The sequence below is a fragment of the Ruegeria sp. AD5 genome (assembly GCF_056542345.1).
On record NZ_JBQFZR010000001.1, the window covers coordinates 449,908 to 561,603 of the forward strand.

Sequence of the window (111,696 nt, forward strand, 5' to 3'; positions counted from 1 at the left end):
CGCTGGCGCAAGAGATCGAGATGAACCAGATTCAGTTCTGCATCATGATGATCACCGCGCTGGGGGTCGGGTTTATTACTCCACCCTTGGGGCTGAACTTGTTCGTGGTGTCGGGGATTACGGGCGAGTCGATCCTCAAGATCGCCTACCGCGCCATCCCGTTTGTTTTCTTCATGCTGATCGTGACGTTGATGATCGCCTATATCCCGGCGTTCTCTACCTCACTGTTGCCTGATGTCTATCGATAAGCCGCCGAAAGACGCGGTAAGAAAAGGACTCGATACATGACCCGTGAATACCTGAAGAAAGCCACGCTGACCGCGCGCAGCGGAGCGTCAGACGTCAGTGAAATTGTGCAGGGAATCCTGACTGATATTGAAGCAGGCGGCGATGCCAAGGCGTTGGAATACGCCGCCAAATTCGACAACTACGAAGGCAACGTCATTCTCAGCGATGCCGAAATACAGGCCGCGATGGATGCCGTGCCAGAAAAGCTGAAGCGCGACATCGAGTTCAGCCACAGCAACGTCAAACGCTTTGCCGAGGCACAGAAAGCGTCCATGACCGACATCGCAGTCGAGGTTGTGCCGGGCCTGACCGCTGGCCAGAAGATGATCCCGGTGGATGCAGCCGGTTGCTACGTCCCAGGCGGGCGCTACAGCCATATCGCCAGCGCGATCATGACCGTGACGACGGCGAAGGTGGCGGGATGTAAACATATCGTCGCGTGCTCACCGCCGCGCCCCGATGTCGGCATTGCGCCTGCGATCGTCTACGCCGCGCATATCTGTGGCGCCGACAAGATCATGGCCATGGGCGGCGTGCAGGGGGTTGCGGCGATGACCTTCGGGTTGTTCGGGCTTCCCAAGGCTAACATCCTTGTGGGCCCCGGCAATCAGTTTGTGGCCGAAGCAAAGCGTATCCTGTTCGGGCGTGTCGGCATCGACATGATCGCGGGCCCGACGGACAGTCTGGTCCTTGCGGATGTCACTGCTGATCCGATGGTTGTTGCAACTGACCTCGTTGGGCAGGCCGAGCACGGATACAACTCACCGGTTTGGCTGGTGACAGACAATCGCGACCTCGCCGAAGAGGTTATGCGCTTGGTGCCAGTGCTGATCGAGGACCTGCCCGAAGTGAACCGCGAAAACGCTACGGCTGCGTGGCGCGATTATGCCGAGGTCATCCTGTGCGCGGATCGCGAAGAAATGGCGGCGACATCGGATCAATACGCCCCGGAACACCTGACAGTCATGGCCGATGATCTTGATTGGTGGCTGGATCGGCTGACGTGCTATGGGTCGCTTTTCTTGGGCGAAGAGACCACGGTTGCCTTTGGCGACAAAGCCTCGGGCACCAATCACGTGCTGCCCACGAGCCGGGCGGCCACTTACACCGGTGGCCTCAGCGTCCATAAATACATGAAGATCGTGACCTGGCAGCGCTCGACCGCTGATGCGATGAAGCCGATTGCGCAGGCGACGGCCCGTATCTCACGCCTTGAAGGTATGGAGGGGCACGCGCGTACTGCGGATATTCGACTGGCCAAGTTCTTCCCCGATGAAAACTTTGACCTGACAGCCGAAGACTGACCCAACCCGTGACCTATCATCCTGATCTCACTGGACATACCGCTCTTGTGACCGGGGCCAGCTCCGGCCTTGGTCGCAGAGCGGCAGAGGTACTGTCGCATGCCGGCGCTAAGGTCGTGGGCGTGGCGCGACGTGCAGAAGCGTTGGCCGAGCTGGATCAGGTCCATCCCCTGCCCTGGGATCTTTCGGATCGTGATCGGTTGGCAGAGCTGGCCGTCGCCGCGTCGCAGCCGTTTGGGGCACCGGATATTCTGGTGCATGCCGCCGGGATCAACACGCGCGAGGCTGCGGATGATGTATCGCCTGAGGGGTGGGACATCACACTGGGATTGAACCTTGCCGTTCCCTTCTTTCTGTCGCAGCACCTAGTGCCCGATATGAAGGCCAAAGGCTGGGGACGGATCGTAAATTTCGCATCGCTCCAGTCCAGCCGGGCTTTTCCAGGTGGGCTTAGCTATGGGGCGTCAAAGGGCGGCGTGGCACAGCTGACCCGAGCAATGGCCGAGGCCTGGTCATCAAGCGGAATCTGCGTAAACGCGATTGGCCCTGGGTTCTTTCGAACCGAGCTGACGGCTGCGGTGTTCAATGATCCTGAACGCGCGAACCGTAATGCTGCGCAGACCTGTATCGGTCGCAACGGTGAGCCCAAAGACCTCGACGGCCCGTTGCTGTTCTTTTGCTCTGATGCCTGTGCCTTCGTGACCGGGCAAGTTTTGATGGTCGATGGAGGGTTTACAGCGAAATGAAAGCTTTGGTTTACACCGATGTCGAAACACTGGAATACCGCAATTTCGCGAACCCAGAGCCAGGCCCCGATGAGGTTCTCGTCCGCATCGATAGCGTCGGTATTTGCGGGTCCGACATGCACGCCTATCTGGGCCATGATGACCGCCGCCCGGCACCGCTGATCCTTGGCCATGAGGGGGCCGGTGTAACGGCTGATGGTCGCCGCGTAACCATCAATCCGCTGGTAAACGACCCCAACAGCGCGGCCAGCCGGTCCGGACGTGAGAACCTTTGCCCCTCGCGGCAGATCATCTCAATGCCCCCGCGCGAAGGCGCTTTTGCGGAATACGTCGCTATCCCAGAGCGCAATTTGATTGAAGTGCCCTCGCATATCACGCTGGAGCAGGCCGCACTCGCCGAACCGATTGCGGTCAGCTGGCATGCGGTGCGGCTGGGGCTTGCGGCCCTGCACCCGGCAGACGAACGGCGTGCCCATGTGATTGGCGGCGGGGCAATCGGGCTAGCGGCAGCTCTCGCGCTCACTGCGATGGGGGTCGAGCAGGTGACCTTATCCGAACCCAACGCAGCCCGTGCGACCTATCTTCGCGACACCTGTGGAATCGCCGTTGTGGACACACCGGAACAGGACAATCCATTGGTGATCGACGCAGTGGGGTTTGCGTCTACCCGCGCGGTTGCCTCGGCGCTCGTCAGCCCGGGCGGGGTGATTTTGCACATCGGCCTAGGCAGTTCCGAAGGTGGATTGGATATCCGACGCATCACGCTGCAGGAAATCACGCTGATCGGCACCTACACCTATACCGCACAGGACTTCCGCGACACATGCAATGCCATGTTCAACGGCCGCCTCGGGACGCTTGACTGGGTTGAAACCCGCGACCTGTCCGACGGGGCCGCGGCCTTTACAGACATTCGCGCTGGCAAGACGCTTGCGCCGAAAACCATCCTTAAACCATAGCAAAAACCGGAGACCTTCATGTCAAATCCAGCCCCAAATGAAATACCGCACCTTTTGGTGCATGAAGAGGAAGACAATGTCGGTGTCGTGGTCGTCGAAGGCCTGACTGCAGGCACCGACATGCTGTGCTGTATTACACATGACAACTCGACCTTTCGCCTGACCGCAGGCGCGGATGTTCCGATTGGCCACAAGATTGCGCTCACGGACCTCAAGAACGGCGATACGGCGATCAAATATGGCGAAGACATTGGTAAGATCATCGCTGACATCCCACGCGGCGGGCATGTCCACACGCAAAACTGCAAGACCAAGCGCTGGTAAGGGGTTAATACCATGAGCAAATATTCAAACATGACTGTCATGGGCTACCGGCGCGAGAACGGCCGGGTTGGTGTGCGCAACCACGTGCTGATCCTGCCCGTCGATGACATTTCCAACGCCGCCTGCGAGGCAGTCGCCAACAACGTCAAGGGCACGCTGGCAATCCCACATGCTTATGGCCGCCTTCAGTTCGGCGAGGACCTCGAGCTGCATTTCCGCACCATGATTGGCACGGGGGCCAACCCGAATGTCCACTCGGTGGTGGTGATCGGCATCGAGCCGGGTTGGACCAAACGCATTGCCGACGGCATCCGCGAGACCGGCAAGGACGTGGCAGAGTTCTCAATCGAACAGAACGGTGACTTCGAGACCATCCGGCGCGCTTCATGGGCCGCCAAGGATTTTGTCCACAAGGCCACCGAGGTCCAGCGCGAGGAATGCTCGATCAACGAGCTTTGGATTTCGACCAAATGCGGTGAAAGCGACACGACAACGGGTCTGGGGTCCTGCCCAACCGTTGGCAACATGTACGATAAGTTACTACCCGAAGGGATCACCGGATTCTTCGGTGAAACCTCGGAAATCACCGGGGCGGAACACATCTGTCAGAAGCGGGCCATCAATGAAGAGGTGGGCGAACGCTGGTACAAGATGTGGAAAGCCTATCAGGACGATGTAATCTTTGCCCATCAGACCGATGACCTCAGCGACAGTCAGCCAACCAAGGGCAACATCGAAGGTGGCCTGACCACCATTGAGGAAAAGGCGCTTGGCAACCTCGAAAAGATCGGCCGGACTTCGCAGTATATCGACATTCTGGAACCTGCCGAGCAACCTAACTCGGGCAAAGGCCTCTACTTCATGGACAGTTCATCAGCTGCGGCGGAATGTGTGACGCTGATGGCGGCGGGCGGTGCTGTGATCCATACCTTCCCGACAGGTCAGGGCAACGTGGTGGGCAACCCGATCGTTCCGGTCATCAAGATCACCGCGAACCCGCGTACAGTGCGCACCATGGGCGAGCATGTGGATGTTGATGTTTCAGGCATCTTGCGGCGCGAACAAACCATCGATCAGGCTGGTGATGCTCTGATCGATATGATCCGCAGGACAGCAAACGGCCGTAACACCGCGGCAGAGGCGCTGGGACATCGGGAATTCTCGATGACAAAACTGTATCGCAGCGCATAGTAACCTCAAGGCGGCCATTGCATATGCGGTGGCCGTCTTTCTCTTGAACCGAGGTCCAGAATGGGCGCGGCTCGAGGTGTTTGGCCACTAAGGCAGGGCGGGGTCCTGGGCAACAGATCAGAGACCCAGATTCTGAAAGTACTTATCAAGTTATGATGCACCAAGCCCTGCTCGTTGACATCGCCGAAACTCACTGGGAGTGCTTTACATGTATAAATCCATATTGATCCCCGTTGCCATTGATCATGAAGAGTTGGTTGCCGAGAAAATCACCACTGCCCGCAAGCTTTTGGCAGCTGACGGAAAGATCACACTACTTACAGTTCTGGAACAGATCCCGGGTTTTACGGCGGAATTCGTGACAGTGAAATCCGAGAACCATCTGACCAACAAAATCATGGGAACCCTAAAGTCGATCGCCGGAGAAGCGACCGATATAAACTGCCAGGTAGAAACGGGAAAGCCAGGGCTGCGCATTACCGAGTTCGCACGTGAAATCGGCGCTGATTTGATTGTTGTCGGAGCGCATCACCCATCGGCAATGGACTATTTTCTCGGATCAACGGCAGCGCGTGTTTCTCGTCGGGCATCGTGTTCCGTCTTGATTCAGCGACCGCAATCTTGAAAATTCTCTAAGCGTCGACCCGAACGCTACGGCTGCGTTGCGAGAAGCAGGTGGCCACGGCACCACTCCATGGGTTCGCACCCCTGTTGGATGTTTTCAACTGTGTGCGATCGACGCCAGCGAGAATTGCCCAGGTGCACTATGGGAGCCGACGATTGCCTTCGAGATATGCGGACATTTACCCCTCGGAACCTTTACTAAACAGCGATGCGATCGAGCGGCCTTCGGCTGCAGGGTTGATGTCCGTTCGGTATTTCCGGGCTGAGCCGGATCAGATGCCCGAGGATGTTTTCAAAGAGCATCACGTGCTTCTCAATCTCCAGACCATTCCGCACAGAGTTCAGAACTGGAGGGATGGTGAGTTGCGGGATTTCATGTTTCACAAGGATGAAATCATCGTCACTCCGGCTGGTATGCGATCGGGTTGGCGGTGGTACGCGACGTCTGATGTCATCGTTATCACGCTGGACCCGGCTAAGGTTGAACGCTTTGCTCAGTCCGAGCTGGGCATGCTGCTTGACCCGCAGCAATTTCGGGATTTGCCGCAGTTCTCGGACCCTGATCTGTGCACGGCTGGCGTTATACTGCGCGACGCATTGGAATCGACCGACATGTCTTCGGTCGTGATGTTCGAAGCCATGAGCCGCGTATTCCTAGTGAAACTGCTCCAGAAATATGGAAAACGCCGGATCGAAGATGTTCAGTTGTCATCCCGCTTCACATCCCGGCATTACCAGCGCGTTTTGACCTTTGTACAGAACCGGCTGGATCAGACCATAACCGTTGAGCAACTCGCGACCGAGGCGGGAATGAGCCCTTCGCACTTCGCACGCATGTTCAAAGAGACGTTGGGCACGACCCCGATGCAATATGTCATGGCCTACCGAATTGAACAGGCGATGAAGATGATGCAGGACCAGCAGCGTCCTCTGGGTGATATCGCTTTGGAATGTGGCTTTTCCGATCAGGCTCATTTCACGCGCAGCTTTAAACAGGTGGTGGGACAAACCCCCAAGGCTTATCGCGCGGCCAACATGGCTTGATGCAGGATCATTCAAAAACACAGCAGTCCGGTGCAATCAAGTGAACCTCCGGCAACGTATCTCTTTCGTCATCGGGCTTGCGCCCATCCAGACAGACTTTGGGAGATATCGCGATGAAAACCCTCGCTCTGAATACCGCTGCGGCTTTAATGGCCTCGACAGCTGCCGTCGCACAGGTCGAAACCCGCATTGTCACCTTTGAGAATGAAGGTGCCACCCTATCCGGCACACTGTACCTACCCGAAGAACGCGGCGATGCACCATTGCCAACGGTCGTGGTCACAGGGGCCTGGACCTCGGTACAAGAACAGATGCCGGCGAACTATGCCCGGGAAATGGCCGAACGCGGATTTGCCGCCTTCACCTTCGATTTCCGGGGCTGGGGCAAATCCGGCGATCTGCCGAACCAAGCGCGCTTTGTCGAAAGCCCCGAAGCCAAGACCTCGGACATCAAGGCAGCGATCGAATTCATAGCGACCCTGCCAGAAGTGGACGCCGAGCACATCAATGGGCTGGGTATCTGCGCCTCAGCGGGTTATATGGTCGATGCCGTCTCGGGCAACCCGCTGGTTCAGCGACTTGGTTTGGTTGCTCCGTGGCTGCAGAACGCCGAAATTGTTGAGGCCGTCTACGGCGGCGCAGAAGGTGTTGCCGGCTTGCTTCAAGTCTCTCGGGCTGCCGAAGCCGCCGGGGGCCAGATCATTCCTGCCGCGGGTCCAGAAGGTGCCGAAGGCGTGCTGATGCCGATCGGTGGCTACTACTATGAGGCTGACCGTGGGGCGATCCCGGAATATGATGACAAATGGAACAATGCAGGCTGGGAAGGCTGGCTGACCTACCATCCCGCCGACAACCCACAGCGGCTGGATAAACCGCTGACCATTGTTCACTCTGAAAGCGCAGCGATCCCGCAGGGCGTGCAGACCTTCCTTGCCGGATTTGCCGGTGACGCGACTGCGCAGTGGCTCGAGGATGTCACGCAGTTCGATTTCTACGACAACCCCGAGGACGTGACACGGGCGGCCGACGCCGTTGCCGACCACTTCCGCGCCGGATCGGATAATTGATCCTGCTGATCAGGCGTCGGACCTCGCTATCCGACGTCTCATTCCCTTGGAGACCCCGATGAACCGAAAACTTCAACTAGCACTCGCGGTCGCGACCGTTATGGGAGGCAACGCAATAGCCGATACCCCCGAAAACAATATGAAAGTGGTTCAGAACTTTTTTGCGGCTTACGGCTCGAACGACCTTGATGGAATCGCCGCTGTCATGGACGAGGACGTACAATGGCACATTCCCGGCCGCCATCCGCTGAGCGGCACCAAAAACGGTCGGGATGAAGTTTTGGCCTTCTTCGCCCAGTTGGGCGCAGCTGGGTTTCAGGCTGACCCGATCTACTTTGGCGCGGATGAAACCCATGTTGTAGATATTCACCGAGGCTGGTCCAACGCCGAAGGTAAGCCGAATGTCGATACCATCTGGGCTCTGGTTTACCGGATCGAGAACGGCAAGATCGTCGAGGCCACCAATCTCAGTGCCGATCAGGATGCGGCGAATACGTTTTTTTGGTCGCAATACACCTTAGCGCCCGTGCCTGAACGCTTGGCTAATGAATGAAGCAGGCGCAGCAACGTACGTTGCTTTGTCCAACTCTGACAAAGGACCCGGATATGAAACGATCCCTCATCGCCATGCTCACCGCCATAACAATGATTGGAGGCCCTGCATTGACCGATCAAACCGACATCACCCGCACCCTAACGGATATCGCTGCAGGCGCAGACCGGCATGATTGGACCCGTGTAAGGGATGCCTTCGCCGATCACGTCACCATTGACTACACCAGCCTTTGGGGTGGAGACCCGGCAACCCAACCCGCTGACGAACTTGTTGCGGGCTGGGCCGCCTTCCTGCCCGGGTTCGACAGCACGCATCACATGGTGACCAACCACGCAATCAATTCAGTTTCAAAAACCGCCGCAACAGCGCAGGCTGATTTCACCGCCACCCACCGTCTTGACGATGACCTATGGGTTTTGGGCGGCCGCTATGACTATGCGTTGGAAAAAACAGATGACCGCTGGGTTGTAACAGCGATGACAATGACCGCTCTTTGGGAAACCGGCGACCGTGGTCTCGTCGCCCTCGCTGGTGAACGCGGGGCCGGGGCCAACTGACATCAGTTAACGCCGCATCGTTGCGCGCCGGTTGCCTTGCCAGAGCGATGTTGGCAATCTCACTATTAGGCTTTGCTTTCGGTTAACTGACGAAAATTCAAAGGAAACCTCATGACCGAACAACGTATCGCACTTGTGACCGGAGCCAATCGAGGCATCGGTAAAGAAGTCGCCCTACAACTGGCCCGCGATCATGGATTATTTGTTTTGGTAGCATCGCGCGACCCGCAAAAGGGACAAGCCACGGCCGAAGAGATTGGGCATGGAGCTAAGGCCTTGCAACTGGACGTGTCCGATCAGAGCTCGGTCAACGCTGCCTTTGATAAGATCAACTCCGAATACGGATATCTCGACATACTGGTAAACAATGCAGGCGTTGACTACGACACGGATCAGCACACGCTCAGCGCCGACCTGGTGCGCGTGCGCCGTGCTTTCGAGACCAACTTCTTCGGAGCCTGGGCAACAACCATTTCGGCCGTTCCTTTACTTCAAAATGGTCATGATGCCCGGATTGTAAACGTGTCTTCCGGCTCAGGAGCGCTGACAGGCATGTCATCCAGCACTCCTGGATATGGCATCTCGAAAACAGCGCTCAATGCGCTGACCATCAAGACTGCGGCTGATTTGAAACCCGAAGGCATCCTTGTCAACGCAGTGTGCCCCGGCTGGGTCGCCACTGACATGGGCGGGGGTGGTCGCCCGGTGTCCGAAGGGGCCAAGGGCGTCGTGTGGGCTGCAACACTGCCCGTGAACGGTCCAACAGGTGGTTTCTTTCGGGATGGGGTGCAAATTGATTGGTAGGATTTATCTCGGCGCCATGAAATCGATCAGTTTCCTGACACGCTCGGGCAACAGGCGACGGCTGGGATAAACCGCATACATGTCTCGAGTCAGCGGGACAGTATTCTCAACTTCCAGTCGTCGCAGATCGCCCTCCACCATATCCTTCGGCAACATCGCTATCCCCAGATTACGACGAGCGGCCTGTGCTATGACATCAAGGTCGCCAATATTATGGGCTATGTGGGCTGGATTCACCATCTCTCCCGTTTCCAGTACCCAAGGTTGACCCGCCATCAGCGCAGGAAGAGTCTGGAACTTCGGTCGCGTTAAAGGACCCGAAAGCCCGTGCTCTCGAATGAAGCCCTGCCCTGCGCAAAAACAATATGGAACTGACCATAACCGCTTGGCAACAAGACCGGAGTCCGCAAGCGGACCGACCCGAAAGGCGAGGTCGATATTGTCCGCGAAAAAATCCAGCATGATGTTAGTCGTCGTCAGTTCAAGCTGGACCTGAGGATTTTGTTCCGCGAAATCCACCAGCTTTGGCCCTATCGTTGTACGAGCTGCCAAGGGTGGGGCCGTAATGCGGATCGTGTGGTGCCGCGTGTCATCGGTAAAACCCGCAACACGCTGAAGCGCTTCAATCGGATCCTGACAACGATCCAGAAGACGGCGCCCCTCTTCGGTCAGGCGCACCTGCCTTGTCGTGCGCTCGAATAGCTTAGCGCCCAGATGATCCTCTAACATGGCAATCCTGCGACTAATCCTGCTAAGCGGAATACCCAGCCGATCTGCAGCTTTGGAAAAGCTGAGATGGTGGGCGACAACAGTAAACAGGCCAAGGTCGTTGTAGATCATAATTCTATTTATGAGATAATACCTTCTAGATTCAACTATTATCACGAAATGGCGTCATCGCTATCTTCTGCGAAACAAAAGGAGATGCATGATGCCGTACGCGATAGAAATCACCCAAACTGGCGGGCCCGAAGTTCTGCGAAGCGTTGACCAAGCTGTCGCACAGCCCGGTGCCAGAGAAATCCTGATCCGTAATCATGCCGGGGCGGTAAATTTTATCGATACGATTATTCGCCGTGGCGAAATGCCAGAGGGCATGATGCCAGACCTGCCCCATGTACCCGGCGTTGAAGGTGCCGGAATCGTCGAAGCGACGGGCAAAGATGCCGTTGGTTTCGCCGTGGGTGATCGCGTCGCATGGATGGGGCCGATTGGTGCGGGCGGCTATGGTACGCATTCCGTAATAGGTGCACCTTATGTAACCAAAATTGCCGATACCATCGCCTTTGAAACCGCAGCAGCAATCCCTGTCAACGCAATGACGGCCTATCACATGCTGGTCAATCTGGGCGGTGCGGCGGCCGGAAGATCCGTACTGGTGCATGCGGCTGCAGGCGGAGTGGGCACGATGGCCCTCCACATCGCCAAGCATCTGGGCATGACTGTGATCGCTTCGGTCAGCACTGAAAAGGTCGGATACGCCCAGGCGCAAGGAGCAGATTTTGTCATCGACTATCGTACTCAGGACGTGGCCACGCTGGTGTCAGAGATCACAAGTGGGCGCGGTGTTGATCTGACGTTGAATCCGGTTTCCGGTGACTCCTTGAAATCAGACCTTGATGCGCTGGCTCCCCTTGGAACGGCTGTGCTCTTCGGATTCCTTGCCGGGCCGCCAGCTGGCGATTTTGCCGAGGATCTGGCGAAACACTTCCAGAAATCTGTCTCAGTGCGGGTCAGCGACATTTACACGTATTTTTCCAACCGACCAACTGCATTCGGCGCGGACATGACCAAGGTATTCAAGCTGTTGGAAACTGGCATTCTGCGTCCTCAGATCACCACATACCCAATCGCCAAGGCTACGGAAGCGCATCGCCGCCTAGAGGCGGGCGAAACCACCGGCAAGTTGGTGCTCAGCATCGATTGACTCATTTAACAGACACGACATGCAAGGAACCAAAGCAATGAACTCGGTTTTCGAAACGGCCCTCATCGGCAAACACGTTGTTATCATTGGCGGCAGCAGCGGCATGGGTAAGGCCACCGCAAAGCTGGCGGTAGCGCTCGGTGCGAAAGTTACCATCGCCAGCCGGAGTCTCGCCAAGCTGGAGGCAGCAGCGGCAGACATCGGAGGCGGAGTTCAGATCGCACCGGTCGATACCACCAACGAAACTGGCATGAAGTCCTGGGCCAGCGGCCTTGAAAAAGTAGATCATCTGGTCATCTCTGCCTCAAGCGCAGCGCGTGGGGCCTTCGCCGAATTGCCAACCACTGACCTGCGCGCGATGTTCGAGGCTAAATTTATCGGGCCCTATGTGGCGGCGCGTGAAGTCTTGCCTGTCTTGACTGAAGGCGGCTCCATCACCTTCTTTTCTGGCGTCCTCAGCCGCCGACCCTCTGCCGGTGCAACGGGTCTTGGGGCCGTGAACGCGGCGGTCGAAGCCCTGTCCAAGGGGTTGGCATTGGAGCTATCAAACCGTGCGCGTGTGAACTGCATCAGCCCTGGAATGGTTGCGACCGAGGCTTACGCGGCAATGTCGAATGAGGCTCGCGAGGCCATGTTCGCTCAGGTTGGTAACAGCCTGCCCGTCGGACGTATTGGTGAGGCCGAGGACATCGCCCAAGCTGTGATAATGGCAATGACAAATGGCTATCTCACGGGCGCTGTGCTGGATGTGGATGGTGGTCACCTGGTGCGTGGCTGAATGGCCAATGCGGATTGGCCTGATCCAATCAGGGCTCTTCCGCGTGATATAGGCCTAGCTGATGGCGACGCTTGTGAAAGGTCGCCACTCTTTCGACGATCTCGTCGCTGGCCACAGCAATGACGAAGGACAAAAGCGTTTCGAGCAATGCGATAGTACTTACTGATGAGGGGAAGAATTGCGGCGTATCCGCCGAGATGACGAACCCGTGTTGTGCATTGCGCAGAACAGGGCTGGCTGGGCTATCAGAAAGACCGATCACCGTCATGCCCTGCTCTCGGGCAACTTGCACCGCCTCGACCACTTCATTCCGATAAGGTTTGCAGGTCATCGCAATTAGTACATCGCGTTTGTCCGCCCATGCCAGATCGTCAATCGGATTTGATCCAGCGCGCGGGATAGCATGAAACTGCACCATGCCCGTCGAGGCCAGATAAACAAAGTTTCGCGCATTCGAATTGTTCACGCCAACGCCCAGCACGAACACGTTACGCGAATTCCAGATATCTTCAGCGGCGCCTTTCAGCTGTTCGGACGAGATTTTGGCAAACGTCTCCTCGACATTGCGCAGGGCGTCCTGAACCATATCCGCATAAAGCCCGCCCATATTGCCGGACTTACGAATATCCTGCAGCCAACGCGCGCGCTCCGGGAAATCGGCCTGCCCGCGCCGGATCGCCTCGCGGAAGGGAACCCGGAAATCTTCGTAACCGTCGAACCCGACCTGCCTTGCCATGCGAACGATCGTATTGGGTTTCACGTTTGCAGCTTCGGCGATTTCGCGTACTGTTGAGACACCGACATCACGCGGGTTCTCAAGCACGTAGGTTGCGGCCTTGCGTGCCTCAGGTGTCAGCTGCGATAATTCCTCTGCCAGCCTTTCCAGAATCGAATTTGATACATCTGTCCCATTCATGATTGACGATGGTATTTTTGTTTGCCTACGGTGTCGAGGCCAAATCGACTCAGGGATCTATTCGGATGTCATCCGGAATCCTCTCACACTCTGAGCCGGTACAGGCGCATGGATGGAGAGTGCCGCATGAAACAAACCGCAACAATGAAAGCTATGGTTACGATGGGGCATGGTGACCTGGATCAGATGGTCTGGCACGAGGACTGGCCCTGCCCCACACCCAAGCCCGGCGAAGTGTTGATACAGGTCGGAGCCTGTGGCCTGAACAATACCGATGTGAACACCCGGTCCGGCTGGTATTCCAAAACCGTCAGTGATGCGACGACAGGTGGCGCGTTCGAAGAGGTGGGCAGCGATGATCCAACCTGGGGCGGAGCGCCGCTGGTCTTCCCGCGCATTCAAGGGGCGGATGTCTGCGGACAGATTGTGGGCGTCGGAGATGGGGTGGACCAAAGCCGCATAGGTGAGCGAGTGATCACAGATTGCTGGCTGCGCGATCCTGCCGATCCGCTGAACAAGGACAAGACCGGGTATTTCGGATCAGAACGAGATGGCGGATTTGCCGAATACACGACAATTCCTGCTCAGAATGCCATCGCCATCCAGTCCTCGCTTTCGGATGCTGAACTTGCGACATTTTCCTGTTCATATTCCACAGCCGAAGGTATGCTGACCCGCGCCAAAGTAACCGAGGCTGATACCGTACTGGTCCCGGGCGCGTCTGGTGGCGTAGGCGGCGCGCTGATTCAATTGGCCAAGCGCCGTAATGCGCGGGTCATCGCGATGGCATCGGAGGCCAAACATGATGACGTCGCTCTTCTTGGCCCCGATCTCATTCTACCCCGCGCGCCCGATGATCTGCGCGCCTCGTTGGGTGATGAGAAGATCACGGTCGTCGCGGATGTGGTTGGTGGACCCTATTGGCCACAACTCATTGGCATTCTAGAACGGGGCGGGCGATATACCTGCTCGGGCGCCATTGCGGGTCCGATGGTCGAATTTGACCTGCGCACCTTCTATTTGCGGGATCTGACGTTCACCGGATCAACGGTTATCGACCCCGAAGTGATGCAAAATCTTGTAGGCTACATTGAGGCCGGCGAAGTGAAACCTGCCTTGGCAGCGACCTATCCGCTGAGTGCACTGCATGAAGCGCAATCCGCCTTTATCGCCAAGAAACACACCGGAAACATAGTAGTTGCCCCATGACATTGAACGACGTGTTAGCAGCCGCCCGACAGCTGCACCAGGCACATCCCGATTTGGCCAGCTTTGGGGATTGGCCAACGGACCTGGCCGCAACCGAGCTATCGCCGGAACACGTTCCAGCGACCCGGCTGGTCAGCGAGTTTGACCTTGAAGGTACAGCCGCAACCCAAGCGATGATCAGGGCCATTGCCGCCTCTGCAGAACAGGCGCATTGGAAACGCACCTACACCGAAGATGAGGTCGGGGCGGATTTCCTTGCACGCTATGGATATTACGAGTTGTTCGGGCCTACCGGGCATTTCCACTCGACCCAGTTGCGGGGATATGTCGCCTATTGGGGCGCGGGTTTGAACTATGATTGGCACAGCCATCAGGCAGAAGAGCTCTATCTGACGCTCGCGGGCTCCGCCTGTTTCAAGATCGAAGGTAATGCAGAGTTTGTCGACCCCGGACAAACGCGCCAACATGCAAGCTGGCAAAGCCACGCGATGACGACAAGTGATCATCCGATCCTGACCTTTGTTCTTTGGAGGGGTGATGGAATTGGCGATCTGCCCCGGATGGATATGGCATGAGGATCACAGTTCATCGCGCCCTCAAGCAGGAGGCAACTCGATGAGGCCACAAGCAATTGCGACCCAGATGATCGATGACGCACGGGTGCGTGTAACCCGTTTCGACTTTGCCCCCGGAGCTGAAACCGGCTGGCATCGGCATGCAATGGACTATGTCATCACCGCCGTTTCCGATTGTCATATGCGATTGGAGTTGCCGGACGGAACCACCAACGAAGTGACTGTCCCTGCCGGAACGGCCTATCGTCGCGACGAAGGGGTCGAGCACAATGTGATCAACGCGGGTGATACGCCAATGTCATTTGTCGAGGTGGAACTGAAATGAAGATCACTCAGATTTCAGTCTTTCAGATCGATCTATCATTGGAACATCCCTATTGGCTGTCTGGCGGGCGATTGAAATTCGAAACGCTGGACGCGACTCTGGTGAAGATCGATACCGACGCCGGGCTGGTAGGCTGGGGCGAAGGCACCCCTTGGGGCCACACCTATGTGCCCGCCCACGGCCCCGGCATTCGGGCGGGGATCGAGACGATGGCACCGTTTATTCTGGGCCTCGACCCGCGCCGCGTTCTGGATGTCGAACGCGCGATGGATTTGGCTTTGCCGGGGCATCTCTATGCAAAAAGCCCAGTCGACATGGCCTGTTGGGACATCTCGGGCCAGGCTGCCGATTTGCCCATCGCTGATCTGATGGGCGGCGGATCCCGTACACCACGCCCCATTGCGTCATCCGTAGGGGCGAAAACGGTCGAAGAAACCCGCGCGGTCATCGATCGATATCGCCAACGCGGCTATATCGCCCATTCCGTCAAGATCGGTGGAGATGTGACCCGGGATATCGCCCGCATCCGTGACGTCGAGAGCCTGCGAAACCCCGAGGATATTATCCTCTATGATGTGAACCGCGGCTGGTCACGACAGCAGGCGCTGCGGGTGATGAGCGCGGTTGAAGACTTGAACGTCATGATCGAACAGCCCTGCGAGACACTGGATGATATCGCGGCAATTTCCGGCAAACATGCGTCGCCCGTTTCTGTTGATGAGAGCCTTGTAACCTTGCAGGACGCAACCCGTATTGCCCGGGATGGCATCGCTGAGATTTTCGGCATCAAGCTCAACCGTGTCGGCGGGCTGACCAAAGCGGCCCGGATGCGCGATGTCGCACTTGCACATGGGATCGACATGTTTGTGATGGCGACCGGTGGCTCGGTCCTGGCGGATACCGAAGCGCTCCATCTGGCGGCGACCATTCCAGACGCGAATTGTTATGCCGTCTGGGCCTGTCAGGACATGATCACCGTCGATATCGCCGGTGGGCGTGGGCCGAGAAACGTGGACGGCCACCTGCATCTTCCCGAAACACCCGGCCTTGGCGTTCACCCAGATGAAGATGCGTTGGGTGATCCTGTGGCGATCTACCGGTAACGATACACGCCTCTTGTGCAAGTTCGATGACGGTCATCTGCCGAGGTTGACCTTGCCGCTTCGCCATGGGAACGATGCGCGATGGCTTAGTCGAACAGGATAGCGCGATGAAGATCGAACCCTTTGGCGTCGAAATCTGGATGGATGAATGGGAAACCCGCTGCGCCTATAACCTTGCAGAGACTTGCGTCGAGAGCCTGAGTATTGCCGAGCTTTTGAAGCTTTCCGGCAAAAACTCGGATGATCTGTCTGAATTGCTGGGGATGAAGATGACCTATGGCGCGATCCGGGGTTCGGACCGGCTGCGCGATGCGATTTGTAGCCTATATGACCAGCAAAAGCGTGAGAATGTCATCGTCACCCATGGCACGATCGGTGCCAACATGCTGGTCCACAAAACGCTGGTCGAGCGCGGCGACAAGGTGGTGGCCGTCGTGCCCACCTATCAGCAACACTATTCCATCCCGGCCAGCATCGGCGCGGAGGTGACGCAGATCCATTTACGGGCCGAGAACGCTTATTTGCCCGATCTTGAGGAGTTGCGCGCCGCCGTAACTCCGGGCACCAAACTGATTGCCATCAACAACCCCAACAACCCAACCGGTGCGGTGATGGATCGCGCGTTCCTGATTGAGATCGTCGAAATCGCACGCTCCGCTGGAGCATGGTTGCTGTGTGATGAAGTCTATCGCGGTACCGGGCAAGAAGGTTCGGGCATGACGGATGCGGTTGCAGATCTTTATGAGAAAGGCATTTCAACCGCGGGCATGTCCAAGGCGTTTTCGCTGGCAGGGCTGCGACTGGGTTGGATTGCGGCCAACCCAGAACTGATCGAAGCGGTTTCGATCCATCGGGACTATGACACGATCTCGGTCGGCATGATCGGCGACCATTTCGCGGCGCTTGCGCTGGAAAACCACGACAAGGTTCTGGCGCGCAGCCAGGCCATTACGCGCGGCAACCTCGCCATGCTGGAAGAATGGGTCGAAAGCGAGCCCAAAATCAGTTGGGTCAAACCCAAGGCCGGAACAACCGCGCTGTTGCACTACAACTTCGACATGCCCTCGCGCGAGTTCTGCGTGAAACTGCTGCAGGAAACCGGCGTGATGTTCACACCGGGCTCTGCCTTGGGTCTCGAAGGCTGTGTTCGGATCGGTTACGCCAATACTCCGTCGATTATCCGCGAAGGGCTGGAAAAAGTTTCCACCTACCTTGCGAAGCTCGACTAGCGCTTCATCGACTGGCCGTTGTGGAACAGATGCACCTTTTCGGGTGCCGCCGTGACCGAGACGGTTTTTCCTCGCAGATTGCGCTGAACACCAGGTAGTTTTGCAATCACGGCCTCCCGTCCATCCGGGACTGCAAAGTAAAGCAGCGTGACCTCACCCAAAGCTTCGGTGAAATCCACCAAGCCGGAATAAATTGGTGTTCCATCAGTGATATTTAAGTCCTCAGGCCGGACACCGATATTGACCTTTTTGCCTTCGTCAGCGGCATCCGTCGGGATTGATGAGATTGCCACGCCGCCATCATCCAGCGTGACGGTTGTTGTCTCTCCTGTCGCGGTAATGGTCCCGGGCAGCAGGTTCATTGCTGGTGAGCCGATGAACTGCGCGACAAACTCGTTATCTGGCGTCTCATAGAGTTCCAGCGGCGTGCCAACCTGCGCAACTCCCTTATTGGCCAAAACCACAATGCGGCTGGCGAGTGTCATCGCCTCGACCTGATCGTGGGTGACGTAAATCATCGTGCTGTCGGGCATCGCCTCTTTCAGGCGTGCAATCTCGATCCGCGTCGCCACGCGCAGGGCAGCGTCGAGGTTCGAAAGCGGCTCGTCGAACAAATATACTTTGGGGTCGCGCACGATGGCACGACCGATGGCAACGCGCTGGCGTTGTCCACCAGACAATGCCTTGGGCAGGCGATCCAGCAGGGGTTCAAGCTGTAGAATCTGGGCCGCGCGCTCCACTGCGGCATCAACCTCAGCGCTCGGCATCTTCGCGATCTTGAGCGCGAAGGCCATGTTTTCGCGCACCGTCATATGCGGGTAAAGCGCATAGGACTGGAACACCATCGCGATGCCGCGTTGCGCAGGTGGCACATCGTTCACCACCTGCCCTTCGATCTCAAGCGTACCGCCAGTGATCTTTTCAAGGCCCGCGATCATCCTCAGCAAAGTGGATTTTCCGCAACCTGATGGGCCGACAAAGACAATCAGTTCGCCTTGCTCGATCTCGAGATCGATATGTTTCAGAACATCGATAGGACCATAGGATTTGGCCACATCCGTAAGCTTGAGTTCCGACATGGTTTACCTCTTTTCCCGAGCCAATAGACAGAATTGAGCGGCATCCAGCGTCACGTTGCTTTCCCCGCGAACGCCGCCCAACTCCTCCCCGATCACTTGCCAGTCACCTTCTGGCAGGGTCACGTCAACCGGACAGTCACCCAGATTGAAGGCGCAGAAGACCTGCTCGGCTTCATCCTCTCGGGTGAAGGCCAATACCGAACCGATTTGTGACATCCCTGTCTGCGCGCCGGACATCAGCGCTGAGTGCGCATGACGCAATGCAATCGCATGGCGGTAGTGGTGCAGCATCGACGCTGGATCTTTTTCCAACCGATCCACCGCCCGCTCGGCCTGCGCAGCGCTGACTGGCAACCAGGGACGGCTCGTGCTGAACCCGGATTGTTCGTCCTGTGCGGCCCAGACCATCGGAGTACGGCAGCCATCGCGACCTTTGAATTCCGGCCAGAATTCAATACCATAGGGGTCTTGCAAATCTTCGAACGCAACATCTGCCTCGGGTAGCCCCAGTTCCTCACCCTGATACAGGCAGGCTGAGCCACGCAGGCACATCATCAGAACGGCGTGCTGCCGGACAGCTGCATCGTCCAAACCCCAACGCGAAGCATGGCGTTGCACGTCGTGGTTTGAGAAGGCCCAGCATGGCCATGCATCACCCGCCTTGTCCTCAAGCTGGTCAAAAACCTGCTTTGCGTAAGCTGCCGTCAAAGCCCGCTTTTCGAGGAACTCGAAAGCATAACACATGTGCATCCGTTTATCGCCGCTGGTGTATTCGCCCATAATCTCAAGCCCGCGCTGCGCGTCGCCGACCTCACCCAGACATGCGCGGCCCTCGTATTCATCGGTCAGGGCGCGCAGCCTTTCCAGGAAGGCGATATTCTCGGGCTGACTTTTGGAATAGAGGTGATCCTGATGGTTATACGGGTTCACCATCGGCGCAATGGATGAGTTCCTCTGATCCATCGGCAGGCCGGGATTGTCACGCAGCTGGGCGTCGTGGAAATAGAAATTGATGGTGTCCAGACGGAACCCGTCGACCCCCATATCCAGCCAGAAGCGCGCCACATCCAGCAGCGCATCCTGAACTTCTTTGCAGTGGAAGTTCAAATCCGGCTGCGAGGTCAGGAAGTTGTGCAGATAATACTGCAACCGCCGCGCATCCCACTGCCACGCCGAGCCGCCAAAGATCGAAAGCCAGTTATTCGGAGGTGTCCCGTCGGGTTTGGGATCAGCCCAGACATACCAATCGGATTTCGGGTTCTCGCGACTGGCGCGGCTTTCGTTGAACCATGGATGCTGATCTGAGGTGTGGGATAGCACCAGATCGATCATCACCTTCAACCCATGCGCATGGGCTTGATCCAGCAGCTCTTTAAAATCTCCCATGGTGCCGAACATCGGATCGACATCGCGATAGTCGCTGACATCATAACCGAAATCCTTCATCGGAGATTTGAAGAACGGCGAAATCCAGATTGCATCAACCCCCAGCGAGGCGATGTAGCCTAGCCGCTGGGTGATACCCTTTAAGTCTCCGATCCCGTCACCGTTGCTGTCCTGAAAGCTGCGCGGATAGATCTGATAGATCACCCCGCCCCGCCACCAATCTGACGCCGACTTGGTTTTTTCGAATGCTGTCGCGTTGGTCTGCACGTTCATCACACGCCCTTATTTTACGGAACCGGCCAGCAAGCCGCGAACCAGATATTTCTGCATTGCAAAGAAGACCGCCAACGGCACCGCGATTGAGACAAACGCCGCCGTGGCCAAGATTTCCCAGTTACCGCCCCGTGTACCCAGCAGCTCGACGATACGGTTGGTCATTACCGTTGTCTGGCCGCTGGCATCGATCAGGAAGACTTTGGCAACCAACAGATCGTTCCATGTCCAAAGGAACTGGAAGATCGCAAAGGATGCCAGTGCCGGAAAGCTAAGCGGCAGGATCAACTTGGTAAAAATCTGAAACTCGGTTGCGCCATCTACCCGGGCGTTCTCAATCAGGTCACGAGGCAGCCCGGCCATGTAGTTACGCAATAGGTAGATCGCCAATGGCATCCCGAACCCGGTATGGGCCATCCAGACCCCCAGGTATCCTTTGCCGATCCCGATATTGAGATGCAGTTTCAGCAACGGGATCAGCGCCAGCTGCAATGGCACCACCAATAGGCCAACCACCGCAGCGATCAGCAGGGCACGCCCCGGGAAATCCATCCATGCCAGCGCGTAAGCCGCAAATGCTGCGACAAGAATCGGGATAATCGTCGCCGGGATCGTCACCGTCAGGGTATTGAAGAACGCCTTGCCCATACTGTCGGAACTGCTTTCGTTGAAGAGAACATGGGCATAGTTTTCCAAGGTGAATTCAGGCGGCAGAGTAGTCGTCACAAACACGCGAGGGCCGCGCTTGCCCGAAAACTCTTCTGCGTTTTCCATCCGATAGTCACCGTTGGCCTGAACCGTGATCGTCCCGCCACGACGAAGCTCAGCCGTTTCGCCCGGAGCAAAGGCATCAATCGCACGGGAATTCACACCCCATCGCGAAATGTCCGAGGCCCGATCACCATCGAAGATATTGCCTTCGATCACATAGAGACCATCCTGCAGAACCTGCGTTTCCGGCGCAGCCGCGCGCAGAGTCAGGTTCTGTTCCGACGGGAAGAGCGCCCGCCACCAGCCGCTGCTGGAAATCTGGTCCGCCGTTCTGAATGACGAGATCAACAAACCGAGTGTTGGGAAAACCCAAAGCACCACAAGCAGCACGACCGAGGCGTGAACGACCCATCTTAGGGCTGGGCGGGTTCCTGCAATATCGCTCATAACCCCGTCCTCCTACTGCATTTCTTTGCGCGCATTGCGCACGTTCCAGATCAGGATCGGCGTCACCAGCAACATGATCACCATGGCGGATGCCGATCCCACGCCCCAGTCATTGGCGCGGAACATCTTGTCGTACATGTAATTGGCCAGAACCTGGGTCTCCCACTGGCCGTTGGTCATCGCAAAAACGATGTCAAAGACCTTGAGGACCACGATGGTGATGGTGGTCCAGACCACCATGATCGTGGTTTTGATCTGCGGCACTTTGATCTTGAAGAAAATCTGGAACGGATTGGCCCCGTCCAGAATGGCGGCCTCGATGGTCTCTTCCGGGATGCCGCGCAGCGCGGCGGACAGAATGACCATGGCAAAGCCGGTTTGTATCCAGACCAGAACGATCATCAGGAAGAAATTGTTCCAGAAAGGCAGGGTCAGCCAAGTGTGCGTTTCGGTTCCACCAAAGAAGATGTAGATCGCGTTCAGGACGCCGATCTGATCCTGATCGGCCGGACGCGCATCATAGACCAGTTTCCAGATTACCGAGGCGCCAACGAAAGAAATCGCCATCGGCATAAAGATCAGCGACTTGGCGACGTTACCCCAGCGGATGCGATCCGTTAGCTGCGCCACGAGCAGGCCAAATGCGGTGGACATGGCAGGTACAACAATCAGCCAAAGCATGTTGTTGCGCATCGCCTCCCAGAATTTCGGCTCGGCTACCATCTGGGTATAGTTGTCAAAACCCGCCCATGCATATCCACCACCGGCGACCCGATCAGTCAGCGATAGGCGCAGCGTCTCAAACACCGGATAGGCAAGATAGACCCCAAGGGCGAGGATCGCGGGAAGCAGAAACAGCCAGGGCCGGATCATATTCGCGCGGTTGATATTGCGACCCGCGTTCGGTCCACGCGCAGGGAACAGGACTTTATCCAGAAATTGGTTGGACAGGTAGAAATAGCCCACGCATCCCGACACACCGATTACGATTGTTAGCAGGCCCTGAATTGCCGGATTCATGGCGTCCTCTCCCTTGCTAGGGTTTCGGGCAACCTGATTGAAAGGTTGCCCGAAGGTTCAGCGGATTACTTGATTGCGTCCCAAGATGACTGGATTTCGCCGGTGACTTCTTCGGCGGATTTCCCGCCAGTATAGTCAACCATGCCGGTCCAGAACGTACCCGCACCCACGGCGCCCGGCATTAGGTCCGAGCCGTCGAAGCGGAAGGTGGTCGCGCCCAGTAGAATGTCACCCAGACCGCGCAGAGTATCATCCTTATAGGCTTCGGTGTTCACGCCCTTATGCGGGGTCAGGAATCCGGTTTGTGCCATCATGACTTCATGTGCAATCGGTTGCTTGAGGAACTCCATGAACGCGCTGGTCGCATCCGATGGATTGCTTACCGCCATCAGAGTACCGCCACCCAGAACCGGGTTACCCAAGTCCTTGTCTGCGAAAGACGGCATGTAAAAGAAATCTGCATCCAGGCCGAACTCGACATCTTCGGGGAAGAAGGCCGGAACAAAGGACGCCTGACGGTGCATGTAGCACTGGGGCGGCGATGAGAACATGCCTTTGGGGCTGTCGCGGAAGTCAGTCGAGGCGACAGCATCTGACCCACCCGAGACCTTGGCGTCATCACGCGCAAACCAGCCAAACTCTTCGATTGCGGCGATAACGCGCGGATCATCAAACGGAATCTCGTTTGTCACCCACTGGTCGTAAACCTCGGGCGGCTGGGTCCGCAGCATCATGTCTTCAACCCAGTCGGTCGCGGGCCAACCGGTGGCGGCACCCGATCCCAGGCCAATGCACCACGGGGTTTCGCCATCGGCGACGATCTGCTCGGTCAGGGCCTTCAGTTCTTCCATGCTCGTCGGCACTTCGTATCCGGCATCCTCGAAGTTTTCCGGGTTATACCAGACCAGAGACTTGACGTTCACATTGTAGAAGAAGCCATACATCTGGTCATTGCCGTCGGCGTCTTTGTAAGTGCCAAGATCAACCCAGGAATCGCCAGCCGCATAATTGTCACCAACCCAGGCCGCCATATCTTCACCCAGCGGTGTCAGCTGCCCTTTGGATGCCATGATCGCCGCCAGTCCTGGCTGCGGGAAGACCGCGATATTGGGGGCTGATCCTGCCTCGGCATCGATAACGATCTGCTGCTCGAAACTGTCGGAACCGGTATAGATCACATCTGCGCCAGTCGCCTCTTCGAAATAGGCAATCATGTTGTTGAAGTAACCGTCTTCCGGGGTCAGCCACGGACCAAAAATCGTGACCGTCTGACCGCTCAGATCCGGGGCGCTTTCGGCCCAGGCATTATAGCTGTCCCAGTTGAACGGCCCCTCGCCCGGCGCGAAGACCAAATCTTGTGCTTGTACCGACCCGGCCAGCAGAGCGATCGCCGCCGCACCCGAATAAAGTGCGTGTCTCATGAGTTCTCCTCCCAATATTTTCGGCGCAAACGAGATTCGTTTTCAAAGCGCTTTGGATGCGGTACTTTATCCGCTAACATTCAGATCCTGTCAATATCTCGCCTGCTAACCCCTAAAAAACTGCCATTCTAAGGCATTCTCTCGAAACATGTTGACTGAGCCAGGTTTTCACAACAAAACAAATGGGAATCAATTTGAAGGCGCTTTGAGTGAAATGAACCTAAAGCAACTCTCTGAGATCCTCGGCCTTTCACAAACAACCGTCAGCCGCGCGCTGAACGGTTACCCGGAGGTCAGCGAAGGGACGCGCATCCGGGTTCAGGCTGCCGCGAACAAGCATGGTTACCGCCCCAACAGCCGCGCCAAGGGGCTGGCGACAGGGCGGTCTATGGTCATCGGCCATGTGATTCCCACCTCGTCCCGGCACGAAATGGTCAATCCGATTTTCGGAGATTTTGTGGCAGGCGCAGCCAAAACCTATGCGGCGAACAATTATGACATGATGTTCACGCACGCGCCGGACACATCAATTGAAGAATCCTATCGCAGCCTGTTCAATCGGGGCGTCGTAGACGGCGTGGTCCTGCAAGGCCCCAAGGTACGAGAGCCGCGCATCTCGGTGTTATCGCGCCTCGGCGTACCCTTCATTGTTCATGGCCGGTCGACCTACGCCAAAGAGCCATATGATTGGATCGATGTGAACAATCAGCGTTCATTCGAACGCGCTACTCGGTTTTTGATCGATCTGGGCCATCGGCGCATCGCGTTAATCAACGGACTCGAGGAAATGGATTTCGCGCGTCGGCGGAGGAACGGCTATCTGGCGGCGCTCAAAGAAACCGGGATCTCGCTTGATCCACACCTGCTGCGCAGCGCCGAGATGACCGAGATTTATGGGCATCAGACAGCTTGCGACATGCTGAAGCTCGACGACCCGCCAACAGCAATTTTGGCCTCTTCGATTATCTCTGCGGTTGGAATCCGGCGCGCACTTGAAGAACGCGACCTGAAAATGGGGCGCGATATCTCGGTGATCGCTCATGATGACGAGTTGTCATACATGCGCAATGGTATGGATGTTCCAATTTTCACCGCAACGCGCTCGTCGGTCAGACACGCGGGCGAGGTGGCTGCCGAAATGCTGATCGAGCGGATCAACGCTCCGGATGACCCACCCAAAACGCGCTTGCTGGAGGCTGAACTTGTCGTCGGCAGCTCGACGGGGCCAGCCCCAAAAAGGATGTGAGATGAAGTACAAACGCGCAGATTTCCCGCCAGATTTTCAGTTTGGCGTGGCGACGTCGGCCTATCAGATCGAGGGACACGCCAATGGGGGCGCAGGCAAGACCCATTGGGACAGTTTCGCCGCAACTCCAGGTAACGTCGCCAATGCGGAAAACGGAGATTTGGCCTGCGATCACTATAACCGGTTCGAACAGGATCTGGATCTGATCCGGAGCGCAGGCTTCGACTGTTACCGTTTTTCAACCAGTTGGGCGCGCGTGCTGCCCGAAGGGCGCGGACCGATCAATCAGCAAGGTTTGGATTTCTATGATCGCCTGACCGATGCGCTGCTTAAACGCGGCATCAAACCCTGCGCAACGCTGTATCACTGGGAACTCCCGTCACCGCTCGCCGATCTGGGCGGTTGGCGAAACCGGGATATCGCGAATTGGTTTGCAGACTTCACCGAGATCATCATGGGCCGCATAGGCGATCGGATGTTCAGCGTCGCACCTGTCAACGAGCCTTGGTGCGTAAGCTGGCTGAGCCATTTCGAAGGCCAACATGCCCCCGGCTTGCGCGACATCCGGGCGACCGCGCGCGCGATGCACCACGTGCTGCTGGCCCATGGTCGCGCAATCGAAGCCATGCGTGGATTGGGCATGTCGAACCTTGGCGCAGTGTTCAACCTTGAATGGGCGGAACCTGCTGACGACAGCGATGAGGCACAGACTGCGGCGGCGCTTTACGACGGGATTTACAACCACTTTTTCCTGGGCGGCGCATTCAAGAAATCCTACCCTCAGAATGTTCTGGAAGGATTGGAGCCGCATCTGCCGGACAAGTGGCAGGATGATTTCGACACGATAGCTGCACCTGTCGATTGGTGTGGGCTCAATTACTATACGCGCAAGTTGATAACGCGCGCAGATACGTCTTGGCCTTCCTTGACCGACGTCCCCGGCCCCTTGCCAAAAACGCAAATGGGGTGGGAAATTGATCCGGCAGCCCTGTCCCGTTTCCTGATCCGGACCGCGCAAGAGTATACTGGGGACCTGCCTATCTACGTGACCGAAAATGGCATGGCGAGCGCAGAACGTCAAAACGACGCTGACAGAATTGACTACTTGAACCAGCATCTTGCCGAAGTGTGTAATGCCCTGGACCACGGCGTTCCGATCAAGGGATATTTCATCTGGTCCCTTCTCGACAATTACGAGTGGGCGCTGGGATATGAAAAACGGTTCGGGCTGGTCGATGTAGATTTTGAGACGCTGGAAAGAAGACCAAAGGATTCCTACCGCGCGTTGCAGGCCGCTTTGGTCCGGGATCAGTCTGGTTGACCGTCAAGCTTTGCTGCTGCGGGCACACGCCGGTTCAGTTTGGCACCTTCAAATGTGGCGTTTGGCGTTCCACCGTAAGGTTCTGTGTGGCCAAGGATGACGTCAGCTCAACAAACAAGCGCTCGGCGCGCGCAAACCGTTCGAAATAGGTGAACTGGATTGAATTCACTAACGACGGCTCCTGACATTGCACCAGATAATCGGCCTGAAATTCGGTGTGATGCACGGCATTATCGCTGACTTGCCCCTCATCCTGAACGAAGACATCACCAACAAGCGCGACATTGGCCGTTGCAGTCACACACCCCGCTTCAGGCGGCACCTCAAAGATCTCAAGCGGTTTAGAAAGGTCCGAGATTGCTACGGCAACATCCGCCCTCTCATCTTCGTTCTCGGCAGTGTGCTCGAACCCAACAATATCTACGCCTGGCACTTCAAGCGTCAGGCTAAATCCGGTTTCAACAAATGAAATTGCCATATGACCCGCGCCATGAGTATGCGCTTCGATGGCGGTCTCTGCCTGCGCCATCAGCGCGGCTGGTATTAGCGCAAGAACAACGGCCGCGCGTTTCATTCTGTTCACCATTAACCAAACAAACCGTAGGGCATTTTAATACAATTGCGCCTCAGCGCAATGTTCGCCGGGTGCATCGGGCTCCCCAGATATGGTTAGTCAGAAATAGGAATAATACCCGACAATAAAACTCAGGTTGACATTGCCGACTATTTCACTAAGAAATTGCCCCGTCCAGCCCCGCTGTGCCTGCCGGGGTCCGAATCCCGCTAAGAAAGAAAAGTGTTCCACATGACCAGATTGTTCAACGCGGCCAGTGCCCTGACCTTGTGTATCGCAAGTACAGCTGTCGCCGAGGCCCCGTCCAAAGCCGATGTTCTGACCACATATTCCAACATCGCCGAAGCCAAATATGACGACAGTCTGATTGCAGCAAAGAATCTGCAAGCTGCCGTCAACGCCCTGATTGCTAACCCATCCGATGCCACTCTGAACACCGCACGTGCCGCATGGGTCGCCGCGCGCGTGCCGTATCAGCAGACCGAGGTTTATCGCTTTGGAAACGCCATCGTCGACGATTGGGAAGGCAAGGTGAACGCATGGCCTCTGGACGAGGGCATGATAGATTATGTGGATTCCTCCTACGGCGGCCCCAGCGATGAGAACGAATTTGCCGCGCTAAACGTCATCGCCAACCCCAGCTTTGATCTGTCTGGCGAGACCATCGACGCCAGCGAAATTACCCCTGCCCTGCTGTCGGATACGCTGCATGAGGCTGACGGGATCGAGGCGAACGTCGCCACCGGCTATCACGCCATCGAATTCCTGCTGTGGGGTCAGGACCTGAACGGCCACGGCACGGGCGCAGGAAGTCGTCCTTATACCGATTATCTAGTTGGTGACGGCTGTACAGGTGGCAACTGCGATCGCCGCGCCCAGTATCTGAAAGCGGCAACCGATCTGCTGATCAGTGATCTGGAATGGATGACTGCCCAGTGGGCCGAAGATGGTGACGCACGTGCCGCTCTTGCCGCAAATGAAACTGCTGGCGTTAGTGCGATCCTAACCGGCATGGGTTCGCTGTCCTACGGCGAGCAGGCGGGTGAGCGTATGCGCCTCGGCCTGATGTTGAACGACCCCGAGGAAGAGCAGGACTGCTTCTCGGACAACACCCACAACAGCCATTACTATGACGGCCTGGGCATCCAGAATGTGTATTTGGGCAGCTATACCCGCATCGATGGCACGCCTGTTTCGGGTGCATCCCTATCGGATCTGGTGACCGCAGCCGATCCGACGCTTGATACAGAGATGAAAGCCAAGCTGGCCAACACCATGCTGGCGCTAGGCCGTATCAAATCAACCGCCGAAGCGGGTTTTGCGTATGACCAGATGCTGGAACGCGGCAATGAAGGTGGCGAAGCGCTGATTATGGGTGGCGTCAATGGACTGGTCGATCAAACCAAGACCATCGAACGCATCGTGACCGTGCTGGAGCTTGAGCAGATCGATTTTGAAGGCTCGGACAGCCTGGATAACCCTGACGCGGTATTCCAATAGGTATCATGGCCGGGCGCATTTTTAGTGCTCTCGGCCTTTCTCAACATCGAGTGTGGCGTCTTGGCACTGGACGCGCCCACAATAACCTACTATTTCACTAGGAAATAGCATACCCCGACTGAGTCGCCATGATCGTTTGCCAATGCACCAACATCTCTGACCACGACATCCGAGCGGCGATCGATTGGATGCGCGCGGCAGACCCACAGACCATCATCACTCCCGGCAAGATCTATCATGCCCTTGGCAAGTCAGCGGATTGCGGCGGATGTATGCCGCTTTTCCTAGACACAATGCGCGCAGACGATAATCTTAAAGTCCCCATGCAGCTTCGGTCATTGCGATCCGAAGTATCACAGGAGAAAGCACATGAAGGGCGATCCCAAGGTCATAGAATACCTCAACAAATCACTGCGGCATGAACTGACGGCGGTCAGCCAGTACTGGCTACATTACCGCCTGCAAGAGGATTGGGGGCTTGGCCATATGGCCAAGAAAAGCCGTGAGGAATCCATCGAGGAGATGGGCCATGCAGACAAGCTGATCGAGCGGATCATCTTTCTGGAGGGCCACCCCAACCTGCAGAAACTTGACCCACTCCGCATCGGGCAGACCCCGAAAGAAACACTGGAATGCGATCTAGCCGCCGAACAAGACGCGCGGGCGCTTTATGTCGAAGCGCGGGAATACTGCCGCGAGGCCGGCGACTATGTGTCCATGGGCCTGTTCGAAGAATTAATCAGCGACGAAGAAGGACATATCGACTTCCTCGAAACGCAGCTCGACCTTTATGAAAGGATTGGCGAAGCCAATTATGCGCAACTTAACGCATCCAAGATGGACGAAGGCGAGTAAGCTTGCCCTTGCATCGGTGGCCGCACTCACGGCCACCTCTTCCCAAGCCACCGAGCTGCGGGACTCTCATCTAAATTTCCTTCCAAGAACTGCCGAAGAACGCGCCCGGATCGATGCTGTCACAGCAACGCCGGAAGAATTCAGTGTGCCGCAACGGTTCGAAGAACTGTCTGCTGGTGCTGCGACCGTGCGGGCTCGTACTGATGCGGACGCGTTTTCTCAGCCCTCCGCCAATTTAAGCTTCGAACAGGAGCTGGACTTCAAAGTCGGCAACGGGTTGTTCAAAAAGATCTGGGTCTCGTCTCCGTCGTCCACTCTGGCTTCGGACGGTTTGGGTCCGCTATACAACGCCCGCTCGTGTCAGCGCTGTCACATCAAGGACGGGCGCGGTCATACGCCTAACGGCCCGGATGACAATGCCGTCTCGATGTTCCTGAGAGTTTCGGTTCCCGGCAAGCCAGAGGACGCGCCTGCCGAGATCGAAGACTATATCGCCACCCTGCCTGATCCGAATTATGGCACTCAGCTGCAGGATTTCGCTCTGGCAGGCCATCCCGCAGAATATCGGCTGGACATCACGTATGAGGAAGTCCCCGTCGCGCTGTCCGACGGCGAAACGGCCTCGCTCCGCTGCCCCAGCTATAAGGCCGCCGATTTAGGCTATGGCCCGCTGCACCCGGACGCGATGCTTAGCCCTCGAGTTGCGCCGCAGATGATCGGACTGGGGTTGCTGGAATCAATTCCGGTTGAGGACTTGCTGGCCAAAGCCGATCCTGATGACGAAGACGGCGATGGTATCTCGGGCCGTCCGAACATCGTATGGTCGACGGAATTTGGCGAACCAATGATGGGCCGCTTTGGTCACAAGGCCGGGATGCCCACGGTGATGGAGCAATCGGCGGCGGCCTTCGCAGGTGATATCGGCATATCAAGTCCGCTTTACCCCGCGCCGCACGGCGATTGCACCGAATTGCAGGCCAACTGCATTGAGGCACCGCACGGTGACAGCGATGTGCGGGGATTCGAGATTGACGCAATTGGCATGGACCTCGTCGCCTTCTACAGCCGCAATCTCGGTGTTCCGGCGCGCCGAGACACCGATGACCCTGAAGTGCTGCGCGGGAAAGAAGTGTTTCTTGCCTCGGGCTGCGCATCCTGCCACACGCCTGCTTATGTCACCCACAGGATGCCCGATAGGCCCGAACAGAGCTTCCAGCTTATCTGGCCCTATACCGACCTGCTGTTGCACGACATGGGCGAGGGTCTGGCCGATAACCGCCCCGAGGCCCGCGCAACGGGCCGCGAATGGCGCACGCCGCCTTTGTGGGGTATCGGCCTGACCCAGCGCGTCTCGGGCCACACCCAATTCCTGCACGATGGTCGCGCGCGATCCCTGCTTGAAGCCATCCTTTGGCATGGTGGCGAGGCGCAGGCCGCCCGCGACACGGTTGTTTCAATGCCAAAAGCCGACCGCGACGCCCTGATCCGCTTTCTTGGGAGCCTCTGACCCATGCGTAGCCTTACTTTCGCCGCCGCCCTGCTAGTGCCCTTGGGCGCCTTTGCTCAGGATCGTGCTCCGATTTTGATGGATGTGACCGAAACGCATATTCTACCGCGCTTTGCAGAGCTGGCTGACGCAACCGGTGCTTTGTCGACCACAGCCCAAACAGATTGCGAACCGGAGTCAGACGACCTGCGCGCTGATTACGCCACGGCATTCGATAGCTGGATTTCGGCCAGCCATTTACGTTTTGGGCCGTCCGAGGCTGACGATCGCGCTTTTGCACTGGCTTTCTGGCCAGATACCAAAGGATTCACGCCCAAAACCCTGTCCCGACACATCGCCAGTGAAGACACTGCCGTCGACGACCCCGATGCCTTTGCCGAAACCTCAATCGCCGGGCGCGGCTTTTTTGCATTGGAACGAATGCTCTTTGATCCAGCGATGACAGAACAAGGAAGCGCCGACTATCGTTGCGCGCTTATCCGCGCCATCACCACTGATATCAACCGAAATGCCGTCGCGATCAACGCGGACTGGCAAAGCTACGCACCACGACTGACGCAGCCGGGGGACAACAGCCCCTATCGCTCGGGCGATGAGGCAATGCAGGAGCTGTTCAAGGCGCTTACAACGGGGCTAGAGTTCACAGCCGACACACGCATTGGACGCCCTTTAGGAACGTTCGAGCGTCCGCGCCCGAACCGTGCTGAAGCGCGGCGGTCCAAGCGGTCGTTGCATCATGTCACGCTGTCTCTGATCGCCCTGCGTGACTTGGCCGCCCGTCTGTCCTTTGACCACCCCGAGATTGCTGCAGATCTGGATGCCGGTTTCGCGCGGGCCATCGACCGGGCTCAATCACTGGACGACCCCGCCCTCGCCGGTGTTGCGACACCGCAAGGTCGCGTCCGCATCGAAGCGCTGCAGCAATCGATCAACGACATTCGCGAGATCGCCGCGACCGAGCTTGGCCCGACGCTCGGCATCAGCGCCGGATTCAACTCACTGGATGGGGATTGACCATTGACGAACCGCCGCGAATTTCTTGCAGGCCTTGGTGCCGCCAGTCTTGCTTCGGTGCCGGGCTGGGCGTCCGTCGGCGCGCCCCGCTATCTGGCCGCTGCCTTATTCCCAGATGGTAGCTACCGCCTGTCCGGCCTGGATAACTCGGGTGCGATTTTGTTCGCTATACCGCTACCCGCGCGCGGGCACGCCGCCGCGGCCCATCCGTTCAAAGCCCAAGCGGTCGCCTTTGCGCGCCGCCCCGGGACCTTTGCAATTGTAATTGATTGTAAAGACGGCTCTGTCCTAAAGCGGCTGGAGGCACCCAATGGCCGCCACTTCTACGGGCATGGTGCATTCTCGGCTGATGGAACACGGTTCTTCACAACCGAAAACGACTATGAGGCCGTAGAAGGTGTGGTTGGCGTCTGGGACGCGATCAGCTTCGCACGGCTGGGAGAGTTCTCGTCAGGTGGGATAGGCCCCCACGACATGCGCTTGCTGCCCGGTGGCGACATACTGGTCATCGCCAATGGTGGCATCGAGACACACCCCGACAGCGGTCGGACCAAGCTAAATCTGCCAACGATGCAGCCCAACCTAAGCTATCTCGACATTTCGGGTTCGATATTGGAGCAAGTGGAGCTACCCCGCGCGCTGCACAAAAACTCGATCCGCCATCTTGCGGTGCGTGACGATGGTCTAGTGGGTTTTGCAATGCAATGGCAAGGCAGCCAGACCAAGTACCCTGCCCTTCTGGGGCTTCACCAAAGGGGCAAAAAGCCTCGCCTTTTGTCAGCGCCCGAAACGCAGCAAAGAGAGTTGCAATGGTATGCTGGCAGCATTGCCTTTTCCACCGATGGCCAATCGGTTGCGATCACCTGTCCGCGAGGCGATGCATTGCACCGCTTCGACGTAAATAGCGGAACATTCATCGAAGCTTTAGTGTTCGAAGATGTTTGCGGTTTAGGCGCCGGCAAGGCTGGGTTGGCGTTTACCACTGGAACCGGTGCATTTGGCACCCTGACGACCACCGGCGCCGAAATCACCGCGCGGTCGGATTGCCAGTGGGACAACCACCTGATCCCGATCCGTACATACGGCTAGAATTCGGCGGCGAACCCTCTCACAGTTTACACTTGGACGAATCAAACCGCTGCCGTATTGGCTGGCGCTAAACCAGCACACCCAAGTTAAGGACTGATCTGATTGAAACAGACGCCCGACGCACCGCATTCCATCTACGGGGTTGAGAAATGGGGCCATGGCCTCATTGAGGTGACAGAAAGGGGCGAGATAGCTCTGCGCAATCCGATGGCCCCCGAGGCCGAGGCAATCAGCCTGCCGGGTATCCTCAGCGATCTGGACGACCGGGGGATCAAAGCCCCGATGGTCTTGCGTGTTGCGTCTTATCTAGAGCATGAAATCGCGCACCTGAACGAGAGCTTTGCCGAGGCAATCGCGCGCGTAAACTATAAGGGCCACTATCGCGGTGTTTTTCCGATCAAGGTGAACCAACAGGCGCAGGTGGTCGACCGGATCGTCGAGTTCGGCAAGAAATACAATTATGGCCTTGAAGCAGGATCAAAACCGGAACTGGTGGTGGCCCTGGCCCATCGCCTGGCCCCCGAAGCGCTGATCGTCTGCAATGGCGTCAAGGATGCTGAATTCATCCAATTGGCGATCCTGTCTCGCAAGATCGGGTTCAACACCGTCATCGTGCTGGAAAGCCCAAAAGAGGCCAATACCGTCATCGAGGTCTATAACCAACTGGGGATCGAGCCCCTGATAGGCGTTCGGGTCAAATTGACCAATCAGATCAGCGGCAAATGGGAAGAAAGTTCGGGCGACCGTTCCGCCTTTGGAATGAACACCGACCAGCTTGTTGCCACCGTGGACAAGCTCAAAGCGGCGGGATTGCTGCACTGCCTCAAGCTGCAACATTCGCATCTGGGTTCACAGGTGCAAGACGTTAACGATGTGCGCCGCGCTGTTGGCGAGGCATGCCGGTATTACACCGAACTCTCGCGTGAAGGCGTACCACTCAGCTATCTGGATCTCGGCGGCGGCATGGGGGTGGATTACACGGGCGAAAAAAAGGCCGCGGAAAACTCGATCAACTACACGGTCGAGGAATATTGCGCCAACGTAGTCGAAACCGTGGCCTACGCCATGGACGAGGCAGAAATCGATCATCCCACGCTTATCACCGAAAGCGGCCGTGCGGTGGTTGCGACGTCGTCCATGCTGGTCTTCAACGTGTTGGAAAGCACACTCTACGACGCCCCGGACGGACCAATGGCCGAGCCCGATGACCACCACATGGTTTCGGACCTCGCCGCAGTACACGGCTATCTCAGCAAGGATCGGCTGCAGGAATGCTGGAACGACGCAACCTTCTATCGCAATGAATTGCGCGCGCTTTTCAGACGCGGGTATGTCGACCTGCGCCAGATGGCCCGGGCCGAGCGCATCTACCTGTCCCTTATGGCCCGTCTCAAGGCCTTGGCGGCAAGTGATGATCTGGACACGGAAGTGGATGACCAGCTTGAGAAGGTCGCAGACATCTACCATTGCAACTTCTCGCTGTTCCAATCCCTCCCCGATGTCTGGGCCATCGACCAATTGCACCCGATCGTGCCGCTGCAAAGCCTGAATGAAACACCAGACCGACGCGCGGTCCTGTCCGACATCACCTGCGACAGCGACGGAAAGATCGACCGATTCATACTGGCCGACGGCGTGTCCCCCAGCCTGCCAGTGCATTCGCTGCCCGAAGAAGGCGAGTATTTCATGGGCGTCTTCTTCGTTGGCGCCTATCAGGAAACACTTGGCGACCTACACAATCTGTTCGGCGACACCAATGTAGTCACCATCGACCTGCGCACCGACGGTGGCTTCGACTTGCTGCATGAACAAGAGGGCGACACTATTTCTCAAGTCTTGTCTTATGTGGAATTCGACCCGCAAGACTGTGTCGCCGCGTTCCGCAAAATGGTGGACGAGGCGATTTCGACCGGTACTCTGCAAGCCAAGGACCGAAAAACCCTTATGAGCGCCTATCGCGACTCGATCAACGGCTACACCTATTACGAATAACCCCTTGAGAGGAGACTATCCCATGGGCAAAACACTGGTTGTCGGCGCGGGCGGCGTGTCCCACGCAGCCGTGCACAAAATGGCGATGAATTCGGACATCTTTACCGAGATAACGCTCGCCAGCCGAACCAAGTCAAAATGCGACGCCATCGCAGCGGCCGTTAAGGACCGCGTCGGTGTGGACATCGCGACTGCCGAGTTGGACGCCTACAAGGTTGAAGATACAGTCAAACTGATCAAAGAAACGGGTGCAGAAATCCTCGTAAACCTGGCCCTGCCGTATCAGGATCTGGTTCTGATGGACGCGTGTCTTGAGGCCGGCATCCACTATCTCGACACCGCGAACTATGAGCCCGAGGACGAGGCCAAGTTCGAATACCACTGGCAATGGGCCTATCAAAAACGGTTCAAAGAGGCTGGTTTGACTGCCATCCTCGGCTCGGGCTTCGATCCGGGTGTTACATCCGTCTTCGCCAAATGGCTGAAGAAGCACAAGTTGGATACGATCCGTCAGATCGATGTGTTGGACGCGAATGGCGGCAGCAACGATCAAGAATTCGCCACCAACTTCAACCCGGAAATCAACCTGCGCGAAGTGCTGGCCGAGGTGCGCCATTGGGAAAACGGCGCATGGCAGCACAGCCCGGCGATGACCCACAAGGTCGAGTTCGACTTCCCCGCCATCGGCCCCAAGAACATGTACTTGATGTATCACGAGGAACTGGAGTCGCTCAGCACCCATTTCCCCGAGATTGAGCGCGCGCGCTTCTGGATGACCTTCGGCGACGCCTACATCACCCACGCCAAGGTGCTGGAAAACGTCGGTATGACTCGCATTGACCCGGTGATGCATGACGGCAAGGAAATCATCCCGATTCAGTTCCTGAAAACCCTGCTGCCCGATCCCGGCGATCTGGGCGCGGAGACCAAGGGCAAAGCCTGCATCGGCGACATCGCCACAGGTCAGGCCAAGGACGGCTCGGGCGAAAAGACCTATTATATCTACAACATCTGCGATCACGAGGAATGCTACCGTGAGGTCGGCAGCCAAGCCGTCAGCTACACCACCGGCGTCCCCGCCATGATCGGTGCGGCGCAGGTGCTGAAAGGCAATTGGCGCGAACCGGGCGTGTGGAACATGGAGCAACTCGACCCTGACAACTTCATGGACATGCTGAACGAACATGGTTTGCCATGGCAGGTCCACGAACTCGACGGCCCCGTCGATTTCTGATCCGCATCAGCTCCATCTGGCTAAAAATATCTCGGGGGGTCCGGGGGCAGCGCCCCCCCCGGCCTCTCCACAATCCGGAGACACCCGAATTGTCCGACATGATGACCACCCAAGCCGGAGATGCCGGAGCTTTCCGCAATTTCGACTTCAACCGCGTGCCCACCCCTTGCTTCGTGGTCGATGAGAAAGCCGTAGAGCGCAACCTGACCATCCTCTCCGAGATCGGCACCTGTTCCGGCGCACATATCCTGAGCGCGCTTAAGGCGTTTTCCATGTTCTCGCTGGCCCCACTGGTGCGCCGACACCTCGGCGGCACTTGCGCGTCCGGCATCTATGAGGCGCGGCTGGGGCGCGAGGAATATGGCGGCGAGGTCGCAACCTTCTGCGCCGGATATAAAGACGCGGACATGGACGAAATCCTGTCGCTATCGGACCACATCATCTTCAACTCACCCGCGCAAAAGGACCGCTTTCTGGCAAAAGCCCAAGCCGCCGGCGTACAGGTCGGTCTGCGCATCAATCCGGAACATTCCGAAGGCGAAATCCCCAAATACGACCCTTGCGCGCCCTGCTCGCGTCTGGGCACGCCGGTCAGCCAATTGACCGCCGAGACTATGAGTGGCGTGGACGGGCTGCACATGCACACGCTCTGCGAACAGGGGTTCGAGCCGTTGCAGCGGACTTGGGACGCGGTTGAGCCAAAACTCAAACCGTACCTTGGCCAACTCAAATGGCTGAACTTCGGCGGCGGGCATCATATCACCCGTGATGACTATGACCGCGACGGGCTGGTCGCCTTCATCAAATCCATCCGTGAGACACACGGTATCGACGTCTATCTGGAACCCGGTGAGGCGGTGGCCCTGGATGCGGGCATTTTGGTTGGCGAAATCCTCGACTTGCCGACCAACGGTATGACCCTTGCGATCACCGATATCTCGGCCACCTGCCATATGCCGGACGTCATCGAAGCCCCCTATCGCCCCGCCCTCATGGATGAGGCCGAGGCAGGCCATACCTATCGCCTGGGCGGCCCGTCCTGTCTGGCGGGCGACGTGATCGGTGACTACACATGGGACAAACCACTGGAAATCGGCCAGCGCTTTGCCTTCCTCGATCAGGCGCATTATTCGATGGTCAAAACCAACACCTTCAACGGAGTTCCGCTGCCGACTATAGCGCTGTGGAACAGCGAAACGGACGAACTGAAAATCATCAAACAGTTCGGCTATGACGACTTTAAAGGCCGCCTCTCATGAGTATTTTCCTCGACAGTGAACTGTCCGCATCCGAGAGCACCGAGGACGCGCGGTTCCGTGTGATCCCTGTGCCGCTAGAACGCACTGTATCTTACGGGGCGGGCACCGCCAAAGGCCCGGACGCAATTATCGAAGCCAGTAATGAACTGGAACGCATCACTGGCCACGCCGAGCCCTGCGTCGAGGGGATCTTGACCGAAGAACCCGTTGACTGCGATGCAGCGTTGTCAGAGATAATGGAACGCCTAGCCCAACGCACGGAAGCGGCCGTTCGCGCCGGCAAAATCCCGGTGACGCTAGGTGGAGAGCATTCACTTAGCTACGGCGCAGTGTTGGGTGTTGCCCGCGCTCTAAACCAACCGATTGGTATCGTGCAAATCGACGCCCATGCTGATCTGCGCAACGCTTATCAGGGCGAGAAACACTCTCACGCCTCAGTCATGCATCTTCTTGCCGAAGAAGGTATCCGTCTGGCGCAATTCGGCGTTCGCGCCTTTTCGACTGAAGAAGCCCAAAGCCGCCTGAGAAACCACGTGTTTCATGTGGACGCCGAAGAACTGGTTACCGGCAACATCCACTCGGTTGATTTGCCCAAGGATTTTCCCGATCTGGTGTACGTCAGCTTTGACGTTGACGGGCTGGACCCGGCAATCATGCCCGCCACTGGAACACCCGTCCCAGGCGGGCTGGGATATTATCAAGCCCTGCGCCTGGTGGAACACGCCCTGAAGGGCCGAAAATGTGTGGGTTTCGACGTCGTCGAACTGGCCCCGAACGGCAATGCCGCCTGGGATTTTACCGCCGCCCAGATCGTCTATCGCCTGATGGCCGCCTGTTAAGCCTCGGCGGTCTCATTCAGTTCCATGTGCCCTTCGCCTTTGTTCAGAACGCGGCGTAGCATGGGTTCGAAGAACTCCAGCGGTTTGGTCGGATAATCCGGGTCGAACGCCTTCTGATCGTATTCATGGCAAAAATAGCGGCAGTCCTCCCAATACGGGCTGTCGCGATACTTGTCGCGGGCATTCCGATCACCACCTAGATGATGATTGTAGTAGTAGCCCTGAAACACGCAGTGGTGCTTGAGAATCCAGTGTGTCTTCTCACTGACATAAGGCTTCATCATCGCGGCGGACAGTTCCCCGTGATTATAGGGCGACAAGATATCGCCGGTGTCATGGATCAGGGCAGCCACAACCAACTCTTCATCAGCGCCGTCCTCATACGCTCGTGTCGCGGCCTGCAGACTGTGCTGATAGCGATTCACCGGATACGGCGTCCATTCTTCATCCAGTGAACGAATGGCGTCCAGTATGCGATCCGGCAAAGCAGCGTTGTAGCTCTCTTCATACTCCATGACCGCATCCCAGTCGGCCTTGGTCGCCTCTTCAAAACTGGTCCAGGTGGGTTTGTGGCTCTTGTCCAGCATCGCGCGAATCCTTTGGCTACGTTCGTCAAATCACTTTAAAGCGGCATATATAGGCAAAAAAATGAATTGATTTTATCAATACGATCAAAAAATACTTTCAATATGCAAACCAAATCTCTGGAAACATTTTTAAGCGTTGCCGAAACCGGCGGGTTTCATTCAGCGGCCCGTAAGTTGAACGTAACCCAAACCGCAGTCAGCGCCCGGATCAGGGCCCTGGAAGACGCAACAGGCAAACCGCTGTTCTCGCGCGGGGCAGGCGGAACGGTATTGACCGAGTACGGTCGCCAATTCAAACCCTATGCTGAACAGATGCTGTCGCTGTGGTCGTTCGCAGCCAACGACCTGCCTGAACAGATTCAAAATCGGTTGGCACGGCGTCTGGGTGCCCAGTTGAGCGTGTGGGATCCGTTACTGGTGGACCTTGCTGTTCGCTTTGAACAACGGTTTGGACAATTGCTTTTAACCCTGAATTACGACCATGATTTGGATATGGTCGACGCCGTTGCGACCCACGTACTTGACGCCGCGCTGACCCATGAAAAACCTGCGGACCGGCGCGTGGTATTCCACGAACTTGAGCCCGAACGGCTTTCTTTGGTTCAAAGCAGGAAGGATGCGAACACCGACGCTGAACGGGTATTTGTCAACATAGAACTGGGCGAGACCTACCGGGATCATGTCCGTTCCACAGCGCGTCTCGCGACAGGGCAAACTATCTTTCTGGGTAATTGCTTGATGGCTTTACGCTATCTCCTACAGCGTGGCGGGTATGGGTATTTCCCGGACTATGTCATCACTCAGCATCTGAACTCAGGCGAGCTGTTGCGCGAGAAAGGTGCGCGCGACTTAATGCTACCGCTGTATTTGGTGGTTCGTTCGGACAGTCAAGAAGTTGAAAACATCCTGCAGTGCCTGGAGGAACTTCGCCGCTGACTTCAGACCGGTGACGGCTTTGGTGCTCCGTTTCGAACCCTTTTTCGCAGCAAGGGTCGCCCCGCGGCCAGTAAAAACAGAACCGACACAAGCACGCCCATAACGGCGGGAAGATACAGCAAGCCCCAAAGTCTGGGATCATTGATGACGAACGGGGATACGAATCCCCGAACCCCCTCAAGCAGGACCAGAATGGTAAAGGCACCCAGGATCTGAGGCCAAAGCCCAAAGCGCGAAAAGCTACCCAGCATCAGGGTCGAATATCCGACCAATGCGACCGCAATACATATCGCAATCCACGAGAACCTCTGGTGCAGCTCATCCACCAGATGGCCGATGCTGTGATCATCTTTCACTGAGACCGCTTCGCGATCCCAGATCAACTCGACCGTCGGGATGGCTTCAAGGCTGCGATGGCCCATACTCGAATTCTGGGTCAGTTCGGAAATGTCGTAAGAGGCGTCTTCGAACAACGTGGATGACAGCGTGTTACCAGCCTGATCATACCGCAGCGCAATCCCATCCAGCATAACCAGATGAATGCCCGAAGCCTGATTGACCAGATAGGCCGTAGCACTGGAATAACTGACAGGGTTAATCCCATCGCGACGGTCCGAGACGAAGACTTCGCGCAGCGTTCCGTCCAAATCGATATCGCCGATATAGACGGTTACACCTTGTGCTGGATGCAAGAATTCGCCCTCATTCAACAGCTGTGCGGTGACATCTCCGGCAACTTCATCCTGTCTTAATTCCAGTTGATCAACCGATGCAGGTCGCAAAAAGACGCTGATGACAGCCATCATCAGTCCCGCACTTAGCCCGAACACCAAGACCGCTCGCGCCAGTCGCCACGGGCTGGAGCCTGTTGCCAGCATTACCGTCATCTCGCTTTCGCGGCTCAAACGGTTGGTGGCGTAAACAGCGGCCGCAAACACCGCCATGGGCATGACCGTCCGGATCAGCGTCGGCAAGGTCAACGCCGTGAACTCCAGGAACACCATCGCCGATTGGCCGCCGCTGATGACCCGATCAAAAAGGCTGACCGAACGCGTGATCCAAAAAACCCCGACAAGCACAAGGGTGAAAAAGCCAAACAGCACCAGCAATTGCCGCAGGAAATACCCATCAAAACGCGACATGCGACCTCTTGTTTCTTGGCGATTGGCGTTGCGGCGGACTTTAGGCCATTCAACGCGCCGAGGAAACCTCGATTACGCCTGATCAACGGCGGGGATCACGATGCGATGATACCAAAGCCAGCGCAGAATGCGCGACGCCGTGTGCGTGGCCAAAACCTCTGACCAGCTCTTGATGATGTTCAAAGTGGTTGTCGGGGCGCCCAGCCGCTCTAACAACGGTCCCAGCATTGCGCCCTCCAGATTTGCAACTGGCCTTGGAAGATTCGGGTGCCCTATGACAAGGCCGGGTTCGATATGCGAAGCGGTTTGCACGCCGGAAGTGATGAGCTTGGCCTGAGGTGACAGGATCAGGGGCTGATCATCACGCAACGCCTCCGTGTTTGGATCGAACGCTGGGGACTTTACCCAATCCAACGGCTTTGCGCGCTCAGCCCAGAAGGGCGAAGGATCAACAGCATGCTGCCGTGCATAGAAATCGGCTGCGAGCGCTGCATGGGTCTGCACACGCTCGAATTGCCGATCCGCATAAAAAGACAAGGCCAGATCACTATGATCGGGGGTTGTCAGAAGCGTGTTCACCACAGCTGCGGCCTGCACCGCCTGCCCCATCGCCAATTGCACCCCCTGCGACGACAACGCGTCGACCGCGAAGCTGGCCTCTCCGACCCGCAGAAGGTCGCGCGTTGGTGGTGTTGTCTCGGCCTGGCTGGTCGCATCCGCCCGCCGCACAGGCCCGATACGGCGCTGTTCCAGACAGGGTGCCAGTAATGTCGAACGGGCCAGAAGATTCAGATAGAGATCGCGTCGATCTGCGGGTTGCAGCCCGATGCAGGCGTCGGGATCGACAAAAACCATTGCGTTGACCACTCCTCCCGGTAACAACGCGCCCCAATACCAATGCCCTTGTCCCGCCTCGACCCGGGCTTGCGGGCCAAAGCCCGGCGGCACGTGCCAATAAGCATAAAGCGCCAACAAAGGTTGGGATGCAGGGCGAAACCTGCGGCCCAGCCCGGCTTGCCGTCCCGCTGCGTCCAGCAGGATTTGTGCCTGGATCCGAAAGGCGCCCGTGTCGGTCCGAACGGGAATCTCCCAACCAGACTGCTGGCGCAAGGGGCGGTATGCGCGCGCAGGTTGGACGACCTGCGCCCCTGCCGCTTGTGCTGCACGTAACAGCACTGCATCAAACTGGCCCCGGTCAACCAATAGTCCGGGGTGATCACCGTCGACGCCGCGACGTTCGAACGCTCCAGCCCAATGCAAAAGCGATCCGCTTGCACGCAGAAAACCGGCTTGGGTAACGGTTTCGTCGACCCCCAACAGGTTCAGGATCGGCCAGATTGATGGCGGCAATGACTCGCCGACATGTTGGCGCGGGAACGTTTGCCGCTCGATCAGGCAGACGCGCCGACCTAGCTGAGCCAACCTCAGCGCAGCAGCGCTACCTGCCGGGCCGCCTCCGATCACGCAGATTTCGGTCTCAATCTCCATCCGTTCAGGCAGAGGCCACCCGTGCGGACACGCCAAAATAATCCGGACGTGCTTCGGACAAGCGGACATAGGCCTGAAGGCAATAGTGCAACCAACCTCGAATGTAGTCGCAAGCGGGGCGTCCGCGATGGATGACTTCGTGATGACACCCGCCGCCGCATAGATACCGCGCCCAGCAGGTGCCGCACGGGGATTGCGTGTGCACGTGCCGATCCGCCAACCAGTTCTCGCGCCGTAGGTCGGGGCCATCATAGACGTTGCCCATGGCTCCGGCTTCGTCTTCAACAAAGCGATGGCAGGCGAACAGGCCGCCATCAGCAGACACGCCAAAATACCCGCCCCCTGCCCCGCAGGCATAGGGCCGGTGGGTGCCTCGGTGGATCTCCTGCATCGCCGCTGCCATGTTCGAGAAAGGGTAGCGCCGCCCTTCGATTACCGCCGCCTCGAAAACTTCGCCGCAACGGATCATCTGCGATAGCATCTCGTCCAAATCACTCCGGTTCAGTTCATGCTGACCGTTGGGCGAGGCCAGCATGGGCGAGAATCCAATCGAATGAAATCCCATTCCCACAAACCGATCCAGCGTCTCTGGCAGGTTCATATTCTGCGGCGTAACCGTTACCCGGGCACCAACCTGCATACGGTGTTGAGCTGCCAGCAAAGGCTCGACCCGTTTCAGGATCGTATCAAAACTACCCCGACCGCCACGATTTGGGCGCAGCTTGTCATGGACCTCGCCCACGCCATCCAGACTGATGGTGACAGCAAATCCATGCGCTTCGAAAAACGCCGCATCCTTGGGGCGTAGCAGGGTCCCGTTGGTTGTGATCGAGAACCCGACGCTCAACCCGTTGGCATGCGCCTGATCGACGGCATATTCCGTAGTGCGTTGCACCAGATCACGGTTGATCAGAGGTTCTCCACCCAAATAAGCAAGGTTAATCCGCACACCGGGTTCGGCTTCGGCCACCAACCGATCAACCGAAGCCTTGGCGACTTCCCATTCCATATTCCGCGCGGGTCCACCAAATTCTCCCCCTGCAGCATAGCAATAAGTGCAAGCCAGATTGCATTTCTGCGCCACTGCCAGTGACAGCGACCTCACGGGCATACTCTGAGGCGGCGTGTCATCGATGAAAGGTGTTCCATCCAATCCCATGGACCTGAGGAAAGCGCTTTGACTTCTCTTGTCCATCGTTGCGAATTGGTCCGCCGTCCCCTCAGGCACATCAAACACGCGCGATCCATCAACGGCCAGTATGTGATCTCCATGCCCTGTGTCAAAGAAATGCACCTGCGCGGCGGGTGGGATCACGCCTTACCCTCCGTCCAGAACGGGATGCCAATCCCCTTGGCGGCCAGCGCTTCGCCCTCGACGCGGAACAGCTTCATGTCATCGCGCACCTGCTGGATGTAGGCCTGGGAGTCTTCAAATTTGCCATCCGCTTCAAGCGCATAGGCGTTGGCTAACCCATCCTTGACCTTAGCGTAGAGTTCCAGCGCCGTCCTGGCCTCCTCTTCAGTGCCAACGTCAATCTGACGCAAATAGACAGGCGTGCCTTCTCCCGTATCGTATTTGGCCAAAACGTCCTTCATTTGACTGAAGCGCAGGAAGTGCTCGTCCCCGTCAGTGTCGATCCGTACCGCCAGCGCATAAAGGCGGCGTTCCGGGAACAAATCCTCCTGCTCCAAAGTCGCCACACATTGCGCATAAGCGCGGTCGATAAAGCCTCCGGGGCGCTCGATCTCGATGAAATCCGCAAGCGCTTCGGCCGTTAGTGGCCTCAGTGCGCGCGGCTGAGTCTTACCCTTGCCCGCCGGCAAGGTTTCGGACGGGGTCAAGATGGGTTCATACCCCTCGGGCTCAAGCTCCCAAAGCAACTGGTTCGCCCAGCGCATATGGGTCATCTCGCCAATCGCGACCTCCAGCACCGAACGCCGGGCAAATATCAGATCGTCTTTCAGCGTCGGCCATTTTTGGGTATCCGCCGTTTCGGGATCCGCCAGCGAGAAATAGGCATAAAGATATTGCAGGCTCAGCGTCATCTCCATCGCGGCCAGACGCGTCTTGAGGTCCTCGATCATCGCCTGCGGCGTGTCATAGGGCTCCACGCCTGGCATTTCGGGATCAACTTCATAAACCTCGCCCGTTTCGCGGCCTTCAACGACGATAGGCAATTCGCTCCACATCTGATTTACCTGATAATGGTCAATCTGGTAGGGGCGGTTTTGTTCGACCGTATTCAGCGCCGCGACGTTACCGGACGGAGACTTGTCCGAGCGCAGCCAATCCAGATAGGTCTCGGCCTCGATCGGGTTCTTTGACTGACCCGAGGGTAACTGATCGTCATGCGCCACCTCAGCCATCACCACGTCGGGGTGGTTCGAAGGCCAGTAGTGGCAGCCGCAGTCGCGGAAGTCATGGGACCACGGATTGCACAGGCTTTGCGTCAATTCTCCGGGATCATAGGCTTCGCTGAAGACCCCCGCCTCGGTCCGGTACTGGCGGCGGAATCCGTGCAGGACGACCTGCTCGGTATCCACGATGCCCTCATGATTGCGCCGTTCCAGAGCAATGCTGACCGGTTTGTCATCACCATGTTCCAGACTGCGGATGAACCGCCAAATCATCAGCCCGTCATAGGGTGTGCCGTCTTTCTCCTGAAAGGTGATCCGCTTGCCGCTTTGTTCGACCCAGGACAGGAACCAGCGACCTTGGCTGAGCTTTGCGCCAATGTCACCGCTGTAGGCCTCCAACAGCGTCTGCACCCACTCCTCGGGGCTGTTGTCAGGCAGCATCGGGTCGTAGAAATAGTCCACAAAAACCAGATGGAATCCCTGCGAATTCTTCGGCGCCTCGGGCACGGGGTTCAGCGGCACCCGCGCGGCGTTGAACACCAGACCGGGGAAAAAGCGGCGGTCGAGGTTGCGCACATCCATTTCCAGACCGGGAAAGCAATTCCCCACCGATCCGTCCAGTCGCGTGTTGTCGGGGTTGCCCGGTACCTTATAGGCCGCGCGGGCGGTCAGGTTGCGGGGTTTAACGCGGATTTGGCCGGGCTGATCAGACATTCTGAGCCTCCGTTTCCTGTGCAACCAGATAGTCGATGAACGAGATCACCAGATGGTACTGCCTGCGCGACAGCGACAGTGGGTAATAGTTGGAATCGCGCATATAGGGCGGCATCCGCGCGTCGTGCATCGAGTCGCGGATAATCCGAGGATCGCGAAAATCCGGGTTCGGATTTTGATCAGGGTTCGGGTCGGTTTCAAGCTCGGTCAGGATACCATATGGTGGACGCAGCAGTGTTTTAACGAAATCCGGGCGACGGCGTAGGAAATCCAGCAGGTTGGCCTCGTCGATCAGTTGCTCATGCACGAACTTCGTCGCAACTGTATAGGGCAGCCGATCATTGGGCACGGAGTTCGAAAAGACCGAGATCGGTTGCGGGCGGATCAGTTCGTCGATCTTGTCCGGCGGCCTTGCATCCTCCTCCGTCATGGATTTCGCATCGGTTGACGGCAGGCCCGGCGTCGGGGAAATCCCGGTTTTCGCCTGTAATTTGGCATTGTCCTTCAAACCTTGCGCGCGGATATCGTCGAGGTTGATCAGGCTGTTGGTCTCGAAGGCGCGGCGGAAGATATCGACCACCTCGTCTTTGGCCTGGGTGTAGTTTTCTTCAGTTACCGAGATTAGCGACAGATCACGATCGGCCAGATCATCCTCAAGGCTGTAGAACGGCCGCGCATCAGGTGCAAAATCGGGTGGTCCGGTCATGATCGTGGCGCGCGCGGTCAGGCGTTCGCCACGTACTGCCAGCGTCGCCTCGATCACGCCATCGCTGGTGTCATCGGCCACTCCCCAGGATTGGTCATTGCCCACACGGGCACCGTCGTAACTATCGTGCGGCTCAGGGTCGTCCGAAGTGCCGGACATCATGATCCATTTCGACCAAGGGGTGTCGGGGTTCAGGATGCGGTTCTGTTCGGGCACGATTTCGTGGATGCGACCATATTCCGATTTCGGCGGGTCGTTCTGATAGCCCGGTACGGCCAGCGTCGCCGGACCGTATGCAGCATCAGGCGGGCCATAAACCTCACCTTTCGGAGGCATAAAGCGCAGGCGCAGGATGCTGCGGTCGATGAACTTCCCTTCGACCGGTTCATCATGACCCTGCACAGGATGCATCACACGGATTGAGCCTAGCGGGATCGGGTTATGCTCATAGACCATCGGCTGTTGTTCGGACGTATACGGGCTGAAGGCCAGCAGGGGTTTCGGGGTGAAATCCTGACCCGCAATCTCGACCCGTGCACGAAACCCGCAAGCCGCGTCGCCAGTCCGGCGCTCGGCCTTGGTGTTCCCGACGGTTACCGAATAGCGCACGTTTTGCAGCGACAGGCCCTGATTGTCGAGCAGATCGAGCGTCACCGGTGTCTCATATTCCTCGCCCGTTTCGGCATCATGCATCCGCGCCCACAGCTCAAAGAACGGGGCAACCGGGCGCAACGCGCCGCCTTCGTCGCGAAAGCGGATCGTGTCGGGATCGGGAAGATAGGCGGTGACACTGCCATCTTCGATCTCGCGAAAGGTTATGTTCGACCGGATGACCGTTTTGTTGTTGCCATGGGCATCCATGTCCTGCTGCCACTCATAGCTTTCCAGCGGTGTCTCACCCGGTCCAAGACGGGCAACCGCCATGGGTGGCAGAAAGAAAATCTCTTGGATCGTGTCCATACTGGGCCCTCCCCCGTTTGGCCTTGGCAGCCCCCGCTTTCAGGGGTTCGAATAGCTCTCGTATGTGATCGTTGGGTCGTCGAAGATCGACTTGGACGTATCTCGGATGATGTCTGGCGGAGCGTCATCCGGCACCGGCGAAATGCTCTGCTGATAATGGAAGAAATTATGCGGGTCGAATTTCTGCTTCACGAACAGCAAAGAGTTGAAATACTCGCCCCAGTATTGCCAGCGATAGTTCTTCTGGGTCCGCCGTGGATAGTTCTGATAGACGCGGTCAATGAAATAGCCTTCTTCGGTCATCAGTTCCATGAATCCGTCGAGCCACGGCACAACGATCTCTTTTTCTTCTTCCGACACCCAGAACACATCGACGTAGAAGTTCAGCGACACATCACGGTGAATGAAGGCATTGCCTTGTTTGCCCAACGGCATCCGATTGATCGCCCCCCCATAGGGTTCGATGGCCACAGCGCCATAAGCGTTGGGTGTGCTGTCGAGGTAGTCTACGACGCGCTGCCATTCGACTTCGCTGAGCTGGCGTTCAATATATCCGGCCTGCTTATCTTCACGCGCCTGATCGGGGACGACGGGGATGTCATATTTGTCGTCATATAACCATGAGTTGATTTCTTGATAGGTGCCATAGTTCTGGTCGTCCTCACCCATCTCGCCGCCGATTTCATCGCTCAGCAGGGGCTGAACAAACGCGTTCCCCTCTTCGGACGTGCCATCATAGAGCGCCGACACCAGCAACACCTTTCGATCTCCCTGATAGGCCAGAAAGATATAGGCCCCGAAACGGTCATCTTCGCAGGTGCGCATGTAGTTGGCCTGCAGGTACTCCAGTGCCTTGGCGGCTTTGTCCAACGGCCATGTGATGTGGCAACCCCAGACTTTATACAGCTGGTGCAGCTGGTAGCGGATTTCCAGCAACACACCAAAGTTGTTGCCGGTCCCGCCTCGTATGGCCCAGAAGAGGTCGGAGTTCGTGTCTTTGTCCGCGATCACGATACTGCCGTCCCACAGCATCACGGAGACACCCAGAACGCTGTCGCAAGCCATCCCAAGCCTGCGCGAGGTAAAGCCATAGCCGCCGCCCATCATGAAACCCGCCACGCAGACATCCTGACAGGCCCCGCCCGGCACATGCAGGTGATAGGAGTTCAACTCCGAATTCAGCATCTTGAACGGTGTGCCCGGACCGACATAGGCCATCGGCACCTTTGGATCGACGGTCACGTAACGCATTCGGCTGGTATCCAGCACCATCTGGTTATTGACCGAATACCCCGCCGTGCTGTGACGCCCTGACCGCGCAACAACCCAAAGGTCATGCTCACGCGCGAAAGCAAGGCTGGCGCGTACATCCTGAATGGTCTCGCAATAGACGATGATCTCTGGGTAGTCCTGGAAAGCCGGATTCCAAACCTGCCGGTCATTGTTGTAATCCGCGTCGGTCGGCAGAGTGACCGTTCCAATCAGTTTCTTCTCAAATTCACGTAACTCATCGGGCGTGATCGAATGGTACTGCTGCAGCGCCAGATCGGTACGGCTTTGCGCCAAGACATCCTTGGCCAGAAGGGTTTTGCTGATCTTACGCATTAGGTCTCCTCATACCACAAGAGCGGGGCGCCGGACTGGTGACCCAGCGCTTAAAAGTCGAAATTCAGGTATCATCCCAACTCTGCCCGCGCCCAAGCTGGCAGCAAGTTGGCCTTCGGGTCAAGTAATCGTTTCCATCAACGCTCGTGCGTCTTTGAGGTCCGGCAGTTGGGCATCTTGATGGAAATGCGACATGACCGAAATCAACGCCTCACCAACCGGTTCGCCTCGGTGTTGCCGCCACTCCGCCAACGCGACCGCCGCACGAAGCTCGTAAAGCCGCGCGCCTTGCCTTTGCGCTGTTTCGATAGCGCGCAACAGCAGCGGTACGGGATCGCCCCCTGTCTTGGCTACAAGGGCGGCCTCGATACGAAGCTGATCGGCCTCGGCCCATTTCTCTTCGGTTTTACTCAGAACATTTCTGGCGTGCGTCAGAGTCTGATGCGCAGCGTCGTGATGGCCGGCGTTTGTCTGAATCTCGGCAATCAGCGAAGGGAAGAAAGTCTTGTAATTTCCGGCCCCAACCGACCACCAGTCTTCCGACGCCTGACGCAGGTCCTCGATATGTTCGACTTCAGAGGTCGTGGTCGCCTTTGCCCAGCTTTCCCATAGCCGCGCAATGGTCGCCATAAAGGGTAGCGAATGCTCCTCGGCGACTTCGGACAGCGCCTTAACATCCCTTTGCAATGCAGGGATGTCGCGCGCCAGCAGGTGAACCTTGCACATGTAAACCAAGATCTGCGCCACACTATGCGCGTGCTTGAGGTTCTTGGACCATTCCAGCGCTGTATTCTGCACCTGCAGGGCATCTTGATGCCGACCCATCAGGCAATAACATGTGCCCAGAAATGCTGATGTAATCGCGGCATGATCCGTTCCATAGACATAGGCTAGCTGGCTGTGCTGATCAAAATCATAAAGCGCCCAAGCTTGCTCAAGATGGCGCTTTGCATCTGACAGGTTGCCCAGATGCAATTGCACCGCCCCCATGGCGCGATGACCGACCATGCGGTGTTCGGTCTTGCCGCTTGTCGCCGCCAGATCGAGGATCTGCGCAGCCACGCCTTTCGCCAATCGATATTCGGCACGCACAAGATGGAATGCATATAGCCCGTTGAGCACAGGAAACAGCCGCTCGGTCTCGTCAGCTCGGTGACATAGTTCGCGCAGACGCCCATAGGCCTCACCCGTCGCATCCCCTGAAATACCACTTGTTGAGCGCAGGACACCGGCACGCAGAATCTGGATGTCGATCTCTTGCAAATCCCGTGCACGGCTCTTTGGCAGATCGGCAAGCTGATCCAGAGCTTTCGACAGATGGGTCAACGCCTCGGCCTGGGCCGAGCGTTCGATCGCTCGACGCCCCGCGCTTTGCCAGTGCATCACGGCCTCATCCGCGCGTTGGGCCAACGTGTAATGCTGTGCCAGAACCTCGGGCTGAGTCTGGGCCAGTTGCGGCTGGTTCTCCAGCAACGCACCCGCCGCGCGGTCATGCAGCGACTGCCGTTCCGTGCGCAGCAGGCTGTCATAAGCCATGTCGCGAATCAATGCGTGGCGGAAGATGAACTCATCCTCTGCCGCATCCGGGGCTTGAAGAATGATCCCGGCCGATGAGAGCTGTTCCAGTCCGGCCTGCAGAACCGTCGGAGACAGAAACGAAACAGAGGCCAGCAACGCGATCGAGAACTGCCGCCCGAACACGGCGCCGGTTTGCGCCACTTCTTTGGCCTTGCCCAAACGGTCCAAACGCTCCATCAGCGAATCCTGCAACGTGCTGGGAACTGAAAGCGATGGCAGGGGGCCGCGCACGACATAACCCTTGTCGCTCAAGCGCAATTGCCCCGATTCCAAAAGACCGCGGGTCACTTCCTGGACATAAAGCGGAATGCCATCCGTCTTGGCCGCAATAAGGTCGCAAACCTCGGGTGGTACTGGGTGCCCCCCCGCCACCTCAGCTACGATCTCAGCCACATCCCGATTGGTCAAACGCTTGAGAGGTAAACGTAGGGTATTGTTGTGGTGACCCCAACCCGGATCGAAACCGGTACGTGCTGTTACGACGATCAGCACCGGTAGGTCCCGAATATGTTCGATCACCCGATCTGTAAGAGACAAGGTGGTCGGATCAACCCAATGCGCATCTTCGAACAACAGCAACACCGGTCGTTCTCGCGCTAACGTCGCAAGCTGTTCTGTCACTGCCTCCAACGTCTTCTCAAGCTTCACTTGCGGCGGCAGGTCGAGAGGCCCCAGCGTAGCATCAGCATCAACGCTCAACAAATCAGCGATCAGGCGCACATGCTCAGGCGGGTGATGGCGCAAGAGGTACGAGAGTTTTCCCAGTTTATCCTCATCGTTGTCTGTCGGCGCAAATCCTGCGGCGCGTTCCAGATGCTGAATGATCGGATAAAGTGCCGAGTTGGCATGAAAGGGCGAACACTGGAAGTTCAGGCGAAGCGCGCCTTGATCCAGCACTTCTTGGCTAAGCCCCTCAATCAGGCGTGATTTGCCGATCCCTGCCTCGCCAGTGACAAGAACCGATTGTCCAGCGCCCTGACTTGCCTCATTCCATTTGTCGGTCAGCTTGCGGAACTCTGCCTGGCGCCCAATGAGCCGACCAGAACCGGCATCAGGCATTATGTCAAATCTGCGCTCGATCCGCGCCTGCCCTGTGACGCTCCAGGCTTGTATCGGTTCCGAAAACCCTTTCAGTGCGAAAGACCCGCGATCCTGCAGTTCAAATGCATTGCCCACCAATCTGCGAGTGGACGGGCTGATGATCAGTGTATTGGGCTCGGCCAAACTCTGCAAACGTGCTGCCAGATTGGGTGTCCGCCCCATGACCACGTCATGTTCCTTCAACCCTTCGCCATGGATCTCGCCCACAACGACAAGACCGGTCGAAACACCGATCCGCGCAGTCAGACGCTCCTGGCCTTCCATGCGATTCAATCCTTCAAGAATATCCAGACCCGCATGAACGGCGCGCGAGGCCGCATCTTCCACCGCATGAGGATACCCGAAATAGATCATCGCCCCGTCACCCATGAAATCGGCGATATGTCCACCAAATCGAGCAACCGAGGTCGAGCAAATTTCCTTGAACCGCCGAAGCAGCTCCCCCAAGTCTTCGGGATCAAGCCGCTCGGACATGGCAGTCGAGCCAACCAGATCAACAAACATAACTGTCAGTTGCCTCCGCTCGGCGACTATCTTCCCGCTGCCTTGCACCGGGGTCGGATTGGAATCCCGCGCCTGCCCCAATGCGGCCATCAATCGGCGCCTTGGTCCAAGTGGCAGCCCAAGGTCGATCAAATCATGTTCGGAGAGGTGTGCGAGATCGGCCAATGTAACTTCGTTCGACGCGAATACCGGCGCATACTTCGACAGCCCGTGTTCTTCAAGGAATGCGTCGATCTCTGTCATTATCCCCGTTGTCCCCGATCGTCTCCGGGTTCCCCTACCCGGTCAGGCTTGCATATTGTGACACAAAAGCCGAACGACTTTAGCACATTAGCTGGACAGTCCTGATGGCTTTTCCTTCAGCCTTGATCAAGCTTTTTCTTTATTGCCGCACACGTCAAGTGAATTGCGCCACACGTATGCACCAAGCCCGCGCCTCTGTTGCAGGAATTTCGCTTGTCCGGTGGGAAATGGCAGGGGCAGCAGGGTTCGAACCCGCGAGCTACGGTTTTGTAAACAACTTAACCCAAAATTTTTCACCACAAGGATACCACAAACGAACTGAGGGCCACTCAACCTTAAGTGATAGATAAGCCCAGGGTTCGACGTGATAAAGAAGAAGAACGACACGCTTGGCGCCAGCCTCCTCCTCCAAAGTAGATGTGGCACCGATTGGTTTGAAAACCCTGGACGAAACACCTCTTGCCTGTATTCTTCCATTTCCTATCAACCATTGAGAAAAGAAATGAACTTCAGCGAATGGCGCGCAAAGGTCGAAAGCGCGAAGCAAAACTACGACGAAGTATTTAAGGCAGCCAAACAGGCGGCGCAAAGTAAACTATGTGAATTAGATTTGATGGAAGAAGAAGTGTTGAACCGAGTGTATGCGCCAGATGATGAACACGTAAGGCAAAATGACATCGAATGTAACAATGCCAGGTTGAAAGAAGTCTCAGATTTTCTGGCATGGCTGAGCAAAGACTAGCGGATCATAATTCTAGCCATTTAAAGCATATGCTTCAGTGACCTCAGTAAGACAACTGTACCTTGCCAGGTTTGTAAAAAATACCTGGTAAGGTCATCACACTTCCCATCAAAGAACTGGTCAACGCCTTAATGTTAATAGTAAAAAAGAACGGCAAGGGCTCAGGTCCGCTTTGATATTGTCAGACTAAAGTGGACCAATTCGAAGATTCGGGCATTGAACTGAAAACCATGTTGTAAGTGCTTCACGCCGTCAGAAAAAATATCGCCGCTAAGTTGTTGATTTTAAATGGCAGGGGCAGCAGGGTTCGAACCCGCGACCTACGGTTTTGGAGACCGTCGCTCTACCAACTGAGCTATACCCCTAGGCTGGGCCATCAGATATGACAGAGGCGCAGCGGACTCAAGAGGCTTTTTAAGTTTTCCGAACACTTTACCGCTGACAAAAAAGTTGCGCCCGGCGCGCAGTTCTTTAAGACAAGGCTCGGCCAGCAGGAGGACCGCAGCCTTGAGCATCCGCAAGAAAATCGCAGACAGCGAAGCCGTGCTGAACTGGGTCGCGCGAAGGATCGCAAGCTATATCCGGTTGGTGCATCGCAACACACGCTGGCAGCGCATCGGTTACGAAGAGCTGGATCAACTGGCCGAACAGGGCGAACCGGTCATCGTGGTGCTGTGGCACCAGAGACTGGCACAATCGCCATATTTCTTCCCACTGGACAAGGGCCGCATTTGCTCGATCACTTCGGCCGCGCGCGCGGGCAGCATGGTAGGGCGAGTGCAGAAGCTGTTCGGGATGGATACAATTGCAATGTCCAGCCGCAAGCGCCACGTCGCCTTGTCGCGCGAAGTGCTGGGAAAGATGAAACAGGGTATCTCGATTGGCATTGCCGCCGACGGCCCTCGCGGACCCGAGCGGGTATCCTCGACCGTACCGCTGGTCTGGGCTCGCACATCAGGTAAACGAGTTTTCGGCATCACCTATTCCGCGCGGCACGGGCGCGAAGCCGGAACTTGGGATCGTCTGCTGATGCCTCGCCCCTGGCGCAACGACGGCGTATTTCTGTGCCGCGAATGGACCGATCCAGTTCCACGCAAGGCCAGCGAAGAGCAGATTGAGGCCCTTCGTCTGAGCCTTGAGCAGCATATGAACGACATCACCGCCGAGGCCGACCGGATGGTCGGGCGTGAGCCATGGGCAAAGAGCATTTGAACCCAGAACCCGGCGTGAAATGACTATTGCGCCGTTAGGCTGCGTCTGCGCTGGTTTTGACCGAGGTCGCTCCTCTCGCCATGCTGTCCGACATTTCAGCAAGCTTGATATCAAATCGCTTGCGCTCTCGGCAAAAGTCGCTGATTTTGCACTCAACTTCCTGTTCGTCGTCACCGAGAACAGCGGCTCTCATATCGTCCAAATCCTTGCTGTGAAGGATTTGCGTTCCATAGTTTAGAAATTCAAAACCAAACATCTTAGTCTCCCCTGATCGCCGGGACGCGCTTGATTTGCGCGTCACCCTTGCTGTTGCAATAGAGAGCTGGGAGTTCAGTCTTCGTTTGGAGTGGACGGTAGATTAAGAATGCGAGATCGACAGCTGTTTTGTTCAATGAACTCAGCTTGCCCGAGATCATTCGACGAATAATCTCAATGCGCCGAGAAGATTGGATGAGAAAAGGCCGCCCCATGTGGAGCGGCCTTCTTTAGTTCACCGATTTGTCGGGCCAAAGCCCGACTACCGTGATTACTCGATGATTTTCGAGACGACGCCGGCGCCGACGGTGCGGCCGCCTTCGCGGATGGCGAAACGCAGGCCGTCTTCCATCGCGATCGGGGCGATCAGCTCGACGGTGAAGCCGACGTTGTCGCCGGGCATAACCATCTCGGTGCCAGCCGCCAGGGTCACGGTGCCGGTCACGTCAGTTGTACGGAAGTAGAACTGCGGACGGTAGTTCGCGAAGAACGGAGTATGACGACCGCCTTCTTCCTTGGTCAGGATGTAGGCTTCGGCTTCGAACTTGGTGTGCGGTGTAACCGAACCCGGCTTACACAGAACCTGGCCACGCTCAACACCGTCACGGTCAATACCGCGCAGCAGTGCGCCGATGTTGTCGCCCGCTTCACCGCGATCCAGCAGCTTGCGGAACATTTCAACACCAGTACAGGTGGTTTTCTGAGTGTCACGGATGCCGACGATTTCGATCTCGTCGCCAACATTGATCACGCCACGCTCGACACGGCCGGTCACAACGGTACCACGGCCCGAGATCGAGAACACGTCTTCGACCGGCATCAGGAACGGCTTGTCAACTTCACGCTCAGGGGTGTCGATGTAGTCATCAACAGCCGCCATCAGTTCCTTGATCTTCTCTTCGCCGATTTCCGGGTTGTTGCCTTCCATCGCGGCCAGAGCCGAACCTGCGATGATCGGAATATCGTCGCCGGGGTATTCGTAGCTGGACAGCAGTTCGCGAACTTCCATCTCAACCAGTTCCAGCAGCTCTTCGTCGTCAACCTGGTCAACTTTGTTCATGAACACGACCATCTTCGGGATGCCAACCTGGCGGCCCAGCAGGATGTGCTCGCGGGTCTGCGGCATCGGGCCGTCAGCTGCGTTCACAACCAGGATCGCGCCGTCCATCTGGGCAGCACCGGTGATCATGTTCTTGACGTAGTCGGCGTGGCCGGGGCAGTCGACATGCGCATAGTGGCGGTTGTCGGTCTCGTACTCCACGTGGGCGGTCGAGATGGTGATGCCACGTGCTTTTTCTTCAGGCGCGCCGTCAATCTGGTCATACGCTTTGAAGTCACCGAAATACTTGGTGATTGCTGCGGTCAGCGTGGTCTTGCCGTGGTCAACGTGGCCAATCGTGCCGATGTTGACGTGCGGCTTATTACGCTCAAACTTTTCCTTTGCCATTCCTCAGGCGCCCTTTTTGCAATTTGGGGGACCCTTGGTCCCGTGGTTACATCTGCGCGCGCGAGATATTTGGTTCAGGGGGGAAAATCAAGCACATCCTGAGGGAAATGCATCCATCACGCCGGATTTTGTGTGACAGCTTCGGTTTCAAGCGGCTGGATCAAGCTGGGGCGCTTGTCAAACCAGCCATCATCCTTGTGCTCTTCGGCCAGCCACTCCTCAACCCGGTCGGCAACCTTCAAGGCCAGACCGTTCATCTGTTCTTCTCGGGTGCGCGCATTTCCTGATCCAGTAAGGGCGCTTTCACCGGTGGTATCTTCGAGAACCTGAAACTGCTTGCCTTTAGCAAGGAACTCTTTCTTTTCGACGTCATAGACGTTTACCAGAACGATGGCGGTGCTTTTGGGGTTGTAAATCACAGGAATTCCCGGAGGTGCCAACATGTAGCCCTCGAGACTGATGCCAATGTCGTATTCCTGTGAACCTTCATACCGGCCAAGCCTGATGTCCACTGCATTCTGGATCGCTTTGGTCCATTCATCCGGCGTAGCATCCCGCGAAACCGGTCCCTGAACGGCCTTTTCCGCAAAGGCATAATTCACGCGTAGCTTGAATTCACCCAGCGATTCGGGGTCTTCATAAACCTGCGTTTGGGTGCATGCGCCCATCAGGGCCAACCCGGTGATCAGTGTCAGAATGCGCAGCATGTCTCTCGTCTCGATAGGCCTGTTTTCTTTGGATGTAGCGCACCGATACGGGTTGTGCCAAGCCGTATCGGCAGATTTTCACCAAGCGGACAGCATATCACGGGAACTTGTAATCCCTCGGAAAGCCATAAGGTGCTTTTTTCCCAACACCCGCACGCTTGGCCAGCCATTGGGACATATCCGCCTCGTGCCGGGTTTTGTCGCCGCCCATGGACCATTTCAGGCCCTCTTCCCAGTTGAAGGTGGTGATGTCGGATAACCCACCATCCAGTTCCAGTGTGCCCTGCCGTCCACGCGCCATGTTGTACTTCTGCAAGCGGACACCCTTACCACGGGTCATCTCGGGCAGCTCCTCTGTCGGGAAGACTAGGAATTTCCCGTTCTGCGAGACAACAGCAACATGATCGCCCTCAACCGGCTTACAGATCATCGCCGTCTCGTCTCCTTTGACGTTCAGCACCTGTTTGCCATTCCGGGTCTGCGCCAGAACGTCATCTTCCGGCACCATAAAGCCGTTGCCAGCATCTGAGGCCACAAGCAGCTTGCGCCTCGGTTTGTGGATCAGGATGTCGATAATCTGCGCCTCGTTCGGCAGGTCGACCATCAGACGTAGCGGTTCGCCCATGCCACGCCCGCCGGGCAGGTTAGCGGCGCTGACGGTATAGAATCGGCCATTTGACGCAAAGACCAGCAGGCGGTCCGTAGTTTCCGCGTGGAAAATGAAACGCGGGCCGTCACCATCTTTGAACTTCAACTCGCGCTTCAGATCGATATGGCCGGTCATTGCCCTGATCCAACCCATCTGAGAGCAGACGACCGTGATCGGTTCCTTGTCGATCATCGCCTCAAGCGGCACTTCCTCGACCTGACCTGCCTCGGCAAATTGGGTCCGGCGCGCGCCGCCTTCATAGTCTTTGCCGAAGGTCTTCTTGGTCTCTTTGAGTTGCTCAGCGATCTTGGCCCATTGCAGGGCGGGATCAGCCAGCAGGTCTTCGAGATTGGCGCGTTCCAGCATCAGTTCGTCACGTTCGCGTACCAGTTCCATCTCTTCCAGACGGCGCAAGCTGCGCAGGCGCATGTTGAGGATCGCATCGACCTGCACCTCGGACAGTTCGCCCTCACCCGGCTTCGGCGAGACGTAATCGGACTCATCGGTTGCGCGGACGTGATCGATGCCCCAGTCCTCGCGCATCAGCGCGGCCTTGGGGTCGTCGTCGTAGCGGATGATATCGATCACCCGGTCGAGGTTCAGGAAGGCGACGATAAAGCCCTCCAATACCTCAAGGCGGTGGTCGATCTTGGCCATGCGGTGACGCGACCGCCTGATCAGCACCTCTTGCCGGTGATCAAGGAACGCGCGCAGCACTTCCTTCATCGAGCAGACCTTAGGCGTCACCCCGTCGATCAGCACGTTCATGTTGAGGCTGAAGCGCACCTCAAGGTCCGAGTTGCGATAGAGCATGCCCATCAGCACCTCGGGGTCCACATTCTTAGAGCGTGGTTCAAGGATCAGGCGGATGTCATCAGCGGATTCGTCGCGGACATCGGCAAGGATCGGGATCTTCTTGGTCTGGATCAGTTCCGCGATCTTTTCGATCAGCTTGGATTTCTGAACCTGATAGGGAATCTCGGTGACGATGATCTGCCACTGGCCACGCCCCAGATCTTCAACCTCGTATTTACAGCGCAGCCGGAAGGATCCACGCCCGGTGCGGTAGGCCTGCGCGATATTTTCGGGCGGCTCGACAATGACGCCGCCGGTCGGAAAATCCGGGCCGGGAACATAATTCAATAGCGTATCGTCACGCGCATCCGGCGTCTTGATCAGATGCAGACAAGCGTCGCACAGCTCGGAAATATTATGCGGCGGGATATTAGTCGCCATGCCCACCGCGATACCGCTGGCGCCATTGGCCAGTAGATTCGGGAACTGTGCGGGCAACACGACCGGTTCAGTCAGTGTGCCGTCATAGTTGTCGCGGAAATCGACAGCGTCTTCGTTCAACCCTTCCAACAGGGCTTCGGCCACGATGGTCATCCGCGCCTCGGTGTATCGAGAGGCCGCCGGATTATCGCCGTCGATATTGCCAAAATTCCCCTGCCCGTCGACCAGTGGATATCGGACGTTGAAGTCCTGTGCCAAGCGCGCCATTGCGTCGTAAATCGCCGCGTCGCCATGAGGGTGATAGTTACCCATCACGTCGCCAGAGATTTTCGCTGACTTACGGAAACCGCCCGTCGCACTGAGTCGCAACTCGCGCATCGCGTAGAGGATTCGCCGGTGAACCGGCTTCAATCCATCGCGCGCATCTGGCAAAGCGCGGTGCATGATGGTGGAAAGCGCGTAGGTCAGGTAGCGCTCGCCAATTGCGCGGCGCAGCGGCTCGGCTACCTCGCCCCCATTGTCAGGGGTCTCCATATTGGGGTCGTCGATCGTATCGTTCATACATGATGTGATACGACGCAAGCGCGCGCGGGTAAAGCAATCGGCGCATATTTTGCTGGGGACAAGTCGGGCTTTTTGCAACAGGGGGAGGCAAGTATCGGATTTCCCCCGCTTTTCGACTCGAAGCTGAATCTATGGTAGGCTTTCGAACATTAAGACTGCTGCCTTTTATTGATGTTACGATTGCCAGGGGGTGCGCCATGAAGCGTGTTATTGTTATCACTTTCGCCATGCTCGGCTGGAGCTTCTATGTGATGAGCGGGGGCCCGGATTTCGAACCGCGCGGCACCCGCACCGAGCAACCGGTTCGCGTTGCCTCTGTGCCAGAACATGAGCCTGCATCCGACCACGCACCTCGGGCTGAAGACCTTGTGACCAACGTTGCCGCGCGCATTGTACAGGCGCGCGCTCAGCCCGAGCCACAAGTAGAGGAGGATGCCGCAGTCGTTCTGTCACAAGTCACCAACGATCCGCTGTCTCAGTTCTCTGCATTTGACGAGAACGGCGTCAGCTTTACTCTGGCTTCGCTTGAAGACGGAGCCGCCGGACTGTTGCAGGTCGAGGCCGAGGTGCAGGATGACATCACACCTGTGAATCAGGTCATCGAGCCCGAGAAAGATATCCGCGAAATCTCGGGCACGCGGGTCAATATGCGCGATGGGCCCGGAACGATTTACCCCATCATCGCCAAAGCCAAACTTGGCCAGCGCGTTGAGGTTCTCAGCGATTCCGGCACCGGCTGGCTGCGGTTGCGGTTATACCCTGATCAGCGGGTGGGTTGGATTTCTGCCTCACTGGTTCGGAAACCAACAAACTGACGCAACTGTGTCATTGTCCTGACCTAAAGCTCGCCATAGCTATGGGCGAAATACACAGGCGGGGGCAATATGCAGAAATCAATTCTGATCACAGGCTGCTCATCCGGGATCGGTCTGGACGCGGCGCACGGGATGCGCGCGCGCGGTTGGCGCGTTTTTGCCTCATGCCGTCAACAGCGTGACTGTGATCGGCTACGGGCACAGGGTTTCGACAGCCCGCTGATCGACTATACCGATTCCGATAGCATTACCTCAGGCCTGCAGCAGGTTTTGGACGCGACCGGTGGCACGCTGGATGCGTTGTTCAACAATGGCGCTCACGGCCTTCCCGGCGCGGTTGAAGATGTCCCAATCGAAGGGCTTCGCCTAATTTTCGAGACCAACGTATTTGGCTGGCACGAACTGACCCGGCAAGTGATTCCCGTGATGCGGGCTCAGGGCCATGGGCGCATCGTGCAGAACTCATCAGTGTTGGGACTGGTCGCGTTCCCCTGGCGCGGAGCATACGTCGCTACCAAATACGCCATCGAAGGCCTGACCGACACCTTGCGCCTAGAGCTACGAGACACCGACATCAAGGTCATCCTGATCGAACCAGGCCCGGTCACCTCGAAGATCCGTGTGAACGCGATCCCTGTCTTCGAACGCTTTATTGACTGGAAAAGCTCAGCCCTGCGACAGAGATACGAGGAAACGCTGCTGAAACGCCTCTACGAATCCTCCGGACCTGACAAGTTCGAACTGCCCGCCTCGGCTGTTACCGCCAAATTGGCCCATGCGGTTGAATCCAAGCGCCCACGTCCGCGATACTATGTGACGACGCCCACCTATATCGCCGGATATCTGCGCCGTATTCTGCCTACCCGGGCCATTGATCGCATCCTCTCGGACATATGAGGCGAAATTACCTGTTCGCTTTTGCCGCTATCAACGCTAGATGACGGCTCAACAACTGAACAAACACGGACGGTGAGCTATGGACCTGACGATGGTCATACTGCTTCTGGCCATGGCGGCGGTCGTCGTCGTGCTAGTGATGGGCATTGCCAATTTTGGAAAACCCGGCAAAGAAGCCGCGCTGAAAAGCAACAAGCTGATGCGCCTGCGTATCCTGTTTCAGTTCATTGCGGTGCTGCTGATCGTACTTTACGTCTATCTGCGTGGGCAGGGAGGGTAAGGCATGGTCGTTCTCAACAAGATTTACACGCGCACCGGCGATGACGGGAAAACCGCTCTGGGCAATGGTGAGCGCGTTGCCAAATATTCCGGGCGTGTCGCGGCCTATGGCACTGTGGATGAGCTTAATTCCTTTGTCGGCGTGGCACGGACCGAAGCAGACGGAGAAGTCGAAGCCGCCTTGTCCCGTATCCAGAATGACCTGTTTGATCTGGGTGCCGATTTCTGCCGCCCCGACATGGATAAGGATGCCGAGGCCGACTACCCGCCCCTGCGTATCGTTTCCGCTCAGATCGACCGGCTTGAAGCCGAGATCGATGCGATGAATGAAGCGCTCCAGCCCTTGCGCAGTTTCATCCTACCCGGTGGCTCACGTTTGGCCGCGCATCTGCATGTGTGCAGAACAGTTTCGCGCCGGGCCGAGCGGTTGGCGGTTGAGCTGACAAACATGGAACCGGTCAATGAGGTGGCTGTCAAATACCTCAACCGCCTGAGCGATTGGTTCTTTGTCGCCGCGCGCTGTGCCAACAACGGCGGGCACGATGATGTGCTCTGGATTCCCGGTGCAAACCGGTGATCGCGCCTGCCGTCGGGAAACTAAATTTCGTTTCTGGTCCAAAAAATGACAAAACGCGACGTCTCGAAACCATGACGTGACGATTTTGCTCTGTTGCGAGGCATCACGACTCGCTATCTAGGCCAGCGAGAGCATTGGTGGAGTCGCTGCGCGGCTTGCCGTTTTTGTAAGGAGCATACGCAAAAATGAAGGTACTTGTGCCTGTCAAGCGCGTGATTGACTACAACGTGAAAGTTCGTGTGAAAGCGGACGGCAGCGGAGTTGATCTCGCCAATGTAAAAATGTCGATGAACCCCTTCGACGAGATTGCCGTGGAAGAGGCGATCCGCCTGAAAGAGGCGGGCAAGGCCGATGAGGTTGTTGCCGTTTCGATCGGTGTGAAACAGTCGCAGGAAACCCTGCGGACCGCACTGGCCATGGGCGCCGACCGTGCCATTCTGGTTGTCGCGGCGGATGACGTGCATCAGGACATCGAACCGCTTGCCGTTGCCAAGATCCTCGCCAAAGTGGTCGAAGAAGAGCAGCCGGGCATCGTTCTGGCGGGCAAGCAGGCGATCGACAATGACATGAACGCCACCGGTCAGATGCTGTCAGCCCTGCTGGGCTGGAGCCAAGGCACTTTCGCGTCCGAACTGGACATCGAAGGCGACACTGCCAAGATCACCCGTGAGGTGGATGGCGGTTTGCAGACCATCTCCGTCAAGATGCCAACCATCGTGACCGTCGACCTGCGCCTGAACGAGCCGCGCTATGCGTCGCTGCCGAACATCATGAAGGCGAAGAAAAAGCCGCTGGATGAAAAAACCGCCGCCGATTATGGCGTCGACGTCACTCCGCGTCTGGAAGTCGTCAAGACCGAAGAGCCGCCGGCACGTGCTGCTGGTATCATCGTGGGCTCGGTTGATGAGCTGGTCGAGAAACTCAAAGAAGCGGGGGCTGTGTAATGGCTGTTCTTCTTCTCGCAGAGGTTAACAATGGTGAGCTGTCGGTTGACGCCACAGCCAAGACCGTTGCCGCTGTCAAATCGCTGGGTGAAATCACCGTTCTGGCCGCAGGTGGTTCTGCCGCTGCTGCTGGTGAGGCCGCTGCCAAGATCGATGGCGTATCCAAGGTTCTGGTCGCTGAAGACGCCTCGCTGGGTCATCGCCTGGCGGAATCGACCGCAGCCCTGATCGTGGGGCTGGCCGATGGGTACGAGCATATCGTTGCCCCTGCTACCACCGACGCCAAGAACGTGATGCCGCGCGTTGCAGCTCTGCTGGACGTGATGGTGATCTCGGACGCGTCCGGCGTGGTCGATGCCACCACTTTCGAGCGTCCGATCTATGCCGGTAACGCGATCCAGACCGTGAAATCGAACGACGCCAAGAAAGTCGTGACCATCCGGACCGCCAGCTTCGATGCGGCGGGCGAAGGTGGTTCGGCGGCGGTCGAGACCATCTCGGTCGGCGAAAACCCCGGCCTGTCGTCGTGGGTCGAGGACAAGGTTGCTGAAAGCGACCGTCCTGAACTGACTTCGGCTGGTGTTGTTGTTTCGGGTGGCCGTGGTGTTGGCTCGGAAGACGACTTCAAACTGATCGAAGGCCTGGCCGATAAGCTGGGAGCCGCCGTTGGTGCCTCACGCGCCGCAGTTGACTCGGGCTACGCCCCGAACGACTGGCAGGTGGGTCAGACCGGCAAGGTTGTTGCCCCTGACCTTTACGTTGCAGTCGGCATCTCGGGTGCGATCCAGCACCTGGCGGGCATGAAGGACTCCAAGGTCATCGTTGCGATCAACAAGGACGAAGAAGCGCCGATCTTCCAGGTCGCAGACTTCGGTCTGGTCGCAGACCTGTTCCAGGCCGTGCCGGAACTCACCGAAAAACTCGGCTGATTTCAGACAAAGATTTCTCGACGAAAAATCTTAGAAGGCCCGCCACTGGCGGGCCTTTGCTGTTTATACGCCCAGGTCGTTGATCACTTGGGCAAGTGAGCCAGCGATATTGCGATGTGTGGCTGGGCCGATCATATGCTCGGCAATCGGTTGTTGCAGGGTGCCAAACAACATGTCTTCAAGCTCATCGGATACGCCGGACACCTGAACCTGCAAGGACAAAATATCCGTACAATGGGGCCCCAAAGGCTCAATCATCTCGGGGTTGATTGCAAAGCCGACACCCGGTGTCGAATCCAAATCGCTTCTCTCTACTTGCAAATGCAAAAGCAGGACGGGCGGGCCTACTTCTGCAAGAAACTTGCCGAGCTTTTCGATCCAGACATTGCGCAACTCTTGTTCCACAAGTTCAATTCGGGCATCCGAGCGTGCCGACAGGCGGTTCAGCAAGTGCTGTACAAAATGGACATCCGTAAAATCTTCTTCGGGATACAGAGCAACCAGATCGGCATTTGGCGCAACGAAACGGTCATTGCGTCGTGGGTGCACCCGGTAGAATCGGTTCGATAGCCCCAGCATGCCGGGTAACTGCAGGACGCATATATCAGACCGGTTTGCGATCTCCAGTAGCCCTTTGTCCTGCGTCAACGCCTCGGCACCGCAGAACAGGCTGCCCAGATTGAGGCAGCGGCGATCCAGACGACGTTCCAACTCATTGGGAAAGGGGGTTTCTACGAAACGGCCAAAGGTCTCTTCGCCCCCCAAACATGCCACATAGGGGTTGTTCAACGCCCTTTGGGGGCCCCTGAAACGTAGTTTCGAATTTTCATATTCGCACGTCGTTTCCGCGGAATGGACCGCATTGATCGATTGATAGCTCATCACACTCACCCAAATATTCACCCGACCGCCATTTTGCCGCCGCAAGTCTTGAGAAAGTCCTAATGCGCGCATTTGAAGCGAAATTGACTGTCCCCGTCCCCTTGCCGCCCATAGGGAACTGCCGATAATGTCGCCATATTCTGCGAACAAGGGCATCGAACAAATGGACGTAAAATCAGTCGGAGTGATCGGCGCTGGACAGATGGGCAACGGGATTGCTCATGTTATGGCATTGGCAGAGTATGATGTTCTACTGAACGATGTCAGCCAGGACGCGCTAAACAGCGCTATGGCAACCATTGAAACCAACCTGGCGCGTCAAGCGTCGCGCGGCAAAATCTCGGATGATGCAGTGAAATCCGCGTTGGGTCGGATCACGACGACGCTGAATCTGCCGGATTTGGGGCAGACCGATCTTGTAATCGAAGCCGCGACCGAGCGGGAAACGGTGAAACAGGCAATCTTTGAAGACCTGTTGCCGCACCTACAGCCACATACGATCCTGACATCGAACACTTCGTCGATCTCAATTACCCGGCTGGCCAGCCGCACCGACCGGCCCGAACGTTTCATGGGATTCCACTTCATGAACCCGGTCCCTGTGATGCAGCTCGTCGAGTTGATCCGGGGCATCGCCACCGATGAAGCAACCTTTAACTCCTGTAAAGCCGTAGTGGACCGGCTTGGCAAAACCTCAGCCAGCGCCGAAGATTTTCCGGCCTTTATCGTGAATCGCATTCTGATGCCCATGATCAATGAGGCGGTTTACACATTGTATGAAGGTGTCGGGAATGTGCAGTCCATTGACCAATCGATGAAACTGGGCGCAAACCACCCTATGGGCCCATTGGAACTGGCGGACTTCATCGGCTTGGATACCTGTCTGGCGATCATGAACGTGCTGCATGACGGGCTGGCAGACACCAAGTATCGCCCCTGCCCGCTATTGACGAAATATGTCGAAGCCGGATGGCTGGGGCGCAAGACGGAACGTGGGTTTTATGATTACCGAGGCGAGGTTCCGGTACCCACACGGTAGAATCTGAGAGGGCCAGCCCTCTCTTGAGCCTTTGGCTCAATTCACTCCCGAGATATTTATGGCCAGATGAAGGGGCGGATCAGGATTTGAGCGTCTTGCCCAGCGCCATGGTGTGATCACGGAGCCATGCCATGAAACCGCGGGGGTCGCGTTCCAGCAGGTCCATGTCTTTATCCGAAATCGGGTCACCGATCACCGGCGACTGGGGCCTGTTACAGGATCGGACGATTTCGTGCAGCAGTAGGCCCTGGCGCAGGATGGGCGATATCCGGTTGGCGATTTGATACCAGCGCGAGTTGCTGCCGGGGAAGAAGATCGGCACGACCTTGGCGCCCGACCTACGGATCATCTTCGCGGTGAAGACATTCCACTCCCGCTCGATGGCTGGTCCGAACCAATCATCCGAAGACATCACAACACCTGACGGGAATAACGCGACAACGCCCCCATCTGCCAGATGTTTCATCGTCTTGCTGCGCATCTCGAGCATCTTGGCCTGCGCTTCAGGATCATGCGGGAACGGCACCGGGATCATGAATGAGGTCGCAGCTTCATCCAACCCAGTCAGGACTGAGCGGGTCAGGATGCGATAGTCACTGCGGACCCGGCCGATGAGTTCAGCGAAGATCATGCCATCAACCATGCCGTGCGGATGGTTCGCGACGACCACTACGGGGCCTTCTTTTGGGATGCGGGAGATCTGTTCGGCTGGGGTTGTCAGCTCGATACCCATGGTCTTGAGCGCACCGCCCCAGAACTTCTGACCTCGATAGCGTTCGTTCTGCTTCTCGAACTTGTTGACCATGCGCAAGATGGTCAGCTTGCCTGTGCACCATTCGATGGCGCGAATGGCCGTAGACGTCCAGGCATCGTCAAACGAGTTGGCGTAGGTCAGGGTTCTGCGGTCGTAGATTTCACCCTGATCGGTGTCGTGATCCACTACAGGACCTGTCTTGGTATCGTGCGTGGTTTCCGCCAATTGCCTTGTCTTTCCGTCCTTGGTGTCGTGGCTGTCAGAACCCTTCGCCGAACTTATCGTTCACCAATGTTTCCAAAGCCTCTGCCAACGCCTCAGCATCCGGGCCGGACGTCTCGACGTCAATAGTGCTTCCGCGCGACGCTGCCAACATCAAAAGGCCCATGATACTGTCGCCCGAGGCAGAAAGCCCGTCTCGTGACACCTCGGCGCGCGCATCAAAGCCTTCGACCACCTCGACCAGCTTGGCAGAAGCGCGGGCGTGAAGGCCCTTTTCATTGATAATTTTCAAACTCTTGGTCGTCATATGAATTTATCCGGTGTCAATCCAATGTCACATTTTGCGCATTGATGTACTTTCGTCCAGCTTCCAAAGCCAAACGCACGGCCTCGGCCAGCGGCAAGTGGCGACTTTTGGCCAGTTTGATCAGCATGGGAAGGTTGGCCCCGTAAAGGATTCGCCGGTCTTGTGGCGCACATGCGCGCAGACTCAGATTCGAGGGGCTGCCGCCGAACAGATCGGTCACCACAACGACGCCATCGCCCATATCGACCTCGTCCGCCGCGCGGCAGATTTCAACTTGTTTCGCTTCGCGATCATGGTCGGCTTCTATCGGGATGGCCACCAGTCCGGGTTGCTTTCCAACCACATGCTGCGTGGCCGCAAGATACTCCTGAGCCAACCCACCATGTGCAACAATAACGATCCCGATCACTCCGGCCTCACATTCAACGCGCGTCGTTCCATTTCGCGATGCCTAATTGCCACCTGCTGCCCCCCTTCTGCAAGGGCCTTTGCAACTGCTTCAGCCACCGCGACCGAGCGGTGCTGCCCTCCGGTGCACCCAAATGCAACTGAAAGGTGCGCTTTGCCTTCCTCACGGAAGGCCGGAAGCAGTTCGATCAGCAGGTCGACCACCCGGTCAAAGAAGACGCCATAGTTTGCATCTGATTGAACATAGGCCGCCACATCCGCGTTTCGACCATCCGCATCCCGCAGTTCAGGCCGCCAGTATGGATTGGCCAGAAACCGGCAATCGAACACCATGTCCAAACCGCGCGGCAAGCCCCGCTTGTACGAGAAGGATTCGATCGACACCGCCAGATGCCGCCCGCCCTTTGGGGCGAACCAGCGTTCGACCTCTTCCCGCAGCTGATGCACATTCAACGCGCTGGTGTCGATCAGCGTGTCGGCAAACTCGCGAATTGGGGCCAATAGTTCCTTCTCCTGACAAATGCCGGTTTCCGGGCTGGCATCAGTCGCAACCGGGTGACGGCGGCGGGTTTCCGAGAAGCGACGCAGCAGCACCTCGTCACTGCAATCCAGATAGAGGATCGTCAGGTCGACATTCTCCATCCGGCCCAGTTTGGCGGCAAGTTCGATAAACCCGGTGGTTGAAAAATCGCGGTTGCGCGCGTCGATACCCAAAGCCATTGGGCGCGCAGGCTCCGAATTGTCGACGAGGCGAGCCAGCAACCCCATCGGCAGGTTGTCAATCGCCTCGAACCCCAGATCTTCAAGCACATGAATTGCGGTCGATCGCCCTGCACCGGAAGGACCTGTTATCAGAACGACGCGCTGTTGTGCTGTCATGTATTCGGCCATTCCGGGGCTACGCGCCCCATTTTCACAAGTTGAATAAGTCCTGCAGCCAAATTGGGCACGCCAGCCCCCCGAAGCAAGGGAACAGTTTGCTTCAGCACAAGAATTTCAGTGGGTTCAGGCAGCCGCGCAGGCTCGGCTTGGTCCATATCCACAACAAATGCCAATCGGACCGGCCTCGCGGCTTCAGCTCGCAGCAACCCGATGCCGCGCGCTTCAATCAGGCCGCGGATCTGCGGAAGTCCAGCTGCCATCACGTGATCGGCCTGTCCGGTCAATTCGACCCGGTCATCAGCGACAAGCTGCGCCCCAAGCGCCATCATCTGTAGCGCCAAAGAAGATTTGCCAGTACCCGAGGCGCCAATGATCAATAAGCCTTTTTCCTGAACCGCAACACAGGTCCCATGAATGCAGGCCGACCCTTGATCCGCTATCTCAGAAAGTGGGGTGGTCCTCATAACCTAGACGGGAAGCCCGACAACAAACCGCGCACCTAGCGGGTCCGAGGTGATATCGGCCTCGGTTGGACGGATGTTTTCTGCCCAGATCACACCACCATGCGCCTCGACGATTTGTTTCGAAATCGCCAATCCAAGGCCCGAATTGTTGCCGAAATGCTCTTCGGGGCGTTCGGAGTAGAAACGCTTGAAGATCTTGGTCAGCGCCTGATCAGGAATGCCGGGACCGGTGTCTTCAACCACCACGAGCACACGGTTGTCACGACGGCGGACCCAGACCCGGATCGCGTCTTTGTCCTCGCAGAACGAAATCGCATTGGTGATCAGGTTGACAAAGACCTGCGCCAGACGCGCCTCGAGCCCGTTGACCACGATGGGGTCCGAGGGAAGGTCTGTGATATATTCGATGCCTTTCGAACGGGCATCTTCACCCAGAAACTGACTGATATTGCCAAGCAGATTGAGCAGGTCAAAGGGCTGCTCTTCTTCTTTCACCAGTTCCGCGTCCAGCCGCGATGCGTTCGAGATATCGCTGACCAGTCGATCCAATCGCCGCACATCATGCTCAATCACGCCCAATAGCTTTTCGCGCTGATCATCGCGTTTGACCATGCGCATAGTGCCCACGGCGGATTGCAGGCTGGCCAACGGGTTCTTGATCTCATGCGCGACATCGGCCGCAAATTGTTCGTTCGCGTCAATGCGGTTATAAAGCGCCGTGACCATCCCGCGCAAAGCCTGGCTCAGGCGGCCGATTTCATCCGGACGCGCACTGAGATCCGGGATGCGGATACGTCCGGGGTTCACTCCGGCTCCGCGGTCCTTGCCCATCTCGGCAGCGGCGGCCAGATCAGCAAGAGGATTGGCAATCGTTGAGGCCAAAACGAGGCTCAGACCGATCGAGACCAGCAGTGCCACCACAAACATCTGCAGGATCCGCTCTTGCTCCTTGCGGGCCAGCGCATCGATCTCGCCCGCCGGGCCGGCCATAGCAACGGCACCCACAGGCGTATCGTCCAATAGGATCGGGGCCACGGCGACAATCACCGTCTTGCCTTTATCGTCGTGCACGGCCTGTACTTGCAATCCGCCGTTCAGCGCCTGCGGGATCATTTCCTGCACCCGTTGCGCCAGCGTCGGAGCCTCGCTTTCGGAAGAACCGCTAAAGACCGCAGACACACCATTCCAAACCGCATTCAATGCGTCGCTGATCAAAGTGCTTCCAGTGGCGCTATCGGCGTCCTGATGCAAAAGGCTGGGCAATTTGTCGGCCATGGACGCCCCGCGTGTCCAACCGATCAGAGTGCCCGTGCCGTCATAAACAAAAACCTCGCCGCCTTCGGGCAAGCTGAGACCCGCTAGCGTATCACGGACATCCAATGTGCCTGCACCATTGGCAGAGGGTTGACGCAGCTGGGTTTCAAAAACGTTGCTGACAAGTTGCGCATCACCGACCAGGTTCTGCGCGGTTTGTTGAACCCGTTCTTTTCGCGTGTCGTCCAGATACAGCAGCCCTGCCACCAAAATGACAAGGGCAATGAGGTTGAAGGTGATGATCCTGCGCGCCAGGGGCGAATAGCGCATAGAAAACAGGTTTCGTCGCGAACGCTTGGCCTGTAGCTCGGCAGCATCAGGGTCTTGGGGGATGACCCAGTCATCCCCAAGAACGACGTCTGCGTCGTGCACTTGGTTGGCTTGTTCAGTATCGCGCACGAGACCCCTTCGGCTTGATAAAACGGCCGCGCCTATTCTTCGTTATAACGATACCCGATACCGTACAGCGTTTCTATCGCCGAAAACTCGGGATCGGCTGCGCGCATCTTCTTACGCAGTCGCTTGATATGACTGTCAATGGTGCGGTCATCCACGTAGACCTGATCATCATAAGCGACATCCATCAGCTGATCGCGGCTTTTGACAAAGCCCGGACGTTGCGCCAAGGCCTGCAGCAGCAGAAACTCGGTAACTGTCAGCGAGACATCATTGCCTTTCCAGCTGACTGCGTGGCGCAGCGGGTCCATCCGCAGCTCGCCCCGCTCCATCACTTTTGTATCGCCCGAGGCCGCGTTGGTCACATCGCCATCGACCGCTTCCTGACGGCGCAACAAGGCGCGAATCCGTTCGACCAGCAGCCGCTGAGAGAATGGTTTTTTGACGTAGTCATCTGCACCCATGCGCAGACCCAGAACCTCGTCAATCTCGTCATCTTTGGAGGTCAGAAAAATCACGGGCATCTGGGTTTTCTGCCGCAGCCTTTGCAGCAGATCCATGCCGTCCATCCGCGGCATCTTGATATCCAGTACGGCCATGTCTGGCAGCTTTTTGTTGAAAGCGTCCAGCGCAGCCTGACCATCGTTGTATGTTTCGACCTCAAACCCTTCGGCTTCGAGTGTCATGGACACAGACGTCAGGATATTTCTGTCGTCGTCCACCAGTGCAATCTTTGACATCGGGTTCACCCCTATTCCTGCTCACTCGCGCAATAATACGCTTTTTTGTAAGGCATTGTTGGCGGTTTTGAGCCACCGAATCAACTCGTAACCTCGAATCGTGCCATTCTTGCGGCAGGTATGCGGCAAATTTGCCTTGCTGCGCCCAAATAGCTGCCTTGATTTGCGGCACACAATTCGTGATGGCGCTAAACCTTAACTTGGTTGCGCTAACTACCCCCAACCCTCCTGTTCATGTCCCAAAATACCGTGATAAGAGGCGCTTGACCGCCGGCTCTTTCCGGTATCCGCCCCAATGGTGCACCCGGCCCAAGGCCCTCGCGCCGCCACAGGAGAAGACACACATGACATCTGGACGGGTTAACCCGCAATTCCGCCTCGAAGATCAGGGCATCGAGGGTCTGGGCAATGTCTATTACAACTTCATGGAACCGGCGCTGATCGAAGAAGCGCTGAAGCGCGGCGAAGGCACCCTTGGCAATGGCGGCGCCTTTCTGGTCACCACCGGCAAATTTACTGGCCGCTCGCCCAAGGACAAGCATGTTGTCAAGACAGACAGTGTTGCCGACAGCATCTGGTGGGAAAACAACGCCGCCATGAGCCCTGAAGGTTTTGACGCGCTCTATGAAGATATGCTGACCCATATGAAAGGCCGCGACTACTTCGTGCAGGACCTCGTGGGCGGGGCTGATCCCAGCTACTCGATCAATGTGCGCATGGTAACCGAGCTGGCGTGGCACAACCTGTTCATCCGCCACCTGCTGCGCCGCCCGGATCGTGAGGATCTGGATGATTTCACGGCTGACTTTACCATCATCAACTGTCCCAGCTTCCAGGCGGACCCCAAAAAGCATGGCTGCCGCAGCGAAACGGTGATTGCACTGAACTTTGACCGCAAGCTGATCCTGATCGGCGGCACCGAATACGCAGGCGAGAACAAGAAGTCCGTCTTCACCCTGCTGAACTATATGCTGCCCGAAAAAGGCGTGATGCCGATGCACTGCTCGGCTAACCACGCGGTTGGCAACCCGGTCGACACCGCCGTATTCTTCGGCCTGTCCGGCACCGGCAAGACCACCCTGTCTGCCGACCCGTCGCGCACCTTGATCGGTGATGACGAACACGGTTGGTCGGATCGAGGCACCTTCAACTTTGAAGGTGGTTGCTATGCCAAGACCATCAACCTGAATGCCGAAGCCGAGCCAGAAATCTACGCCACCACCTCGAAATTTGGCACCGTGATCGAGAACATGGTTTTTGATCCCGAAACCAAAGAGCTGGATTTCAACGACGACTCGCTGACTGCGAATATGCGCTGCGCCTACCCGTTGGAATACATCTCCAACGCGTCGAAAACTGCATTGGGTGGGCACCCTAAGAACATTATCATGTTGACCTGCGATGCGTTCGGCGTTTTGCCTCCGATCGCGCGGTTGACGCCTGCACAGGCGATGTATCACTTCCTTTCCGGCTTTACCTCGAAGGTCGCCGGGACCGAACGTGGCGTGACCGAACCGCAGCCCACCTTCTCGACCTGCTTTGGCGCGCCCTTTATGCCACGCCGCCCCGAGGCTTATGGCAACCTTCTACGCGATAAGATTGCTCAGCATGGCGCGACCTGCTGGTTGGTCAACACCGGCTGGACTGGAGGTGCCTACGGCGTGGGCAGTCGCATGCCAATCAAGGCCACCCGCGCGCTGCTGACGGCTGCGCTGGAAGGATCACTGACCGATGCGGAATTCCGCAAGGATGCCAATTTCGGCTTCGATGTGCCGGTCTCTGTCCCTGGTGTGCCCGAGGTCTTGCTGGATCCGCGCCGCACCTGGGACGATCAGGAAGCGTTCGACAGACAGGCGGAAAAGCTGGTGCACATGTTCGCGGAGAACTTCGAGCAGTACCTGCCCTTCATCGACGAAGACATCAAAGCTGTCGCGATCGGGTGATCGAATTCAGGGGCCATCATGGCCCCTGACCCACCAAAGCTTACGCTTCGGCACCTTGTGTGCACACAGACAAGTTCATTGCGATAACGTGCAACATGCGCTATCGCAATTTACCCAAGACGCTTCGAAGCCCGGCGTCCTTTGGCAGCGGCTTCTGTTAAATTTGAACATCGGGCGATCCGGGCTATCTTACTCACATCATGTCTCGGGCCGTTCAACAAGGTAATGATTATTTCTACACGGGGATGGGTGTCGGCGTGATGTGTTCCAAAGGTCAGCCTTTCGAACTGCCTCGGTCCGTCACGGAAACTATAGGCAAGTAATGACTGAAATCTCAAAACTCACCGAACTGCGCAAATTGATGCAAAGCATGGAGCGCACTCTTGGGCTGGAAGAACTCTCACCGGTTGAGCGCGACATCTACTATGCCGCCGAAGAACTGTCGAAAGATGATCGCGAAGTACGCACCTTTGGTCTGATCGAACACACGCTGGTCAAAAGCGTATCTCGCCCGACATTTTTCCGCGCGCTGAAGTCTCTGGTTCAAAAGGGTTATCTGTCGCAAAGCGGTAGCGCCAATCGCGGACGGTATCTGGTTCATGCGCCCAGGTGATCGCCACCCCAGATCTGTAATCGGCTGACCCCGTGCGCAGATGGGCCTCTGAAACATTCTATGCCTCTTTGGCCTATGTCGCTGCATCGTTCCTAACATTCCAGGTGCTGATGCCGCTTCAGAACGTGTTTTTTCCCGCATACCCCAGCTATGCCAGCTTATTGTTCCTGCCGCACGGCGTGCGGGTTCTGTCGGCCTGGTTATTGGGATGGAGGGCGATATTCGCACTGTTGCCCGGCGTTGCCATCGTCTTTGCTCTTGTGGGCGGTTGGGATGTTCTTCTGCCCAGCAGATTGCTGGCGATCACTATCGCGGTCACCACAGTTCCAGCGGTTTTTTATGTCTGCAAGGCGTTGGGCTGGGATTTGTTTCCGCGCGTCGATCGGAAGCCATGCTGGCTGTGCGTGATGGGCGTTGGAATCATCACATCGGTATTGGTGTCCGTTCTCACCAACATGGCCTTCGGCAGCGCAACGGCCGAATATATCGCCTATCTGATCGGTGATATCTCAGGTCTTTTCTTCCTAATGTTGGGCCTCTATTTCGCCTTTCGGTTTGCTGAAAGACGCAATTAACCCAAAAGACCCCTGCGCAGCAGGTTCAGCCCTGCAATCAGCAGTACAAGCAGAGTGAGTTTGCGGAACTGCGCCTGATCGATACGATCCTGCAGAAACTGACCGCCGCGCATTCCCAGCAAGGCAGGGATAATCAGCAGCGCTGAGAACACCGCTGTGTCAGTCCTTAGAATACCCGAACCCAGATGCGCCACAATAAGCGCCACAGCGCCCAGACCGTATATCACGCCCTGCACCCGCATCTGATCCTTCTTCGGTGTATTCAAGGCTGTCAGATAGGCCACGGTTGGTGGTCCCCACACGCCCGAGATGCCGCCGACAGCACCGGCCACCGCACCCACCATAGCCTCAACCCGCATTGAGGGCGCTTGCAGCGTCAGTTTCAGCCCCAGTAGTTGCATCAGAGCAAAGAACGAAACTGGTGCGCCTAAGATCAGCAGAAATGCCTTGGGCGACAGGATGTTGATCAGCTGCGCGCTGGCCAATAGACAGACCAGTCCAACGCTCAGAAATACCTTGAACTTTCGAACTGACGCCACCGCCGCAGGTAAACCTTCCCGCAAGGCCTGCACCCCATTGGTCACCAGCGTGGGCAAGATTAGACCTGCCAGCGCCAGCTCAGGTGGCAGCATCATGCTAAGACCAGAAACAAGCACCATTGGCATGGCAAAACCGACCATGCCTTTGACCCAGCCCGCGACGAAGGCAACGACCAAAGCCAGACAGAAATCCTGCGGCGACATAAGTGAAAACAGTCCCATCGACCCTTCATACCAGTCCAAAAAATTTCTGCACTGCAAAAGTCACTAAGCAATTTTTGAACTTTTTATGGATGATTTGCGTATTTTTGTTGCGCTGCATGTGCAGCATGATATGACAAGACAACCCAGCAGAGGACGTGATTCATGGCCCATGACGGACAGGATGTGACGAACATGACGCAGCCAGCGGTTTTGCCCGATCTTCTAACACTCAGCGCAGCCGCCCTGCCCGGCGTTCAAGCGGTGTTCGATAAGGCGGTCGAATCGGTTCGCGCGCAGGTGACTAGCGAAGGGCGAATATCGGGCGCACTGATCGAGGCCAATCAGACAGCCGCGCATGGGCTGGCTTGGCTGGCCACATACCACCAGTCGCTGCAGCAGATGCAGCGCTGGGCCGAGGCGCTTCAGGCCGAGGGAAAATTCGGCGAGATGGAGCAGCTGTTGCATCAGATCGCCTTTGGGGAATACTTGCATCAGATCGCCGGTGGTATTCCGATGAACCAGGGCGAGGTTGTACGTTTGCAGGATCTTGGCCTTGGCTGGGATGCTCTGTCGGGATTCCAATGCAGCGAAGTGCAGACACTGATGGCGCAAGCCAACTCTCAGGCCGCGCGCACGCGTCTGGTTGAGTTGATGCAGGACCAGTCCGGTGCCACCATGTTTGGTGCGTCTGGTCTGGACGAAGAACTGGAGATGATCCGAGACCAGTTTCGCCGCTATGCCGTTGAAAAGGTTGAGCCTAATGCCCACGAATGGCACCTGAAGGACGAACTGATCCCAATCGAGATTATCGAGGAACTGGCCGAGATGGGCGTGTTCGGTCTGACCATCCCCGAAGAATTCGGCGGGTTCGGCCTATCCAAAGCCTCAATGTGTGTGGTCTCGGAAGAGCTTTCGCGCGGGTACATCGGTGTGGGTTCTCTGGGCACACGGTCCGAAATCGCCGCAGAACTGATCATCGCGGGCGGTACGGATGAACAAAAGGCCAACTGGCTGCCAAAACTGGCCAGCGCCGAGATCCTGCCAACCGCTGTTTTCACTGAACCCAATACCGGATCGGATTTGGGCAGCCTGCGCACGCGGGCCGTCAAGGGTGAAGATGGTAACTATAAGATAACAGGAAATAAAACATGGATCACGCACGCGGCGCGCACCCATGTGATGACCTTGTTGGCGCGGACTAATCCCGACAGTACCGATCACCGTGGGCTGTCCATGTTCCTGGCTGAAAAGACACCTGGAACCGACGAGAACCCCTTCCCCACGCCCGGCATGACTGGTGGTGAGATTGAGGTGTTGGGTTATCGTGGCATGAAGGAATACGAGCTGGGATTTGACGGCTTCGAAGTGAAGGGCGAAAACCTGCTGGGCGGCGAAGAAGGCAAAGGTTTCAAGCAGTTAATGGAAACCTTCGAGTCTGCCCGCATCCAAACGGCTGCCCGCGCCATCGGCGTAGCGCAGAGTGCTTTGGACATTGCCATGCAATATGCACAAGACCGCAAGCAGTTCGGCAAATCTCTGATCAATTTCCCTCGCGTCTCGGGCAAGCTGGCGATGATGGCGGTCGAGATCATGATCGCGCGACAGCTAACTTATTATTCTGCTTGGGAAAAAGATCACGGTCAACGTTGCGACCTTGAGGCCGGGATGGCCAAGCTGCTGGGCGCTCGAGTTGCTTGGGCTGCGGCGGATAACGGGCTGCAGATTCATGGCGGAAACGGCTTCGCTCTGGAATACAAAATTAGCCGCGTGCTTTGTGACGCGCGCATCCTAAATATCTTTGAAGGCGCCGCAGAAATACAGGCGCAAGTCATCGCGCGTCGATTGCTGGGCTGACGCCCGAAGCGACGCGGTTTCCCCAACTGAACCCGGCCTTGCGCCGGGTTTTCTTTTTCTTCCGTGTTGTACGGACCTTCAGGCCTATTTCTTCCGAGTTGTACAACTCGGTTTCAGGGCTTAATGGGCGAAACTTCCCCCTCGGATCGAGCGCAGAAATCGGGTAAAGGGCGTCAACCAAACCCAGCGCCCAAGCTGGCCAGAGGAGAATCGAGCGTGAAGATCATCATCGCAGTTTTGGCCACCTGCATGGCCCTTGCCGGATGCGCCATGGCACCAAACACCGGGCCCGATGATGTGGACCAGTTGGCACAAGCGATCCAGCAGCTTGACCCCAAGGTTGACCCTGCCGAGGCGCGGCGTGCAGCCGAGATATCTTTTGCCTATTCCAATCAACTGAAACAGGACTGGAACGTCACCGATCCAGCCATCATCCACAACGCAAAGGTCATCAACGGATTTCGCGAAAAAGGTCTGTGCAATGATTGGGCGCAGGCCATGACCACGCGTTTGAAGCAAGAGAACTTTCGCACGCTGGACCTGCACTGGGCCACGTCGCCTCCAACTGCGTTCCGGATCATCCACCATTCGGCTCTGATCAGCGCTAAGGGAGATTCAATGTATGAAGGCATCATCCTTGACCCGTGGCGCAACAGCGGGGTGCTTTATTGGGATCAGGTGCGCGAGGACACCAAATACAACTGGCGCCCCCGCCTTGAAGTGCGCGAAGAGTTAATCAGCGGTGTGAACCCCTACTGACAGGATATTGCGATGTTACGTATGGCCTTGTTCCTGCCCCTTTTAACCCTGTTCCAATGCGACAAGGATGAGACTGTCGCCGCCTATGGCGCAGCGGATCAGACATGGGCTTTGCAAGAGATCGACGGGCAGCCTTTTGAGGCCAGCGCCCTTTTGCGATTCCCCGAAGAGGGTCGGATTGAGGGCAATGCCCCGTGCAACACCTATTCAGGTACACTGAATGCACCCTACCCGTGGTTTGAGATCACCGATCTTGCCGCCACCCGCGCGGCTTGCGCCGGGCTTGAAGCCGAGGGGTTTTATTTCGCCGCACTGATGGCGATGACCCAGTCCGAGGTGTCCGGCGATGTGCTGATCCTGCGCAATGAAGACGGGCACGAGATGGTGTTCAAAGCCGCCGAGTAAACTGCGCCACAAATCGCGCGCGTGCGTCCGGCAAAGGCGTATGACCCAGCGACGGAGCCAGATGGTTTTCCAGAAAATACCCGGTCGTGCGCAAGGCTTCAGCAATCTCGGTATCCGGAGCCGCGCCTTCGCCGCGCAGGCAGGGGGGCAAAGGCAGCAGCTTATCGGCCCAGTCCCCTGCCCCCGCCGCACTGACCGCGCGGCCGGTTTTCGGAGAGACATAGACCAACCCCTCGGTCGCCCCTGTCACTGCGCAGGCCGAAAGATCCAAGCCAAAGCCCAGCTCTTCCAGCAGCGCCAGTTCCCAGCGCAGATAGGCCAGTGGCCAGACCTCATCCTGACCCAGCAGGTCCATCAACTGTTCTGTTTGCTGATAGATCGCCGGATGAGGCTCGCGTTCGGGCAGGCAAAAGGACAGCAGCGCCACCACCGCATTTAATCCGGCGAGCGCCAGCCGCCCTGAAAACGCCGCTGCAGCGCGCGAACGCAGGGGTTCGACCTGAAAGGTGCCAAGATGTTCTTCGAGCCGCGCGCGCCAAAGCACGTCCAGTTGCGCGCCGGGTTGCAGGATCGGGGCGATCTTGCGGCTGGTGCCACCGCGCACAATTCCGGCGTGACGACCATGGGCTTCGGTAAAGACCTCGATGATCGCCGCTGTCTCACCATGACGGCGAGAAGTCAGAAGAATGCCGTGATCACGCCAGTCCAAGTTTGGCCTCGTCAGGTCACCAGATATATACGCAGGAAATCTTATGGCCGTTGCAGGTTCAAGATGGAAACGCGTTAGGTTGACCCTGTGGAACACCAAAAACACGTTGCGTGACATCTGTTCACGCAATAGTGTTCACTTTATGTTCTGCACGGAGGAATTTAAGAAATGTCACTTAACTATGTCATGATCGGTTCAAATGATGTCGTCAAAGCGCGAAGCTTTTACGATGCGGTTGTGCCCAAAATCGGCGGCAAGGTTATTGCTGAATATATGCCCCACGCTGTTTGTTACGAGCTGCGGGGCGGTGGGTCCATGTGGGTCGCGACGCCCTTTGACAAAGAGGCCGCGACGGTTGGAAACGGCAACATGGTTGGCTTGCTTTGCGAAAGTGAAGCGGAAGTTCGCGAGGTGCATGCCGAGGCTCTTGCCAATGGCGGAACAAATGAAGGTGATCCCGGAGATCGACCTCAATATGGCCCGAACTTCTATGGCGCTTATGCGCGCGATCCTGATGGCAACAAGATGAGCTTTGTCTATTTTAGCGATGCAGGCTGATCGCGCGCCCTAGAACGTCATACCTGCGTGAATCAGAATGCCGATAACCATCAGCAGGTTCAGCACCATTGAGATACCGTTGCCCACATAGATGGGCAACTTGCCCACCACCAGCCCATAGGCGAACCACAAAAACGACAGCCCAGCATACAGAGACCAGGACAGCAGCGACTGTCCGGTCGCATGTTCGGAGTGGGTGAAATAAAGCTTGATCAGTTGTGGAAGCGTGGCGAAGGGGCCAACGACGCCGATGAAGACCATGAACCCCTCGAACCGCTGCATCCAGTGACCGAGATTTGAGTTTTCCAGTTTCTGGGCAAGCGTTTCAGCCACTCAACCCCCTCCTGTTCCTGCGGCCCCCGGAAGATTGGGCCGTTTCATTCAGCCGGTTGCAAAGCAAAATAGTCGCTTTGCGCCGCACGTCCAAGATCATTTGGCGCGGGTTAGTCCAGACCTTCTTCACCCAGCAGGTGCCTGCCTTGGCGGTCTTCCACTTCGATCACCCAAAGGTCGGGGTCAAAACTGCGTTGGCGGGTGATGGCGGCATCTACGTCTGCCTCTTCGCCGGATGAGAGCTCCACCCATTTGCGCTCGCCGCTCATCAAATCAAAACTGCGCTGAAAGGCTGCGGCCCGCCCGTTGAGTGTGTTGAGTTTGATAAGCACCGCCCCTGCGGTGTCATCCCCATGCGCTACAACAAAAGCCGGTATTTCCTGAAACCGCAGCCGCGCCAGATAGGCATGCACCCAGAATTCAGCCGTCAGCCGGGTCATGGTTCTGACCTTTCCGTAGGGGTTGAGAATTTTCGACGAAAATTCTTGGCCCGGGTCATGCGTTGCCGTCTTTGAAATCCAGACCCATTTCCGAGTAGCGCTCGGACTCCTCCAGCCAGTTGGGCCGGACTTTCACCTGCAAGAACAGGTGAATCTTGCGGTCCAAAAACTCTTCCAGCTCGGCACGCGCCGCTTGACTGACGGCCTTTATGGTCTCACCACGTTTGCCCAGCACAATCCCTTTGTGGCCATCACGCATGACATAGATGACCTGATCGATCTTGGCCGAGCCGTCCTTGCGCTCTTCCCAGTTCTCGGTCTCGACGGTCAGCTGGTAGGGCAGTTCCTGATGCAGGCGCAGGGTCAGTTTCTCGCGCGTCATCTCAGCCGCGATCATGCGCAGAGGCAGATCCGCAATCTGGTCTTCTGGATAGAGCCACGGGCCCTCAGGCAGTTCCGAGGCCAGCCATTTGCGCAGGTCGTCGACACCGTGGCCTTTTTCGGCCGAGATCATGAAGGTCTCGGCAAAGGGATAACGCGCATTCAGGTCACTGGTCAGCGCCAGCAGCTTTTCCGAGGGCACCTTGTCGATCTTGTTGATCGCAAGTGCGATGGTGCGGCCCTGTCCGATCTCTTCCAGGCCTTCGAGGATGCGTTCGACACCTTCGGTGATACCGCGATGCGCCTCGATCATCAGCACGACCACATCCGCATCTGCAGCCCCGCCCCAAGCGGCGGCTACCATGGCACGGTCCAGACGGCGGCGCGGTTTGAAGAGGCCCGGCGTGTCCACAAAGACCAGTTGCGCATCGCCCTCCATCGCCACGCCACGGATACGAGCACGGGTGGTTTGCACCTTATGCGTCACGATCGAGACCTTGGCTCCGACCATGCGGTTCAGAAGGGTGGATTTGCCTGCGTTGGGCTCTCCGATCAGGGCGATAAATCCGGCGCGTGTGCTCATGTGTCCTGCGATCCTGTTTGCAAGTGCGCACCCCTATAGCAGAATGCGCGGACGGGCCAGAGGGATTTGTCGCATTGCGGATATCAGTGAGCGAAGGCCAGTCTGAGGCCCATAGGGCGACGCTGCCCGGTCGGCCGGTGCAGGCATTGGCCGGGCTTGATCGCGCGATCAGGTTGTAGTGTTCAACGCCAGAACTTGGTTCGGATAGGCTTGGTCCCCGATCCGAAAATCTGTGCCTCCGACCTGCCGGAACCCTTTGGCTAGATAGAAGTCGATTGCGGGCGTGTTCTCGGAATTGGTTGTCAGCCAAATCGACGGGCGCCCTTTTTCACGCATGTGGTCAATCGCGATGTCGAGCAGCGCTGAGCCGATGCCTTTACCTTGATGGCGGTGCTGGACATAGAACGTCACGATTTCTAGGTCAGAAAGCCCGTCCACAGGTGCGATGCGACTTTCCGCAAGCCGAATATAGCCGTCGATCCCGTCTTCGTTTTCAGAAACCATCAAGAGATCTTGGCCGTCGTCCAATATGGCTTCGAACCGGGCGGTTGTGAATTCGGACAGTGCGAATTCGGCAAAGAAGGCGTTCACACCACGCTTTAGATAGGTTCCGATCCAGACCTCAATCGACAAGGCGGCGAGGCTGGCGGCATCGGATTTCTGGGCGGGTCTGATCTTCATGATCTGGCCGCAAAACGGATCAAGACAACTGTTCCAACAACGCCTTTGCCGCTGCCTGTTCGGCCTGTCGCTTGGAGCCTGCGGTGGCCTGAGCTTCGGTACCATTCTGCAGACGAGCGGCGATCGTGAAGATCGGAGCATGGTCAGGGCCGGTGCGTTTGACCTCGACATAGCTGGGTGGTTTCTGGCCGCGGGCCTGTGCCCATTCCTGCAGGGCGGTTTTTGCATCGCGGGCGTCGGCCTCGACCTTGTGGATGCGATCGCCCCAGAGGGCGAGGATCACGTCTCGGGCAGCCTCGAATCCTGCGTCGCGGTAGATGGCCGCGATGACCGCCTCCATCGCGTCGCCCAGCAAGGCCTGCTTGCGACGACCTCCGGACAGCATCTCGGACCGGCCCAGTTTCAGCACCGCACCCAGATCAATCTGGCGGGCCACATCGGCGCAGGCTTCCTTGCGCACCAGCGCGTTGAAACGGGGGGCCAGTTGGCCTTCGGAAGCTTTCTTGTCGGCCTCAAGCAAAGCAGTGGCCATGACGAGGCCCAGGACGCGGTCGCCCAAAAATTCAAGACGCTGATTGTCGGGGCGCGTGGCAGAGGACACCGAGCCGTGGGTCAGCGCACGCACCAGCAGTTCAGGGTCGGAAAACTCATACCCCAAGCGCTGCTGGAACGCCCTTATCTCAGCCGATAGCTTCAATTGACCGCCTTGAAGAAGCGGTCACCGCGCCATGTCCAGAAGAACAGCATGGACCGGCCAGCGGAGGAGAACATGATCCTGTCGGCGCGACCGATCAGGTTTTCGTAAGGTACATAGCCCACGCCACCAGCGGATTGCGGTAAGCGGCTGTCGGCCGAGTTGTCGCGGTTGTCGCCCATGAAGAAATAGTGGCCCTCGGGTACGGTATAGACCCCGGTATTGTCGGAGCCCTGATTGCCGATGTTCAGCACGTCGTAGGACACGCCATTTGGCAGGGTCTCGATCAGGCGGGTCTTTTCGCAAACACCACCAATCCCGACCGGGCCGTTTGAACAGCGTGGGCGCAGGCCTTGCGGGCCTTGCGGTTCAGCAACTTCGGTGAACACACCGTCGGGCTGCTGCAGCACAGGTGTGTCGTTCAGGATGATCTGACCCTGACGGATCTGGATGCGGTCACCCGGCATGCCGATCAGGCGCTTGATATAGTCACGACCCGTGACCGGGTGGCGGAAGACGATGACATCCCCGCGCTCAGGCTCGCCACCCAGCAGACGGGAATTGTCATCACCCTGCATCCAGCCGCACACATCCTCGGCATCGATGTTCAGGCCGACGCTGGGGATGATCAGGCTGGGGCAGGACGCATATGAATAGCCATAGGCCATCTTGTTGACGAAGAGGAAATCTCCGATCAGCAGCGTCTGCTTCATCGACCCGGAGGGAATCCAGAACGGCTGAAAGAACAGCGTGCGGAAAACGCCCGCGATCAGCAGGGCGTAGACGATGGTTTTAATCGTCTCCCAGACGGCGTTTCCGGATTTGGCTTCCTCGGCCATACTGCTCTCTCCAGTCTATGCGTGGTTGGGGTGCTACATGCGTGTCGGGTGGAGGCAAGTCAAGGCTGCGCGGGCGCTTCTTGAAGCGGGCGGGCCTCGATCACCACAAAGGCCTGCGCCCAGGGGTGATCATCGGTCAGGGTGACGTGGATGATCGCCTCGTGCCCTTCGGGAGTCATTTCTTTCAGACGCTCGGCGGCCCAACCGGTGACATGCATGACGGGCTGGCCGGTGCGCAGGTTGGTCACCGCCATGTCTTTCCACGCGATCCCCATCCGCAGGCCGGTGCCTAACGCCTTCGAGCACGCCTCTTTCGCGGCCCAGCGTTTGGCGTAGGTGCCCGCAGTATCGGCGCGACGCTCAGCCTTGCGCTGTTCGGTTTCAGTGAAGACACGGTTACGGAAGCGGTCGCCGAACCGGTCGAGCGTGCCCTGAATGCGATCAATATTTGCGAGGTCGGTGCCGATGCCGAGGATCATGTCAGACCTCCAACACAACGGTCCCGAGCTTTTGCCCCGCCTCGACCATTGCGTGTGCATTTGCCGCATCCATCAGCCCTCCGCCAGGGACGACGGCGTGGGACAGTGCGCCTTGTTCCAGCCACTGGCCCAACTGCGCCTCGCCGCGACGGCGGGCCGCGGCGTCGAGTTGGTAGACGATCAGCATATGCAGGCGGATGTTCTTGAACATGAAGCCATAGAAATCCAGTTCGGGCTTCATTTGCGAAGCCGAGGCATAGCTGGCGATGGTGCCACCGGGGCGGATCATAGAAAGGGAAGCGGGTTGGTTGGCTGCGAAATCAACCTCGACAATGCGGTCTATGCCTACGCCGTTGGTCATGTCCATCGCCGCCTCGGCCACGTCTTGCGTGCGGTAGTTGATCCATTCGGACGCGCCGGAATGGGCGGCTTTTTCATCTGAACTGACCGTTGTGATAACGCGTGCGCCGCCCAGTGCGGCCATCTGGCAGGCGTAGCGTCCGACCGTGCCTGCGCCGCCGGTCACAAGCACGGTCTGGTCAGTGATCGGTCCGTCACAATAGAGCGCGTACCATGCAGTCAAGGCTGGGATACCAAAACACGCGCCCTCGGCGAAGCCGGTCGTATCTGGAAGGAATACGGCCTGTTCGGAGGGTAGCGCAATGTATTCGGCCCCAGTGCCAAAAGCGCGTTGCCATTGGCCGTTCCAGATCCAGACACGTTCGCCAACGCGCGCGGGATCGACCCCTTCGCCTACGGCCTCAATCACTCCGGCCCCGTCCGAGTGGGGAACAACCATCGGGTATTGCATCACAGCACCAGGGCGCGCGCCGCCGCGCAGCTTGACGTCTGAGGGGTTGATGCCGCTGGCATGGACCCGGACAAGAACGTCGCCTGGGCCGGGGTTGGGCGTGGGCAGATCGACCAACTCAAGGACATCCGCCGCCGCACCAAATCCGCGATAGGTGATTGCTTTCATGACATTCCCTCGTCTCTATTGGTCAGCCGCGTCGGGCGTTTCCAGATCGAACACCAAGACGCCCTCGGCCCCATCCACGCACAGCGCGACAAGCCGTGCGCCAAGTTGCTGGTGGGTTTCGTCACTGGCATAGCGCTGTAGGTCGGCCTGAGCCGCGAAATCCAGTGTGAAGCCGTAGGGATAGCTTGGGGATTTTGCCTCAAAATCGCGGTTGGGGCCGTGGATGAAGCCACCGCAGCCCGACAAACGGTCTGCGACCGCGCCCAGCCCATCCATCACAGCTGCAAGCTCTGCGGTGTCGTGATCGGGCTTGAGTCGCAGCATCACGCAATGTCGGATCATCCTTGCACCTCAGAGGTCATGACAGGCGCACCGTGAGAATCTTGTAGCTGGCCACGCCAAAGAAACCCGCGAAGGCAAAATCAAACCAGCGGCGGGCGCGGCGATAGGCGTTGACCATGCGCGCAGACGAAAACAAGAAGGCGTAGCCGATGAAGATCAGCAGTGAACCCGCATAGAGCATGGCGAAGTAACCCAGCAGCATAGCAAGGCTGGCGTCATTTGGCGCAACGATGGCGTAGATCGAGCCCCAGCTGAGGATCGCCTTGGGGTTGGTCAGGTGGATCGCTGCACCCTTGGCAAATATCGTGCCCAATGAGCCGGTGACCGGATTGCCCAGCGCGACCTCATCCGAAGTCAGCGCGCGACGTAGCGCCTTGAGCGCCAGCCAGCCCAGATAAGCGACGCCGATATAGCGGATCACCTCGAACACCCAGACATTGGCCAGCATGATCGCCGACAGCCCCAGTGCGGCGGCGATGCCCCACGCGGCGGACCCGGCGCAGATGCCCAGCGCAAAGGCCAGACCGGCGGTGCGGCCTTCGTTCATGGCGGTTCCGGCGATGCCCATGGTGGCAGGGCCCGGAGAGCCCCCGGCCATGAGCCATGCAAACCAGATCGCCACAAAGCCGGGTGTGATCATGCCCGCGCCTCGTCCATCAGGCGGCGCATTTCGTGAACCGCAGGGGTGAGGCCCCGGAATATCGCCTCGCCGATCAGGAAGTGGCCGATATTCAGCTCTCGCACTTCAGGGAAGGCCGCCACCGGTTGCACGGTGTCGTAAGTCAGCCCGTGACCCGCATGAACTTCAAGACCCAGCGAATGGGCATAGGCGGACATCTCGCGCAGGGCTTCCAGTTCGCGCGCGGCGTCGTCCAGTTTGCCTTCGGCGTGGAAATCGCAATAGGCACCGGTGTGCAGTTCGATCACCTCAGCCCCGATGCGGTGGGCGGCGTCGATCTGGCGCTGGTCGGCGGCGATGAAGATCGACACGCGGCAGCCCACATCGCGCAAGGGCGCAATGAAATGGGCCAGCTTGTTTTCCTCGCGCGCGACTTCTAACCCGCCCTCGGTTGTGCGTTCCTCGCGCTTTTCGGGAACGATGCAGACGGCGTGCGGCTTGTGGCGCAGGGCGATTTTCTGCATCTCGTCGGTTGCGGCCATCTCGAAGTTCAGCGGCACCGACAGGATCTCCATCAACCCGTCGATATCGGCGTCCGAGATGTGGCGGCGATCTTCGCGCAGATGTGCTGTGATGCCGTCGGCCCCGGCCTCTTCCGCGATCCGGGCGGCGCGTAGTGGGTCGGGATAGGCCCCGCCGCGCGCATTCCGCACGGTGGCTACGTGGTCGATATTCACGCCCAGACGCAAACGGTTGTCAGACATCTTTCGAATCCTTCATTGTCCCTGAGGTCGAGCCTAGTGGTTTTGTCGGGGGAACGTCAGCCTCTGCCTGAGCAAGGCGTTTGATTTGTTCAAACTTCGCTTTGATTCTGGCGCGGCGGCGTTGCTGATAAGTACGGATAAGCGGCAGGCTAAGATAGGCGCAGATCACTCCGGCCACGATGCCTGGAATGACCCCGCCGATCATATAAGGAAAGAACACATCGTCATAGAACCGGCTAAGCCCGTGCCAGTCCGCCTCGCGATGGGTAAACATGGCGATGCAATTGTCCTTGAGATCGCCCATCGCATCCGCAAATTTCCCCATCAACCCATCGGTATCGTCTTTGCGGAACTTGGTCCCCAGCAGGAAATGCCCGGTTTGCAGGCTGATGACCGCGATCGGCACATAGGTCAGGGGATTGCCAAAGAACGTGCCGCTGAGCGCGGCAAGAATGTTGCCGTTCAGCAGCCGCGCCAGCACGGCGGCGACCAAGAAATGCAAGCCATAGAAAGGTGTGAACGAGGCAAACACCCCTGCCCCGATGCCACGCGCGATGCGTTCCGGGCTGTCAGGCAGGCGCCGAACCCGATGTTTGACATAGTGAAAGGCACGGGTCCATCCGCCGCGCGGATAGACGAACTCTGACGCGACTTGGACAGGCGAGCGGCGATCTCGGCGCTTGAAAACCACTCGTGATCACCCCTTCTCAGCCAGCCGCAACGGCGGGTTTCGCACTTTCCCGGTACCGTTCGACCGCAGCAACGTCGCTTTCAGCCTCGAGCATCAGCATCAGCGAATGCAGCTGTTCAAGATCGCGAAGTTCGACATTGATCATCAGCCGATAAAAATCCGGTTTGCGGTCGACAAATTCGAGGTTCGAGATATTGGCCTTTTTCTCGCCGATCAATGTGCAAATACGCCCCAGCACCCCGGCATCATTGCCGATGGTCAAATCCAGCGTCGCGCCATAGACGGCGGGGTGGGTGCCCGAATGCCAGTGCAGATCAACCCAGCGCTCGGGTTCATTTTCAAACTCGGTCAGGCGATCGCAGTCGATGGCGTGCACGACAACACCTTTGCCACGATAAGTAATTCCGACGATGCGCTCGCCCGGCAGTGGCTGGCAACAGGGGGCACGATCGAATTTCTGGCCCGGTTCAAGCCCGATCACAGCACGACGGGGCGAGATCGCGTCGCCATCATCCTTGGTGAGTTCGGGGTATACCGCTTCGACCACCTCATGGGCGGTCAACTCGGCACTGCCCAGACGGGCCAGCAACTCGTCCCGATCTTTTAAACGCAGGTGTTTTGCAGCGGTTTCCAGCGCCTTGTCGGTGGCTTTGCGGCCCAGGTTTTCGAACCCGGCGCGGGCCAGTTCCTTACCCAGCTTGATGAAGCGTTCCCGGTCGACCTCGCGCAAGGCGCGGCGGATCGAGGTGCGGGCTTTGCCGGTAACTGCGATCTCAAGCCAAGTGACCTGCGGGCTCTGGCCATCGGCGGTGATGATGTCAACCGATTGACCGTTCTTGAGCCGGGTCCAGAGCGGCACACGAATGCCATCAACCTTGGCCCCCACGCAGGCATGACCAATGCGGGTGTGGATTGCGTAAGCAAAATCAATCGGCGTCGCCCCACGCGGCAGTTTCACCACATCGCCCTTGGGGGTGAAGCAGAACACCTGGTCCGAATACATCTCGAGCTTCACAGCTTCGAGGAAATCCTCATGATCATCCTCGCTGTCGAATTGCTCGGTCAGGTTTGCGATCCACTTTGCCGGGTCAACCGCAAAGGGGTTTTCGGACCGCACACCGTCGCGATAGGACCAGTGCGCTGCAACGCCGGTTTCGGCCACGTCATGCATCTGGCGGGTGCGGATCTGAACCTCGACCCGTTTGCCGTCGCGCCCCGAAACCGTTGTGTGGATCGAGCGATAACCGTTCGATTTCGGCTGGCTGATATAGTCCTTGAATCGCCCTGGCACCGCGCGCCAGCGCTGGTGGATGGCACCGAGTGTGCGATAGCAGTCTTCTTCGGTCTGGGTGATGATGCGGAACCCGTAGATGTCGGACAGACGTGAGAAACCCTGATCCTTTTCCTGCATCTTGCGCCAGATCGAATAGGGTTTCTTGGCACGGCCAAAGACTTCGGCTTCAATGCCCGCCTTTTCCAATTCGTGCCGCATGTCGCCGGTGATGCGATGAATCACGTCGCCGGTTTCGCGTTGCAGAGTGATAAAGCGGCGGATGATCGACTGGCGGCCTTCGGGGTTCAGGACGCGGAAGGCAAGGTCTTCAAGTTCCTCGCGCATCCATTGCATCCCCATCCGGCCCGCAAGCGGCGCGTAAATATCCATTGTCTCACGCGCTTTTTGCACCTGCTTTTCAGGGCGCATCGCCTTGATCGTGCGCATGTTGTGCAGGCGGTCGGCGAGTTTGACCAGAATAACCCGAAGGTCCTTGGACATGGCCATGAACAGCTTGCGGAAATTCTCGGCCTGTTTGGTCTCACGGCTGGACAGCTGCAGGTTGGTCAGCTTGGTGACGCCATCGACCAGCTTGGCGACCTCATCCCCGAACAGTTCGGTAACCTTGCCATAACTGGCTTTGGTGTCTTCGATCGTGTCGTGCAACAGGGCCGTTATAATGGTCGCATCATCCAGACGCTGTTCGGTCAGGATGGCGGCAACGGCAACGGGATGAGAGAAATAGGGCTCGCCGGAATGGCGGAACTGGCCTTCATGCATCTGTTGGCCAAATTCATAGGCCCTTTCGATGCGGTCGGCATTTGTCTTGGGATTGTAATTGCGGACCAGCGCAATCAGGTCTTCTTCTGAAATCATCCGGTCCGCACCTTTGTCGCTTGGGTTACCCCTGGCCCTGGGCCTCCATCAGAGCGCGCAGGAGCTTTTCTTCCGACATGTCGTCATCCGCAGGCTTGTCAGATTCCGCACCCATCAGCAGGGCCATCTGATCTTCTTCGGGCTCATCAACCTCGATCTGGGTCTGGTTGGCTTCGATCAGACGCTCGCGCAGCTCATCAGCGCTTTGGGTTTCGTCGGCGATTTCGCGTAGCGAGACGACAGGGTTCTTGTCGTTATCGCGGTCAACGGTGATCGGGCCACCAGCAGAAATCTCGCGCGCCCGGTGGGCTGCAAGCATCACCAGTTCGAACCGGTTCGGGACCTTGTCTACACAATCTTCGACCGTAACGCGGGCCATGGGGCGCTCTCCGTAAATGAATCCGTGGCAGGAAGGGGTTTATCTAAGCGCGAATCCCCGCCTTGACAAGCAAGAAATGCCGCAAATGCGAGGATCACAGAGGCTTGACCTCTGCCACCTCATCGGGTGGCAAGGCTGCAACCATCTGCGTCACTGTCCGGTCCAGAACGGGATGGCGCCAATCGGGGGCGACATCCATCATGGGAACAAGCACAAAAGCGCGGTCCTGCAAGCGCGGATGGGGCAGGATTAGGTGTTCCGGCGCAGATTTGGTCTGATCTTCGGGGGGAAGGGTCAGCCAGCGCTGGTATTCGGCGTCATCCGGCAGCACAAGTTCATCCCAAAAGACCAGATCGAGGTCCAGAGTGCGCATGCCCCAACGCTGTTCACGGGCGCGCTCAAAATCATGTTCGATGCGGTGCAGCAGGTCCAGAACACCCTGTGGCGTGAGGTCCGATTCGATCAAAACCGCTGCGTTGACATAGTCCGGCCCTGCCCCTGCCGGAAAGCATGGGGTGGCAAAAAACCGGCTTGTCTTGCGAATCACCAAGCCCACTTCGGCCATCGCGATCAGCGACCGCTCAAGTGTCACCTTGGGCCCACAACCTCTCAGACTGAGATTTGCCCCTAGGGCAATGACCGCTTTTGACAAGGTTTTGTCCACTTCAGACCCCATATTCGGACCAGAGAATACTTGCGATAAAGCCTAAAACACCTATTTTAAGGACACCATTGCACTGACCTATTACTTTATCACTCACGGAGCTCACGGTGCGGTGGCTTATACCGGAAGGACCATTTTATGTTTTACAAGGACGAACGGCTAGCGCTGTTCATCGACGGCTCGAATCTTTATGCAGCCGCCAAAGCACTGGGGTTTGACATCGACTACAAGTTGCTGCGTCAGGAATTTATGCGCAGAGGCAAACTGCTTAGAGCTTTCTACTACACAGCGCTACTGGAAAATGACGAGTATTCCCCGATCCGGCCTCTGGTGGACTGGCTGCACTATAATGGCTTCACCATGGTCACCAAACCGGCCAAGGAATACACCGACAGCATGGGGCGTCGGAAGGTCAAGGGAAACATGGATATCGAGCTTACCGTCGATGCCATGGAACTGGCACCACGCGTTGATCATATCGTACTGTTTTCGGGCGATGGGGATTTCCGCCCGCTGATCGCAAGCCTGCAACGGCAGGGCGTACGTGTTTCCGTTGTTTCGACCATCCGTAGCCAGCCGCCGATGATTTCGGACGAACTGCGCCGCCAGGCCGATAACTTCATTGAGCTGGAAGACCTGCGCGACGTGATCGGCCGCCCTCCGCGAGAGATGCCGACTGAACCCCGCAGCGTCGCAGCTGCAGGCGGGCACTGACCCCACCAAACCCCACCACTCACCAATGGGGGTTGGCAAGAATATGCGCGGCCAGGGCCAGAAGCCCTGGCCGCGCGACTTTAAAGGTATAGGTGCTGAAAACACCCTTGTGCTAACAGCGATTCATGTCAGTGAAATGACGCAGTGCTGTCTGGACCATGGCAATGAAAAGACCTAGGTGTTCGGTCCAGGAGATCGCCGAATGACAAAGCCGCCGCTGACATTATATCTGGCCGCCCCGCGCGGATTCTGCGCTGGTGTGGACCGTGCCATCAAGATTGTGGAAATGGCCCTTCAAAAATGGGGGGCGCCTGTCTATGTGCGCCATGAGATCGTTCACAACAAATTCGTCGTCGACGGTCTGCGCGCCAAGGGTGCCGTGTTTGTCGAGGAGCTGGACGAATGCCCTGATGATCGCCCCGTGATCTTCTCGGCCCACGGTGTGCCAAAATCGGTGCCCGCCACAGCAGCCCAGCGCGAGATGATATATGTCGACGCCACCTGCCCGCTTGTATCCAAGGTGCATGTCGAAGCGCAGCGCCACGCGGATGCCGGGCTGCAGATGATCATGATTGGTCACAAGGGCCATCCCGAAACAATCGGCACCATGGGACAGCTGCCCGATGGCGAGGTACTGCTGGTTGAAACGGTAGAAGATGTGGCGCAGGTCGCTGTGCGTAACCCCGAAAAGCTGGCCTTTGTCACCCAGACAACCCTATCGGTGGATGACACCAAGGACATTATTGCCGCGCTTGAGGCCCGCTTCCCCGCCATCGTCGGGCCGCACAAGGAAGACATTTGTTATGCCACCACCAACCGGCAGGAAGCGGTGAAAGCCGTCGCTCCGAAAGCCGATGCCTTGCTGGTGGTGGGTGCGCCGAACTCATCGAATTCACGTCGTCTGGTCGAGGTCGCCTCGCGCGCCGGATGCAGTTATGCGCAGCTGGTGCAGCGCGCGACCGAGATCGACTGGCGTGCGCTGGAAGGAATTTCCAGCATTGCGGTTAGCGCCGGGGCATCCGCGCCCGAAGTGCTGGTGAACGAGGTGATCGATGCATTCCGCGACCACTACGATGTCACCGTCGAGCTGGTCGAAACCGCTGTCGAGAATGTCGAGTTCAAAGTTCCCCGCGTATTGCGGGAACCAGCATGAGCGGCATCCCCCGCGCGCCGTTATTCCTTGGTTTGGCTGGGCTGATCCCGTTTGTCTGGGGCGCGCTGACTTATCTGAACGGTGATTTGAACGATTGGGGTCGGCAGACGCTGGGGTCGCGCTTCGTGGGGCCGTATATTCAGCTATTTTATGGCTCGGTAATCCTGAGTTTCATGTCGGGCGTGTTGTGGGGCTTCGCCACCAAAACCTCAGGCAGCAAAGCTGCGGCCTGTTACACCTTGTCGGTGTTGCCTGCACTTTGGGCATTTTTTACGACCGGCGGCGGTCCGGTGAATGCGGGCACCAACCTGATGTATGGGTTTGCGGGCTTGCTTTTGCTGGACGCCATGTTCTCATATTGGCGGTTGACCCCGGTCTGGTGGATGCGGCTGCGCGTCCTGCTAACCGCTGTCGTGCTGACCTGTCTTGCTGTGGGAGTTTACCTGTGAGTGATGAACGGACCATCAAGGCCTACACGGATCGCGTTGCGGATTACCTAAGGATCCCCCTGCCCATCGAGCAGCTAGAGGCGCGTCAGGCTTTTGTAGATGCGGTCCGCGAGGGTGGATATGTGCTGGATCTGGGCTCGGGTCCCGGATCAGACAGCGCGTTTCTGATGCGGCAAGGGCTGAAGGTACGGGCGCTGGATGCAACCCCTGCCTTTGTTGAACATGCGCGGAGCAACGGTGTCGACGCCCACCTTGGCACCTTCGATGACGTCACCGAGGTGGCAGAGTATGACGGCGTCTATGCCAGTTTCTGCCTGCTGCACGCCCCGCGCGCCGATTTCCCGCGTCATCTGAACGCGATCCACACCGCACTGAAGCCGGGCGGGCAGCTGTTCCTGGGAATGAAGCTGGGCACGGGCGAGCATCGTGATGATTTGGACCGTTACTATACCTATTATTCAGAGGCCCAGATCAAGGACGCCCTGACCTCGGCAGGTTTCACCATTGATCGTACCGTGCAGGGAATGGGGAAAGGTTTGGCCGGGTCTTACGACGGGTTCATTCTGGTATTCGCTCATGCCTGATCTCTTTGCCTATACCGATGGTGCCTGTTCCGGAAATCCCGGCCCCGGCGGCTGGGGCGTACTGCTGCGCGCGATGGATGGCGAGACCATCCTGAAAGAACGCGAGCTGAGCGGAGGCGAAGCCGAGACAACCAACAACCGGATGGAACTGCTGGCTGCAATCAGTGCTTTGGAGACGCTGGAGCGGCCCTCGAAACTGACTATCGTCACCGACAGCGCTTATGTGAAGAACGGCGTTACGGGATGGATTTTCGGGTGGAAGCGGAACGGCTGGAAGACGTCGAACAAGAAGCCGGTCAAAAATGTCGATCTGTGGCAGCGGCTGGATGAGGCGCAAGAGCGGCATCAGGTGACATGGGAATGGGTCAAGGGCCATGCGGGCCACCCGGAGAATGAAAAGGCCGACGAGTTGGCACGCGCTGGCATGGCCCCATTCAAACCTAAGAAGGCGCAGGCGTGAGCGGGCTTGCCCTGCTGGATTACGCCTCGGTTTTGGTCTTTGCGCTGACCGGTGCGCTGGTGGCCAGCCGAGCGCAGCTTGATCTGGTCGGGTTTGCCTTCATCGCCTGTCTGACGGCAGTGGGCGGTGGTACCGTACGCGACTTGCTGCTGGACCGACATCCGATCTTCTGGGTCGGTCAGCCCGCTTATATCCTGATCGCTTGCGGCGCTGCGGTGCTGGTATTTTTTACCGCTCATCTGGTGGAAAGCCGGTATAATTGGCTGGTCTGGTTGGACAGTTTCGCCCTGTCCATCGCGGTCGCTGCTGGCACGGGTGCGGCGTTGTCGTTGGATCAATCCGGTATCATCGTAGTGCTGATGGGGGTGACCACGGGCTGTTTGGGCGGCTTGATGCGTGACGTGGTGTGCAACGAGGTGCCACTGGTACTGAAACAAGGTGAGCTTTACGTATCCTGCGCCTTTATCGGAGCCTTGACCGCTGTGTTTGCCACCCGCCTCGGGCTGGAAGGCCTGCTGGCATTGGGCTTATGTGCATTGATTTGCTGGGCGTTGCGCGCCGGATCTCTGTTGTTCAGTTGGCAGTTGCCGGTTTACAAGGCCCGACCGCCTCGGCAATAGGATAGAAACGGACAAGAGATCGCGATGACCTACAGACTTTCGTTTCTGGCCACGGCACTGCTGCTAACGGCATGTGCAGAGCAATACGCCCCGGTCAGCTTCACGGCAGTGGGCAATCAGATCGTCGCATCCGGAACGATCGACCACACAACGCTCAGCGCGTTTGAAGAAGTGATGGACGAGAACCCCGAGATCAAGACGCTGGTGCTGCAAAATATCGAAGGTTCGGTCGATGATGACTCGAATGTGGTCTTCAGTCGCGTAGTGCGTGAGGAAGGGTTCGACACGGTGGTTCCGTCAAACGGGCTGGTGGCCTCGGGCGGCACCGATTTGTTTCTAGCGGGTAACCGACGCGTGCTGGAACCCGGCGCCTGCGTGGGCGTACACAGCTGGGGCGGCGGCGGCTATGTCGCTGCGGAGCTACCCGAAGATCACCCCGAGCATGACCGGTATTTGAACTATTTCGAAGATATCGGCATCGATCCCGACTTCTACTGGTTCACGCTGGATGCAGCATCCGAGGAAGAGATGCACTGGATGACGGCGTCCGAGGCGAACCGGTTCGACATGACTACACGGTCCGCCCCTCGCCTTGGCACTGCCGCAATCTGCGACGAACGTTAGCGACTGAGCAGCCGCGCGCCGATTTCCTTGACGAATTTCGCCGCCACCATGGCGGTCATGCCATAGGGATCGCGATGCGGGTTCAGCTCGACAATATCCGCGCCAATCAACTGGCCCTTGAACCGGTGGATCAGGTCGATCACCTCACGCGTGCTGAGGCCACCGGGTTCGTGATGCGACACCCCGGGGGCAAAGGCGGGGTCCAGCGCGTCAAGGTCCAGTGATAGATAAACCGGGCCATCAAAGCTGATCTCAAGATCGGGGCTCCAGTTGCGCATGTCGATTACCTCGACCCCGAACTTGTCGGCCTGTTCCTGTTGGTGCTTGTTCATGGTGCGGATCCCGACCTGCACCAGACGGTTGATCTTGCCGGTTTCCATCACGCGGGCAAACGGGCAGCCATGGCCCAGCGGGCCGATCTGCTGACTGTCATAGAGGTCGGGATGTGAGTCGATATGCAGGATATTCAGCCCCTCATACCGGTCGGCATGCGCCTTGATCAGCGGAAAGGCCACCGAGTGATCACCGCCCAATGACAGCAGCCGTGCGCCGGTTTCAATCCGGGCGGCGGCCCCTGCCTCGATCCGGTCGATGGGTTCCTGCCCCATCATCTCGAACACATCCAGATCGCCGGTATCCTTGAAACGGTCGGTTGCGCCCAGATCAGTGCCATCCTCGGCGGTCAGGTTGGCCGCGCCGGAATGCAACGCCTCGCGGATGCGACCCGGCGCAAAGGCGGGGCCTTGCAGGAACGAAGAATGCAGGTCCAACGGCACGCCCATCAGCGCGACGTCTCCGGCGGTCAGATCATGCGACATGAGAGGCCTTTCAACAAAGAATTGACGGGACATTGGTCGCAGATCACGGTCGGGTCAAGCGATCAGCGGCGGATATATGTCTGCCAAATCCATATCACCAAAAGCGCCCCCAGAACGGCCCCGATAAACCCTGAGAGCCAGCCCATCACGGTGATGAGCGTGCGTAGGACCAAGCCGCCCACCAAAGCGCCGACGATGCCGATCAGCATGGTGGTAGGGATATCGGCCTCGATCCGCATAAGACGTGTGGCAAGGAACCCTGCAGCAGCTCCGACGATGATCAGGGCGATGATCGGCATGTCATTTCCTCCAATGCGTGGGCACGATGATCAGCGCACCGATCGAGGACAGCACCGCGTCCAGCCCCGGCGGGCCAAAGCTGATGCCGAACATGATGCGGACGAAATAGAAAAGGAACGCACCACCCACGCAGATGATGATCGATTGCAGATAGCCGTTATGGGTAAAGCCAGTCTGTTCAGACAGATAGCCCACAATCCCGGCAATCACGACTGTGCCCATCATGATCATGACCATGCAAGCTTACTCCGATGACAGGCGGGTGCCGACCGGGATGGGCCAGCCCCGCAGAAAAGTTTCCCTATCCTGCGCGCCCTTGCCTGCCCTTTGCAAGCGCAGCAGTTCAACCGCGCCTTCGCCACAGGCCACGCACAGGTGGTCATCCAGCACCTCACCCGGTACGCCCTGCCCTTCGGCCAGCCGGGAGGCGAGGAGTTTGATCCGGTCGCCCCCGACCTCGGTCCAAGCGCCGGGGAATGGAGAGAGACCGCGGATTTTTCTGTCGACTTCAGATGCGGGGGCCGACCAGTCGATCCGCGCCTCGGCTTTGTCGATCTTGGCGGCGTAGGTCACGCCCTCTTCGGACTGCGGGTCCGGTGTAAGGCTGGGCAGTTCGGCCAGAGCCTCAACGATCAGCGCCGCGCCCAAATCCGACAGGCGGTCATGGAGTTGCGCGGTGGTTTCCTCGATGCCGATATCGGTGGCTTCGCGCAGCAGAACGGGGCCGGTGTCCAGCCCGGCCTCCATCTGCATGATGCAGATGCCGGTTTGCGCATCGCCCGCCATGATTGCGCGATGGATCGGGGCGGCCCCGCGCCAGCGCGGCAGCAGGCTGGCGTGTATGTTCAGGCAGCCATGGGTCGGCGCATCCAGAATGACTTGCGGCAGGATCAGGCCATAGGCCACAACAACGGCGATATCGGCGTTCAGCGCGGCAAAGCTGGCCTGTTCTTCGGGCGATTTCAGCGAGGTGGGGTGGCGGACGTCCAGACCCAGCGCCTCGGCGCGGGCGTGGACCGGCGTTGGGCAGTCCTTTTTGCCCCGGCCCGCAGGACGCGGGGGTTGGCAGTAGACGGCGGCGAGATCGTGCCCCGCGTTCACCAGCGCATCCAGTACCGGGACCGAGAAATCGGGGGTTCCCATGAAGATTATGCGCATCGTCGGCTCCGAAGGTGTTGGGGTGCCGGGCTGAAGCCCGGCCTACGTGGATTTGCGCGCCTTGCGCAGCAGCATGTCGCGTTTGACCTTGCTGAGGTGGTCGAAATACATCCGCCCGTTCAGGTGGTCGATCTGGTGCTGCACGCTGGTGGCCTCGATGCCGACGAAATCGCGGCGGTCGATCTGGCCCTGTTCGTTGAGGAATTTCACCGTTACCGCGCGGGGGCGTTTCACCTTGGCGGACACGCCGGGCAGGTTCGGGCTGGCCTCGTCATGCTCACGCAGTTCGACCGAGCTGTGCAGGATCTCGGGATTGGCCAGCCGCACGGCTTTACCCCGCTGGGTCGAGCCATCCACGACGGCCAGACGCAGCATCACCCCGATCTGAGGCGCGGCGAGGCCGACACCCGGCATCGCCTCCATCGTGTCGATCATATCGTCCCAGATGGCGCGGATGTCATCGGTGATCTCGGTGACAACCTCGGCCTTGGTGCGCAGGCGCTTGTCGGGCCATGGCAGGCAGGTTCGCACAGTCATGTACGGGCCTTTTCGCGCTTGAGCTTCTGCATTTTGCGCGTGATCATCTGGCGTTTAAGCGGCTTGAGATAATCGATGAACAGCTTGCCGTTCAGATGGTCGATCTCGTGCTGAACACAGGTCGCCCAGAGATCGTCAAAGGTTTCCTGCTGCAGATTGCCGTCGCGGTCCAGCCAGGTGACATCAACCGTCTTCGGGCGCGTGACTTCGGCATATTGCTCGGGAATCGACAGGCAGCCTTCTTCGTAGACGTTTGTCTCGTCCGAGGACGCGATGACCTCGGGGTTGAACATCACCAGCGGGCGTGGGGCCTCGCCTTCTTCCTTGACGCAATCCACCACGATCAGCCGGTCCAGAACACCGATCTGGGGCGCGGCAAGGCCAATACCGGGCGCGTCATACATCGTCTCCAGCATGTCATCAGCCAGTTTGCGCAGATCGTCGGTGATGTCGGCCACCGGCGCGCAGACCTTTTTCAGGCGGGGATCGGGATGGATCAGGATATTGCGTTTCATGGGGCTGATTTAGGCCATCGCGCCCGCCTCCGCAACGGCCCCCTTGCACCTGATGGATTTGTGGTTAGCTTTCGCCTCGACAGATGGAGATGACATGACTTTCAACGACCTGATCGACCGCCGGGGCACCAACTCTTCAAAATGGGACAAGATGGAGCAGCTTTACGGGGTTTCGCCCGAGGATGGGCTGGCCATGTGGACGGCTGATTCCGACTATGCCACCGCCCCTTGCGTGATCGAGGCGGTGCGGGAAGCGGCCGATCATGGTGCATTTGGTTATTCTTGGATGCACCCGGACTATCTGAACGCGATCCAGTGGTGGATGAATACCCGCCACAATTGGGAGATCGACACCGATTGGGTGCTGACCTCGCAGGGCTTGGGCAATGCGATCGCCCTGTGTCTGGATGTCTGGAGCAAACCCGGGGATGGGGTGGTGATCTTCACGCCCGTCTACCATGAGTTTGCCCATAAGGTGAACAAATCCGGCCGCCGCGTGGTCGAATGCCCGCTGGTGCGGGATGGGGAGACCTACGCGCTTGATCTGGATGATGCGCAGTCGCGGCTGGACGGGTCAGAAAAGCTGCTGCTGTGGTGCTCGCCGCAGAACCCCTCGGGCCGGATCTGGACATCGGAGGAGCTGCACGCGGTGGCGGCGTTTGCCGAGCGTAACGGGTTGATCCTGGTATCGGATGAGATTCACCACGATCTGGTTTATCCGGGCAATACTTTCGTGCCGATGGATGTGGCCGCCCCGGATGCGCGCCCTTGGACCGTGACCCTGACTGCAGCGTCGAAGACTTTCAACATCGCAGGCCAGCGTACGGGCAACATGATCATTCCTGATGCCAAGCTGCGGGCCGAGATGCGGCACCGGATCACAACGCTGGACTATGACCCCAGCGCGCTGGGGGTGGCGATGATTACCGCCGCCTATTCGCCGGAAGGTGCAAAATGGGTCGATGAACAAATTGCCCACCTGGACGCGAACCGGAAGCTGTTTGATGCTGCCATCGCCGAGATACCGGGCCTGTGGTCGATGCCTCTGCAGGCGACCTATCTGGCATGGGTCGATTTTTCGGGCACGGGTATGAGCCACGATGAGTTTGTCCGCCGCCTACGCGAAGATGCGCGGATCGCGACATCCTCTGGCCCCGGTTTTGGCACCGGTGGAGAAACCTTCGAGCGCTTCAATCTGGCCACCCAACGCGAGCGGGTTGAAGAGGCCTGTGCGCGATTGAAGGCAGCCTTTGGCGATTTACAATGAACCCCGTTCAAAAAAAACGGAGGCACGTCATGCCCAACCACCTTTTTACGCTTCCGGACATCCCAAGCATCCCGGTGCAGGGGGAACAGGCGACCTATCCGATCGGACGGATTTTTTGCGTGGGCCGCAACTATGCCGCCCACGCTGCCGAGATGGGGCATGAGGTGGATCGTCAGGCGCCGTTTTACTTCACCAAATCCGCGCCCAACGCGGTTTTAACCGGAGCGCATGTGCCGTATCCGGCAGGGACCGAGGATTATCATCATGAAATGGAACTGGCCGTTGCCATCGGCAAGCCGGTTTTTCAGGCCACGGCCGCGCAGGCCCAAGCCGCGATCTTTGGCTACGGCTGTGCCCTGGACATGACGCGCCGCGACCTGCAGATTCGTGAGCGCAACAAACAGCGTCCCTGGGATCTGGGCAAGGATGTGGAAAACGGCGCGGTCTTCGCTCCGCTGACCCGCGCCGATGACTGGAGCCCATCTGATGACAAGCGCATCTATCTGAGCGTCAATGAGCGGGTCGTACAAGACGCCACATTGTCAGAGTTGGTCTGGAAGATCGATGAACTGATCTCCCATCTATCGGGCTTCTACCATTTGCGCCCCGGCGATCTGATCCTGACCGGCACACCCGCCGGGGTCGGGCCTGTGGTCGCCGGAGACCGAATTGAAGGCGGCATCGATGGTTTGGCTCCTGTGCACCTGACCCTGACGGCCTCCGACTAAACCGTCCGGCCTGATCCCTGCGAATCTTGAGGCCCCATTGCCGCCCGTGCGCCGGTGGCGCGTCGGTGCCAAAGATCAAACGGTGCGCGCGTCAGTCGCGGTTTTCAAGCAGTGCGATCGGCGCATCCGGGGCGCGGTAGAAATCCAGTGGAGCCTTGTCCGTCGCCACAGTGTTACGCTTGAACTCATAGCGCATTTCACCCACCGCTTCTTCGTCTGCGATGATCAGGCACTGATACATGTGATTGGCACCGTCATAGATATCGACGAGCCCACGCAGGCGCGGCGTGGTTTCGGCCTCGACGGTGAAACCATCCTTCCACAATGTCAAAATTTTGAAGCTATTGTCGCCAACCTCCACCCGTAAACGGCTGGATTTCTTGAGGGTAGCGATTCGGGCCGCATCCAATTCGGCGCGAATTTCCTTGGAAACATAGGTACTCATAATAAACTTCCCCCCTTAACACTCATTAGTCTGACGCGATTCCTGTAAAAATCCAGTGAACGGCGTCACATAAGTTTTGGCATTGCGGTTCTGGTGCCCAGACACCGCACCCCACCTGTGCGCGCATGCAGGCCTGATGCGCGCCCGGTGAAATAGGATCGTGGCGCAAGACGGCCTATCTTTGACCCAATCGCAATGCGAAAGGAATAACGATGGGCCTGCTTGTCGACGGCGAATGGCATGACACCTGGTATGACACCAAATCCACAGGCGGGGCGTTCAAACGCTCGGCCGCACAGTTTCGCAACTGGATCACCGCCGATGGCGCGCCCGGCCCCTCGGGGCGCGGCGGGTTCGAGGCCGAAAGCGGACGCTATCACCTCTATGTCAGCCACGCCTGTCCTTGGGCGCACCGCACGCTGATCTTTCGTGAGTTGAAGGGGTTGAGCGACCATATCTCGGTCTCGGTCGTGCATCCTGACATGCTGGACAAAGGTTGGACCTTTGAGACCGACGACCATGGCGCGACCGGCGACAAGCTGTTCGGGCATGATTTTGCCCATCAGATCTATACCCGTGCCGACCCCAACTATTCGGGCCGCGTGACGGTGCCGATCCTGTGGGACAAAGTTGAGAAAACGATCGTGTCGAACGAAAGCTCGGAAATCATCCGCATGTTCAACTCGGCTTTCAACGGGATCACCGGCAACACAGACGACTACTGGCCCGAGGCAATGCGGGACGAGATCGAAGAGGTCAACGCGCGCATCTATTCCGATGTCAATAACGGGGTCTACAAATCCGGCTTTGCCACCTCGCAAGAAGCTTATGACGCCGCGGTTGGCCCTCTGTTCGACACGCTGGACTGGCTTGAGGATCGTCTGGCCCGGAACCGCTATCTTATGGGTGACCGCGTGACTGAGGCCGACTGGCGCCTGTTCACCACATTGATCCGGTTCGACCCGGTTTATCATTTACATTTCAAGTGCAACAAGCGTCGGTTGGTGGACTACCCGAACCTCTGGGCCTTTACGCGGGAGCTATATCAATGGCCCGGCGTGGCGCAGACAGTGAACATGAACCACATCGTGCGCCACTATCACTTCAGCCATGACAGCATCAATCCGCACCGAATTATTCCAGTGAATCCAACGTTGGACTATTCAGAACCTCATGGACGAGATCAGCGCCCGGCGGCGTAGTGTTCGACCATGGCCGCCAGATCCTCGGGCGGGGTCGAGCTTTGGACATAGGCGCAGGCATTGGCGCTATGGGCAAAGATTGATCCGTCCGAGAAGAATGTGGTGTTGGTGACGAAGATCACTCGCGCCTCGGGCCTGCGATAGCTTGCGAAATCGGCAACCGCCAAGGCGCTGCCGGTTTCCAGAACCAGATCCAGCACGATGATATCGAATGCGGTACCATACAGTGCCAGGATCGCGGCCTCTTGCGTTTCGACCAGCGTGACTTCGGCCTCCTGCCTTTGCAGATGCCGCTGCCAGACCCGACCTAGATCGGGGTTACTCTCAACAATCAGTACTTTCATTTGCAACAACCTCGGCACGTGATATGGGTGAGTGGTGCCGACCCCTGTTGTCCGTGATCACGCGATTTCCTTAACAAAGTGTTAACAAGGCCCGCACAGCGCCGTGATCGGGCGGATTCGCTTGTAAGAACGGCAAAAATCCGCTTGAAGCATGAGAAATAGGCGATTCCGGCTGGGGCAGATGGTTGGACAGGATGACAGATTGAACCCTCGGGCTGCGCGCGATCATGGCGGAGGGCTGGATGGCGCGATGACGCGGTTTGGGGGCACGCGCGCAGACTGGATCGATCTGTCCACGGGGATCAATCCGCATGCTTATGAGGTCTCGGGCCTGCAGCCTCCGGACTGGAAGGAACTGCCGGATCATGGCGCGTTCGAACGCCTCTCGGACGCGGCGCGGGTGTTTTGGAACGTGCCTGATGGGGCCGAGATTCTGCCATCGCCTGGTGCCTCTGCGGTGATTGCCCGCGTGCCCGCGCTGACCAAAGCCGGCCGCGTGCAGATCACGATGCCCACTTATAACGAACATGCCGCTGCATTCACCGCTCAGGGTTGGACGGTGCACGAGAGCGGCCCGGCTCAGGCACGTGTCATCGTAAACCCCAACAATCCTGATGGGCGCATCTGGCAGGACGCGGATGTCGACGCGCCGCTGGCGGTGATCGATGAAAGCTTCTGCGACGTAACGCCCGAAGCCTCGCTGATTCATCTGGCCCAGCGGCCCGGCATCGTGGTGCTGAAGAGCTTTGGCAAATTTTGGGGGTTGGCCGGGTTGCGACTGGGTTTTGCAATTGGCCAACCCGATCTGATTGCACGATTGAACGACCTGACCGGACCATGGGCCGTATCCGGCCCGGCACTGCGGATCGGCGCGCAAGCGTTGCACGATGTAAAATGGACTGATGAAACGCGCATGCGTCTGGCAAATGAAGCAACACGGTTGGATCAGCTTTTAACGTCCAAAGGTGCGCGGCTGATTGGCGGCACCAGCCTGTTCCGCCTCTACGACGTTGATGACGCGACCGCCTGGCAAGACCGATTGGCGCGGGCGCATATCTGGAGCCGAATTTTCCCCTATTCCCGGACCTACCTGCGCCTTGGATTACCGCCAGCAGATGGTTGGGCCCGGTTGGAAGCAGCGCTGTGAGCACCGCGTTCCTATTGGTCTGCGCTATGTGTCTGGACGCAGCATTGGGTGAGCCGGATTGGCTGTGGTCGCGGATTCGCCACCCTGCCGTACTGATGGGCAACGCGATTGGCTGGCTGGACAACCGGCTGAACCATGGGGCGTATCGCCGCCTCAAAGGGGTTGCGACGGTGCTCATCCTGGTTGCGGTGGCACTCATCCTTGGCCGGTTGCTGGAGCTGCTTGGTCCGATCGTCGAGATCGTGGTCTGCGCCATCCTTCTGGCCCAGAAATCCCTGATCACCCATGTTCGCGCAGTTGGCGAAGGCCTGTTGACCTCGCTTGCCGAAGGGCGCGCGCAGGTCGCCATGATTGTCTCGCGCGATACGCGAGATATGACCGAGGCGCAGGTGGCGCGCTCGGCCATCGAAAGCGCCGCCGAAAACCTGAGCGACGGGGTGATTGCCCCAGCCTTCTGGTTTCTGGTCGCAGGTCTGCCGGGGCTGCTGGTTTACAAGGTCGTCAACACCGCCGACAGTATGATCGGTTATCGCAACGACAAATACCGCGCCTTCGGCTGGGCAGCGGCGCGGCTGGATGATGTGCTGAACCTTGTCCCAGCACGCCTGACCTTCGTAATGATCGTCGCGCTGTCCAGCCAATGGTCGCGCTGGGGAGAGATGGTTGAGGATGCACGCCGCCATATCTCACCCAACGCAGGCTGGCCCGAGGCCGCGATGGCACGTGCGCTTGATATCGCACTGGCCGGACCGCGCAGCTATGATGGCCAGATGCGGGATCTTGCTTGGGTGAACGGGAATGCGCGGCAGAATATCGACGCGGCGGAGGTTTTTCGCGCATCAGACATGCTCTGGCAGGTATGGGGGCTTGCGCTTGGGCTCGTGTCGGTGTGGGTTGGGTTCAACTTCATATTCTGACGGATCAGCCTTATGCGTTTCCTTTCCGGCCTTATTGCCGCCGCCCTCTTCGCCTCGCCTGCACTCGCCCAATGCGGCGGTGGGTTCAATACCTTCGTCAAAGGGCTGAAAGCCGAAGCCATTCAGCAGGGTTACGACAAATCCACCGTCAACAGCTTTTTCAAGGGCGTGCAGCAGGACGGAGCCGTTCTGAAAGCCGACCGCGCGCAGGGCGTATTCCAGAAACCATTCATCGACTTCTCGCGGCGCCTGATTTCACAGAACCGGATCGACCGGGGCAAGGCCATGTCGGGCAAATACGACGCGGTGTTTGACCGGATTGAGCAGGAATACGGCATTTCGCGCGGTGTGCTACTGGCATTTTGGGCGTTCGAGACCGACTACGGGTCCTTTCAGGGCGATTTCAACACCCGCAACGCGCTGGTGACGCTGGCCCACGACTGCCGCCGCCCCGAGTTGTTCCGCCCGCAGATTTTCGCCGCGATCGAGCTGTACAGCCAGGGCAATTTTGACCCCGCCCGCACCACCGGAGCCTGGGCCGGTGAAATCGGCATGGTCCAGATGCTGCCCCGCGACATTCTGGAAAACGGCGTGGATGGGGACGGAGACGGCAAGGTCTCGCTAAAAACATCGGCGCCGGATGCACTGATGTCCGGGGCCAAGATGCTGTCGCATCTGGGTTGGCAACCGGGTCAGCCATGGTTGCAAGAGGTCACCGTCCCCGCGCAGATGGACTGGTCTCTCTCTGGCCCCGGCAAGCCCCGCTCGGTGTCCGAATGGCAGGCGATGGGCGTGCAGGCGCGCAGTGGGTCGTTGGCAAATCTGCCTGCCTCGCTGATCCTGCCACAAGGGCATAAAGGACCCGCCTTTCTGGCTTACCCGAATTTCGATGTCTATTTCGAATGGAACCAGAGCTTCGTTTACGTCCTGACCGCCGCCTATTTCGGCACACGGTTGGAAGGCGCGCAGATTTACGATGCAGGTAATCCAGCGCCGGGGCTGACGGGCGCGCAAATGAAACAGTTGCAGAGCAAACTGCAGGCGCGCGGGCACGACGTGGGCAAGATCGACGGCATCCTTGGGGCCGGAACGCGTGCGGCTGTGCAGGCTGAACAATTGCGTCTGGGTTTGCCAGCGGATGCGTGGCCAACGACACAGCTGCTGAAGCAGCTATAAGGGTCAGCGCCTAGGCAACCTTTGCAGGTTCACGTTTCACTGACGGATCAAACGCATGGATAGATACCAGCGAGCCTTCTGTGACGATGGCGGTATTGGGCTGTATTTCAACCCAGCCGTCACTGTCTGCATCAAGCGGCTCGGAAGATATCACTATCCCGTCTTCAGAGGCCCGGTAATGCAAACTGGGTGCATAACGATCAGACGCATAGCGCGCCGCAAATACACGGCTGCCATCTGACCAGCACGCAGCGAACCGCATATAAGGCGACGATCCGCATTGTCGGGACAGCGCTTCCACCCGCCCCACGGCCCGTGCCATTGCGTCGATCGGATTTGAATCCAGACCTTCGCCATGAGCAATCAAAAAGATCGCTTCACTTTCTGTCGCACCCATTCGGTGCCCGTATAAATGTGCCGGGATCATAGCATCGAGCTGCTGCCGGATTTGGTCATGCCCTCCAGCCTGGCCATTGTGCATGAAGCTCCATTTGCCAAATCCAAATGGGTGACAGTTGTTGCGCGAGGTCGCAGTGCCTGTCGACGCTCTTACATGGGCCAAAAACAGTCGTGATCGTGTGTGATGAGCCAGTTGTTTGAGATTTGCATCGGACCACGCGGGATGAGTGTCCTTGTAGAAACAGGGCGTTTCGCGATCAGAATACCAGGCCAGTCCAAACCCATCGGCATTGATTGGTGTCTTCCCAATCAACGCGTTGCGGCTTTGAATGACAAGCGATTGCTCTTGCTCCTGAATCAATTCATCCAGATATCGCTGCTCCCCAACCCAAGCCAAAAAACGGCACATTTGGCATCCCCATCAGTTTTTCGATCCAGGGCATTCTACAACTTGATTTGACGATGATTATCCCGTTTTCTTCCGTTTTTACTCAAAGCCTCTATCAAATTTACCAATAGATCGGGAATAACAGATCAATTACTCGCTCTGACCGGATAGCGATCGCCTTTCTCGTCGATCAGGATCAACCGCTCACCACTGCGGACATATAGGTCGCATCGACTGAACCCATTGCGATACGCGATGCAAACACTGCCGTCCCCGGCGATGGAATAGGTGCCAAAGGCGGATTCTCCGCTGGCATAGGTATAGGAATAGGCCCCTCCGGCCGAGTATTTGGACTGACCGTCATCATAGAATGTCAGAGTCTGGCCCGCCAAAGCCTCAAGCTCTTGCGGAGAAAGCGGCTGGTCTCCGGGTTTAGTGGCCCATTCGGCGGCCGCAAGTGGGGTGGCGCATAGCAGAAAAAAGATCAGTGATCGGGTCATACGCTACCCTAACCCGGCAAGCCGGGAATGGGTCATAACGTTGCGGTGATCGCTCAGGCGACCATCTGCTCGGCCTTTTTCAGGTCGACCGAGACCAGCTGGCTGACGCCCTGTTCCTGCATCGTCACGCCAAACAGACGGTCCATCCGCGCCATGGTCACCGCGTGGTGGGTGATGATCAGGAAACGCGTATCGGTCTGGCGGCACATCTCGTCCAGCAAGTCGCAGAAGCGGGTGACGTTGGCATCGTCCAGCGGGGCGTCGACCTCATCCAGCACACAGATCGGGGCGGGGTTGGCAAGGAACACGCCAAAGATCAACGCCGTCGCGGTCAGGGTCTGTTCGCCGCCCGAAAGCAGGCTGAGAGTCGAGAGCTTTTTGCCCGGCGGCTGGCACATGATCTCAAGGCCCGCATCCAGCGGATCGTCGCTTTCGACCATGACCAGATTGGCCTCACCGCCACCAAACAGGTGCTTGAACAGCATGGCGAAGTTGGAATTCACCTGCTCGAACGCGGTCAGCAGGCGTTCGCGACCCTCGCGGTTGAGGCTGGCGATGCCGCTGCGCAGGGCCTTGATCGCCTCCTCCAGATCGGCCTTTTCGCCGTTCAGCGTGTCGAATTCTTCCTGAACTTCTTTGCTGTCCTCTTCAGCCCGTAGGTTCACTGCGCCCATGGCGTCGCGCTGACGCTTGTGGCGGTTCACTTCGGCTTCAAGTGCGTCGGCGGCGGGCATCTGATCAGGGTTCACGTCCAGTTGGTTCAGCAGCTGGTTCGGCGTCAGTTGCTGATCCTCGGCAATGCGTTCTGCTGCGGCGACTACGCTTTCCTTGGCGGCGTCGCAACGCGCCTCAGCCGCCGCGCGGCTTTCGCGCGCCTCCGAGGCCAGACGTTCGGCTTCGCGCTCGGCAAGAACCACCTCGCGCTGCTGGGTCTCGGCCTCGGCCAACTTGTCGGCGGCTTCGGCGCGCCGAGCCTCAGCGGTTTCGATCAGCTCGTTCAGTTCTTCCCGTGCCTCGGCGATTTCGCTGGGGGCCGCCATCGCCTCCGTCAGTTCTTCTTCCGAGCTTTCCTTGCGTTCGGCCAGTTCCGATATCCGCTTTTCCGCCGTTTCCAGACGATGCCGCCAACCGCTGAGGTCCTTAGTCACCTCCTGCGTGCGCCGGGTGCGCGCCTCGCCCTCGCGGCGCAATTCATCATGCGTCGAGCGGTGGGTCAGCATGGTGATCCGCGCCGCCTCGACCGTCTGCTTGATGTCCTCGACCTGCGCGCGGGCGCTGTCGAGATCGCCCAGGCCAGTCAACGCGCCTTCAGCCTCACGCAGTTGTGCGCGGGCGGACATGGCGTCTTCCTTGTGACGGTCGACCGCGAGGGTCAGTGTTTCCAGCTTGCCCTGCGCCAGATTTCGATCCGCCTCAGCCCGGCTGAGCATCCGCGCGGTTTCCGCCATGCGCTGATCCGCGGCACGGCGGGCCTCGCGGGCGCGGCGGTCGGCTTCGGTGACGTCGGCCAGTTGCTGCGACAGCGCTTCATGCGCGGCGCGCGCGCCGTCGGCCTGCGCCTCGGTGCGTGTCAGTTCCTGTTTCAGCGCCTCAAGCTTGTTGAGCTGTTCCAAACGCAGGGCGGCAGCGCTTGGTGCATCCTCGGCCCAGGCGCGGAATCCGTCCCAGCGCCACAAATCTCCCGAGCGTGAGACCAAGCGTTGACCCGGTTTCAACGACGCCTGCAGGCGCGCGCCCTGATCCGCATCGACCAGACCGATCTGCGCAATACGGCGACTTAGGCGGTCGGGGCCGGACACATGCAACGCCAGCGGCTCGGCCCCGTCGGGCAAGGGCTGGTCGCTGTCATAGCCCGCTACCTGCACCCAACCTGAAGGTCCGTCGCCCTCGACCAACGGTGCACGCAGGTCATCCGCCAGCGCAGCCCCCAATGCCTTTTCAAAGCCCGTTGCCACCCGCAGCATGTCGAGCACTTGCCCACCCTCAGCCGTGTCGCGTTCGACCAGCTTGGCCAGCGCGGTGGTCTCGGCCCTTATCGCGCCCAGTTCACCCTCGGCCTCGGAGCGTTTGGCGCGGGCCTCGGCCTCACGCGCCTGTGTATCGTTGCGCAGCTCGTCGGCGGCGGCCAGTGCTTCTTCCGCTGCCTCAGCAGCTTCGCGGGCTTCTTCCTCACCCTCTTGCGCGGTCTCGAACGCCTCGCTGGCACGGGAAAGGGCATTGCGGGCCTCGTCCACGGCGGCGCGGGCCTTTTCTTCCTCGCCCTCGGAACGAACCAGTGTCTTGCGGCTGTCTTCAACCAGTCGTTGCGCCGATTGGTGGCGAGCCACCAGACGCGCCATGTCTTCGGTTTCCAGCGACAGGTGATCTTCGCGATCCTGCAACACCGACGCGGCCTCGCGCGCAACTTCAGCAGCTTCAGCGACCTTTTCGTCATAGCCATCGGCGGCTTTTGCAAGCTCGCGGGCCTCCCATTCGAGCCGTTCGATCATCTCACCCGCGTCCCGGTTCAGACCGGATTCGCGTTCGATGTCGTTGCCCAATTGCTGGATACGGTTGGTCAGAGTCTCGATCGTCTGGCGTGCGCGGGTTTCCTGATCCGACAGCTGATCGCGCTGCACCTGCTGGCGCTGCAGGACGGCTGCGGCGATGGCCTCTTCCTCACGCAGGGGCGGCAGGGTTTCCTCGATCTCAGCGCGTTTGGCGGCGGATTCACGGGCGGATGCCTCGGCGCGAGAGGCTTCGGTGATCCGGTCGCGTAGCTTTTCCTCGGCCGCCTGACGGGCCATGTCGGCCTCTTTCCAACGGCGATAGAGCAGCATCCCTTCGGCCTGACGCAACAGCTCGCCGATCTCGCGATACCGCGCCGCCTGCCGGGCCTGACGGGCGAGTTGTGCCAACTGCCCGCCCAATTGTTCCAGCACGTCATCCACGCGGGTCAGGTTGGCCTCGGTGCCTTTCAGTTTCAGTTCTGCCTCGTGGCGGCGTTGATAAAGCCCGGAGATGCCGGCGGCCTCTTCCAGAATGCGACGTCGTGCGCGGGGTTTGGCGTTGATCAGTTCGGCAATGCGGTTTTGCCCCACCAGCGCAGGCGAATGCGCTCCGGTCGAGGCGTCCGCGAACAGCATTTGAACGTCGCGGGCGCGCACGTCCTTGCCGTTGGTCTTGTAGGCACTGCCCACATCGCGGGTGATGCGGCGGACAATTTCCAACTGGTCGCTGTCGTTGAAGCCGGATGGCGCCAAACGTTCCGAGTTGTCCATCGTCAGGACCACCTCGGCAAAGTTGCGCGCAGGCCGAGTGGCAGCGCCCGCAAAGATCACATCTTCCATCGCGCCACCGCGCATGGATTTGGGACGGTTTTCACCCATCACCCAGCGCAACGCTTCCAGCAGATTGGACTTGCCGCAGCCATTCGGACCAACCACTCCGGTCAGCCCGTCCGCGATGATCAGATCGGTCGGGTCCACGAAGCTTTTGAAGCCGGTCAGTTTGAGTTTGCTAAAGCGCAATGGCTGCTCTTGGTATGATTCCTATGGGTAAGAAGTCTGCGCAACGGATGGGGGAGGTGTCAACGTGATTGCGCAGGATATGGGAGATTGGACCAAGTTATCCACAACATCTTGGCAAAACTACGCGGAGTCTCGCGTATCTCAGTAAGGCGAGCATTCAAAGACCTGATATCCGTAGTCTTCGTAATATCCGTAATCAACGCATTCATAGGGACGGCGAAGGAGTGCGCCGAAAATCAGTTTTTCCCCCAGTTCCTGGTCGCAGCCCAGCACGCCCACAGTGACGGCCGCATCGCCAAGAACGTCCAGAAGCGGGCAACCCGAGACCTGTGCCATGGCCAGCGCGGCCCGGTCACGGATCGGACCCAGACGCGGCGCGTATTGCGGGTTCACGCGGACGGCCTCGGCCAGTTCATTGCGTACGCGGACGTCGAAGATACTGCCATTCACCGCGACGCGCGTTGCGGGCAAGTCGCGAAAATAGGGTGTACCACCCGAGCAGGCGGCGAGGCACAGGAAAGCGAGCACGCGGATCATGCTGCTTTATTAGCGACAATATGGTTAATGAAACCTTTCCCCGGTTCAGGCGCGCAACACTTCTCCTAACCGGCGTATACCCTCGCGGATCGTGTTCTCATCCGAGTTGGAAAAACTCAGTCGAATGGTATTGGACCCGGTGTCGTCGGGATAGAAAGCCTGACCAGGGACAAAGGCCAGCTTGACCGTTTCCAGCGCCCTCGCCAGCAGGTCGGCGCCGTTCATTCCCTTGGGCAGAGTGACCCAAATGAACATGCCGCCCTCGGGTCGGGTCCAGTCGACGCCATTGGGCATGTGCTCGTTGAGCGCCTCAAGCATCGCATCGCGGCGCGCGGCATAGGTCTGGCGCAGCATGGGGACATGAGTGTCGAAGCGATCCCGTGCCACCTGATAAACCGCCATCTGGTTGATCGTAGAAGAATGCAGATCAGCCGCCTGTTTCAGCAGCACCAATTGCAAGATCACCGGTTTTGCTGCAACCACCCAACCCAGCCGCAACCCCGGTGAAAGAGTTTTCGAGAAGCTGCCGCAATAGATCGTCCGGCAGTTCTCGATCGATCCCTTGCGCGCCTGTTCTAACGCGAGGATCGGAGGGATCGGATCGCCGTCATAGCGCAGCGCCTGATAGGCTCCGTCCTCGATCACTGCGCAATCCAATTCATCTGCCAGATCGAGCAGCGCCTCCCTGCCCCGCAGATCGACCGTCTCACCAGTCGGATTTGCAAAATCGGCGGAGAGATAAGCGAATTTGATCGGGCTGTTGCCGGCGGCGGCCTGGAATTCGGCAGCCCCACGATTGCCATTGATGCTAAGCTGGTCAAAGCGCGGCTCATAAGCGTCAAACGCATTGAGCGCGCCCAGATATGTGGGCCACCCAACCAACGCAGTATCACCCGGTGACAAGAACAACTTACCCAAGTAATCCAGCGCTTGCTGCGAGCCCGAGGTGATCAGGATGTTGTCAGTGCCGCATGTAACGCCGATCCCACGCATATGGTCGGCCAGCCATTCACGCAGCGGGGCATAGCCCTCGCTGACCGAATATTGCAGCGCCTGCGCCTGTTGATCTGGGCTAAGCGCATTTTGAAACGCTTCGGCGAAAGCCTCTGCTGTAAACAAAGCGGGGTCGGGAATACCGCCTGCGAAGGAAATG

The 111,696-nt window shown here is 58.0% G+C and carries 119 protein-coding genes and 1 tRNA gene (2 of these 120 cut by a window edge); 61 read left to right on the top strand and 59 right to left on the bottom strand.

The annotated features are described in order from the left end of the window. The 12 genes from ACR0JG_RS02220 to ACR0JG_RS02275 all read left to right on the top strand — a co-directional run. On the top strand, positions 1–248 hold the final stretch of the coding sequence (locus tag ACR0JG_RS02220) for a TRAP transporter large permease (protein WP_170392539.1). It extends 1,084 nt beyond the left edge of the window; only the last 248 of its 1,332 coding nucleotides appear in the window; its start codon lies off the left edge, out of view; it ends in the stop codon at positions 246–248. A gap of 36 nt (positions 249–284) precedes the next feature. Further along, on the top strand, positions 285–1,592 hold the full coding sequence (gene hisD / locus ACR0JG_RS02225; protein WP_170636777.1) for a histidinol dehydrogenase: 1,308 nt from the start codon (positions 285–287) through the stop codon (positions 1,590–1,592). Between the two features lie 8 nt (positions 1,593–1,600). After that, positions 1,601–2,338, top strand: a complete 738-nt coding sequence (locus tag ACR0JG_RS02230) for an SDR family oxidoreductase (RefSeq protein WP_170594353.1) — start codon at positions 1,601–1,603, stop codon at positions 2,336–2,338. Further along, a complete protein-coding gene (locus ACR0JG_RS02235) occupies positions 2,335–3,297 on the top strand; it encodes an alcohol dehydrogenase catalytic domain-containing protein (protein WP_480567414.1) in 963 nt (320 codons plus the stop codon). Before ACR0JG_RS02230 ends, ACR0JG_RS02235 begins: the two co-directional genes overlap by 4 nt. An 18-nt stretch (positions 3,298–3,315) precedes the next feature. After that, on the top strand, positions 3,316–3,621 hold the full coding sequence (locus tag ACR0JG_RS02240) for a UxaA family hydrolase (protein ID WP_170392543.1): 306 nt from the start codon (positions 3,316–3,318) through the stop codon (positions 3,619–3,621). 12 nt (positions 3,622–3,633) lie between these two features. Beyond that, entirely contained in the window at positions 3,634–4,812 is a 1,179-nt protein-coding gene (locus ACR0JG_RS02245) for a UxaA family hydrolase (protein ID WP_170392544.1), read from the top strand. A 208-nt stretch (positions 4,813–5,020) separates the two neighbouring features. Continuing rightward, complete coding sequence (locus tag ACR0JG_RS02250) at positions 5,021–5,437, top strand: universal stress protein (protein ID WP_170402133.1); 417 nt, start codon at positions 5,021–5,023, stop codon at positions 5,435–5,437. A gap of 155 nt (positions 5,438–5,592) precedes the next feature. Further along, positions 5,593–6,480: a helix-turn-helix transcriptional regulator gene (locus ACR0JG_RS02255; protein WP_170564335.1), complete on the top strand. Its 888-nt coding sequence runs from the start codon at positions 5,593–5,595 to the stop codon at positions 6,478–6,480. 113 nt (positions 6,481–6,593) lie between these two features. Beyond that, positions 6,594–7,547 (top strand): alpha/beta hydrolase, encoded by a 954-nt coding sequence (locus ACR0JG_RS02260; RefSeq protein ID WP_480567415.1) that lies wholly within the window; start codon positions 6,594–6,596, stop codon positions 7,545–7,547. A gap of 58 nt (positions 7,548–7,605) precedes the next feature. Then, positions 7,606–8,100 (top strand): nuclear transport factor 2 family protein, encoded by a 495-nt coding sequence (locus ACR0JG_RS02265; RefSeq protein ID WP_480567417.1) that lies wholly within the window; start codon positions 7,606–7,608, stop codon positions 8,098–8,100. Between the two features lie 53 nt (positions 8,101–8,153). Then, positions 8,154–8,660 (top strand): nuclear transport factor 2 family protein, encoded by a 507-nt coding sequence (locus ACR0JG_RS02270; RefSeq protein WP_480567418.1) that lies wholly within the window; start codon positions 8,154–8,156, stop codon positions 8,658–8,660. 111 nt (positions 8,661–8,771) lie between these two features. Continuing rightward, positions 8,772–9,464: an SDR family NAD(P)-dependent oxidoreductase gene (locus ACR0JG_RS02275; RefSeq protein WP_170646668.1), complete on the top strand. Its 693-nt coding sequence runs from the start codon at positions 8,772–8,774 to the stop codon at positions 9,462–9,464. A gap of 3 nt (positions 9,465–9,467) precedes the next feature. Here ACR0JG_RS02275 and ACR0JG_RS02280 read toward each other — a convergent pair whose 3' ends face one another. Then, positions 9,468–10,304, bottom strand: coding sequence for a LysR family transcriptional regulator (locus tag ACR0JG_RS02280; protein ID WP_480567419.1), 837 nt, complete (start codon positions 10,302–10,304; stop codon positions 9,468–9,470). A 91-nt stretch (positions 10,305–10,395) separates the two neighbouring features. Here ACR0JG_RS02280 and ACR0JG_RS02285 point away from each other — a divergent pair, with 91 nt between their 5' ends. Together ACR0JG_RS02285 and ACR0JG_RS02290 are read left to right on the top strand one after the other, a co-directional pair. Next, on the top strand, positions 10,396–11,391 hold the full coding sequence (locus ACR0JG_RS02285) for a zinc-binding dehydrogenase (protein WP_170513539.1): 996 nt from the start codon (positions 10,396–10,398) through the stop codon (positions 11,389–11,391). 37 nt (positions 11,392–11,428) lie between these two features. Further along, on the top strand, positions 11,429–12,169 hold the full coding sequence (locus ACR0JG_RS02290) for an SDR family oxidoreductase (RefSeq protein ID WP_170661670.1): 741 nt from the start codon (positions 11,429–11,431) through the stop codon (positions 12,167–12,169). 28 nt (positions 12,170–12,197) lie between these two features. On the opposite strand, the gene ACR0JG_RS02295 is transcribed toward ACR0JG_RS02290, so the two are convergent. Then, positions 12,198–13,085: a MurR/RpiR family transcriptional regulator gene (locus ACR0JG_RS02295; protein ID WP_480567420.1), complete on the bottom strand. Its 888-nt coding sequence runs from the start codon at positions 13,083–13,085 to the stop codon at positions 12,198–12,200. Between the two features lie 126 nt (positions 13,086–13,211). On the opposite strand from ACR0JG_RS02295, the gene ACR0JG_RS02300 reads away from it, so the two are divergent. From ACR0JG_RS02300 to ACR0JG_RS02320, 5 genes are all read left to right on the top strand, one after another. Next, positions 13,212–14,294 carry an alcohol dehydrogenase family protein gene (locus ACR0JG_RS02300; protein ID WP_480567421.1) on the top strand — a complete coding sequence of 361 codons (1,083 nt, stop codon included), beginning with the start codon at positions 13,212–13,214 and terminating at the stop codon, positions 14,292–14,294. After that, positions 14,291–14,869 carry a dimethylsulfonioproprionate lyase family protein gene (locus ACR0JG_RS02305; RefSeq protein WP_480567422.1) on the top strand — a complete coding sequence of 193 codons (579 nt, stop codon included), beginning with the start codon at positions 14,291–14,293 and terminating at the stop codon, positions 14,867–14,869. The genes ACR0JG_RS02300 and ACR0JG_RS02305 overlap by 4 nt, the downstream gene beginning before the upstream one ends. A 40-nt stretch (positions 14,870–14,909) precedes the next feature. Beyond that, positions 14,910–15,194 (top strand): cupin domain-containing protein, encoded by a 285-nt coding sequence (locus ACR0JG_RS02310; RefSeq protein WP_480567423.1) that lies wholly within the window; start codon positions 14,910–14,912, stop codon positions 15,192–15,194. Continuing rightward, positions 15,191–16,297, top strand: a complete 1,107-nt coding sequence (locus tag ACR0JG_RS02315) for a mandelate racemase/muconate lactonizing enzyme family protein (protein WP_480567424.1) — start codon at positions 15,191–15,193, stop codon at positions 16,295–16,297. The genes ACR0JG_RS02310 and ACR0JG_RS02315 overlap by 4 nt, the downstream gene beginning before the upstream one ends. A gap of 107 nt (positions 16,298–16,404) precedes the next feature. After that, positions 16,405–17,526 (top strand): aminotransferase, encoded by a 1,122-nt coding sequence (locus ACR0JG_RS02320; RefSeq protein WP_480569001.1) that lies wholly within the window; start codon positions 16,405–16,407, stop codon positions 17,524–17,526. Here ACR0JG_RS02320 and ACR0JG_RS02325 read toward each other — a convergent pair. From ACR0JG_RS02325 to ACR0JG_RS02345, 5 genes are all read right to left on the bottom strand, one after another. After that, complete coding sequence (locus tag ACR0JG_RS02325; protein ID WP_480567425.1) at positions 17,523–18,605, bottom strand: ABC transporter ATP-binding protein; 1,083 nt, start codon at positions 18,603–18,605, stop codon at positions 17,523–17,525. The genes ACR0JG_RS02320 and ACR0JG_RS02325 overlap by 4 nt on opposite strands. Before the next feature lie 3 nt (positions 18,606–18,608). Continuing rightward, positions 18,609–20,264, bottom strand: coding sequence for an alpha-glucosidase (locus tag ACR0JG_RS02330; protein ID WP_480567427.1), 1,656 nt, complete (start codon positions 20,262–20,264; stop codon positions 18,609–18,611). A gap of 9 nt (positions 20,265–20,273) precedes the next feature. Then, positions 20,274–21,422 carry a carbohydrate ABC transporter permease gene (locus ACR0JG_RS02335; RefSeq protein ID WP_170392558.1) on the bottom strand — a complete coding sequence of 383 codons (1,149 nt, stop codon included), beginning with the start codon at positions 21,420–21,422 and terminating at the stop codon, positions 20,274–20,276. Between the two features lie 12 nt (positions 21,423–21,434). Continuing rightward, on the bottom strand, positions 21,435–22,442 hold the full coding sequence (locus ACR0JG_RS02340) for a carbohydrate ABC transporter permease (RefSeq protein ID WP_480567429.1): 1,008 nt from the start codon (positions 22,440–22,442) through the stop codon (positions 21,435–21,437). A 65-nt stretch (positions 22,443–22,507) separates the two neighbouring features. Continuing rightward, a complete protein-coding gene (locus tag ACR0JG_RS02345) occupies positions 22,508–23,863 on the bottom strand; it encodes an ABC transporter substrate-binding protein (RefSeq protein WP_170512843.1) in 1,356 nt (451 codons plus the stop codon). A 214-nt stretch (positions 23,864–24,077) separates the two neighbouring features. Between ACR0JG_RS02345 and ACR0JG_RS02350 the strand changes: the two genes are divergently transcribed. Both ACR0JG_RS02350 and ACR0JG_RS02355 read left to right on the top strand, forming a co-directional pair. Beyond that, the gene (locus ACR0JG_RS02350) at positions 24,078–25,109 is read left to right on the top strand and encodes a substrate-binding domain-containing protein (protein ID WP_170594328.1); all 1,032 of its coding nucleotides are present in this window, start codon (positions 24,078–24,080) and stop codon (positions 25,107–25,109) included. A gap of 1 nt (position 25,110) precedes the next feature. Further along, a complete protein-coding gene (locus ACR0JG_RS02355) occupies positions 25,111–26,430 on the top strand; it encodes a GH1 family beta-glucosidase (RefSeq protein ID WP_480567430.1) in 1,320 nt (439 codons plus the stop codon). Between the two features lie 34 nt (positions 26,431–26,464). On the opposite strand, the gene ACR0JG_RS02360 is transcribed toward ACR0JG_RS02355, so the two are convergent. Further along, positions 26,465–27,004, bottom strand: coding sequence for a ZrgA family zinc uptake protein (locus ACR0JG_RS02360; RefSeq protein ID WP_480567431.1), 540 nt, complete (start codon positions 27,002–27,004; stop codon positions 26,465–26,467). A 231-nt stretch (positions 27,005–27,235) separates the two neighbouring features. On the opposite strand from ACR0JG_RS02360, the gene ACR0JG_RS02365 reads away from it, so the two are divergent. From ACR0JG_RS02365 to speB (ACR0JG_RS02410), 10 genes are all read left to right on the top strand, one after another. Further along, positions 27,236–28,504, top strand: a complete 1,269-nt coding sequence (locus ACR0JG_RS02365; protein ID WP_480567432.1) for an imelysin family protein — start codon at positions 27,236–27,238, stop codon at positions 28,502–28,504. A gap of 128 nt (positions 28,505–28,632) precedes the next feature. Further along, positions 28,633–28,926, top strand: coding sequence for a (2Fe-2S)-binding protein (locus ACR0JG_RS02370; RefSeq protein WP_170594320.1), 294 nt, complete (start codon positions 28,633–28,635; stop codon positions 28,924–28,926). Continuing rightward, on the top strand, positions 28,874–29,359 hold the full coding sequence (gene bfr / locus ACR0JG_RS02375; RefSeq protein ID WP_170392566.1) for a bacterioferritin: 486 nt from the start codon (positions 28,874–28,876) through the stop codon (positions 29,357–29,359). Before ACR0JG_RS02370 ends, bfr begins: the two co-directional genes overlap by 53 nt. 16 nt (positions 29,360–29,375) lie before the next feature. Then, positions 29,376–30,866 (top strand): di-heme oxidoreductase family protein, encoded by a 1,491-nt coding sequence (locus ACR0JG_RS02380; protein WP_480567433.1) that lies wholly within the window; start codon positions 29,376–29,378, stop codon positions 30,864–30,866. Between the two features lie 3 nt (positions 30,867–30,869). Beyond that, positions 30,870–31,880, top strand: a complete 1,011-nt coding sequence (locus ACR0JG_RS02385; RefSeq protein WP_170392568.1) for an imelysin family protein — start codon at positions 30,870–30,872, stop codon at positions 31,878–31,880. A 3-nt stretch (positions 31,881–31,883) separates the two neighbouring features. Continuing rightward, positions 31,884–32,969, top strand: a complete 1,086-nt coding sequence (locus tag ACR0JG_RS02390) for a DUF1513 domain-containing protein (protein WP_170512857.1) — start codon at positions 31,884–31,886, stop codon at positions 32,967–32,969. Between the two features lie 102 nt (positions 32,970–33,071). After that, on the top strand, positions 33,072–34,961 hold the full coding sequence (gene speA, locus ACR0JG_RS02395) for a biosynthetic arginine decarboxylase (RefSeq protein ID WP_170609702.1): 1,890 nt from the start codon (positions 33,072–33,074) through the stop codon (positions 34,959–34,961). A gap of 22 nt (positions 34,962–34,983) precedes the next feature. After that, positions 34,984–36,195, top strand: coding sequence for a saccharopine dehydrogenase family protein (locus ACR0JG_RS02400; RefSeq protein WP_480567434.1), 1,212 nt, complete (start codon positions 34,984–34,986; stop codon positions 36,193–36,195). Positions 36,196–36,284: 89 nt separating this feature from the next. Next, complete coding sequence (nspC, locus tag ACR0JG_RS02405) at positions 36,285–37,454, top strand: carboxynorspermidine decarboxylase (protein WP_480567435.1); 1,170 nt, start codon at positions 36,285–36,287, stop codon at positions 37,452–37,454. After that, positions 37,451–38,293 carry an agmatinase gene (speB, locus tag ACR0JG_RS02410; RefSeq protein WP_480567436.1) on the top strand — a complete coding sequence of 281 codons (843 nt, stop codon included), beginning with the start codon at positions 37,451–37,453 and terminating at the stop codon, positions 38,291–38,293. The genes nspC and speB (ACR0JG_RS02410) overlap by 4 nt, the downstream gene beginning before the upstream one ends. Here speB (ACR0JG_RS02410) and ACR0JG_RS02415 read toward each other — a convergent pair. Further along, on the bottom strand, positions 38,290–38,880 hold the full coding sequence (locus ACR0JG_RS02415) for an HD domain-containing protein (protein WP_170733091.1): 591 nt from the start codon (positions 38,878–38,880) through the stop codon (positions 38,290–38,292). The genes speB (ACR0JG_RS02410) and ACR0JG_RS02415 overlap by 4 nt on opposite strands. Positions 38,881–38,982: 102 nt before the next feature. Between ACR0JG_RS02415 and ACR0JG_RS02420 the strand changes: the two genes are divergently transcribed. Continuing rightward, positions 38,983–39,816 (top strand): LysR family transcriptional regulator, encoded by an 834-nt coding sequence (locus tag ACR0JG_RS02420; RefSeq protein WP_480567437.1) that lies wholly within the window; start codon positions 38,983–38,985, stop codon positions 39,814–39,816. 2 nt (positions 39,817–39,818) lie between these two features. On the opposite strand, the gene lptF is transcribed toward ACR0JG_RS02420, so the two are convergent. The 7 genes from lptF to ACR0JG_RS02455 form a co-directional block, all read right to left on the bottom strand. Continuing rightward, entirely contained in the window at positions 39,819–40,958 is a 1,140-nt protein-coding gene (lptF, locus tag ACR0JG_RS02425) for an LPS export ABC transporter permease LptF (protein WP_480567438.1), read from the bottom strand. 72 nt (positions 40,959–41,030) lie between these two features. Continuing rightward, positions 41,031–42,446 carry a flavin-dependent monooxygenase QhpG gene (gene qhpG / locus ACR0JG_RS02430; RefSeq protein WP_480567439.1) on the bottom strand — a complete coding sequence of 472 codons (1,416 nt, stop codon included), beginning with the start codon at positions 42,444–42,446 and terminating at the stop codon, positions 41,031–41,033. 4 nt (positions 42,447–42,450) lie between these two features. Beyond that, positions 42,451–43,761: a radical SAM protein gene (locus tag ACR0JG_RS02435; protein WP_480567440.1), complete on the bottom strand. Its 1,311-nt coding sequence runs from the start codon at positions 43,759–43,761 to the stop codon at positions 42,451–42,453. Next, entirely contained in the window at positions 43,758–45,518 is a 1,761-nt protein-coding gene (locus ACR0JG_RS02440; protein WP_480567441.1) for a ferritin-like domain-containing protein, read from the bottom strand. Before ACR0JG_RS02440 ends, ACR0JG_RS02435 begins: the two co-directional genes overlap by 4 nt. Further along, positions 45,511–47,184, bottom strand: a complete 1,674-nt coding sequence (locus tag ACR0JG_RS02445) for a hypothetical protein (protein ID WP_480562492.1) — start codon at positions 47,182–47,184, stop codon at positions 45,511–45,513. Before ACR0JG_RS02445 ends, ACR0JG_RS02440 begins: the two co-directional genes overlap by 8 nt. A gap of 39 nt (positions 47,185–47,223) precedes the next feature. Next, a complete protein-coding gene (locus ACR0JG_RS02450; RefSeq protein WP_170646689.1) occupies positions 47,224–48,789 on the bottom strand; it encodes an FAD-binding oxidoreductase in 1,566 nt (521 codons plus the stop codon). 120 nt (positions 48,790–48,909) lie between these two features. After that, complete coding sequence (locus ACR0JG_RS02455; RefSeq protein ID WP_480567442.1) at positions 48,910–52,215, bottom strand: adenylate/guanylate cyclase domain-containing protein; 3,306 nt, start codon at positions 52,213–52,215, stop codon at positions 48,910–48,912. Between the two features lie 364 nt (positions 52,216–52,579). Between ACR0JG_RS02455 and ACR0JG_RS02460 the strand changes: the two genes are divergently transcribed. Then, positions 52,580–52,957, top strand: coding sequence for a hypothetical protein (locus ACR0JG_RS02460; protein WP_480567443.1), 378 nt, complete (start codon positions 52,580–52,582; stop codon positions 52,955–52,957). Between the two features lie 289 nt (positions 52,958–53,246). On the opposite strand, the gene ACR0JG_RS02465 is transcribed toward ACR0JG_RS02460, so the two are convergent. Beyond that, positions 53,247–53,322: transfer RNA gene (locus ACR0JG_RS02465), tRNA-Trp, on the bottom strand. A 142-nt stretch (positions 53,323–53,464) separates the two neighbouring features. Here ACR0JG_RS02465 and ACR0JG_RS02470 point away from each other — a divergent pair. Further along, positions 53,465–54,169, top strand: coding sequence for a DUF374 domain-containing protein (locus ACR0JG_RS02470; protein ID WP_170392582.1), 705 nt, complete (start codon positions 53,465–53,467; stop codon positions 54,167–54,169). A gap of 34 nt (positions 54,170–54,203) precedes the next feature. Here ACR0JG_RS02470 and ACR0JG_RS02475 read toward each other — a convergent pair whose 3' ends face one another. The 4 genes from ACR0JG_RS02475 to parC all read right to left on the bottom strand — a co-directional run bounded on the left by ACR0JG_RS02475 (position 54,204) and on the right by parC (position 59,024). Beyond that, the gene (locus tag ACR0JG_RS02475; protein ID WP_170420395.1) at positions 54,204–54,425 is read right to left on the bottom strand and encodes a hypothetical protein; all 222 of its coding nucleotides are present in this window, start codon (positions 54,423–54,425) and stop codon (positions 54,204–54,206) included. 270 nt (positions 54,426–54,695) lie between these two features. Further along, positions 54,696–55,871, bottom strand: coding sequence for an elongation factor Tu (gene tuf / locus ACR0JG_RS02480; RefSeq protein WP_010441214.1), 1,176 nt, complete (start codon positions 55,869–55,871; stop codon positions 54,696–54,698). Positions 55,872–55,987: 116 nt separating this feature from the next. Beyond that, complete coding sequence (locus tag ACR0JG_RS02485) at positions 55,988–56,578, bottom strand: hypothetical protein (protein WP_170392584.1); 591 nt, start codon at positions 56,576–56,578, stop codon at positions 55,988–55,990. 97 nt (positions 56,579–56,675) lie between these two features. After that, positions 56,676–59,024: a DNA topoisomerase IV subunit A gene (parC, locus tag ACR0JG_RS02490; RefSeq protein WP_480567444.1), complete on the bottom strand. Its 2,349-nt coding sequence runs from the start codon at positions 59,022–59,024 to the stop codon at positions 56,676–56,678. 200 nt (positions 59,025–59,224) lie between these two features. Between parC and ACR0JG_RS02495 the strand changes: the two genes are divergently transcribed. The 6 genes from ACR0JG_RS02495 to ACR0JG_RS02520 all read left to right on the top strand — a co-directional run bounded on the left by ACR0JG_RS02495 (position 59,225) and on the right by ACR0JG_RS02520 (position 63,468). Next, complete coding sequence (locus ACR0JG_RS02495) at positions 59,225–59,842, top strand: SH3 domain-containing protein (RefSeq protein ID WP_480563282.1); 618 nt, start codon at positions 59,225–59,227, stop codon at positions 59,840–59,842. 69 nt (positions 59,843–59,911) lie between these two features. Beyond that, positions 59,912–60,739 carry an SDR family NAD(P)-dependent oxidoreductase gene (locus ACR0JG_RS02500; protein WP_170609723.1) on the top strand — a complete coding sequence of 276 codons (828 nt, stop codon included), beginning with the start codon at positions 59,912–59,914 and terminating at the stop codon, positions 60,737–60,739. Between the two features lie 79 nt (positions 60,740–60,818). Beyond that, positions 60,819–61,019, top strand: coding sequence for a twin transmembrane helix small protein (locus ACR0JG_RS02505; RefSeq protein ID WP_170392587.1), 201 nt, complete (start codon positions 60,819–60,821; stop codon positions 61,017–61,019). Positions 61,020–61,022: 3 nt separating this feature from the next. Then, on the top strand, positions 61,023–61,595 hold the full coding sequence (locus tag ACR0JG_RS02510; protein WP_170425243.1) for a cob(I)yrinic acid a,c-diamide adenosyltransferase: 573 nt from the start codon (positions 61,023–61,025) through the stop codon (positions 61,593–61,595). Between the two features lie 185 nt (positions 61,596–61,780). Beyond that, positions 61,781–62,539 carry an electron transfer flavoprotein subunit beta/FixA family protein gene (locus ACR0JG_RS02515; protein ID WP_170392589.1) on the top strand — a complete coding sequence of 253 codons (759 nt, stop codon included), beginning with the start codon at positions 61,781–61,783 and terminating at the stop codon, positions 62,537–62,539. After that, on the top strand, positions 62,539–63,468 hold the full coding sequence (locus tag ACR0JG_RS02520) for an electron transfer flavoprotein subunit alpha/FixB family protein (protein ID WP_170392590.1): 930 nt from the start codon (positions 62,539–62,541) through the stop codon (positions 63,466–63,468). Before ACR0JG_RS02515 ends, ACR0JG_RS02520 begins: the two co-directional genes overlap by 1 nt. A 63-nt stretch (positions 63,469–63,531) precedes the next feature. Here the strand turns inward: ACR0JG_RS02520 and ACR0JG_RS02525 are convergent, their stop codons facing one another. Further along, on the bottom strand, positions 63,532–64,350 hold the full coding sequence (locus tag ACR0JG_RS02525) for a DUF6473 family protein (RefSeq protein WP_480567445.1): 819 nt from the start codon (positions 64,348–64,350) through the stop codon (positions 63,532–63,534). Between the two features lie 163 nt (positions 64,351–64,513). Here ACR0JG_RS02525 and ACR0JG_RS02530 point away from each other — a divergent pair, with 163 nt between their 5' ends. Then, a complete protein-coding gene (locus tag ACR0JG_RS02530) occupies positions 64,514–65,389 on the top strand; it encodes a 3-hydroxybutyryl-CoA dehydrogenase (protein ID WP_170392931.1) in 876 nt (291 codons plus the stop codon). Positions 65,390–65,468: 79 nt separating this feature from the next. On the opposite strand, the gene ACR0JG_RS02535 is transcribed toward ACR0JG_RS02530, so the two are convergent. Genes ACR0JG_RS02535 through ACR0JG_RS02565 form a run of 7 tightly spaced genes read right to left on the bottom strand, consistent with a single transcriptional unit; the run spans position 65,469 to position 70,876 of the window. Beyond that, positions 65,469–66,368, bottom strand: a complete 900-nt coding sequence (locus tag ACR0JG_RS02535) for a lysophospholipid acyltransferase family protein (RefSeq protein ID WP_480567446.1) — start codon at positions 66,366–66,368, stop codon at positions 65,469–65,471. 34 nt (positions 66,369–66,402) lie between these two features. Beyond that, complete coding sequence (locus ACR0JG_RS02540; RefSeq protein WP_170392593.1) at positions 66,403–66,672, bottom strand: HPr family phosphocarrier protein; 270 nt, start codon at positions 66,670–66,672, stop codon at positions 66,403–66,405. A gap of 16 nt (positions 66,673–66,688) precedes the next feature. Continuing rightward, the gene (locus ACR0JG_RS02545) at positions 66,689–67,081 is read right to left on the bottom strand and encodes a PTS sugar transporter subunit IIA (RefSeq protein ID WP_170392594.1); all 393 of its coding nucleotides are present in this window, start codon (positions 67,079–67,081) and stop codon (positions 66,689–66,691) included. Further along, positions 67,078–67,971, bottom strand: coding sequence for an RNase adapter RapZ (gene rapZ, locus ACR0JG_RS02550; RefSeq protein ID WP_480567447.1), 894 nt, complete (start codon positions 67,969–67,971; stop codon positions 67,078–67,080). Before rapZ ends, ACR0JG_RS02545 begins: the two co-directional genes overlap by 4 nt. After that, entirely contained in the window at positions 67,956–68,426 is a 471-nt protein-coding gene (locus tag ACR0JG_RS02555; protein WP_480567449.1) for an HPr kinase/phosphorylase, read from the bottom strand. Before ACR0JG_RS02555 ends, rapZ begins: the two co-directional genes overlap by 16 nt. Positions 68,427–68,429: 3 nt before the next feature. Beyond that, positions 68,430–70,139 carry a sensor histidine kinase gene (locus tag ACR0JG_RS02560; RefSeq protein ID WP_170392597.1) on the bottom strand — a complete coding sequence of 570 codons (1,710 nt, stop codon included), beginning with the start codon at positions 70,137–70,139 and terminating at the stop codon, positions 68,430–68,432. Between the two features lie 32 nt (positions 70,140–70,171). Then, complete coding sequence (locus tag ACR0JG_RS02565) at positions 70,172–70,876, bottom strand: response regulator transcription factor (RefSeq protein WP_170392598.1); 705 nt, start codon at positions 70,874–70,876, stop codon at positions 70,172–70,174. Positions 70,877–71,220: 344 nt separating this feature from the next. Here ACR0JG_RS02565 and ACR0JG_RS02570 point away from each other — a divergent pair, with 344 nt between their 5' ends. From ACR0JG_RS02570 to ACR0JG_RS02580, 3 genes are all read left to right on the top strand, one after another. Then, complete coding sequence (locus ACR0JG_RS02570; protein WP_170392599.1) at positions 71,221–72,819, top strand: phosphoenolpyruvate carboxykinase; 1,599 nt, start codon at positions 71,221–71,223, stop codon at positions 72,817–72,819. 322 nt (positions 72,820–73,141) lie between these two features. Further along, positions 73,142–73,432 (top strand): hypothetical protein, encoded by a 291-nt coding sequence (locus ACR0JG_RS02575; protein ID WP_170392600.1) that lies wholly within the window; start codon positions 73,142–73,144, stop codon positions 73,430–73,432. 32 nt (positions 73,433–73,464) lie between these two features. Further along, a complete protein-coding gene (locus ACR0JG_RS02580; protein ID WP_255611805.1) occupies positions 73,465–74,007 on the top strand; it encodes a hypothetical protein in 543 nt (180 codons plus the stop codon). Here ACR0JG_RS02580 and ACR0JG_RS02585 read toward each other — a convergent pair. Then, complete coding sequence (locus ACR0JG_RS02585; RefSeq protein WP_170662871.1) at positions 74,004–74,768, bottom strand: sulfite exporter TauE/SafE family protein; 765 nt, start codon at positions 74,766–74,768, stop codon at positions 74,004–74,006. The genes ACR0JG_RS02580 and ACR0JG_RS02585 overlap by 4 nt on opposite strands. Positions 74,769–74,912: 144 nt before the next feature. Here ACR0JG_RS02585 and ACR0JG_RS02590 point away from each other — a divergent pair, with 144 nt between their 5' ends. The 3 genes from ACR0JG_RS02590 (at position 74,913) to ACR0JG_RS02600 (ending at position 77,768) form a co-directional block, all read left to right on the top strand. Further along, complete coding sequence (locus tag ACR0JG_RS02590; protein ID WP_170513458.1) at positions 74,913–76,604, top strand: acyl-CoA dehydrogenase family protein; 1,692 nt, start codon at positions 74,913–74,915, stop codon at positions 76,602–76,604. A 216-nt stretch (positions 76,605–76,820) separates the two neighbouring features. Continuing rightward, a complete protein-coding gene (locus ACR0JG_RS02595; protein WP_480537028.1) occupies positions 76,821–77,363 on the top strand; it encodes a hypothetical protein in 543 nt (180 codons plus the stop codon). A 12-nt stretch (positions 77,364–77,375) separates the two neighbouring features. Beyond that, a complete protein-coding gene (locus tag ACR0JG_RS02600) occupies positions 77,376–77,768 on the top strand; it encodes an META domain-containing protein (RefSeq protein ID WP_170425223.1) in 393 nt (130 codons plus the stop codon). Here the strand turns inward: ACR0JG_RS02600 and recO are convergent. Then, positions 77,752–78,477: a DNA repair protein RecO gene (recO, locus tag ACR0JG_RS02605; RefSeq protein WP_170392605.1), complete on the bottom strand. Its 726-nt coding sequence runs from the start codon at positions 78,475–78,477 to the stop codon at positions 77,752–77,754. The two genes, ACR0JG_RS02600 and recO, sit on opposite strands and share 17 nt — an antisense overlap. A 168-nt stretch (positions 78,478–78,645) precedes the next feature. Between recO and ACR0JG_RS02610 the strand changes: the two genes are divergently transcribed. Beyond that, positions 78,646–79,035, top strand: coding sequence for a VOC family protein (locus ACR0JG_RS02610; RefSeq protein ID WP_170402289.1), 390 nt, complete (start codon positions 78,646–78,648; stop codon positions 79,033–79,035). A gap of 9 nt (positions 79,036–79,044) precedes the next feature. On the opposite strand, the gene ACR0JG_RS02615 is transcribed toward ACR0JG_RS02610, so the two are convergent. The 15 genes from ACR0JG_RS02615 to folK form a co-directional block, all read right to left on the bottom strand. Further along, the gene (locus tag ACR0JG_RS02615) at positions 79,045–79,368 is read right to left on the bottom strand and encodes a SemiSWEET transporter (protein ID WP_170392607.1); all 324 of its coding nucleotides are present in this window, start codon (positions 79,366–79,368) and stop codon (positions 79,045–79,047) included. Between the two features lie 110 nt (positions 79,369–79,478). Then, complete coding sequence (locus ACR0JG_RS02620; protein WP_170402292.1) at positions 79,479–79,808, bottom strand: DUF1491 family protein; 330 nt, start codon at positions 79,806–79,808, stop codon at positions 79,479–79,481. A gap of 55 nt (positions 79,809–79,863) precedes the next feature. Beyond that, positions 79,864–80,772 carry a GTPase Era gene (era, locus tag ACR0JG_RS02625; protein WP_170392609.1) on the bottom strand — a complete coding sequence of 303 codons (909 nt, stop codon included), beginning with the start codon at positions 80,770–80,772 and terminating at the stop codon, positions 79,864–79,866. 168 nt (positions 80,773–80,940) lie between these two features. Next, positions 80,941–81,453, bottom strand: a complete 513-nt coding sequence (locus ACR0JG_RS02630) for an N-acetyltransferase family protein (protein ID WP_480567451.1) — start codon at positions 81,451–81,453, stop codon at positions 80,941–80,943. A gap of 19 nt (positions 81,454–81,472) precedes the next feature. Further along, positions 81,473–82,150, bottom strand: coding sequence for a ribonuclease III (rnc, locus tag ACR0JG_RS02635; protein ID WP_170402298.1), 678 nt, complete (start codon positions 82,148–82,150; stop codon positions 81,473–81,475). Next, on the bottom strand, positions 82,147–82,986 hold the full coding sequence (lepB, locus tag ACR0JG_RS02640; protein ID WP_480567452.1) for a signal peptidase I: 840 nt from the start codon (positions 82,984–82,986) through the stop codon (positions 82,147–82,149). The genes rnc and lepB overlap by 4 nt, the downstream gene beginning before the upstream one ends. A 59-nt stretch (positions 82,987–83,045) precedes the next feature. After that, on the bottom strand, positions 83,046–83,465 hold the full coding sequence (gene acpS / locus ACR0JG_RS02645) for a holo-ACP synthase (RefSeq protein WP_170392613.1): 420 nt from the start codon (positions 83,463–83,465) through the stop codon (positions 83,046–83,048). 1 nt (position 83,466) lies between these two features. After that, positions 83,467–84,444 carry an NADPH:quinone reductase gene (locus ACR0JG_RS02650; RefSeq protein WP_170625106.1) on the bottom strand — a complete coding sequence of 326 codons (978 nt, stop codon included), beginning with the start codon at positions 84,442–84,444 and terminating at the stop codon, positions 83,467–83,469. A gap of 15 nt (positions 84,445–84,459) precedes the next feature. Continuing rightward, complete coding sequence (locus tag ACR0JG_RS02655) at positions 84,460–84,786, bottom strand: Dabb family protein (protein ID WP_170636242.1); 327 nt, start codon at positions 84,784–84,786, stop codon at positions 84,460–84,462. A 16-nt stretch (positions 84,787–84,802) separates the two neighbouring features. Next, positions 84,803–85,426, bottom strand: coding sequence for a LysE family translocator (locus ACR0JG_RS02660; RefSeq protein WP_170425202.1), 624 nt, complete (start codon positions 85,424–85,426; stop codon positions 84,803–84,805). Then, positions 85,423–86,169 (bottom strand): pyridoxine 5'-phosphate synthase, encoded by a 747-nt coding sequence (locus ACR0JG_RS02665; RefSeq protein ID WP_170392617.1) that lies wholly within the window; start codon positions 86,167–86,169, stop codon positions 85,423–85,425. The genes ACR0JG_RS02660 and ACR0JG_RS02665 overlap by 4 nt, the downstream gene beginning before the upstream one ends. Beyond that, on the bottom strand, positions 86,162–86,860 hold the full coding sequence (locus tag ACR0JG_RS02670) for a DUF2062 domain-containing protein (protein ID WP_170392618.1): 699 nt from the start codon (positions 86,858–86,860) through the stop codon (positions 86,162–86,164). Before ACR0JG_RS02670 ends, ACR0JG_RS02665 begins: the two co-directional genes overlap by 8 nt. Before the next feature lie 16 nt (positions 86,861–86,876). Next, positions 86,877–89,009 carry a RelA/SpoT family protein gene (locus ACR0JG_RS02675; RefSeq protein WP_170392619.1) on the bottom strand — a complete coding sequence of 711 codons (2,133 nt, stop codon included), beginning with the start codon at positions 89,007–89,009 and terminating at the stop codon, positions 86,877–86,879. Positions 89,010–89,034: 25 nt separating this feature from the next. After that, positions 89,035–89,388: a DNA-directed RNA polymerase subunit omega gene (gene rpoZ, locus ACR0JG_RS02680; RefSeq protein WP_010437681.1), complete on the bottom strand. Its 354-nt coding sequence runs from the start codon at positions 89,386–89,388 to the stop codon at positions 89,035–89,037. Positions 89,389–89,482: 94 nt separating this feature from the next. Next, a complete protein-coding gene (gene folK, locus ACR0JG_RS02685; RefSeq protein WP_480567453.1) occupies positions 89,483–90,064 on the bottom strand; it encodes a 2-amino-4-hydroxy-6-hydroxymethyldihydropteridine diphosphokinase in 582 nt (193 codons plus the stop codon). A 126-nt stretch (positions 90,065–90,190) separates the two neighbouring features. Here folK and ACR0JG_RS02690 point away from each other — a divergent pair, with 126 nt between their 5' ends. The 7 genes from ACR0JG_RS02690 to ACR0JG_RS02720 all read left to right on the top strand — a co-directional run bounded on the left by ACR0JG_RS02690 (position 90,191) and on the right by ACR0JG_RS02720 (position 94,656). Beyond that, entirely contained in the window at positions 90,191–90,766 is a 576-nt protein-coding gene (locus tag ACR0JG_RS02690) for a LabA-like NYN domain-containing protein (protein WP_039541714.1), read from the top strand. Positions 90,767–90,968: 202 nt separating this feature from the next. After that, on the top strand, positions 90,969–91,919 hold the full coding sequence (gene ispH, locus ACR0JG_RS02695) for a 4-hydroxy-3-methylbut-2-enyl diphosphate reductase (RefSeq protein WP_170392621.1): 951 nt from the start codon (positions 90,969–90,971) through the stop codon (positions 91,917–91,919). Then, the gene (locus ACR0JG_RS02700; protein ID WP_170392622.1) at positions 91,916–92,368 is read left to right on the top strand and encodes a DUF3429 domain-containing protein; all 453 of its coding nucleotides are present in this window, start codon (positions 91,916–91,918) and stop codon (positions 92,366–92,368) included. The genes ispH and ACR0JG_RS02700 overlap by 4 nt, the downstream gene beginning before the upstream one ends. Beyond that, complete coding sequence (locus tag ACR0JG_RS02705; RefSeq protein ID WP_170662891.1) at positions 92,365–92,952, top strand: class I SAM-dependent methyltransferase; 588 nt, start codon at positions 92,365–92,367, stop codon at positions 92,950–92,952. The genes ACR0JG_RS02700 and ACR0JG_RS02705 overlap by 4 nt, the downstream gene beginning before the upstream one ends. Continuing rightward, positions 92,945–93,412, top strand: a complete 468-nt coding sequence (gene rnhA, locus ACR0JG_RS02710) for a ribonuclease HI (RefSeq protein ID WP_170733738.1) — start codon at positions 92,945–92,947, stop codon at positions 93,410–93,412. Before ACR0JG_RS02705 ends, rnhA begins: the two co-directional genes overlap by 8 nt. Next, positions 93,409–94,032, top strand: coding sequence for a trimeric intracellular cation channel family protein (locus ACR0JG_RS02715; protein WP_480567454.1), 624 nt, complete (start codon positions 93,409–93,411; stop codon positions 94,030–94,032). Before rnhA ends, ACR0JG_RS02715 begins: the two co-directional genes overlap by 4 nt. Positions 94,033–94,056: 24 nt before the next feature. Beyond that, a complete protein-coding gene (locus ACR0JG_RS02720) occupies positions 94,057–94,656 on the top strand; it encodes a COG3904 family protein (RefSeq protein WP_480567455.1) in 600 nt (199 codons plus the stop codon). On the opposite strand, the gene speB (ACR0JG_RS02725) is transcribed toward ACR0JG_RS02720, so the two are convergent. From speB (ACR0JG_RS02725) to def (ACR0JG_RS02750), 6 genes are all read right to left on the bottom strand, one after another. Then, positions 94,653–95,474 carry an agmatinase gene (speB, locus tag ACR0JG_RS02725; RefSeq protein ID WP_170402328.1) on the bottom strand — a complete coding sequence of 274 codons (822 nt, stop codon included), beginning with the start codon at positions 95,472–95,474 and terminating at the stop codon, positions 94,653–94,655. The two genes, ACR0JG_RS02720 and speB (ACR0JG_RS02725), sit on opposite strands and share 4 nt — an antisense overlap. Before the next feature lie 62 nt (positions 95,475–95,536). Then, positions 95,537–95,773, bottom strand: a complete 237-nt coding sequence (locus ACR0JG_RS02730) for a GlsB/YeaQ/YmgE family stress response membrane protein (protein ID WP_170392628.1) — start codon at positions 95,771–95,773, stop codon at positions 95,537–95,539. Position 95,774: 1 nt separating this feature from the next. Then, entirely contained in the window at positions 95,775–96,011 is a 237-nt protein-coding gene (locus ACR0JG_RS02735; protein ID WP_170587944.1) for a hypothetical protein, read from the bottom strand. Between the two features lie 6 nt (positions 96,012–96,017). Beyond that, on the bottom strand, positions 96,018–96,932 hold the full coding sequence (fmt, locus tag ACR0JG_RS02740) for a methionyl-tRNA formyltransferase (RefSeq protein WP_480567456.1): 915 nt from the start codon (positions 96,930–96,932) through the stop codon (positions 96,018–96,020). A 42-nt stretch (positions 96,933–96,974) separates the two neighbouring features. Beyond that, on the bottom strand, positions 96,975–97,469 hold the full coding sequence (def, locus tag ACR0JG_RS02745; RefSeq protein WP_480567457.1) for a peptide deformylase: 495 nt from the start codon (positions 97,467–97,469) through the stop codon (positions 96,975–96,977). Further along, positions 97,466–97,984 (bottom strand): peptide deformylase, encoded by a 519-nt coding sequence (gene def, locus ACR0JG_RS02750; RefSeq protein WP_170392632.1) that lies wholly within the window; start codon positions 97,982–97,984, stop codon positions 97,466–97,468. The genes def (ACR0JG_RS02745) and def (ACR0JG_RS02750) overlap by 4 nt, the downstream gene beginning before the upstream one ends. A 94-nt stretch (positions 97,985–98,078) precedes the next feature. On the opposite strand from def (ACR0JG_RS02750), the gene ACR0JG_RS02755 reads away from it, so the two are divergent. Next, positions 98,079–99,251: a MalY/PatB family protein gene (locus ACR0JG_RS02755; protein ID WP_480567459.1), complete on the top strand. Its 1,173-nt coding sequence runs from the start codon at positions 98,079–98,081 to the stop codon at positions 99,249–99,251. 29 nt (positions 99,252–99,280) lie between these two features. After that, positions 99,281–99,979 carry a fumarylacetoacetate hydrolase family protein gene (locus tag ACR0JG_RS02760; RefSeq protein ID WP_170609756.1) on the top strand — a complete coding sequence of 233 codons (699 nt, stop codon included), beginning with the start codon at positions 99,281–99,283 and terminating at the stop codon, positions 99,977–99,979. A 91-nt stretch (positions 99,980–100,070) separates the two neighbouring features. Here ACR0JG_RS02760 and ACR0JG_RS02765 read toward each other — a convergent pair whose 3' ends face one another. Beyond that, positions 100,071–100,424: a hypothetical protein gene (locus ACR0JG_RS02765; protein WP_170392635.1), complete on the bottom strand. Its 354-nt coding sequence runs from the start codon at positions 100,422–100,424 to the stop codon at positions 100,071–100,073. 212 nt (positions 100,425–100,636) lie between these two features. On the opposite strand from ACR0JG_RS02765, the gene ACR0JG_RS02770 reads away from it, so the two are divergent. Then, the gene (locus ACR0JG_RS02770) at positions 100,637–101,626 is read left to right on the top strand and encodes a glutathione S-transferase family protein (RefSeq protein ID WP_170508496.1); all 990 of its coding nucleotides are present in this window, start codon (positions 100,637–100,639) and stop codon (positions 101,624–101,626) included. On the opposite strand, the gene ACR0JG_RS02775 is transcribed toward ACR0JG_RS02770, so the two are convergent. Next, positions 101,608–101,970, bottom strand: coding sequence for a response regulator transcription factor (locus ACR0JG_RS02775; RefSeq protein ID WP_008756687.1), 363 nt, complete (start codon positions 101,968–101,970; stop codon positions 101,608–101,610). The two genes, ACR0JG_RS02770 and ACR0JG_RS02775, sit on opposite strands and share 19 nt — an antisense overlap. Positions 101,971–102,151: 181 nt before the next feature. On the opposite strand from ACR0JG_RS02775, the gene cobD reads away from it, so the two are divergent. From cobD to ACR0JG_RS02790, 3 genes are read left to right on the top strand one after another with little or no spacing between them, the layout of a single operon-like run. Then, a complete protein-coding gene (cobD, locus tag ACR0JG_RS02780; RefSeq protein ID WP_480569004.1) occupies positions 102,152–103,117 on the top strand; it encodes a threonine-phosphate decarboxylase CobD in 966 nt (321 codons plus the stop codon). After that, the gene (gene cbiB / locus ACR0JG_RS02785; protein ID WP_480537032.1) at positions 103,114–104,034 is read left to right on the top strand and encodes an adenosylcobinamide-phosphate synthase CbiB; all 921 of its coding nucleotides are present in this window, start codon (positions 103,114–103,116) and stop codon (positions 104,032–104,034) included. Before cobD ends, cbiB begins: the two co-directional genes overlap by 4 nt. A gap of 12 nt (positions 104,035–104,046) precedes the next feature. Beyond that, positions 104,047–105,210 carry a lytic murein transglycosylase gene (locus ACR0JG_RS02790; protein WP_170565092.1) on the top strand — a complete coding sequence of 388 codons (1,164 nt, stop codon included), beginning with the start codon at positions 104,047–104,049 and terminating at the stop codon, positions 105,208–105,210. A gap of 10 nt (positions 105,211–105,220) precedes the next feature. On the opposite strand, the gene ACR0JG_RS02795 is transcribed toward ACR0JG_RS02790, so the two are convergent. The 5 genes from ACR0JG_RS02795 to ACR0JG_RS02815 all read right to left on the bottom strand — a co-directional run. Continuing rightward, positions 105,221–106,018, bottom strand: a complete 798-nt coding sequence (locus tag ACR0JG_RS02795) for a class II glutamine amidotransferase (protein ID WP_170425170.1) — start codon at positions 106,016–106,018, stop codon at positions 105,221–105,223. 125 nt (positions 106,019–106,143) lie between these two features. After that, positions 106,144–106,497: a hypothetical protein gene (locus ACR0JG_RS02800; RefSeq protein ID WP_170625094.1), complete on the bottom strand. Its 354-nt coding sequence runs from the start codon at positions 106,495–106,497 to the stop codon at positions 106,144–106,146. 53 nt (positions 106,498–106,550) lie between these two features. Beyond that, entirely contained in the window at positions 106,551–110,006 is a 3,456-nt protein-coding gene (locus ACR0JG_RS02805) for a chromosome segregation SMC family protein (protein ID WP_480567461.1), read from the bottom strand. Between the two features lie 141 nt (positions 110,007–110,147). After that, positions 110,148–110,543 (bottom strand): hypothetical protein, encoded by a 396-nt coding sequence (locus tag ACR0JG_RS02810; protein WP_170392642.1) that lies wholly within the window; start codon positions 110,541–110,543, stop codon positions 110,148–110,150. Positions 110,544–110,588: 45 nt separating this feature from the next. Beyond that, positions 110,589–111,696 carry the 3' portion of an aminotransferase-like domain-containing protein gene (locus ACR0JG_RS02815; RefSeq protein WP_480567462.1) on the bottom strand. 86 nt of this gene lie beyond the right edge of the window, so 1,108 of the gene's 1,194 nt are visible here — the last part of the coding sequence; the start codon falls outside the window, past its right edge; its stop codon occupies positions 110,589–110,591.

Bases quoted from the DNA above. Each gene is read 5' to 3' on its own strand.
- hisD (WP_170636777.1), top strand. From the start codon at position 285: ATGACCCGTGAATACCTGAAGAAAGCCACGCTGACCGCGCGCAGCGGA.
- ACR0JG_RS02235 (WP_480567414.1), top strand. From the start codon at position 2,335: ATGAAAGCTTTGGTTTACACCGATGTCGAAACACTGGAATACCGCAAT.
- ACR0JG_RS02240 (WP_170392543.1), top strand. From the start codon at position 3,316: ATGTCAAATCCAGCCCCAAATGAAATACCGCACCTTTTGGTGCATGAA.
- ACR0JG_RS02245 (WP_170392544.1), top strand. From the start codon at position 3,634: ATGAGCAAATATTCAAACATGACTGTCATGGGCTACCGGCGCGAGAAC.
- ACR0JG_RS02250 (WP_170402133.1), top strand. From the start codon at position 5,021: ATGTATAAATCCATATTGATCCCCGTTGCCATTGATCATGAAGAGTTG.
- ACR0JG_RS02260 (WP_480567415.1), top strand. From the start codon at position 6,594: ATGAAAACCCTCGCTCTGAATACCGCTGCGGCTTTAATGGCCTCGACA.
- ACR0JG_RS02265 (WP_480567417.1), top strand. From the start codon at position 7,606: ATGAACCGAAAACTTCAACTAGCACTCGCGGTCGCGACCGTTATGGGA.
- ACR0JG_RS02270 (WP_480567418.1), top strand. From the start codon at position 8,154: ATGAAACGATCCCTCATCGCCATGCTCACCGCCATAACAATGATTGGA.
- ACR0JG_RS02275 (WP_170646668.1), top strand. From the start codon at position 8,772: ATGACCGAACAACGTATCGCACTTGTGACCGGAGCCAATCGAGGCATC.
- ACR0JG_RS02280 (WP_480567419.1), bottom strand. From the start codon at position 10,304: ATGATCTACAACGACCTTGGCCTGTTTACTGTTGTCGCCCACCATCTC.
- ACR0JG_RS02285 (WP_170513539.1), top strand. From the start codon at position 10,396: ATGCCGTACGCGATAGAAATCACCCAAACTGGCGGGCCCGAAGTTCTG.
- ACR0JG_RS02290 (WP_170661670.1), top strand. From the start codon at position 11,429: ATGAACTCGGTTTTCGAAACGGCCCTCATCGGCAAACACGTTGTTATC.
- ACR0JG_RS02295 (WP_480567420.1), bottom strand. From the start codon at position 13,085: ATGAATGGGACAGATGTATCAAATTCGATTCTGGAAAGGCTGGCAGAG.
- ACR0JG_RS02300 (WP_480567421.1), top strand. From the start codon at position 13,212: ATGAAACAAACCGCAACAATGAAAGCTATGGTTACGATGGGGCATGGT.
- ACR0JG_RS02305 (WP_480567422.1), top strand. From the start codon at position 14,291: ATGACATTGAACGACGTGTTAGCAGCCGCCCGACAGCTGCACCAGGCA.
- ACR0JG_RS02310 (WP_480567423.1), top strand. From the start codon at position 14,910: ATGAGGCCACAAGCAATTGCGACCCAGATGATCGATGACGCACGGGTG.
- ACR0JG_RS02315 (WP_480567424.1), top strand. From the start codon at position 15,191: ATGAAGATCACTCAGATTTCAGTCTTTCAGATCGATCTATCATTGGAA.
- ACR0JG_RS02320 (WP_480569001.1), top strand. From the start codon at position 16,405: ATGAAGATCGAACCCTTTGGCGTCGAAATCTGGATGGATGAATGGGAA.
- ACR0JG_RS02325 (WP_480567425.1), bottom strand. From the start codon at position 18,605: ATGTCGGAACTCAAGCTTACGGATGTGGCCAAATCCTATGGTCCTATC.
- ACR0JG_RS02330 (WP_480567427.1), bottom strand. From the start codon at position 20,264: ATGAACGTGCAGACCAACGCGACAGCATTCGAAAAAACCAAGTCGGCG.
- ACR0JG_RS02335 (WP_170392558.1), bottom strand. From the start codon at position 21,422: ATGAGCGATATTGCAGGAACCCGCCCAGCCCTAAGATGGGTCGTTCAC.
- ACR0JG_RS02340 (WP_480567429.1), bottom strand. From the start codon at position 22,442: ATGAATCCGGCAATTCAGGGCCTGCTAACAATCGTAATCGGTGTGTCG.
- ACR0JG_RS02345 (WP_170512843.1), bottom strand. From the start codon at position 23,863: ATGAGACACGCACTTTATTCGGGTGCGGCGGCGATCGCTCTGCTGGCC.
- ACR0JG_RS02350 (WP_170594328.1), top strand. From the start codon at position 24,078: ATGAACCTAAAGCAACTCTCTGAGATCCTCGGCCTTTCACAAACAACC.
- ACR0JG_RS02355 (WP_480567430.1), top strand. From the start codon at position 25,111: ATGAAGTACAAACGCGCAGATTTCCCGCCAGATTTTCAGTTTGGCGTG.
- ACR0JG_RS02360 (WP_480567431.1), bottom strand. From the start codon at position 27,004: ATGAAACGCGCGGCCGTTGTTCTTGCGCTAATACCAGCCGCGCTGATG.
- ACR0JG_RS02365 (WP_480567432.1), top strand. From the start codon at position 27,236: ATGACCAGATTGTTCAACGCGGCCAGTGCCCTGACCTTGTGTATCGCA.
- ACR0JG_RS02370 (WP_170594320.1), top strand. From the start codon at position 28,633: ATGATCGTTTGCCAATGCACCAACATCTCTGACCACGACATCCGAGCG.
- bfr (WP_170392566.1), top strand. From the start codon at position 28,874: ATGAAGGGCGATCCCAAGGTCATAGAATACCTCAACAAATCACTGCGG.
- ACR0JG_RS02385 (WP_170392568.1), top strand. From the start codon at position 30,870: ATGCGTAGCCTTACTTTCGCCGCCGCCCTGCTAGTGCCCTTGGGCGCC.
- ACR0JG_RS02400 (WP_480567434.1), top strand. From the start codon at position 34,984: ATGGGCAAAACACTGGTTGTCGGCGCGGGCGGCGTGTCCCACGCAGCC.
- speB (WP_480567436.1), top strand. From the start codon at position 37,451: ATGAGTATTTTCCTCGACAGTGAACTGTCCGCATCCGAGAGCACCGAG.
- ACR0JG_RS02415 (WP_170733091.1), bottom strand. From the start codon at position 38,880: ATGCTGGACAAGAGCCACAAACCCACCTGGACCAGTTTTGAAGAGGCG.
- ACR0JG_RS02420 (WP_480567437.1), top strand. From the start codon at position 38,983: ATGCAAACCAAATCTCTGGAAACATTTTTAAGCGTTGCCGAAACCGGC.
- lptF (WP_480567438.1), bottom strand. From the start codon at position 40,958: ATGTCGCGTTTTGATGGGTATTTCCTGCGGCAATTGCTGGTGCTGTTT.
- qhpG (WP_480567439.1), bottom strand. From the start codon at position 42,446: ATGGAGATTGAGACCGAAATCTGCGTGATCGGAGGCGGCCCGGCAGGT.
- ACR0JG_RS02440 (WP_480567441.1), bottom strand. From the start codon at position 45,518: ATGTCTGATCAGCCCGGCCAAATCCGCGTTAAACCCCGCAACCTGACC.
- ACR0JG_RS02445 (WP_480562492.1), bottom strand. From the start codon at position 47,184: ATGGACACGATCCAAGAGATTTTCTTTCTGCCACCCATGGCGGTTGCC.
- ACR0JG_RS02450 (WP_170646689.1), bottom strand. From the start codon at position 48,789: ATGCGTAAGATCAGCAAAACCCTTCTGGCCAAGGATGTCTTGGCGCAA.
- ACR0JG_RS02455 (WP_480567442.1), bottom strand. From the start codon at position 52,215: ATGACAGAGATCGACGCATTCCTTGAAGAACACGGGCTGTCGAAGTAT.
- ACR0JG_RS02475 (WP_170420395.1), bottom strand. From the start codon at position 54,425: ATGTTTGGTTTTGAATTTCTAAACTATGGAACGCAAATCCTTCACAGC.
- tuf (WP_010441214.1), bottom strand. From the start codon at position 55,871: ATGGCAAAGGAAAAGTTTGAGCGTAATAAGCCGCACGTCAACATCGGC.
- ACR0JG_RS02485 (WP_170392584.1), bottom strand. From the start codon at position 56,578: ATGCTGCGCATTCTGACACTGATCACCGGGTTGGCCCTGATGGGCGCA.
- parC (WP_480567444.1), bottom strand. From the start codon at position 59,024: ATGAACGATACGATCGACGACCCCAATATGGAGACCCCTGACAATGGG.
- ACR0JG_RS02495 (WP_480563282.1), top strand. From the start codon at position 59,225: ATGAAGCGTGTTATTGTTATCACTTTCGCCATGCTCGGCTGGAGCTTC.
- ACR0JG_RS02500 (WP_170609723.1), top strand. From the start codon at position 59,912: ATGCAGAAATCAATTCTGATCACAGGCTGCTCATCCGGGATCGGTCTG.
- ACR0JG_RS02505 (WP_170392587.1), top strand. From the start codon at position 60,819: ATGGACCTGACGATGGTCATACTGCTTCTGGCCATGGCGGCGGTCGTC.
- ACR0JG_RS02510 (WP_170425243.1), top strand. From the start codon at position 61,023: ATGGTCGTTCTCAACAAGATTTACACGCGCACCGGCGATGACGGGAAA.
- ACR0JG_RS02515 (WP_170392589.1), top strand. From the start codon at position 61,781: ATGAAGGTACTTGTGCCTGTCAAGCGCGTGATTGACTACAACGTGAAA.
- ACR0JG_RS02520 (WP_170392590.1), top strand. From the start codon at position 62,539: ATGGCTGTTCTTCTTCTCGCAGAGGTTAACAATGGTGAGCTGTCGGTT.
- ACR0JG_RS02525 (WP_480567445.1), bottom strand. From the start codon at position 64,350: ATGAGCTATCAATCGATCAATGCGGTCCATTCCGCGGAAACGACGTGC.
- ACR0JG_RS02530 (WP_170392931.1), top strand. From the start codon at position 64,514: ATGGACGTAAAATCAGTCGGAGTGATCGGCGCTGGACAGATGGGCAAC.
- ACR0JG_RS02540 (WP_170392593.1), bottom strand. From the start codon at position 66,672: ATGACGACCAAGAGTTTGAAAATTATCAATGAAAAGGGCCTTCACGCC.
- rapZ (WP_480567447.1), bottom strand. From the start codon at position 67,971: ATGGCCGAATACATGACAGCACAACAGCGCGTCGTTCTGATAACAGGT.
- ACR0JG_RS02555 (WP_480567449.1), bottom strand. From the start codon at position 68,426: ATGAGGACCACCCCACTTTCTGAGATAGCGGATCAAGGGTCGGCCTGC.
- ACR0JG_RS02565 (WP_170392598.1), bottom strand. From the start codon at position 70,876: ATGTCAAAGATTGCACTGGTGGACGACGACAGAAATATCCTGACGTCT.
- ACR0JG_RS02570 (WP_170392599.1), top strand. From the start codon at position 71,221: ATGACATCTGGACGGGTTAACCCGCAATTCCGCCTCGAAGATCAGGGC.
- ACR0JG_RS02575 (WP_170392600.1), top strand. From the start codon at position 73,142: ATGACTGAAATCTCAAAACTCACCGAACTGCGCAAATTGATGCAAAGC.
- ACR0JG_RS02585 (WP_170662871.1), bottom strand. From the start codon at position 74,768: ATGGGACTGTTTTCACTTATGTCGCCGCAGGATTTCTGTCTGGCTTTG.
- ACR0JG_RS02590 (WP_170513458.1), top strand. From the start codon at position 74,913: ATGGCCCATGACGGACAGGATGTGACGAACATGACGCAGCCAGCGGTT.
- ACR0JG_RS02600 (WP_170425223.1), top strand. From the start codon at position 77,376: ATGTTACGTATGGCCTTGTTCCTGCCCCTTTTAACCCTGTTCCAATGC.
- ACR0JG_RS02610 (WP_170402289.1), top strand. From the start codon at position 78,646: ATGTCACTTAACTATGTCATGATCGGTTCAAATGATGTCGTCAAAGCG.
- ACR0JG_RS02620 (WP_170402292.1), bottom strand. From the start codon at position 79,808: ATGACCCGGCTGACGGCTGAATTCTGGGTGCATGCCTATCTGGCGCGG.
- era (WP_170392609.1), bottom strand. From the start codon at position 80,772: ATGAGCACACGCGCCGGATTTATCGCCCTGATCGGAGAGCCCAACGCA.
- ACR0JG_RS02630 (WP_480567451.1), bottom strand. From the start codon at position 81,453: ATGAAGATCAGACCCGCCCAGAAATCCGATGCCGCCAGCCTCGCCGCC.
- lepB (WP_480567452.1), bottom strand. From the start codon at position 82,986: ATGGCCGAGGAAGCCAAATCCGGAAACGCCGTCTGGGAGACGATTAAA.
- acpS (WP_170392613.1), bottom strand. From the start codon at position 83,465: ATGATCCTCGGCATCGGCACCGACCTCGCAAATATTGATCGCATTCAG.
- ACR0JG_RS02650 (WP_170625106.1), bottom strand. From the start codon at position 84,444: ATGAAAGCAATCACCTATCGCGGATTTGGTGCGGCGGCGGATGTCCTT.
- ACR0JG_RS02655 (WP_170636242.1), bottom strand. From the start codon at position 84,786: ATGATCCGACATTGCGTGATGCTGCGACTCAAGCCCGATCACGACACC.
- ACR0JG_RS02660 (WP_170425202.1), bottom strand. From the start codon at position 85,426: ATGATCACACCCGGCTTTGTGGCGATCTGGTTTGCATGGCTCATGGCC.
- ACR0JG_RS02665 (WP_170392617.1), bottom strand. From the start codon at position 86,169: ATGTCTGACAACCGTTTGCGTCTGGGCGTGAATATCGACCACGTAGCC.
- ACR0JG_RS02675 (WP_170392619.1), bottom strand. From the start codon at position 89,009: ATGATTTCAGAAGAAGACCTGATTGCGCTGGTCCGCAATTACAATCCC.
- rpoZ (WP_010437681.1), bottom strand. From the start codon at position 89,388: ATGGCCCGCGTTACGGTCGAAGATTGTGTAGACAAGGTCCCGAACCGG.
- folK (WP_480567453.1), bottom strand. From the start codon at position 90,064: ATGGGGTCTGAAGTGGACAAAACCTTGTCAAAAGCGGTCATTGCCCTA.
- ACR0JG_RS02690 (WP_039541714.1), top strand. From the start codon at position 90,191: ATGTTTTACAAGGACGAACGGCTAGCGCTGTTCATCGACGGCTCGAAT.
- ispH (WP_170392621.1), top strand. From the start codon at position 90,969: ATGACAAAGCCGCCGCTGACATTATATCTGGCCGCCCCGCGCGGATTC.
- ACR0JG_RS02700 (WP_170392622.1), top strand. From the start codon at position 91,916: ATGAGCGGCATCCCCCGCGCGCCGTTATTCCTTGGTTTGGCTGGGCTG.
- rnhA (WP_170733738.1), top strand. From the start codon at position 92,945: ATGCCTGATCTCTTTGCCTATACCGATGGTGCCTGTTCCGGAAATCCC.
- ACR0JG_RS02720 (WP_480567455.1), top strand. From the start codon at position 94,057: ATGACCTACAGACTTTCGTTTCTGGCCACGGCACTGCTGCTAACGGCA.
- speB (WP_170402328.1), bottom strand. From the start codon at position 95,474: ATGTCGCATGATCTGACCGCCGGAGACGTCGCGCTGATGGGCGTGCCG.
- ACR0JG_RS02730 (WP_170392628.1), bottom strand. From the start codon at position 95,773: ATGCCGATCATCGCCCTGATCATCGTCGGAGCTGCTGCAGGGTTCCTT.
- ACR0JG_RS02735 (WP_170587944.1), bottom strand. From the start codon at position 96,011: ATGGTCATGATCATGATGGGCACAGTCGTGATTGCCGGGATTGTGGGC.
- fmt (WP_480567456.1), bottom strand. From the start codon at position 96,932: ATGCGCATAATCTTCATGGGAACCCCCGATTTCTCGGTCCCGGTACTG.
- def (WP_480567457.1), bottom strand. From the start codon at position 97,469: ATGACTGTGCGAACCTGCCTGCCATGGCCCGACAAGCGCCTGCGCACC.
- def (WP_170392632.1), bottom strand. From the start codon at position 97,984: ATGAAACGCAATATCCTGATCCATCCCGATCCCCGCCTGAAAAAGGTC.
- ACR0JG_RS02755 (WP_480567459.1), top strand. From the start codon at position 98,079: ATGACTTTCAACGACCTGATCGACCGCCGGGGCACCAACTCTTCAAAA.
- ACR0JG_RS02760 (WP_170609756.1), top strand. From the start codon at position 99,281: ATGCCCAACCACCTTTTTACGCTTCCGGACATCCCAAGCATCCCGGTG.
- ACR0JG_RS02765 (WP_170392635.1), bottom strand. From the start codon at position 100,424: ATGAGTACCTATGTTTCCAAGGAAATTCGCGCCGAATTGGATGCGGCC.
- ACR0JG_RS02770 (WP_170508496.1), top strand. From the start codon at position 100,637: ATGGGCCTGCTTGTCGACGGCGAATGGCATGACACCTGGTATGACACC.
- ACR0JG_RS02775 (WP_008756687.1), bottom strand. From the start codon at position 101,970: ATGAAAGTACTGATTGTTGAGAGTAACCCCGATCTAGGTCGGGTCTGG.
- cobD (WP_480569004.1), top strand. From the start codon at position 102,152: ATGGTTGGACAGGATGACAGATTGAACCCTCGGGCTGCGCGCGATCAT.
- ACR0JG_RS02790 (WP_170565092.1), top strand. From the start codon at position 104,047: ATGCGTTTCCTTTCCGGCCTTATTGCCGCCGCCCTCTTCGCCTCGCCT.
- ACR0JG_RS02795 (WP_170425170.1), bottom strand. From the start codon at position 106,018: ATGTGCCGTTTTTTGGCTTGGGTTGGGGAGCAGCGATATCTGGATGAA.
- ACR0JG_RS02800 (WP_170625094.1), bottom strand. From the start codon at position 106,497: ATGACCCGATCACTGATCTTTTTTCTGCTATGCGCCACCCCACTTGCG.
- ACR0JG_RS02810 (WP_170392642.1), bottom strand. From the start codon at position 110,543: ATGATCCGCGTGCTCGCTTTCCTGTGCCTCGCCGCCTGCTCGGGTGGT.